General features: G+C 64.8%; 106 protein-coding genes (1 of these 106 running past the window's edge). 73 read left to right on the top strand and 33 right to left on the bottom strand.

Annotated elements, in window-relative coordinates; translation table 11 throughout:
• A protein-coding gene (locus tag BEP01S_RS02220; RefSeq protein WP_244882023.1) for a YqeB family protein crosses the window boundary here: on the bottom strand, positions 1-117 show its 5' portion. The gene continues 402 nt to the left of window position 1, outside the view; 117 of the gene's 519 nt are visible here — the first part of the coding sequence; the start codon lies at positions 115-117; its stop codon lies beyond the left edge, outside the window.
• A 107-nt stretch (positions 118-224) separates the two neighbouring features.
• Here BEP01S_RS02220 and BEP01S_RS02215 point away from each other — a divergent pair, with 107 nt between their 5' ends.
• Both BEP01S_RS02215 and BEP01S_RS02210 read left to right on the top strand, forming a co-directional pair.
• A complete protein-coding gene (locus BEP01S_RS02215) occupies positions 225-860 on the top strand; it encodes a TetR/AcrR family transcriptional regulator (protein WP_244882022.1) in 636 nt (211 codons plus the stop codon).
• Between the two features lie 135 nt (positions 861-995).
• A complete protein-coding gene (locus BEP01S_RS02210; RefSeq protein ID WP_062240132.1) occupies positions 996-2,942 on the top strand; it encodes a hypothetical protein in 1,947 nt (648 codons plus the stop codon).
• 241 nt (positions 2,943-3,183) lie between these two features.
• Here the strand turns inward: BEP01S_RS02210 and BEP01S_RS02205 are convergent, their stop codons facing one another.
• Entirely contained in the window at positions 3,184-3,639 is a 456-nt protein-coding gene (locus BEP01S_RS02205; protein WP_082019056.1) for an Lrp/AsnC family transcriptional regulator, read from the bottom strand.
• Positions 3,640-4,043: 404 nt separating this feature from the next.
• On the opposite strand from BEP01S_RS02205, the gene BEP01S_RS02200 reads away from it, so the two are divergent.
• From BEP01S_RS02200 to BEP01S_RS02175, 6 genes are all read left to right on the top strand, one after another.
• The gene (locus tag BEP01S_RS02200; protein ID WP_039211591.1) at positions 4,044-4,820 is read left to right on the top strand and encodes an electron transfer flavoprotein subunit beta/FixA family protein; all 777 of its coding nucleotides are present in this window, start codon (positions 4,044-4,046) and stop codon (positions 4,818-4,820) included.
• An 11-nt stretch (positions 4,821-4,831) separates the two neighbouring features.
• On the top strand, positions 4,832-5,809 hold the full coding sequence (locus BEP01S_RS02195) for an electron transfer flavoprotein subunit alpha/FixB family protein (protein ID WP_062240129.1): 978 nt from the start codon (positions 4,832-4,834) through the stop codon (positions 5,807-5,809).
• A 1-nt stretch (position 5,810) separates the two neighbouring features.
• Positions 5,811-8,396, top strand: a complete 2,586-nt coding sequence (locus BEP01S_RS02190) for a cytochrome b/b6 domain-containing protein (protein ID WP_062240126.1) — start codon at positions 5,811-5,813, stop codon at positions 8,394-8,396.
• Positions 8,397-8,652: 256 nt separating this feature from the next.
• On the top strand, positions 8,653-10,002 hold the full coding sequence (locus BEP01S_RS02185) for an MFS transporter (RefSeq protein ID WP_062240123.1): 1,350 nt from the start codon (positions 8,653-8,655) through the stop codon (positions 10,000-10,002).
• Positions 10,003-10,070: 68 nt separating this feature from the next.
• Positions 10,071-11,324, top strand: coding sequence for an aminopeptidase P family protein (locus BEP01S_RS02180; RefSeq protein WP_039211584.1), 1,254 nt, complete (start codon positions 10,071-10,073; stop codon positions 11,322-11,324).
• 28 nt (positions 11,325-11,352) lie between these two features.
• Positions 11,353-12,060, top strand: coding sequence for an IclR family transcriptional regulator (locus BEP01S_RS02175; protein WP_039211582.1), 708 nt, complete (start codon positions 11,353-11,355; stop codon positions 12,058-12,060).
• Positions 12,061-12,111: 51 nt separating this feature from the next.
• Here the strand turns inward: BEP01S_RS02175 and BEP01S_RS02170 are convergent, their stop codons facing one another.
• Complete coding sequence (locus BEP01S_RS02170) at positions 12,112-12,774, bottom strand: GntR family transcriptional regulator (protein ID WP_062240120.1); 663 nt, start codon at positions 12,772-12,774, stop codon at positions 12,112-12,114.
• A gap of 136 nt (positions 12,775-12,910) precedes the next feature.
• On the opposite strand from BEP01S_RS02170, the gene glyA reads away from it, so the two are divergent.
• From glyA to BEP01S_RS02135, 7 genes are all read left to right on the top strand, one after another.
• On the top strand, positions 12,911-14,302 hold the full coding sequence (glyA, locus tag BEP01S_RS02165; protein ID WP_083532457.1) for a serine hydroxymethyltransferase: 1,392 nt from the start codon (positions 12,911-12,913) through the stop codon (positions 14,300-14,302).
• Positions 14,302-15,519, top strand: a complete 1,218-nt coding sequence (locus tag BEP01S_RS02160; RefSeq protein WP_062240117.1) for a sarcosine oxidase subunit beta family protein — start codon at positions 14,302-14,304, stop codon at positions 15,517-15,519. The genes glyA and BEP01S_RS02160 overlap by 1 nt, the downstream gene beginning before the upstream one ends.
• Positions 15,520-15,548: 29 nt before the next feature.
• The gene (locus BEP01S_RS02155) at positions 15,549-15,839 is read left to right on the top strand and encodes a sarcosine oxidase subunit delta (RefSeq protein ID WP_062240114.1); all 291 of its coding nucleotides are present in this window, start codon (positions 15,549-15,551) and stop codon (positions 15,837-15,839) included.
• Positions 15,836-18,763: a 2Fe-2S iron-sulfur cluster-binding protein gene (locus tag BEP01S_RS02150; protein WP_062240111.1), complete on the top strand. Its 2,928-nt coding sequence runs from the start codon at positions 15,836-15,838 to the stop codon at positions 18,761-18,763. Before BEP01S_RS02155 ends, BEP01S_RS02150 begins: the two co-directional genes overlap by 4 nt.
• Positions 18,756-19,442, top strand: coding sequence for a sarcosine oxidase subunit gamma (locus tag BEP01S_RS02145; RefSeq protein ID WP_083532456.1), 687 nt, complete (start codon positions 18,756-18,758; stop codon positions 19,440-19,442). Before BEP01S_RS02150 ends, BEP01S_RS02145 begins: the two co-directional genes overlap by 8 nt.
• Before the next feature lie 91 nt (positions 19,443-19,533).
• Complete coding sequence (purU, locus tag BEP01S_RS02140) at positions 19,534-20,388, top strand: formyltetrahydrofolate deformylase (RefSeq protein ID WP_039211576.1); 855 nt, start codon at positions 19,534-19,536, stop codon at positions 20,386-20,388.
• Between the two features lie 157 nt (positions 20,389-20,545).
• The gene (locus BEP01S_RS02135; protein WP_039211575.1) at positions 20,546-21,214 is read left to right on the top strand and encodes a GntR family transcriptional regulator; all 669 of its coding nucleotides are present in this window, start codon (positions 20,546-20,548) and stop codon (positions 21,212-21,214) included.
• Positions 21,215-21,401: 187 nt separating this feature from the next.
• Here BEP01S_RS02135 and BEP01S_RS02130 read toward each other — a convergent pair whose 3' ends face one another.
• Both BEP01S_RS02130 and BEP01S_RS02125 read right to left on the bottom strand, forming a co-directional pair.
• Positions 21,402-22,385, bottom strand: coding sequence for an Ldh family oxidoreductase (locus tag BEP01S_RS02130; RefSeq protein ID WP_062240108.1), 984 nt, complete (start codon positions 22,383-22,385; stop codon positions 21,402-21,404).
• Between the two features lie 296 nt (positions 22,386-22,681).
• On the bottom strand, positions 22,682-23,605 hold the full coding sequence (locus BEP01S_RS02125; protein WP_062240105.1) for an IclR family transcriptional regulator: 924 nt from the start codon (positions 23,603-23,605) through the stop codon (positions 22,682-22,684).
• 185 nt (positions 23,606-23,790) lie between these two features.
• Between BEP01S_RS02125 and BEP01S_RS02120 the strand changes: the two genes are divergently transcribed.
• Entirely contained in the window at positions 23,791-24,630 is an 840-nt protein-coding gene (locus BEP01S_RS02120) for an ABC transporter ATP-binding protein (protein ID WP_039211573.1), read from the top strand.
• Positions 24,631-24,712: 82 nt separating this feature from the next.
• Positions 24,713-24,904, top strand: a complete 192-nt coding sequence (locus BEP01S_RS02115) for a hypothetical protein (RefSeq protein ID WP_039211572.1) — start codon at positions 24,713-24,715, stop codon at positions 24,902-24,904.
• A gap of 63 nt (positions 24,905-24,967) precedes the next feature.
• On the opposite strand, the gene BEP01S_RS02110 is transcribed toward BEP01S_RS02115, so the two are convergent.
• On the bottom strand, positions 24,968-25,957 hold the full coding sequence (locus BEP01S_RS02110) for a serine/threonine dehydratase (protein ID WP_062240102.1): 990 nt from the start codon (positions 25,955-25,957) through the stop codon (positions 24,968-24,970).
• A gap of 146 nt (positions 25,958-26,103) precedes the next feature.
• Positions 26,104-27,465: an MFS transporter gene (locus BEP01S_RS02105; protein WP_062240099.1), complete on the bottom strand. Its 1,362-nt coding sequence runs from the start codon at positions 27,463-27,465 to the stop codon at positions 26,104-26,106.
• Between the two features lie 237 nt (positions 27,466-27,702).
• Between BEP01S_RS02105 and paaZ the strand changes: the two genes are divergently transcribed.
• The gene (gene paaZ / locus BEP01S_RS02100) at positions 27,703-29,739 is read left to right on the top strand and encodes a phenylacetic acid degradation bifunctional protein PaaZ (RefSeq protein WP_062240096.1); all 2,037 of its coding nucleotides are present in this window, start codon (positions 27,703-27,705) and stop codon (positions 29,737-29,739) included.
• Between the two features lie 116 nt (positions 29,740-29,855).
• Here paaZ and BEP01S_RS02095 read toward each other — a convergent pair whose 3' ends face one another.
• The 4 genes from BEP01S_RS02095 to paaI form a co-directional block, all read right to left on the bottom strand.
• A complete protein-coding gene (locus BEP01S_RS02095) occupies positions 29,856-30,758 on the bottom strand; it encodes a diacylglycerol/lipid kinase family protein (RefSeq protein ID WP_052240134.1) in 903 nt (300 codons plus the stop codon).
• 48 nt (positions 30,759-30,806) lie between these two features.
• Positions 30,807-31,529 (bottom strand): TetR/AcrR family transcriptional regulator, encoded by a 723-nt coding sequence (locus BEP01S_RS02090; protein WP_083532514.1) that lies wholly within the window; start codon positions 31,527-31,529, stop codon positions 30,807-30,809.
• Between the two features lie 89 nt (positions 31,530-31,618).
• On the bottom strand, positions 31,619-32,914 hold the full coding sequence (gene paaK, locus BEP01S_RS02085) for a phenylacetate--CoA ligase PaaK (protein ID WP_062240832.1): 1,296 nt from the start codon (positions 32,912-32,914) through the stop codon (positions 31,619-31,621).
• 119 nt (positions 32,915-33,033) lie between these two features.
• On the bottom strand, positions 33,034-33,513 hold the full coding sequence (gene paaI, locus BEP01S_RS02080) for a hydroxyphenylacetyl-CoA thioesterase PaaI (RefSeq protein ID WP_083532455.1): 480 nt from the start codon (positions 33,511-33,513) through the stop codon (positions 33,034-33,036).
• A gap of 373 nt (positions 33,514-33,886) precedes the next feature.
• Here paaI and paaA point away from each other — a divergent pair, with 373 nt between their 5' ends.
• The 9 genes from paaA (at position 33,887) to BEP01S_RS02035 (ending at position 41,750) form a co-directional block, all read left to right on the top strand.
• Positions 33,887-34,873, top strand: a complete 987-nt coding sequence (paaA, locus tag BEP01S_RS02075) for a 1,2-phenylacetyl-CoA epoxidase subunit PaaA (RefSeq protein WP_174521207.1) — start codon at positions 33,887-33,889, stop codon at positions 34,871-34,873.
• On the top strand, positions 34,870-35,205 hold the full coding sequence (gene paaB, locus BEP01S_RS02070) for a 1,2-phenylacetyl-CoA epoxidase subunit PaaB (protein WP_062240093.1): 336 nt from the start codon (positions 34,870-34,872) through the stop codon (positions 35,203-35,205). The genes paaA and paaB overlap by 4 nt, the downstream gene beginning before the upstream one ends.
• A gap of 13 nt (positions 35,206-35,218) precedes the next feature.
• A complete protein-coding gene (gene paaC / locus BEP01S_RS02065) occupies positions 35,219-36,199 on the top strand; it encodes a 1,2-phenylacetyl-CoA epoxidase subunit PaaC (protein ID WP_083532454.1) in 981 nt (326 codons plus the stop codon).
• Positions 36,200-36,204: 5 nt separating this feature from the next.
• Entirely contained in the window at positions 36,205-36,762 is a 558-nt protein-coding gene (paaD, locus tag BEP01S_RS02060) for a 1,2-phenylacetyl-CoA epoxidase subunit PaaD (protein WP_083532513.1), read from the top strand.
• Positions 36,762-37,880 carry a 1,2-phenylacetyl-CoA epoxidase subunit PaaE gene (gene paaE, locus BEP01S_RS02055; RefSeq protein ID WP_062240090.1) on the top strand — a complete coding sequence of 373 codons (1,119 nt, stop codon included), beginning with the start codon at positions 36,762-36,764 and terminating at the stop codon, positions 37,878-37,880. The genes paaD and paaE overlap by 1 nt, the downstream gene beginning before the upstream one ends.
• A 139-nt stretch (positions 37,881-38,019) precedes the next feature.
• Positions 38,020-39,183 (top strand): thiolase family protein, encoded by a 1,164-nt coding sequence (locus tag BEP01S_RS02050; protein WP_062240088.1) that lies wholly within the window; start codon positions 38,020-38,022, stop codon positions 39,181-39,183.
• Positions 39,180-40,085: an enoyl-CoA hydratase/isomerase family protein gene (locus BEP01S_RS02045; RefSeq protein ID WP_083532453.1), complete on the top strand. Its 906-nt coding sequence runs from the start codon at positions 39,180-39,182 to the stop codon at positions 40,083-40,085. Before BEP01S_RS02050 ends, BEP01S_RS02045 begins: the two co-directional genes overlap by 4 nt.
• Positions 40,082-40,939, top strand: coding sequence for a 3-hydroxyacyl-CoA dehydrogenase family protein (locus BEP01S_RS02040; RefSeq protein ID WP_062240086.1), 858 nt, complete (start codon positions 40,082-40,084; stop codon positions 40,937-40,939). The genes BEP01S_RS02045 and BEP01S_RS02040 overlap by 4 nt, the downstream gene beginning before the upstream one ends.
• A gap of 34 nt (positions 40,940-40,973) precedes the next feature.
• A complete protein-coding gene (locus BEP01S_RS02035; RefSeq protein ID WP_062240083.1) occupies positions 40,974-41,750 on the top strand; it encodes an enoyl-CoA hydratase/isomerase family protein in 777 nt (258 codons plus the stop codon).
• Positions 41,751-41,759: 9 nt separating this feature from the next.
• Here the strand turns inward: BEP01S_RS02035 and BEP01S_RS02030 are convergent, their stop codons facing one another.
• From BEP01S_RS02030 to BEP01S_RS02015, 5 genes are all read right to left on the bottom strand, one after another.
• The gene (locus BEP01S_RS02030; RefSeq protein ID WP_064485747.1) at positions 41,760-42,512 is read right to left on the bottom strand and encodes a TVP38/TMEM64 family protein; all 753 of its coding nucleotides are present in this window, start codon (positions 42,510-42,512) and stop codon (positions 41,760-41,762) included.
• A 45-nt stretch (positions 42,513-42,557) separates the two neighbouring features.
• A complete protein-coding gene (locus BEP01S_RS02025) occupies positions 42,558-43,898 on the bottom strand; it encodes a S1C family serine protease (RefSeq protein ID WP_062240080.1) in 1,341 nt (446 codons plus the stop codon).
• Between the two features lie 151 nt (positions 43,899-44,049).
• Entirely contained in the window at positions 44,050-44,220 is a 171-nt protein-coding gene (locus BEP01S_RS16735) for a hypothetical protein (protein ID WP_156483776.1), read from the bottom strand.
• A 15-nt stretch (positions 44,221-44,235) separates the two neighbouring features.
• A complete protein-coding gene (locus BEP01S_RS02020; protein WP_062240077.1) occupies positions 44,236-45,606 on the bottom strand; it encodes an L-lactate MFS transporter in 1,371 nt (456 codons plus the stop codon).
• A 204-nt stretch (positions 45,607-45,810) separates the two neighbouring features.
• On the bottom strand, positions 45,811-46,596 hold the full coding sequence (locus BEP01S_RS02015) for a SurA N-terminal domain-containing protein (protein ID WP_244882021.1): 786 nt from the start codon (positions 46,594-46,596) through the stop codon (positions 45,811-45,813).
• 248 nt (positions 46,597-46,844) lie between these two features.
• Between BEP01S_RS02015 and BEP01S_RS02010 the strand changes: the two genes are divergently transcribed.
• Positions 46,845-47,201: a VOC family protein gene (locus BEP01S_RS02010; protein WP_062240074.1), complete on the top strand. Its 357-nt coding sequence runs from the start codon at positions 46,845-46,847 to the stop codon at positions 47,199-47,201.
• A gap of 40 nt (positions 47,202-47,241) precedes the next feature.
• Here BEP01S_RS02010 and BEP01S_RS02005 read toward each other — a convergent pair whose 3' ends face one another.
• The gene (locus tag BEP01S_RS02005) at positions 47,242-47,799 is read right to left on the bottom strand and encodes a dihydrofolate reductase family protein (RefSeq protein WP_083532452.1); all 558 of its coding nucleotides are present in this window, start codon (positions 47,797-47,799) and stop codon (positions 47,242-47,244) included.
• Positions 47,800-47,958: 159 nt separating this feature from the next.
• Between BEP01S_RS02005 and BEP01S_RS02000 the strand changes: the two genes are divergently transcribed.
• Positions 47,959-49,158, top strand: coding sequence for a M20 metallopeptidase family protein (locus BEP01S_RS02000; RefSeq protein ID WP_062240071.1), 1,200 nt, complete (start codon positions 47,959-47,961; stop codon positions 49,156-49,158).
• A gap of 124 nt (positions 49,159-49,282) precedes the next feature.
• Here the strand turns inward: BEP01S_RS02000 and fdhA are convergent, their stop codons facing one another.
• Both fdhA and BEP01S_RS01990 read right to left on the bottom strand, forming a co-directional pair.
• Positions 49,283-50,497 carry a formaldehyde dehydrogenase, glutathione-independent gene (gene fdhA / locus BEP01S_RS01995; protein ID WP_062240069.1) on the bottom strand — a complete coding sequence of 405 codons (1,215 nt, stop codon included), beginning with the start codon at positions 50,495-50,497 and terminating at the stop codon, positions 49,283-49,285.
• A 221-nt stretch (positions 50,498-50,718) separates the two neighbouring features.
• On the bottom strand, positions 50,719-51,651 hold the full coding sequence (locus tag BEP01S_RS01990) for a LysR family transcriptional regulator (RefSeq protein WP_062240066.1): 933 nt from the start codon (positions 51,649-51,651) through the stop codon (positions 50,719-50,721).
• A gap of 255 nt (positions 51,652-51,906) precedes the next feature.
• Here BEP01S_RS01990 and BEP01S_RS01985 point away from each other — a divergent pair, with 255 nt between their 5' ends.
• From BEP01S_RS01985 to BEP01S_RS01975, 3 genes are all read left to right on the top strand, one after another.
• Entirely contained in the window at positions 51,907-53,127 is a 1,221-nt protein-coding gene (locus tag BEP01S_RS01985; RefSeq protein ID WP_244882045.1) for an aromatic ring-hydroxylating oxygenase subunit alpha, read from the top strand.
• On the top strand, positions 53,124-54,638 hold the full coding sequence (locus tag BEP01S_RS01980; protein ID WP_062240061.1) for a flavin reductase family protein: 1,515 nt from the start codon (positions 53,124-53,126) through the stop codon (positions 54,636-54,638). Before BEP01S_RS01985 ends, BEP01S_RS01980 begins: the two co-directional genes overlap by 4 nt.
• Before the next feature lie 69 nt (positions 54,639-54,707).
• A complete protein-coding gene (locus BEP01S_RS01975) occupies positions 54,708-57,272 on the top strand; it encodes a GcvT family protein (protein WP_083532451.1) in 2,565 nt (854 codons plus the stop codon).
• Positions 57,273-57,405: 133 nt separating this feature from the next.
• Here BEP01S_RS01975 and BEP01S_RS01970 read toward each other — a convergent pair whose 3' ends face one another.
• A complete protein-coding gene (locus tag BEP01S_RS01970) occupies positions 57,406-57,999 on the bottom strand; it encodes a TetR/AcrR family transcriptional regulator (protein ID WP_062240058.1) in 594 nt (197 codons plus the stop codon).
• 173 nt (positions 58,000-58,172) lie between these two features.
• Here BEP01S_RS01970 and BEP01S_RS01965 point away from each other — a divergent pair, with 173 nt between their 5' ends.
• The 10 genes from BEP01S_RS01965 to BEP01S_RS01920 all read left to right on the top strand — a co-directional run bounded on the left by BEP01S_RS01965 (position 58,173) and on the right by BEP01S_RS01920 (position 68,693).
• Entirely contained in the window at positions 58,173-59,084 is a 912-nt protein-coding gene (locus tag BEP01S_RS01965; protein ID WP_062240055.1) for a hypothetical protein, read from the top strand.
• Complete coding sequence (locus BEP01S_RS01960; RefSeq protein WP_218004315.1) at positions 59,081-60,313, top strand: MFS transporter; 1,233 nt, start codon at positions 59,081-59,083, stop codon at positions 60,311-60,313. Before BEP01S_RS01965 ends, BEP01S_RS01960 begins: the two co-directional genes overlap by 4 nt.
• A gap of 3 nt (positions 60,314-60,316) precedes the next feature.
• Entirely contained in the window at positions 60,317-60,658 is a 342-nt protein-coding gene (locus BEP01S_RS01955; RefSeq protein WP_062240052.1) for a DUF1330 domain-containing protein, read from the top strand.
• Between the two features lie 288 nt (positions 60,659-60,946).
• Positions 60,947-62,110: a thiolase domain-containing protein gene (locus tag BEP01S_RS01950; protein WP_062240049.1), complete on the top strand. Its 1,164-nt coding sequence runs from the start codon at positions 60,947-60,949 to the stop codon at positions 62,108-62,110.
• Entirely contained in the window at positions 62,110-63,729 is a 1,620-nt protein-coding gene (locus BEP01S_RS01945) for an AMP-binding protein (RefSeq protein WP_062240047.1), read from the top strand. The genes BEP01S_RS01950 and BEP01S_RS01945 overlap by 1 nt, the downstream gene beginning before the upstream one ends.
• Entirely contained in the window at positions 63,726-64,631 is a 906-nt protein-coding gene (locus tag BEP01S_RS01940; RefSeq protein WP_083532450.1) for an SDR family NAD(P)-dependent oxidoreductase, read from the top strand. The genes BEP01S_RS01945 and BEP01S_RS01940 overlap by 4 nt, the downstream gene beginning before the upstream one ends.
• 146 nt (positions 64,632-64,777) lie before the next feature.
• Entirely contained in the window at positions 64,778-65,818 is a 1,041-nt protein-coding gene (locus BEP01S_RS01935) for a DctP family TRAP transporter solute-binding subunit (protein WP_244882020.1), read from the top strand.
• Position 65,819: 1 nt separating this feature from the next.
• Positions 65,820-66,374: a TRAP transporter small permease gene (locus BEP01S_RS01930; protein ID WP_062240037.1), complete on the top strand. Its 555-nt coding sequence runs from the start codon at positions 65,820-65,822 to the stop codon at positions 66,372-66,374.
• The gene (locus tag BEP01S_RS01925) at positions 66,371-67,891 is read left to right on the top strand and encodes a TRAP transporter large permease (protein WP_062240035.1); all 1,521 of its coding nucleotides are present in this window, start codon (positions 66,371-66,373) and stop codon (positions 67,889-67,891) included. Before BEP01S_RS01930 ends, BEP01S_RS01925 begins: the two co-directional genes overlap by 4 nt.
• Before the next feature lie 34 nt (positions 67,892-67,925).
• On the top strand, positions 67,926-68,693 hold the full coding sequence (locus tag BEP01S_RS01920) for an SDR family NAD(P)-dependent oxidoreductase (protein WP_062240033.1): 768 nt from the start codon (positions 67,926-67,928) through the stop codon (positions 68,691-68,693).
• 104 nt (positions 68,694-68,797) lie between these two features.
• Here the strand turns inward: BEP01S_RS01920 and BEP01S_RS01915 are convergent, their stop codons facing one another.
• The 3 genes from BEP01S_RS01915 to BEP01S_RS01905 form a co-directional block, all read right to left on the bottom strand.
• A complete protein-coding gene (locus BEP01S_RS01915; RefSeq protein WP_062240030.1) occupies positions 68,798-69,712 on the bottom strand; it encodes a PCC domain-containing protein in 915 nt (304 codons plus the stop codon).
• A gap of 63 nt (positions 69,713-69,775) precedes the next feature.
• A complete protein-coding gene (locus BEP01S_RS01910) occupies positions 69,776-71,245 on the bottom strand; it encodes an MFS transporter (RefSeq protein WP_083532449.1) in 1,470 nt (489 codons plus the stop codon).
• An 86-nt stretch (positions 71,246-71,331) separates the two neighbouring features.
• On the bottom strand, positions 71,332-72,033 hold the full coding sequence (locus BEP01S_RS01905) for a YoaK family protein (protein WP_062240026.1): 702 nt from the start codon (positions 72,031-72,033) through the stop codon (positions 71,332-71,334).
• A gap of 175 nt (positions 72,034-72,208) precedes the next feature.
• Between BEP01S_RS01905 and BEP01S_RS01900 the strand changes: the two genes are divergently transcribed.
• Genes BEP01S_RS01900 through BEP01S_RS01875 form a run of 6 tightly spaced genes read left to right on the top strand, consistent with a single transcriptional unit; the run spans position 72,209 to position 79,824 of the window.
• Positions 72,209-73,822, top strand: a complete 1,614-nt coding sequence (locus BEP01S_RS01900) for an ABC transporter substrate-binding protein (protein ID WP_062240023.1) — start codon at positions 72,209-72,211, stop codon at positions 73,820-73,822.
• Positions 73,819-74,775: an ABC transporter permease gene (locus BEP01S_RS01895; RefSeq protein WP_062240019.1), complete on the top strand. Its 957-nt coding sequence runs from the start codon at positions 73,819-73,821 to the stop codon at positions 74,773-74,775. Before BEP01S_RS01900 ends, BEP01S_RS01895 begins: the two co-directional genes overlap by 4 nt.
• Positions 74,772-75,686: an ABC transporter permease gene (locus tag BEP01S_RS01890; protein ID WP_082019048.1), complete on the top strand. Its 915-nt coding sequence runs from the start codon at positions 74,772-74,774 to the stop codon at positions 75,684-75,686. Before BEP01S_RS01895 ends, BEP01S_RS01890 begins: the two co-directional genes overlap by 4 nt.
• Positions 75,652-77,493, top strand: a complete 1,842-nt coding sequence (locus BEP01S_RS01885) for a gamma-glutamyltransferase family protein (protein WP_218004314.1) — start codon at positions 75,652-75,654, stop codon at positions 77,491-77,493. The genes BEP01S_RS01890 and BEP01S_RS01885 overlap by 35 nt, the downstream gene beginning before the upstream one ends.
• Positions 77,494-77,498: 5 nt before the next feature.
• Complete coding sequence (locus tag BEP01S_RS01880) at positions 77,499-79,118, top strand: dipeptide ABC transporter ATP-binding protein (RefSeq protein ID WP_062240013.1); 1,620 nt, start codon at positions 77,499-77,501, stop codon at positions 79,116-79,118.
• Entirely contained in the window at positions 79,111-79,824 is a 714-nt protein-coding gene (locus tag BEP01S_RS01875; RefSeq protein ID WP_062240010.1) for a GntR family transcriptional regulator, read from the top strand. Before BEP01S_RS01880 ends, BEP01S_RS01875 begins: the two co-directional genes overlap by 8 nt.
• Before the next feature lie 51 nt (positions 79,825-79,875).
• Here the strand turns inward: BEP01S_RS01875 and BEP01S_RS01870 are convergent, their stop codons facing one another.
• The gene (locus BEP01S_RS01870; RefSeq protein ID WP_062240007.1) at positions 79,876-80,373 is read right to left on the bottom strand and encodes an SRPBCC family protein; all 498 of its coding nucleotides are present in this window, start codon (positions 80,371-80,373) and stop codon (positions 79,876-79,878) included.
• 1 nt (position 80,374) lies between these two features.
• Complete coding sequence (locus BEP01S_RS01865; RefSeq protein ID WP_062240004.1) at positions 80,375-80,785, bottom strand: ArsR/SmtB family transcription factor; 411 nt, start codon at positions 80,783-80,785, stop codon at positions 80,375-80,377.
• Positions 80,786-81,104: 319 nt separating this feature from the next.
• Here BEP01S_RS01865 and BEP01S_RS01860 point away from each other — a divergent pair, with 319 nt between their 5' ends.
• The 12 genes from BEP01S_RS01860 (at position 81,105) to BEP01S_RS01805 (ending at position 93,780) form a co-directional block, all read left to right on the top strand.
• On the top strand, positions 81,105-82,565 hold the full coding sequence (locus BEP01S_RS01860; RefSeq protein WP_062240810.1) for an APC family permease: 1,461 nt from the start codon (positions 81,105-81,107) through the stop codon (positions 82,563-82,565).
• Positions 82,562-83,479 carry a universal stress protein gene (locus tag BEP01S_RS01855; protein ID WP_062240002.1) on the top strand — a complete coding sequence of 306 codons (918 nt, stop codon included), beginning with the start codon at positions 82,562-82,564 and terminating at the stop codon, positions 83,477-83,479. The genes BEP01S_RS01860 and BEP01S_RS01855 overlap by 4 nt, the downstream gene beginning before the upstream one ends.
• A gap of 307 nt (positions 83,480-83,786) precedes the next feature.
• Positions 83,787-84,638, top strand: a complete 852-nt coding sequence (locus tag BEP01S_RS01850) for a fumarylacetoacetate hydrolase family protein (protein WP_062239999.1) — start codon at positions 83,787-83,789, stop codon at positions 84,636-84,638.
• Positions 84,639-84,720: 82 nt separating this feature from the next.
• The gene (locus BEP01S_RS01845) at positions 84,721-85,293 is read left to right on the top strand and encodes a hypothetical protein (RefSeq protein ID WP_062239997.1); all 573 of its coding nucleotides are present in this window, start codon (positions 84,721-84,723) and stop codon (positions 85,291-85,293) included.
• Positions 85,294-85,607: 314 nt separating this feature from the next.
• Positions 85,608-86,888, top strand: coding sequence for a CaiB/BaiF CoA transferase family protein (locus BEP01S_RS01840; RefSeq protein WP_062239990.1), 1,281 nt, complete (start codon positions 85,608-85,610; stop codon positions 86,886-86,888).
• A 48-nt stretch (positions 86,889-86,936) separates the two neighbouring features.
• Positions 86,937-87,497 (top strand): dihydrofolate reductase family protein, encoded by a 561-nt coding sequence (locus BEP01S_RS01835; protein ID WP_062239987.1) that lies wholly within the window; start codon positions 86,937-86,939, stop codon positions 87,495-87,497.
• A 156-nt stretch (positions 87,498-87,653) separates the two neighbouring features.
• Positions 87,654-88,601, top strand: coding sequence for a hydroxymethylglutaryl-CoA lyase (locus BEP01S_RS01830; RefSeq protein ID WP_062239985.1), 948 nt, complete (start codon positions 87,654-87,656; stop codon positions 88,599-88,601).
• A 1-nt stretch (position 88,602) separates the two neighbouring features.
• On the top strand, positions 88,603-89,817 hold the full coding sequence (locus tag BEP01S_RS01825; protein WP_062239983.1) for a CaiB/BaiF CoA transferase family protein: 1,215 nt from the start codon (positions 88,603-88,605) through the stop codon (positions 89,815-89,817).
• Positions 89,818-89,887: 70 nt separating this feature from the next.
• Positions 89,888-90,952 (top strand): Bug family tripartite tricarboxylate transporter substrate binding protein, encoded by a 1,065-nt coding sequence (locus BEP01S_RS01820; protein WP_062239981.1) that lies wholly within the window; start codon positions 89,888-89,890, stop codon positions 90,950-90,952.
• Positions 90,949-91,545, top strand: coding sequence for a tripartite tricarboxylate transporter TctB family protein (locus BEP01S_RS01815; protein WP_062239978.1), 597 nt, complete (start codon positions 90,949-90,951; stop codon positions 91,543-91,545). Before BEP01S_RS01820 ends, BEP01S_RS01815 begins: the two co-directional genes overlap by 4 nt.
• Before the next feature lie 10 nt (positions 91,546-91,555).
• Positions 91,556-93,070: a tripartite tricarboxylate transporter permease gene (locus tag BEP01S_RS01810; RefSeq protein WP_062239975.1), complete on the top strand. Its 1,515-nt coding sequence runs from the start codon at positions 91,556-91,558 to the stop codon at positions 93,068-93,070.
• A gap of 8 nt (positions 93,071-93,078) precedes the next feature.
• Positions 93,079-93,780 (top strand): helix-turn-helix domain-containing protein, encoded by a 702-nt coding sequence (locus BEP01S_RS01805; protein ID WP_062239973.1) that lies wholly within the window; start codon positions 93,079-93,081, stop codon positions 93,778-93,780.
• A gap of 132 nt (positions 93,781-93,912) precedes the next feature.
• Here the strand turns inward: BEP01S_RS01805 and BEP01S_RS01800 are convergent, their stop codons facing one another.
• On the bottom strand, positions 93,913-94,587 hold the full coding sequence (locus BEP01S_RS01800) for an SRPBCC family protein (RefSeq protein ID WP_062240808.1): 675 nt from the start codon (positions 94,585-94,587) through the stop codon (positions 93,913-93,915).
• Positions 94,588-94,862: 275 nt separating this feature from the next.
• Between BEP01S_RS01800 and BEP01S_RS01795 the strand changes: the two genes are divergently transcribed.
• Positions 94,863-95,363 carry an NADPH-dependent FMN reductase gene (locus tag BEP01S_RS01795; protein WP_062239971.1) on the top strand — a complete coding sequence of 167 codons (501 nt, stop codon included), beginning with the start codon at positions 94,863-94,865 and terminating at the stop codon, positions 95,361-95,363.
• 120 nt (positions 95,364-95,483) lie between these two features.
• Here the strand turns inward: BEP01S_RS01795 and BEP01S_RS01790 are convergent, their stop codons facing one another.
• The 3 genes from BEP01S_RS01790 to BEP01S_RS01780 all read right to left on the bottom strand — a co-directional run bounded on the left by BEP01S_RS01790 (position 95,484) and on the right by BEP01S_RS01780 (position 97,680).
• Complete coding sequence (locus BEP01S_RS01790) at positions 95,484-95,813, bottom strand: putative quinol monooxygenase (protein ID WP_062239969.1); 330 nt, start codon at positions 95,811-95,813, stop codon at positions 95,484-95,486.
• A 102-nt stretch (positions 95,814-95,915) separates the two neighbouring features.
• Positions 95,916-96,701, bottom strand: coding sequence for an acetoin reductase (locus tag BEP01S_RS01785; protein WP_062239966.1), 786 nt, complete (start codon positions 96,699-96,701; stop codon positions 95,916-95,918).
• A gap of 151 nt (positions 96,702-96,852) precedes the next feature.
• Positions 96,853-97,680, bottom strand: coding sequence for an IclR family transcriptional regulator (locus BEP01S_RS01780; protein ID WP_062239964.1), 828 nt, complete (start codon positions 97,678-97,680; stop codon positions 96,853-96,855).
• A gap of 112 nt (positions 97,681-97,792) precedes the next feature.
• Here BEP01S_RS01780 and BEP01S_RS01775 point away from each other — a divergent pair, with 112 nt between their 5' ends.
• From BEP01S_RS01775 to BEP01S_RS01760, 4 genes are all read left to right on the top strand, one after another.
• The gene (locus BEP01S_RS01775; RefSeq protein ID WP_062239961.1) at positions 97,793-98,368 is read left to right on the top strand and encodes a hypothetical protein; all 576 of its coding nucleotides are present in this window, start codon (positions 97,793-97,795) and stop codon (positions 98,366-98,368) included.
• A complete protein-coding gene (locus BEP01S_RS01770) occupies positions 98,368-99,987 on the top strand; it encodes a GMC family oxidoreductase (protein WP_062239958.1) in 1,620 nt (539 codons plus the stop codon). The genes BEP01S_RS01775 and BEP01S_RS01770 overlap by 1 nt, the downstream gene beginning before the upstream one ends.
• A gap of 226 nt (positions 99,988-100,213) precedes the next feature.
• Positions 100,214-100,774: a dihydrofolate reductase family protein gene (locus tag BEP01S_RS01765; RefSeq protein ID WP_062239956.1), complete on the top strand. Its 561-nt coding sequence runs from the start codon at positions 100,214-100,216 to the stop codon at positions 100,772-100,774.
• Positions 100,775-100,951: 177 nt separating this feature from the next.
• On the top strand, positions 100,952-101,710 hold the full coding sequence (locus BEP01S_RS01760) for an HpcH/HpaI aldolase family protein (RefSeq protein WP_062239953.1): 759 nt from the start codon (positions 100,952-100,954) through the stop codon (positions 101,708-101,710).
• 80 nt (positions 101,711-101,790) lie between these two features.
• On the opposite strand, the gene BEP01S_RS01755 is transcribed toward BEP01S_RS01760, so the two are convergent.
• The gene (locus BEP01S_RS01755) at positions 101,791-102,666 is read right to left on the bottom strand and encodes a LysR family transcriptional regulator (protein ID WP_062239950.1); all 876 of its coding nucleotides are present in this window, start codon (positions 102,664-102,666) and stop codon (positions 101,791-101,793) included.
• A 139-nt stretch (positions 102,667-102,805) separates the two neighbouring features.
• Between BEP01S_RS01755 and BEP01S_RS01750 the strand changes: the two genes are divergently transcribed.
• From BEP01S_RS01750 to BEP01S_RS01730, 5 genes are all read left to right on the top strand, one after another.
• Complete coding sequence (locus tag BEP01S_RS01750; protein WP_062239947.1) at positions 102,806-103,804, top strand: Bug family tripartite tricarboxylate transporter substrate binding protein; 999 nt, start codon at positions 102,806-102,808, stop codon at positions 103,802-103,804.
• Positions 103,805-103,859: 55 nt separating this feature from the next.
• The gene (locus BEP01S_RS01745; protein WP_062240805.1) at positions 103,860-104,360 is read left to right on the top strand and encodes a tripartite tricarboxylate transporter TctB family protein; all 501 of its coding nucleotides are present in this window, start codon (positions 103,860-103,862) and stop codon (positions 104,358-104,360) included.
• A 13-nt stretch (positions 104,361-104,373) separates the two neighbouring features.
• Complete coding sequence (locus BEP01S_RS01740; RefSeq protein ID WP_062239945.1) at positions 104,374-105,888, top strand: tripartite tricarboxylate transporter permease; 1,515 nt, start codon at positions 104,374-104,376, stop codon at positions 105,886-105,888.
• A complete protein-coding gene (locus BEP01S_RS01735; RefSeq protein ID WP_062239942.1) occupies positions 105,885-106,280 on the top strand; it encodes a universal stress protein in 396 nt (131 codons plus the stop codon). The genes BEP01S_RS01740 and BEP01S_RS01735 overlap by 4 nt, the downstream gene beginning before the upstream one ends.
• A gap of 94 nt (positions 106,281-106,374) precedes the next feature.
• A complete protein-coding gene (locus BEP01S_RS01730; RefSeq protein WP_062239939.1) occupies positions 106,375-107,310 on the top strand; it encodes a D-isomer specific 2-hydroxyacid dehydrogenase family protein in 936 nt (311 codons plus the stop codon).
• Between the two features lie 107 nt (positions 107,311-107,417).
• Here BEP01S_RS01730 and BEP01S_RS01725 read toward each other — a convergent pair whose 3' ends face one another.
• Genes BEP01S_RS01725 through BEP01S_RS01715 form a run of 3 tightly spaced genes read right to left on the bottom strand, consistent with a single transcriptional unit; the run spans position 107,418 to position 111,190 of the window.
• Positions 107,418-108,737, bottom strand: coding sequence for an Nramp family divalent metal transporter (locus BEP01S_RS01725; RefSeq protein ID WP_082819228.1), 1,320 nt, complete (start codon positions 108,735-108,737; stop codon positions 107,418-107,420).
• Positions 108,738-108,769: 32 nt separating this feature from the next.
• The gene (locus BEP01S_RS01720; RefSeq protein ID WP_062239935.1) at positions 108,770-110,050 is read right to left on the bottom strand and encodes a glucarate dehydratase family protein; all 1,281 of its coding nucleotides are present in this window, start codon (positions 110,048-110,050) and stop codon (positions 108,770-108,772) included.
• Between the two features lie 15 nt (positions 110,051-110,065).
• Entirely contained in the window at positions 110,066-111,190 is a 1,125-nt protein-coding gene (locus BEP01S_RS01715; RefSeq protein WP_062239932.1) for an L-talarate/galactarate dehydratase, read from the bottom strand.
• Positions 111,191-111,408: 218 nt separating this feature from the next.
• Between BEP01S_RS01715 and BEP01S_RS01710 the strand changes: the two genes are divergently transcribed.
• From BEP01S_RS01710 to BEP01S_RS01700, 3 genes are all read left to right on the top strand, one after another.
• Positions 111,409-112,356: a 5-dehydro-4-deoxyglucarate dehydratase gene (locus BEP01S_RS01710; protein ID WP_062239929.1), complete on the top strand. Its 948-nt coding sequence runs from the start codon at positions 111,409-111,411 to the stop codon at positions 112,354-112,356.
• Between the two features lie 5 nt (positions 112,357-112,361).
• Positions 112,362-113,993 (top strand): aldehyde dehydrogenase (NADP(+)), encoded by a 1,632-nt coding sequence (locus tag BEP01S_RS01705; protein WP_062239926.1) that lies wholly within the window; start codon positions 112,362-112,364, stop codon positions 113,991-113,993.
• Between the two features lie 11 nt (positions 113,994-114,004).
• On the top strand, positions 114,005-115,343 hold a 1,339-nt coding region (locus tag BEP01S_RS01700; RefSeq protein WP_062239923.1), incomplete at its 3' end, for an enolase C-terminal domain-like protein.

Below are 115,343 nucleotides of genomic sequence, written 5' to 3'. Positions count from 1 at the left end.
GATGCCGAGGCAGACGAGGCCGATGATGACGACGTCGGTCCGACTAGGTGCGAACGTCTCAGCGGCGTGGGGTTGCTGGGCGGTGGAGTCGTTCTTCTGCTGGGGCTGATCCATCATGTGCTCAATCCTCTGAGTCGTTTCCGGTACTCTATGATACCAAAGTGGAACAACGCTGTTCCACAAGTAGACTGCTCTGTGTCATCCACTGAGTCAGGGAGGGGGTTGTGCCGGTGCAGGGCATGCGTCGATTGGGCCGAGACGCCCTGGTCAGCGAGGCGCTGACCCAGCTTGCCGCGAAACCGCAGGCGTCGATGATCGAGCTCTCGCAGTCGATCGGGGTCGGCCGCACCACTCTCTATCGGCATTTCGGTGACCGGGAGGCGCTCGTCGGCGCGGTGGCCCGCCTCGGCGCCCGGCGATTCGGTGAGGCAGTCATGAAAGCCCGTCCCGGCGAAGGCACGGGGCTGGCCGCGCTCGAACGGATCTGTGCGGAGCTGTTCACGCTGCCCGATGTGCTCACTCTGCTCTTCGCCGACAACCCGATCATCACCGATGAGACCTTCGCCGAGGCGGCCGCCGAGTCCCGTACGGGCGATGGCCCTGGAGCCGCGGACGATGACGCGGAAGATGCCGGCGCCAACGCCGATCCGCTCGAAGCCGTCATCGCGAGAGGGCAAGTGGACGGCTCCATCGACGAGAGTGTGCCGATCGGATGGGCGGCCGCCTTCGTCTACCTCACCGTCGGCTCCGGGCACATCTACAGCGTGAGTGCCGGCGTCAACGATCCGACAGTGCGCGCCCAGTCGCTCGAGCTGACCCTCAGGGCGGTGCGCAGCACTTTGAGTTCGCCCGCAGCCTGAACCTGGGCGTTACCCGGCCGACGTTCGGAGTGTGATCTCGGCGAAGCCTTAGAGCCATGCCGGGGCGGTTAAGAGGCGGACGCGGTCGGACTTGTTACCGTTATTGCTTCAGTTCATCCTCGGCAGGAGCAGTGCGTGTCTTCTTTCTTCGACAGTCCCGAATTCCACGGTATGGCAGCGGGCGGCAACATCAGCCACAACCCCGGCATGGGTGATCGGATGATGCGAGAACTGGCACCGTTCCTCAAGGCTGAAGGCGTCGACATCGACGATCCGAATGCGGACTTCACCGAAGCCGAATTTCATGCAGCCATGGAAAAGGCACAGGGGGAATACAACCGACGTCTCTTCAATCCGACCGGTGCCCACCGCGGACTGGCGCTGGGGAAGCTGCGGTCCTTCGCCCTGGCCTTCGCCGAAGGCGATATCAAACGCGCCGAGGCTGTTGTGTCCTCCCTGCCCTCGGACCCCGAGGACTTCACCCCGAGCACCGCACAGGTGACCGGGGCCGCGATGGGCCTCGTCGACGAATGGTTCACCGACGAGACCCAAGGGCTCAAACTCGGCGGAGTGATGGCACCGAAGTGGCCGACGAAGAAGTCCCGCGCCGTGGCCCGCGACATCCTCGCCTTGGCACACAAGGGGCGCGTCGTCGACAGCCTCGACCGACTCATCAACAGCAACAGCGGACTTCCCGTCCTCGAAGGATCCATGCTCGCTGTGGCTGCAGCGGTCGTGCGCCTGACCAAGCGAGACAAGGTCTCAGCAGAGGAAGTCGTCGAGGATCTCATGCCCCTCGGCAGTTATCCGGAACCGGTTGCCGGCACTTACGGTCCGGCTGACCGAGTGGTCCAGGACGTCCAAGCAGTTCAGGATGACTCCGCTTCGGAACAGGACCTGCCGGAGTGGCTCGGCGGATCGAGCACGACCGGACAAGCGGCTGGTGCTGCCGCTGACCCGCAGGGCGTCGATGAACGAATGGACGAGGTCGAGAAGACTGTCTACGAGATGCCGCTCTACCGGCGCTTCCGCGACTGGCTGGCCGAGACCTACGACGATGTCGACGAGGACTCAGAGGTCTTCGACATCGCCCACCTACTCTTCTGCATCGCCGTGTCCACCCGCACAGATATCGACGAGCCGGAGGGAATCGACGACCTTCTCGATGTTCTCGAAAGCTTCGGAGCCGACGGACAGGAGGAATCCGAGAAGACCGATGGCGAATCGCCTTCGACGGTGATCTTCCTCGACAGCATCGAAGCCCTCGACAACTACCTCCGGTTCCGCATCGATACCGACGAGACCCCGGAGCGTTGGAGCGCCGCTCGCGCCCGAGTCGAGGTTGCGAGCATGCGCACCGATCCGCTGCCCTCGGCGCTCATGGCGACCGTCGAAGCCAATGCCCTGAACGAGGAGGAACTCGCGCAGCCCTTGCCGCACAACCGCCTCGTTGCGGGTGTGGCCGGCATCCTCGAATGGATCGGCGAATCCCGACAGGTGACCGGAACGGGACGAGTGAAGCGAGCAGATATCGCCGAGGCGGCCGGAAAGTTCGGCATAAACGCTGTCGGAGTCGCGTCGAACGCTCGGTACGAAGACGGCGTGAACTATGCGCGCAGCGCCGATGAGGTGCCCGTCCTCGAAGCGATGTGGGCCGTCATGCAGAGCGCAGAGATCATCGAGATCACCGGGACGAAGGTCCGACCCGCCGGAGCTGCCGACCAGTGGCGCTCAGGCGAGGTGAGCGCGGATACCGCACTGCCGGTCATCGGCGCGTTCATCTACGAACGGCTCCTCGACGTGGTCAACCTCGTCCCCGGAGAAGACTTTGCGGCCCCGGCGATCACGATCGCCCAGCGCCTCATCGAGATCATCACTCCCGACTCCGCACCCGAACGTCCCGAACTCGACATCGACGAGGAGCGTGCGGAGCGGCTCTCCACATTGCTGGCAGACGAGCTGCAGGAGCTCGCCGAGCTCGGACTCCTCAAGGCCGACGGTGACACGGTGACGGTGGAGCCGGTGTACCGACGCATCGTCGCCGGTGCCGGGCTCATGCTGCTCGCGGGACCGGCCGAATAAGAGTCGGGCGAAAAAGACAGGCTCAACCTGTTGTGCACTCCCGATCCCCGGGTTAGGCTAGCCTATGAGAATTACGCAACGCTGGTCTTTCCTAAGGTGGTTGACACGCTAGCTTGAAGTGTTGGATGCGGCGTGCGCGGTTCTCTCTGTTTCACGTCATGAAGCCCTCGGCGCAAATTCCGGCGCCGGGGGCTTCGCTCTGTCAGTGGTGAGTTGGGTCAGAAGTGAGTGGGGACGGTCTTCATCCCGCCCCGGGGCGGTGGCCCTCTGCCTCGTCGAGGATGAGCAGCGAACGGGAGGACACGACCCCCGGAACCTCATGGATGCGTCGCAGGATCACCTGCGACAGGGCCGTATTGTCCGGGGCATTCACGGTGACCAGGGCATCGATGTCCCCGCTGACGGCTTGGACCTTCTCGACGAACGGCAGGGCGGCCAAGTCTTCGCGGACCTGCGGCCAAGGGCGCTCGCCGATCTTGACGACGACGACCGCCGTCACGGTCATGCCGAGGGCCTCGCGGTCCACCTCGGCGGTGAACTTCCGGATCGCTCCGGACTCGATGAGCGTGGTGAAGCGCTTGTGCGCGGCAGAGCGGGAGATGTGGACGCGTTCGGCCAGTTGGCGCACGCTCAGCCGTGAGTCCTCGACGAGAGCAGCGATGATGCTGCGGTCGATGTCGTCGAGGTCGAAAGCCACGGGGCGCTCCTTCACCATTGATGTCTGCGTCTGATCTGTGACCTCTGCGTCATGCCTGCCCGGAAGCACTCGCGAGGAGGGGCGGCGATGCGCACCGGGAGGATCGGTCGGTCTGCACCCATTCTAGGGCCCCGCCTCGGCGAGGGGATGATCCCACGGCGACATTCCGTGGTCGACGACGGCGGAATCCGCCTCGGTGGGGGACATGTTTCCCTTACTGGACAAATTCTGTCGATCGTTCGTACAGTAACGGAGATATCTGTGGTGCCTACCACGTACCATGGGTGATGGACATGACCGGTTCCGACTGGACCCGGTCAACGGACGGAAATCAGTCACCTGTAGATTATGAGACGAAAGTCTCATTGCAGTTGGAGCTGCTTCACGAACCTAAGGAGACATCCTTGAAGATCGCGGTGTTGGTCAAAGAGGTCCCGGATACGTACGGCGACCGCAAGTTGAACTTGGAAACCGGGCTTGCCGATCGCGGCGCCTCGGAAGCTGTCCTCGACGAGATCGGTGAGCGTGCCCTCGAGGTCGCACTGACCCAGAAGGACAGCGACGGCGACACCGAGGTGACTGTCATCTCGATGGCGCCCGATACCGCGACCGCCACGATCCGCAAGGGTCTGGCCATGGGTGCCGACAACGCCGTGCATGTGGCCGATGAGTCGCTGGCCGGCGCCGATCTCGGTCTGACCGCCGAGGTGCTCGCCGCCGCTCTGCGCCGCGGTGAGTTCGACCTCGTCGTCACCGGCAACGTCTCCACCGACGGCAACGGCGGCATGATGCCGGCGATGCTCGCCGAGCACCTCGACTACCCGCACGTGACCGGCCTGTCGACCGTCGAGCTTGCCGACGGCAAGGTCTCGGGCACCCGCGGCGTCGAAGGCGGCAAGCAGCAGGTCTCGGCCGAACTGCCCGCCGTCATCTCCATCACCGAGGCGCTTCCCGAAGCCCGATTCCCGAACTTCAAGGGCATCATGGCTGCGAAGAAGAAGCCCTTCGAGGTCATCAGCCTCTCCGATCTCGACATCGATGCCGAGGACCAGTCCGTGGCCCGCTCGATCATGGTCACCGTCGCCGAGAAGCCGCCGCGCGAAGCCGGCGAGAAGGTCGTCGACGAAGGCAATGGCGGAGTCGAACTCGCCGAATACCTCACCAAGAACCGTCTGGCCTAAGGAGAATCGTCATGTCAGAATTCCCGCAGGATTCCATTCTCGTCGTCCTCACCGCCGATGCCGAAGGTCAGCTGGAGAAGCCGGCCGCCGAACTGCTCGGCGGAGCCGCTGAGATCGGCTCGCCCGTCGCTCTCGTCCTCGCTGCCGGCAGTGCCGATGCCGCTGCCGAGAAGGCTTCTGAGCTCGGCGCCGTGGCGACCCTGACTGCTGCTGTCGTCGAGGGCAACCTCGGCACGGCGGCCGTCGACGCCGTGGCCGCAGCCGCGGAGCTCACCGCTCCCGATGCTGTGCTCGTGCCCAACACTCTCGACGGTCGTGACATCGCCGGTCGCTTTGCGGTGCGCAGCGGATCGGCTGTGTCCGTCGACGCCACCGGACTCGAGCGCGACTCCGAAGGCATCGTGGCCAACCACTCTGTCTACGGCGGCGGCTACACTGCCTCCTCGGCTCCGACCTTCGGTGCTCCCATCGTCACCGTGCGCCTGGGTGCGATCGAAGCCCGCGCCGAAGCACAGTCCGCGAACACACAGGCCCTCGAGGTCGCCGATTCCGGCAAGCGCTCCGCCGCGATCGACTCGTTCGAAGCTGTTGTCGAGACCTCCTCACGTCCCGAGCTGCGCGGTGCGCAGAAGGTCGTCTCCGGTGGTCGCGGCGTCGGTTCGGAGGAGTCCTTCGAGCTCGTCGGCGAATTCGCCGATACCCTCGGTGCTGCCGTCGGTGCTTCCCGTGCGGCCGTCGATGCCGGTTACATCGCCCAGTCGCACCAGGTCGGACAGACCGGTGTGTCGGTGTCCCCGCAGCTCTACGTGGCGCTCGGCATCTCCGGTGCGATCCAGCACAAGGCCGGTATGCAGACCTCGAAGACCATTGTTGCGGTCAACAAGGACGCGGAAGCTCCGATCTTCGACATCGCCGATTTCGGCGTCGTCGGCGACCTGTTCAAGGTCGTTCCCCAGGCCATCGAATCACTGAACGAGAACAAGTCCTGATATGGCAACCTATTCCAGTTCGCTGCGCTCGGGTCTGCCCCGGGTCGAAGGCGGAGACCCCTGGCCCCCGGAGGGCACCATCGGCGAACCCTTGGAAGAGGGCGCGTCGTGGCTGCCGGAGACATCCGACACGGAGGAACTGGATGAAGGTTCCACCGCCGAGGCGGCCGAGCCCGATGTGACCGACGCTGAGGAATCGGCGGAGACCGAGGCTTCCACCGAAGCCGAGGATTCCGTTGAGGACTCCGCTGAGGAGCCTATCGAGGAGTCGGCTGATGATTCGTCATCCGGTGCTGCTGTCGCGGCAGGAGCCGGTGCTGCCGGTGTCGCCGCTGGTGCTGCGGGTGTTGCCGCAGCCGGTGCCGACGATGCTGACGACTCGGCTGAGGCGTCTGACGAGTCGGTTGGCTCGTCTGCCGCTGAACCCGAAGCCGATGCTGCTCCTGCGGCCGAGGTGCCTCTGCGCCGCGGTCTGCCGCGCGTCGAAGGCGGAGAGCCGTGGCCTCCGGAAGGTCTCGCTCCTGCCGGAACGAAGGCCACCGGTGATTCTGCTGCACCCGCCGCGTCGGCTGAAGCCCCTGCTTCCGAAGAGTCAGTCGCCGAAGAGGATGCCCCTGTCGAGGATTCGACCGAGGAATCGGCAACCGTCGAGTCGGACGAGGAGTCTTCGGCCGCCCCGGTTGCTGGCGCTGCTGTCGCAGCCTCTGCTTCCGGTGATGAGTCGGCTGCGGCAGAACCTGCCGCCGACTCCGCTTCCACTGGCGGCTCTGCTCCTGCTGCCGAAGTTCCCCTGCGTCGCGGTCTGCCGCGCGTCGAAGGCGGAGAACCCTGGCCGCCGGAAGGCTTCGCACCCGCCGGAGTCAAGGCCGCTGGTGGCTCGGCCGCCGGTGCTGCTCCGGCAGCGGCTGCGTCCGCACCTGCTGAGGGCACCGCGGAGGAATCCGCTGCTCAGCCCGACTCCGCCGAAGCTCCTTCGGCTGACACTTCGGCCGATTCGTCATCCGAGTCCTCGTCCGTTGCTCCTGCGGCAGCCGCCGCAGCCGGTGCCGGTGCTGCCGGTGCTGGTGTAGCCGCAGCTGCTGCGTCCGGTTCGGGCTCCGGAGAACTCTCCGATGTTCCCCTGCGCCGCGGACTTCCCCGCACCGTCGGGGGAGACCCCTGGCCTCCGGAAGGCTTCGCTCCGGCAACGGCAGTGAAGACTGCCGGTGCAGGACAGGCCGCCGCTTCGGCGCCCGCTGAGTCTTCAGCGACCGAGGCAGACAAGTCTGCCGAGGATGCGCAGTCGACGGCTGAGGCGAAGCAGGATTCGAAGCCGGCTGCCGGTGACGAATCAGGCGAGAAGAAGCCACAGGGTCGACGCACCGGAATCGGTGGTGTCGGTGCCGGGGCGGCAGCTGCAGGTGCGGCGGTCGCTGGTGCGGGAGCCGCCTCTGCGTCGGAGAAGAAATCTGACGAAGCCGAGAAGAAGCCCGCTCAGCGCAAGCCGATGGCGAAGCCTGCGGCGAAGACCGCGGACAAGCCCGCTCAGCGCAAGCCGATGGCCAAGCCCGCCGCGACGAACGACGACAAGGCCGCGGCACGCACCGCGGACAAGCCGGCCGCGAAGACGGCACCGGCCGCAAAGGCCACGTCTTCGGGTTCGGGCAGTACTGCCTCGGCGAAGCCTGCAGCGAAGAAGGAACCGATCATGATCGGTTCGAAGTCGCTGGGGCAGTGGTCCAAACTCGTCGGGCTGGGACTCGGCGGGCTCATCGTCGCAGCCGGGATCCTCATCCTCGCCGCGCGCGGAGTCACGACCCTGCCGGGCGTGCCGGAGTTCCTCGAACGCTACCCGGGCGAATACCACATCCCGGACTTCGTCGATCCCGGCTTCCCGGGCTGGGTGCGGTGGACGCACTTCCTCAACATTTTCTTCATGGTGCTCATCATCCGGTCGGGTCTGCAGGTGCGTCACCAGCAGAAACCGCCGGCGTTCTACACGCCGAAGAACGGTGGGAAGAAGATCAGCATCAACCTCTGGCTGCACACGAGCCTCGATCTGCTGTGGCTGGCCAATGGTGTGGTCTTCGTCGTGTTGCTCTTCGTCTCCGGACACTGGGCACGCATCGTGCCGACCAGTTGGGAAGTCTTCCCGAACGCTCTGTCGGCGGCGCTGCAGTACGCCACGATGGAATGGCCGATGGAAGATGCGTGGGTCAACTACAACGCTCTCCAGCAGCTGATGTACTTCATAGTCGTGTTCATCGCCGCTCCGCTGGCCGCGATCACCGGTGTGCGGATGAGCGAATGGTGGCCGAAGGACGCCTCGACGCTGAACAAGATCTACCCGGCGCCGCTGGCTCGGGCGATCCACTTCCCGACGATGCTGTTCTTCGTGTTCTTCATCCTCGTCCACGTGTTCCTCGTGTTCACGACCGGACTTCGACAGAACCTCGGGTACATGTTCGCCGGCACGGACGTGGTCGGATGGGCCGGTCTCATCTGGTTCCTCATCGCGATGGTCGTGGTCGTGGCCGGTTGGTTCGCCGCCAGGCCGCTGCTGCTCGCCCCGATCGCGAATCTCTTCGGACGCGTGTCGAGCAGGTAGGCGACACCGCCCGCATCAGCGAAGCCCCGCACGATCGAAAGGTCGTGCGGGGCTTCGCTGTGTCGGGGCGAGTTCAGTTCCAAGGCCCTGTCGGACATGCAGTCCGGCGGGTCCTTTCGCCTGCCGCTTTCTGATTGCGCGCAGTTCTGAGCAGAAATCTCTTGACCGGGTGACCGGGACACAATAACCTTAAATGCAACGCAGTTGTAAAGAATGCAACACCGCGTTGTCACTGTTCACAACGATGGAGAAGACAATGAAGTCCGACCTCGCTCCAGAGGACAACGACGCTGTGAAATCAGATGCGTCGGCGACCGCGCAGCCGAATATCGAGCAGAAGCGGACGCTGCGGCGCGTCGTCTCCGCCAGTTTCGTCGGCAACTTCGTCGAATGGTTCGACTACGGCGTCTACGGGTATTTTGCGACGACCATTGCGATCGTCTTCTTCCCTGAGTCCGAAGGCAATCTCGCGCTTCTGTCCACCTTTGCGGTCTTCGCCGTCTCCTTCGTCGTCCGCCCCATCGGCGGCTTCATCTGGGGTCATATCGGAGACAAGATCGGACGACGTTCCGCACTGTCCGTCTCGATTCTCATCATGTCTGTCTCGACCTTTGCGATCGGTCTGCTGCCGAGCTTCGCGGTCGCCGGCTTCCTCGCTCCGGTGCTGCTGCTCGTCGTCCGCCTCGTCCAAGGATTCTCTGCGGCAGGCGAATATGCGGGGGCCTCGGCGTTCCTCGTCGAATACGCACCACCGCGGCGACGCGGTCTCTACGCAGCCGTCGTTCCAGCCAGCACCGCCACCGGATTGCTATTGGGATCGGTGCTCGCCGCAGTCCTCTCGTCGACGCTGAGCGATGGACAGCTGGAGAGCTGGGGTTGGAGGCTCCCATTCTTCCTTGCCGCGCCCATGGGACTGATCGGCCGCTATATCCGAACCAGACTCGAGGACACGCCGGCATTCCGTGAACTCGCTCAGCAGGATGAAGTGATCAAAGCCCCGGTCTTCGCCATGTTCCGGGACCACTGGCGGCCCCTGGTCATCTCGATGTGCGCAGTGCTGCTCAACGCCGTCGGGTTCTATGTCGTCCTGACCTATATGCCCACCTATCTCACGACCGAGCTCGGCTATGGGGCTACTGAATCGTTCGTCGCCACCACCATCGCTCTCGTCACCTATATCGGTTTCATCCTGCTCACCGGTCTGGCCTCGGATCGGTTCGGTCGCAAAAGGATGCTCATCATCGCGTCAGTCACTTTCATCGTCCTCACGGTGCCGGCCTTCATGCTGCTGGACGCCGGCAGCTTCACGCTCGTCGTCCTTGTCGAGATCGGACTCGGAGCCATGCTCACCCTCAACGACGGCACTCTGCCGAGCTTCCTTGCCGAGATGTTCCCGACACGTATCCGGTACACCGGGTTTGCCGTGAGCTTCAACGTGTCGAACGCCCTGTTCGGCGGCACCGCACCTTTTATGGCCACTCTGCTCATCGGCCTGACCAATTCGCATCTTGCCCCCGGTTGGTACCTCATGGCTGCGGCCGCAATCTGTCTCGGTGCAGTCATCTGCGCCAAGGAGACCTTCCATAAGCCTCTGCGCGACGTCTGAAGTCGTCCAGAACCCCACCACACCGCCGCGGCACCGAGATGGCGGTGTCGAACGAATAGGAGAAACCCATGACCACCTTTGCTGACAACGCCTCCGTCGCTGACCTCGAGCGGCTCAAGGTCCTCCACAACGGGTCCAAGACACCGCTGACCTTCTCCGATGGGGAGATGGAGCGGAGACTGACCGGACTGCGCGCCATTATGGCCGAGAAGGAGCTCGACGCAGTGGTCCTCACCTCGTATCACAACATCAAGTACTACTCGGACTTCCTCTTCACCTACTTCGGTCGCTCATATGCCATGGTCGTCACGGCCGACGACACGGTGACGATCACCGCGAATATCGATGCAGGCATGCCGTGGCGAACCAGCTACGGGGAGAACATCGTGTACACGGATTGGCGTCGTGACAACTACTACTACGCGATCCAGGAGGGCCTGCGTCAGCGCGGAATCGGAAACCCGCGCCGTCTCGGCGTCGAAGACGACAACCTGCCCCTCGAGAATCGCAACAGGCTCCAAGATGCCTTCCCTGCAGCGGAACTCGTCGACATCTCGAAGGAGTCGATGCGCCAGCGGATGATCAAGTCACCCGAGGAGATCGAGGTGATCAAGCACAGCGCTCGAATCGGCGACCTCGGCGGTGAGGCTATCAAGGCCGCCATCACCGAAGGCATCAGCGAGTACGAACTCGCGCTCATCGGCACTGAGGCGATGACTCATGAGATCGCTAGGACGTTCCCCGACCAGGAGATCCGTGATACCTGGGTGTGGTTCCAATCGGGTATCAACACCGATGGCGCGCACAATTGGGCGACGACCCGCAAGATCCGAAAAGGTGACATCCTCAGCCTCAACTGCTTCGCCATGCCGACCGGCTATTACACCGCGCTGGAGCGCACGCTCTTCTACGGAGAGCCCGACGCTCGGTCGCTCGAGCTGTGGAACGTCAACGTCGAAGTGCACAAACGCGGTATCGAACTCATCAAGCCCGGCGCTGTGTGCAAGGACATCGCCGCCGAACTCAATGAGATCTACTTCGAGCACGGACTCTTCGAAAACCGCACCTTCGGGTACGGACACTCATTCGGAGTGCTCAGCCACTACTATGGGCGTGAGGCCGGGCTTGAACTGAGAGAAGACATCGACACCGTCATCGAGCCGGGAATGGTCATCTCCATGGAGCCGATGATCACCATTCCCGAGGGGCAGCCGGGTGCCGGCGGTTACCGCGAACATGACATCGTCGTCGTCGGGGAGAGCGGTTCCGAGGACATCACGAAGTTCCCGTTCGGGGCCGAACACAACATCATTCCGGCCTGAGGGCCTCGCTGCCGAATATACTCACACCATGTCCCGACAATCGCCTGACAACCCACGCCGCGGTGCCTCGGTCATCGAAAACACCGTCGCCATCCTGCGCTGCTTCGCGCCGGACCGGCAGGAGCTCGGTGTCACCGAGATCGCACCGCGCGTGGGGCTGCACAAGAGTTCGGTGTCGCGGATCCTCGCCTCGCTCGAGCAGGAGGGGATCGTCGAACAGGCGCCGTCCAGGCGGTATCGGCTGGGTCTGGGAATCATCGCGATCGCGGGCCCTCTGTTGGCCGATCTTGATGTTCGCAGGGCAGCGTATCCCATCCTGCAGGCACTCACGCGGGCCACTTCCGAGACGAGTGCGCTGATGGTGTGGGACGGCGCCGAGGCGGTCACCGTCGAACAGGTTCCGAGTCCCGAGCCGGTCAAGCATACGTCCAGTCTGGGGTCGCGATATCGGACGGAGGGAAGTGCCTCGGTGAAGGTGTTCCGCGACGCCGGCGACGGCCCGGATCGCGCCGGCGGTCCCGCTTATGCACTCAACGATGCCGAAACCTCTCCGCACGAGGTCGGCATCGCCGCACCCGTGCACGACCATCGCGGTGAAGTGGTCGCGGCCGTCCTCATCGCCGCACCGAAGTTCCGCACCGATGCGACCCGCATCGCCGAGCTCGGCGAACACTGCGTTCAGGCGGCGGAGCGGGTCTCGCTGCGCCTCGGTGGTTCAGGGCGGCAGCGACTCTGAATCTGTGTGCGATGACGGGACCGTGAAGCGCGGGTCCAGTTCTGGCTGGGCTCAGCGCAAGGTGGCGCGGACGGTCTTGTCGAACTCGCGGACGTGCTCGGCGGCGTGGGCGGCGACGGTCTGTTCGTCGCCGTCGAGGATCGCCTCGAGCAGATCGATGTGCTCGCGGATGTGAGTGACGAGATCCGGGATCCCCGGGATGACGAGGCACCAGATGCGGGTGGCCAGATCGTCGAGGCGGATGAGGGTCTCCGATAGGTGCGGATTGTCCACCGAGCTGTAGATGAGGCGGTGGACATCGAGATCGCGTTCCATGAGGGTCCGCTGCTCGTCGGTCGCCTCGAGTGCCTTGAGACCGGCGATCGCTGCCGTGAAATCCGCGCGACGCTCCGGCGTGAGGTTGCGAGCCGCGCGCCTGGCGGCGATGGGCTCGAGTGCTTCGCGCATCTCGGAGATCGTCGACAGATCGGTGAGGTCGACGTTGGTGGCGAAGGTGCCGCGCCGCGGATAGGACACCACGAGGTGATCGCGTTCGAGTCGCTTGAGGGCCTCGCGGATCGGCGTGCGGCCGACCTCGAGCTCGGCGCTGAGGGCCGCCTCGTTGATCGGATCGCCCGGAGCGATGTCGAGCATGATGAGGCGGTGGCGGAGGATCTCATAGGCGTGATTCGCCAAGGACGTCGTCGGTGACGTCGCGTCGGCGGATGTGCTCATGAGAAGAATCCTCCCAATCTCTGCGGAAAACGTATTGCGCTGGCTGGAATTCTCTGCCTACACTACAGGAACGCAGCTGATATATTAGTTGCCGATCAGCCGGGAAGGACTGATCGCAACAGGTCGAAGGAGATCCATGACAGAGCAACTCGCAAACCCCGCCGAAGCCGGCACGGCCAGTGCCCCGACGAGCGCTTCCGCTGGGACCGTCCCCAGCCGCGAACCCGTCGAACTGAGCACCTCGATCGCTGAACTCGACCCGCAGGTCGCCGGATTCATCGACGCCGAACTGGCCCGGCAGCGCGAGGGCCTGGAGATGATCGCCTCGGAGAACCACACCGCCTCGGCCGTCATGGAAGCTCAAGGGTCGGTGCTCACGAACAAGTACGCCGAGGGCTACCCGGGCCGCCGCTACTACGGCGGCTGCGAACACGTCGACGAGATCGAACGCATCGCCATCGACCGCGTCAAGGCACTCTTCGGAGCCGCGTACGCGAACGTCCAGCCGCACTCCGGCGCCCAGGCCAACGCCTCGGTCATGCACGCCCTCATCCGTCCCGGCGACACCGTCCTCGGCCTCAACCTCGCCCACGGCGGCCACCTCACCCACGGAATGAAGATCAACTTCTCCGGCCGCCTCTACTCGATCGTCCCCTACGGTCTCGATGCCGAGACTGGACGCGTCGACATGGCCGAGGTCGAACGCCTCGCCCACGAGAACCAGCCGAAGCTCATCGTCGCAGGCTGGTCGGCCTACACCCGTCAGCTCGACTTCGCCGAGTTCCGCCGCATCGCCGACGCGGTCGGTGCCTACCTCATGGTCGACATGGCCCACTTCGCCGGACTCGTCGCCGCCGGGCTTCACCCCTCACCGGTCCCGCACGCCCACGTCGTGTCGTCGACGACGCACAAGACCCTCGGCGGCCCCCGAGGCGGCATCATCCTCACCAATGACGCGGACATCGCGAAGAAGATCAATTCCGCAGTCTTCCCCGGACAACAGGGCGGACCCCTCGAACACGTCATCGCCGGCAAGGCCGTGGCCTTCGGCTTGGCCGCCACCGACACCTTCGTCGACAAGCAGAAGCGGACCCTGGCCGGCGCCAGCGAACTCGCCCGCCGCCTGACCGAAGACGACGTCGCCGAACGCGGAATCTCCGTCCTCACCGGCGGCACCGACGTCCACCTCGTCCTCGTCGATCTGCGCAACTCGACCCTCGACGGAGCCCAGGCCGAAGATCTGCTCGCTCAGATCGGCATCACCGTCAACCGCAACGCCGTCCCCGACGACCCGCGACCGCCGATGGTCACCTCCGGTCTGCGGATCGGCACCCCGGCGCTCGCCAGCCGCGGATTCGGCAGCGAAGCATTCGCCGAGGCGGCCGACATCATCGCCGAGGTGCTCAAGGCCGGCACGGACGAGAGCGGCGCGAGCCCGGAGATCATCGTCGAACTGAGCGAACGCGTCACCCGACTGGCGAACGACCACCCCCTGTACCCCACCCTCACCGAGATCGGAGCACGCTGATGGCTGACCAGCTTCCCGAACACCCCGACTTCCTGTGGCGCAACCCGGAGCCGAAGAAGTCCTACGAAGCCGTCATCGTCGGCGGCGGCGGACACGGACTCGCCACCGCCTACTACCTGGCGAAGAACCACGGAATGACGAACATCGCCATTCTCGAGCGCGGCTGGCTGGCCGGGGGCAACATGGCCCGCAATACGACGATCATCCGTTCGAACTACCTCTGGGACGAATCCGCCGCGATCTACGAGAAGTCCCTCAAGCTCTGGGAGCAGCTTCCCGAAGAGCTCGACTACGACTTCCTCTTCTCCCAGCGCGGCGTGCTCAACCTCGCCCACACCCTCCAGGACGTCCGCGAATCCCAGCGCCGGGTGAATGCGAACACGCTCAACGGCGTCGACGCCGAATGGCTGGACCCCCAGCAGGTGAAGGAAGTCTGCCCGATCATCAACATCGGCGACGACCTCCGCTACCCCGTGATGGGCGGCACCTATCAGCCGCGCGCCGGCATCGCCAAGCACGATCACGTCGCCTGGGCCTTCGCCCGCAAGGCCGACGAGATGGGCGTCGACATCATCCAGAACTGCGAGGTCACCGGCATCGAACGCATCGGCGACCAGGTCGTCGGTGTGCAGACGAACCGCGGACCGATCGCCACGGAGAAGGTCGCCCTGGCCGTGGCCGGCGACTCCTCGGTGCTCGCCGACATGGCCGGGATCCGCCTGCCGATCCAGACCCATCCGCTGCAGGCCCTGGTCTCCGAACTCTTCGAACCCGTGCACCCGACCGTGGTCATGTCCAACCACGTCCACGTCTACGTCTCCCAAGCGCACAAAGGCGAACTCGTCATGGGCGCCGGCGTCGACTCCTACAACGGATACGGTCAACGAGGCGGCTTCCACGTCATCGAGGAGCAGCTGGCCGCCGCGGTCGAGCTGTTCCCGATCTTCGCCCGCGCCCATGTGCTGCGCACCTGGGGCGGCAACGTCGACGTCACCCTCGACGCCTCACCGATCGTGTCGAAGACGGAAGTCCAAGGACTCTACGCCAACTGCGGCTGGGGCACCGGCGGCTTCAAAGGCACCCCGGCGGCGGGCTTCACCTACGCCCACACCATCGCGAACGACGAACCTCACCCGCTCAACGCCCCATTCGCCCTCGACCGCTTCGAAACCGGTCACCTCATCGACGAACACGGCGCCGCAGCCGTGGCCCACTGAGCCGGACTCGGAAGGAAAGAGACACCGACATGCTGCTCATCCACTGCCCGAACTGCGGGCCACGCGACGAAACCGAATTCCACTACGGCGGACAGGCGCACGTTCCCTACCCCGAAGACCCGCACGCCCTGACCGACAGGGAATGGGCCGAGTACCTCTTCTACCGTGAGAACAGCCGCGGCGCCTTTGCGGAGATGTGGAGCCACAGCGCCGGCTGCCGGAAGTGGTTCAACGCCATCCGCGACACGGCCACCTACGACTTCACCGCGATTTACCCGATCGGCTCGCCCCGTCCCGACACGCAAGGAGAGGTTCGATGACGAACACCACCCGCCTGCACTCCGCGTCTCGACTGTCCTCTGCCACCGGCATCGACACCACCCGCCCGATCGACTTCACCGTCGACGGGCAGACCTACTCGGGCTTTGCCGGTGACACGATCGCCAGTGCGCTCATCGCCGCGGGCCGCATCGACTGCGGAAACTCGACCTACCTCGGACGCGCCCGCGGCATCCTCGGCGCCGGCGTCGAGGAGTCCAATGCGCTCGTCCGCGTGCATTCCCGGTACTCCGGAGACGTCTCCGAATCGATGCTGCCCGCCACCCGTGTCGCCATCGCCGAAGGACTCGAGGCCGACTACCTCGCCGGACTCGGCATCCTCGACCCCGGCCAGGACGAACTGACCTACGAACACAAGCACGTGCACACCGACGTCCTCATCGTCGGCGCAGGCCCCGCCGGACTCGCCGCGGCCAGGGAAGCTGGCAAGTCCGGTGCGCGCACCCTGCTGCTCGACGACCAGTCCCTGCCCGGCGGCTCGCTGCTCGCGGCGGGACCGGCCACGGCCGAAACGATCGACGGCGTCGACGCCCTCGCCTGGGTCGAGTCCACCGTCGCCGGGTTCGCCGAGCACGAAGAGCTCACGTACGTGAAGAACACGACCGTCTTCGGCAGCTACGACTCGAACTACTTCGTCGCCCTCGAAGACCGCACCGATGCCGTCGCCGCTGCTGGTGGCCGCGGAGTGCGCCAGAAGGTCTGGCATATCCGCGCCGGTCAGGTCGTGCTCGCCACCGGCGCCCACGACCGTCCGATCGTCTTCGCGGACAACGACCGACCCGGCATCATGCTCGCCTCGGCCGTGCGCACCTATCTCGGCCGCTTTGGTGTGGCCGCCGGTGACCAGGTGGCGGTGGCGACGACGAACGACTCCGCCTATGACCTCGTCACCGACCTCCACGCGGCAGGCATCACCGTCCCCGCGGTCATCGACTCCCGCACCTCAGCCTCGGCGATCGCCGAATCCGTCACCACCGCTACGGGCACCCGGCTCATCCTCGGCTCTGCCGTCACCTGCACCGCCGGTGACGGCCCAGCCGGACGGGTCAGCGCCATCACTGTCGCCGGACTCGACGACGACGGGGTCGCAGCCGAGAACGGTGAGAGCATTCCCGTCGACCTGCTCGCGGTCTCCGGCGGACATTCGCCGGTCATCCATCTCCACGGTCAGCGCAAGGGCACAATCCACTGGAACGGCGACATCGCGGCCTTCGTGCCGACGACGCCCGTGCGCGACCAGTTCACGGTCGGAGCAGTGACCGGGGACTACTCGCTCGAAGCGGCTCTGCGGCAGGGCGCCGAGGCGGGGAACCAGGCGGCGAACCGCACCGGCTTCCCGGCCGCGCTCTCCGTCCCCGCCGCCTCAGCGATGGCCTATGCTCCGGCCCGTCCACTGTGGCTGGTCACCTCGGCGCAGGACGACCACGAGGCCCTGACCACGCACTTCATCGACTTCCAGCGTGACCAGACCGTCGCCGACGTGCAGCGGGCGATGGGCGCGGGCATGCGCTCGGTCGAACACATCAAGCGCTACACCTCGATCTCGACGGCGAACGATCAGGGCAAGACCTCAGCGGTCAACGCGATCGGCGCGATCGCCTCGGTGCTGGGGAAGGCCGACGACCTCGGACAGGTCGGGCACACGACCTTCCGCGCCCCCTTCGCCCCGGTGCCCTTCGCGGCACTGGCCGGACGGCGCAAGGGCGAGCTCTTCGCCCCGGCTCGGGTCACCTCGATTCATCCCTGGCACGTCGCCCACGGTGCCGAGTTCGAAGACGTCGGGCAGTGGAAGCGTCCCTGGTACTACCCGAAGCCGGGTGAGGACATGGAGGCGGCGGTGCTGCGCGAGGGCAAGGCCGTGCGCGAATCCGTCGGCTTCCAGGACGCCTCGACGCTCGGCAAGATCGAGATCCGCGGGAAGGACGCCGGGGAGTTCCTCGGCCAGATCTACACGAACGGCTTCAAGAAGCTCAAGGTCGGCAAGGGTCGGTATGGGCTGATGTGCAAGCCCGACGGCATGGTCTTCGACGACGGTGTGACCCTGCGCGTGGCCGAGGACCGCTACTACATGACGACGACCACCGGCGGGGCGGCGACCGTCCTCGAGTGGCTCGAGGAATGGCATCAGACCGAATGGCCCGACCTCGACGTCGTCTTCACCTCGGTGACCGAACAGTGGTCGACCGTCGCCGTGGCCGGACCTCGGTCGCGCGATGTCATCGCCAAGGTCGCCCCGAATCTCGATGTGTCGAACGAGGCATTCGAGTTCATGGGCTTCCGCGAGACTACCTTGGAAGGCGGCATTCCGGCTCGCATCTGCCGGATCTCGTTCTCCGGTGAGCTCGCCTTCGAGATCAACGTCGACACGTTCTACGGGCTGGCAGTCTGGGAGGCCGTCGCCGAGGCGGGTGCCGAGTTCGACATCACCCCATACGGCACCGAGGTCATGCACGTGCTGCGTGCCGAGAAGGGCTTCATCATCGTCGGCCAGGACACCGACGGCACCGTGACCCCGCAGGACGCGGGCATGGAGTGGATCGTCTCGAAGGTCAAGGACTTCATCGGCAAACGCTCCTACTCCCGAGTCGACACGGCCCGCGAGGACCGCAAACACCTCGTCGGAGTCCTGCCGGTCGACGGCACGACGCGTCTGGCCGAAGGCGCCCAGCTCATTGCGGCGGGCACCCCCGTCACACCGGAGGACGGACCGGTGCCGATGATCGGACACGTCACCTCGTCCTATATCTCGCCGAGCCGCGACCGGCCGTTCGGTCTCGCACTCGTCGAGAACGGCCGCAACCGCGAAGGAGAGATCGTCAAGTCTCCCTTCGGCGACACCCTCGTCGACGTCGAGATCACCTCGCCCGTCTTCTACGATCCGGAAGGAAACCGCCGCGATGGCTGACACCACCTACTCCACCCCTGCGACGGCACAGTCCCCCTCGACCGCTGAGACGCAGGCTGCCCACGCGGGCACCGGGTCGAGCGGACTCGATGACCTGCGGGTTTCACCGGCCGCGCACCTGGCCGGGCTGATGTCCGAGGCGACTGCCGCCGGCGGCCGCAGCGTCGGCCTGCGCGAACTGCCCTTCACGGTGCAGATCGGCCTGAGGGCACAGCCGGACTCCGCATCGTGGAAGTCACTCGAGGACACGTTCGGTCTCAGTCTGCCGCGCAGCGTCGGCGAAGTCACCGGTGATCCGGCGGCTCAGCACGTGCTGTGGCTGAGCCCCGACGAATTCCTTGCCGTCGACGTCTCCCGCTGCCAGCAGCCCGGCGAGACGATCGTCGCCGAGGCGGGACTCGAGGGACTGCCCGGACAGGCCGTCGATCTCTCAGCTAACCGGACGATCCTCGAACTCACCGGGGAGAAGGCCCGGGACGTGCTCGAGAAGAGCTGCCGCGCGGATCTCCACCCCCGCGCCTTCGGCCTCGGATCCGCGATCGTCACCTCTCTGGGTCCCGTGCCGGTCATCCTTCACCACAGCGGTGAGGACACGTACCGCGTCTACCCGCGGGCGAGCTTCGCGGACTTCACGGTCCGCTGGCTGCTCGACGGAATGGCGGAGTTCCTCACCGAATGAGCTACGACCGGTCGACCGTGCCGATGCCGATCGCCATTATGCGGCAGACTGGGACACCGGGACTTCGCCCCACAGACAGAAAGATACGGACATGCAGGACTACATCTTCACCCTCGAATGCGCCGAGCGCCCCGGAATCACGCATGCCGTGACCGGTGCCCTGCTCACACACGGCGGAGACATCAAGGAACTCAAACAGTTCGACGACCAGTCGACCCAGCAGCTGTTCCTGCGCATCGACTTCAGCGTCTCCGACGAGCCCGGCAATGGTGTCGAGGCTCTGCGGACCGACTTCGAAGCGATCGGCGAGGAGTTCGGAGCGACTTGGCAGCTGTGGCCGCAGGGGCAGAAGCGGCGGGTGCTCATCATGGTCTCGAAGTTCGAGCACTGCCTCAACGACCTGCTCTTCCGCGCCCGGGTCGGCGAGCTGCCGATCGAGATCGCCGCAGTCGTGTCGAACCACCCTGACCATCGTGAGCTCGTCGAATGGCACCACATCCCCTTCTTCCGGATCCCCGTGACGAAGGAGACGAAGCCCGAGGCCGAGGCGAAGCTGCTCGAACTCGTCGACCGCTTCGAGGTCGACCTCGTGGTGCTCGCCCGCTATATGCAGATCCTCTCCGACGACCTCGCCCGCGAGCTCACAGGACGGGCCATCAACATCCACCACTCGTTCCTGCCGTCCTTCAAGGGCGCGAAGCCCTACCACCAGGCGTGGGAGCGCGGAGTGAAGACCGTCGGGGCGACCGCGCACTTCGTCAACTCCGAACTCGACGAGGGGCCGATCATCGCTCAGCAGCTCGTCGAGGTCGACCATGCCTTCACTCCCGAGGACCTCGTGGCCGCCGGTCGCGACGCAGAATGCAAGGCGCTGTCCAATGCCGTGAAGTGGCACTGCGACGGACGTGTGTTCCTCTCGGGCAAGAGGACCGTCGTCCTGCGCTAGAACCGCTTTCGCACCGACCGCTCAGGTTGCCGTCGCTGTACCGCGTTATGCGGCGAGCGGTCGACGGCAACCTGAGCGGTCGGCGTATCCACGGCGCCGTGGGACTGAGCTCATTGAAGGGGCTGCTTGCTGCCTCGGCGTGGATAGACTGTCGACTATGAGCGAGACCCAGACCGAGATCGGCCCGCGCATCGGCGACCAAGTGTTCGAAGCGCTGCAGGCGAGCATCCTCTCCGGCGAATATCGCAGTGGAGATCGACTGCGGATCCGCCAGCTCGCGGCGTCCCTGGGTACAAGCGTCATGCCCGTGCGGGAGTCGCTGGCCCGACTCGAGGAGGTCGGGCTCGTCGAGACCAGCCCGCACCGCGGGGCCGTGGTCAAGGAATTCACCGCCGAGGAGCTGCTGCAGATCTATTCGGTGCGTCGCATCCTCGAGGTCGAAGCGACGGTCCAGGGCGCGCAGAAGCTCGATGGGGCGGGCCGGGCGCGGCTCGATGAGGAGTTCGCGGCGATGGAGGCGGCTCTCGACTCCGGCGATGCCTCAGAGTATCTCGACCACGACGAAGAGCTGCTCGCGACGATATATTCCGCCTCGGGCAATCCCGTCCTCGTTGAGACGATCCGGACCCTGTGGCTGCGCTGCCGGGCGTACAAACTCGTCGGTGCCAGGCGGGAGATCTCGGCCGACGCCAAGGCGCCGTTGCTCAAGCACCAGCGCCGACTCATGGATGCCGTCGACGCCGGTGATCCGGGGGCGGCCGCCGAGGTGACCGGGGAGTCTTTCGACGACGCCGTCCGCCGCATCCGTGCCGGTCTAGGGGCCTGAGGGCCGGTCGCTGAGCCCATTCCGGTCGGCCGATTTCTGGGAAGGTGCGACCGCTCTGGCTGTTCCAAATACGTACGCACCGACTGCGCACTCAAGCGTCGGTCGTGCCCACTGACCGTTCGAGTTACCGTCGCTGTACCGAGTTATGCGGTGCGAGGTCGACGGCAACTCGAGCGGTCGGTGAAGCTCAGGCGCGGCTGAGGAGCACCGAGTGGAGTTCCTCCGGCAGCTCGACGACCTCGAGGCTGCGTTTGCGGCCGAAGTCGAAGCCGAACCGTGCGTGCAGACGGTCAAGATGCTCGGCGACCCGCTGCGAATAGCCAGGGTCGAAGGCATCGGCCGCGATCGCGATGACGAACAGTCCCGTGCCCGGGCTCTCCTGACCCGAGTCGAAGGCGGGTGCGTCGACGGAGAAGCGGCCCCCGCCGTGGACGGCGAGGAGTTCGATCATGAGCGCGACATTGCTGCCTTTGACCCCGCCGAACGGCAGCAGGGAACCGGCGAGGGCGGCCCCGGCATCGTTCGTGGCCGCCCCGTCGGGTGCGAGGGCCCATCCGTCGGGGATCGTCTCTCCCCGGTCGGCGGCGTTGCGGACGGTGACCCACGCGGTGGCGCTGGTCGCCTGATCGAACATGCGCGGGCCACCGTTATGGGGAACGGCGAACGAGAACGGGTTCGTTCCGGTCGCCGAGCCCGGTGTGCCGAACAGCGACATCAGCGCCGGTGAGTTGGCCCCGGCAAACGCCACCAGGCCCCGTTCGGCGAGCCGCGTCGTATAGCAGCCGAGCTCTCCGGCGGTGAAGGCGTTGGCGATGTTGAGGACGGAGATGCCGAGCGATTCGGCGGACGAGGCGAAGTCGTCGAAGGCTGCATCGAAGGCGAGCTGCGCGGTGCCGCGGTCGGCGTCGACGTGGTGCGCTGCGGGCAGTTTGTTCGTCACTTTCGGCTGCGCCTGCCCGTTGATGCGGCCGGCCTCAAGGCCGTCGAGGTAATCGAAGAGATGCGCCGTGCCCACTGCGGTCTTGCCCCGTCGCTCGGCCGCTACGGTCGCCTCGGCCAGAGACTGCGCCAGCGCGGGTGACCCACCGGCAGCGGTGATCGCTGCAATGCACAATTCACGCAGTTCGGGAATCGTCAGGGACACGGTCGTGGCATCAGGAGTCTCCGGCATGCCCTCACGCTACCGGAGTTCGCGCAGTGCGCTGGAGCCGGACCCGGGGTGAGTACGAAGCGCCCCCAGGCTGCCGCGGCAACACCTGGGGGTCGTCAGCTCTGGGGCCAGCCAGTCACGTGGTGACTCGGGAACCGGGAGCCCGACGTTGCTAGTGGTCAGGCTACCAGGAGGTCAGACCCCGTGCGCATGTAAGCAGATCGGCGCTTCCTGCGGGTGGATCCGTCTCGATCCAATAGCGGATTTCGAGGTGGATCCGCCCGCAGGAGTCATGCGCGAGGGGAACAAAGGCCGCCTCAGAGGTCGCCGGAGTCAGGGGTGAGGTCGGTCTGCGAACTCAGCGCCTCGGCGATGGCCTTCGCCTCCCGGCGCAGCAGAGCGACGAGACGTTCGACCCGGGAACCGGTGACACGGTCGGCGATCGAGGCGATCGACAGGGCCGCACGCGGCCGCGATCCGCGGATGCGCAGCGGAACCGCCACTGCCCACGACCCCTTGGCGAAGAGCCCGGGATTGTGGACGAATCCGTCGATGCGGGCCTGATCGATGATGTCACGCAGATGCGGAACGGAGACCTTCGGATACCTCTCGGCGAGGATCTCGGCGTTGGCCTCGAACTGGGCGTCCGCCTCGGCGGGGGAGAGCTCGGAGAGGATCGCCAGCGATCCGGCGCCGATGCCCAATGGGTGACGGTCGCCCACGGACAGGGCGTTGTTGAAGATCTCACCGAAGCCCTCCTCGCGGCGGGCGCAGATCGAATAGCTGCCCGTGCGCAGGGTGAGGAAGACGGTGTCCTGGCTGAGCTCGGCCAAGCGCATCAGGCTCGACTCCGACTCCGTGACCAGCGGATCCACCGATTTCTGAGCCAGTTGACCGAGGATCTGCGACTGCACGCCGAGGCGGTACCCGCCCTCCTCGAGGCGTTCGACGTATCCCATGGCGATGAGCGCCTGGAGCATGCGGTGGACGCTGGCTTTCGGGCGGCCGCTGATCGAGGCGAGCTCGGACAGGCTCGCGCCTTCGCGCCGCTCCCCGGCGATGAGGCCGACGAGGTTGAGCAGCGTCAGCGCGCGTTGGATGCTCTGAGCGCCGGTGCCCGGTTCGAGGCTGTCGACGGCGTGGGCGACATTGAACGAAGCGGACCGGCGCAGGAGCCGACCGCGCATCTTGATGCGATACTCCTCGCGGAGGTCCTCATTCGAATCGGCGGCGTTGTGCATGACTCCATTATGGCCCGTTGCCGTCGTCGCCTGCGGGGTGCCACCGTGACCCAGGATGTGGAACTCGGTATCGATCGGCGAGGACCGCCTCGGCGACATCCGCGCCTAGACTCGGATTCGCCCTGCCCGAAGGCGGGGCGCATGGATCAACTGGACCGTGCGGGTCCGCGAGAGGTGAGTGAGGCGTGGCCAAGACCGTCCTCGATATCGCTGATGTGACATTCCGGCGTGGGCAGACGCAGATACTCCACGGCATCGATCTGCTTGTCAGTGCCGGCGAGCACTGGGTGCTCATCGGTCCGAACGGGGCGGGGAAGTCCACGCTGCTGAGCTTCGCCTCGGCGCAGGTGTTCCCGACCTCGGGCACCGTGGATATCCTCGGATCACGCATGGGTCGGGTCGAGCTCGCCGCGCTGCGCCGCCTCATCGGTCACGTCAATCCACGTCATCCGCTGCGGTCGAACCTCACCGTCCGCGAGGTCGTCCTCACCGGGCTGACCGGCACCGTCGAACGTCCCATGCGGTGGGAGCCCGCGCCTGAGGATGTCGTGAAGGCCGATGCCCAGATCGCCGAGGTGGGACTGACGTCCCGCGCCGACGCCGGGTGGAAGGTGCTGTCACAGGGGGAGCGCGGGCGTGCGCTCGTCGCCCGGTCGCTCATCGCCGAACCACAGCTGCTGCTCTTCGACGAGCCGACCACCGGACTCGACGTGGCCGCACGCGAACAGCTGCTCGAGACCATCGACGCCCTGTCTCTGCGCTCGCCGGAGCTGTCGACGCTGCTGGTCACCCATCATCTCGAGGAGATTCCCGAGACGACCACTCACGCCGCGCTCATCTCCGACGGGCGACTGACCGCCGCCGGTCCCATCGCCGAGGTGCTCACCTCCGAGCAGGTCTCTGCCGCCTTCGACCATCCGATCGAGGTGGGCTTCGCCGACCGCCGCTGGTCGGCCCGCGCAGTTCGGTCCGGTGCGGCACCTCGGACGACCGGTGCAGGGCGGACCGCTGCCGCGCTCGGCTGACGAACCGCGTCCGTGCTGAGGATCGGCTGGGACGATCACCGCGCGCATTGCACGGCTGTGCACTCGGGCCTAGGCTTGAGGCATGAAGATGAGTACCGTGTGGAGCATCATCGGCGCGATCATCGCCATCATCATCGCGTGGTGGGTGGTCAACGTCGCGTTCTCCATTGCTTGGTTCCTCGTTAAAGCCATCATCACCGTCGTCGTGGCGCTCGCGATCTTCGGCCTCATCAAGGCCTCGCTGAAGTCCAAGGACCGCGACCGAACGCGCTGACGTCCAACGTTCGACTATGCTGACTTCCGGCGCTCGATTCGCCGAGGTGGCCGTCCCCGTGATTCAGAGATCGCTGAGGCTCGTGTTCGTCCCGCAGAGGACGACGCAGACCTTCTCTTTTTCGGCCGGAACATAACCGCCCGGCGACTTCCCGTCGCTGGCAGTCTTCCCTCTGCCACCACCGCTGACTCCCGCCAACGCCGTGGCCGCCGCATGCTCGACCGCCAGCCGGTGTTCGTCCCACAGTCGCTGTCGTGCTTCGATGATGGCGTCGTCGCTGACCAGCACCGAGGTGACCAGATCTGATCGTGCCGCCTCCAGCGCCAGCGAAGTGGCACGACGGGCTCCGAGCGAATCCGCTGCCACCGAATCGACCGTGACATCGACCGGTTCGCCCGCTTCGATCGCTGCACTCAGCGCTCGGCAGTTCTCCGGCTCAACCGCGACAGTGCGCACTCCGTGATGAGTCGCGGCCGTCGCGACGCCGGCGAACAGACCGCCGCCTCCGACCGAGACGACGACCGTGTCGAGATCGGGCACCTGCTCGAGGATCTCGGTCATCAAGGTGCCCGCGCCGGCGGCGATGAGCGGATGGTCGTAGGCGTGCGAGGCCAGCGCACCGGAGGACTCGACGAATTCCTGGCAGGCGGCGGCCGCCTCGGCGAATTCGGAACCGACCAACTCCACTCGCGCACCATACGATCGCAGCCGTTCGACCTTCACGCTCGGCGCGGTGGTCGGCAGGAACACGGTCGCCGGTACACCGGCGGCACGTGCCGCCCATGCGCAGGCGAGTCCGGCGTTGCCGCCCGATGCGATCGTCACTCCCGCCTCGGGGAAGGTGCCTTCGGCAAGGTGAGCCTGGATGAAGTTCTGCGCACCGCGGGCCTTGAACGTGCCGGTGTGCTGCATGAACTCGAGGGCGAAGACTATTCCGTCGTTCCCCTGCTGGGTGACCGTGACCGGACGGACCTGCCCGGCGATCCGGGCCGCCGCGGCTTCGATGTCGGGATACGCGAGGGAAGTCGGGTTCGTGTGGTCTGGCAGGGTCATCTCATCAGCCTATGCGAGAGCTGCTGAGTGGGTGCGCCGCCTCGGTGGATTGTTGGGTCGATCCACGGCGTTTCAGGCGGAGGACTCACCGTGGATCGACCAGGAAATCGAGGTGCAGGTGACGAACTGGGGGGTTCGCTGCAGCCTCAGTGGTGCTTGGTCAGGCCGAGGTCGACGCCCTTCGTTTCCTTGACGAGGCTGACGCCGATGAGCGAGATGATGCACACGATGATCATGTAGATCGCGATTGAGATCGATGAGCCGGTCTCGGCGAGCAGGGTTTCGGCGATGGTCGGGGCGAAGGCGCCGCCGAGGATCGCACCGAGCGCGTAGCCGATCGAGACTCCCGAGTAGCGGACCTCGACGGGGAACATCTCCGCGTACATCGCTGACATCGGGCCGTAGGACAGGCCCATGCCGACGGTGAGGACGAAGATGCCGATTCCGTACATCCAGATGTTCGCCATATCGATCATGAGGAACGTCGGGATGAGCCACACGATGAGCAGGACGTACCCGATCTGGAAGGTCCGCACGCGTCCGAGCTTGTCCGAGAGCGCACCGCCCCACATCGTGAACACCAGCCAGCCGAAGCTTGCGAGCGTCGTCGCCAGCAGCACGGGTGCCCGGTCGAGGCCGACGGATCCGCCCTCGTCGAGGGGGCGGGAGGCGTAGGCGGCGAAGAACGCGATGATCATGTAGCCCACGGCGTTGTTGCCGATGAAGATGAGCGCGGAGAGGATGACTTCCTTCGTGTTCTTCTTGAACAGGATGCCCAGCGGGGCCGAGGACTCGGCCTTGCGTTCGGCGAGCTCGGCGAAGACCGGGGACTCCTCGACCTGGCGGCGGATGTAATAGCCGACGATCACTAGGACGACGGAGAAGAGGAACGGAATCCGCCAGCCGAAGCTCGCGAACTGTTCGGGGGTGAGCAGGGTGGTGAGCACCCAGATGACGCCGGTGGCCAGGATCATGCCGACCGGCACGCCGATCTGCGGGTAGGCGCCGAAGATGCCGCGCTTGGAGATCGGAGCATGCTCGACCGACAGCAGTGCCGCCCCGCCCCATTCGCCGCCGGCGGAGAAGCCCTGCAGGATCCGCAGCAGGGTGAGCAGGATGGGTGCGCCGATGCCGATCATCGCGTAGTTCGGCAGCAGACCGATGAGCGAGGTCGCGGCCCCCATGAGGATGAGCGTGAGCACGAGCATCTTCTTGCGCCCGATCCGATCGCCGAGGTGGCCGGCGATGATTGCGCCCAACGGTCGGAAGAGGAACGAAATGCCCAGAGACGCCCACGCCATGATCTGTCCGAGGGCCGGATTGTCAGAGGCCAGCGGGCCGAAGTACTGAGCGGAGAGGACGAGGCCGGCGGCCTGTGCGTAGATGAAGAAGTCGTACCACTCGATGGTGGTGCCGACGAGGGTGCCGGCGAGGACCTTGCGTTCCTCGCGGGTGATCGACTGGGGCGCGGGCGGCTGGCCTGCGGTGGGACCGGATGTGGTGGACATGAGAGGATCTTTCGTTGCGGGCGTCATTGCCGGTGCTTCACTGACTTGGGTGACTGTTTGGTCAGTAATTGACTTCGATCATAAAGCAGAGAGTGAACGGTGTCACATGTCATTCGTTCGCTCATCGGCCCATGACAATTACCGACCGATTGGTTAGTATATTGGTAGGAATCGGCAGCGGTGCCGAATGCGGCCGCCGTGGACCGGGAGACGTCGTTTCACCAGGGAGAGCAAAGCATGACCGAAATCCTCAGTTCCTATGTGGCCGGATCCTGGCACACGCCCGGAGCGACCGAGTCCGCCCGACCCGTCCGCGACGCCGGCACCGGGGAACTCCTCCACTCGGTGAGCTCGGCCGGAATCGACTTCACCGCCGTCGCCGACCATGCTCGGACCACCGGAATCGCCGAGCTCCAAAAGCTCACCTTCCACCAGCGCGGTGTGATCCTCAAGAAGCTCGCGACCTACCTCATGGAGCGCACGAAGGACTACCACGAGATCTCCTTCACCACGGGCACCACTAAGCGCGACGCCTTCGTTGACATCGAAGGCGGAATCGGCACCCTCTTCACCTACTCCGGCATCGCCCGCCGCCAGATGCCGAACTCGACCGTCCACCTCGACGGCGGAGTCGAGCGCCTGTCGAAGAACGGCACCTTCGTCGGTCGCCACATCCTCACCTCCCGGCAGGGACTCGCGCTGCAGATCAACGCCTTCAACTTCCCCGTCTGGGGCATGCTCGAGAAGTTCGGACCGATGTTCGTCGCCGGCGTCCCTGTCGTCGTCAAACCCGCCACCGACACCGCCCACCTGACCCGCGCGGTCGTCAACGACATGATCGAATCCGGTCTGCTCCCCGACGGCGCGATCCAGCTGGTCAACGGTGACGTCACCCCGCTCTTCGACCACCTCGCCGAACAGGACGCGATTGCGTTCACCGGTTCCGCGAACACCGCCCGCAAGCTGGCGGGACTCGACTGCGTGACCCAACGCGGCACCCGCTTCTTCGCCGAGGCGGACTCGCTGAACTTCTCCCTGCTCGGTCCCGATGCCGCCCCCGGCACCGAGGAATTCGACCTCTTCGTCTCCGGCGTCGTCGCCGAGATGACCATCAAGGCCGGACAGAAGTGCACCGCGATCCGCCGCACCTTCGTCCCCGAGGCCCACGCCGAGGCGGTCGGCGAAGCCATCATCGCGAAGCTCGCCACCCAGGGTGTGGGCGACCCGCGCGAGAAGTCCACCCGCTTGGGGCCTGTCGTCTCCGACAAGCAGCGCACCGACGTCCTCGACGCGGTCGACCAGATCATCGCCGGGGGAGCGCACCTGCTGACCGGCGGGCGTGAGGAATCAGACAAGCTCGCTGCCGAGCACGGCGGTGCCTATGTGGCGGCCACCGTCCTCCAGGCCGATGACGCGTGGTCCGATGCTGTCCACGACATCGAGGCGTTCGGGCCCGTGACCTCGATCATCACCTATTCCGACACCGAGGATGCCGTCCGCCTGGCCGCTCGCGGCCGCGGTTCCCTGGTCGGCTCCGTCGTCACCCACGATGCCGAGTTCGCCACCGAGTTCGTCCGCAAGATCGCCCCGTGGCACGGCCGCGTGCTCGTCCTCGACCGTGACGATGCCGAAGAGTCGACCGGTCACGGTTCGCCGCTGCCCAACCTCATCCACGGCGGCCCGGGTCGGGCCGGCGGCGGCGAGGAGATGGGCGGACTGCGCGGTATCACACACTTCATGCAGCGCACCGCGATCCAGGCCTCCCCGGACATGCTCACCGCGATCGGCGGGGAATGGGTCAACGGTTCGCAGCGCCACCTCGGCGATCATCCGTTCACGAAGTCGCTGAAGGATCTGCGCCTCGGTGACACCCTCGACTCAGAATGGCGGGAAGTCACGCTCGACGATATCGAGCACTTCGCGAACTTCACCGGCGACACCTTCTACGCGCACATGAACGAGGAAGCGGCCGCCGCGAACCCGTTCTTCCCGGGGCGCGTGGCGCACGGCTACCTCATCGTGTCCTTCGCTGCCGGACTCTTCGTCCAGCCGGACCCGGGCCCGGTGCTCGCGAACTACGGACTCGAGGGCCTCAACTTCATCACGCCCGTCTCCCCAGGTGACAAGCTCAAGGTCACGCTCACCGCGAAGCGTATCACCCCGCGTGAGACCGACGAATACGGTGAGGTCCGCTGGGACGCACAGGTCGTCAACCAGAACGAGGAGCCCGTCGCGAACTACGACGTGCTCACTCTCGTGGCCAAGGAATACTGAGGCTCAGGCGGCCCGAAAGCCCTACTGGCAGCACTGGCCGTCACGAGGAACGCCCCGCGCCGAGGATGCAGATCCTCGACGCGGGGCCCTGTCGTTCAGTCGGCGGACATAGTCGTTCAGGAGGTTCGCGGAACGCGGACCTTGAGTGCTGAGGGTCGGATCTTCACGGTGGCAGGGGTCTGCGCGATTGCGTCGCCGTCGACGATGATCTCGATCGGGGCGGCCCCTTCCGGGACGTCGATCTCCACCTCCCGAGCGTGGGTGAAGTGGATATGAGGGTGCCGGTGATGACGGCCGAAACTGTACTCCACGACTTCGACGGCGAGCTTGGGCAGGAACCCCTCCTGGAGCAGGACCACGTCGATGAGCCCGTCGTCGAGGGCCGCCTCGGGGGAGAGCCTGAGCCCGCCGCCGTAGCGCCCGGAATTCGCGAACCCCGCAGTGAGCCCACGAAATGAAAAGCGCTGGCCGTCGATGGTCAGCTCCAGCTCGATGCGTTTGGGCGGCAGCAGCGCGCGGACGACCCCGTAGAGGTAGACCCAGCGGCCGCGGATGAGCCTCGCCGCATTCGCTTGGTGTTGGACGGTCGAGTCGAGGCCGAGACAGACATTGCCGAGACACACCTTCCCGTCGAGGTCGAGCACATCGATGGTCCGGTCACGGCCGTCGGCCATGATGGCCGCGGCTGCCTCGATGTCCTTCGGGATGCCGAGTTTGCCGATGAGATCGTTGCCGCGTCCACCGGCGATGACACCCAACGCGGTGTCCGTGTCGACGAGCCCGGCTGCGACCGAACGCGCCATCCCGTCACCGCCGAGGGAGACGACGAGATCCGAACCCTGTGCGGCGAAGTCAGCAGCGAGCTGCTTGGCGTGGTCCGCGCTCGTGCTCCTGACGAACCTTGCCTCGAGTCCATGTTCGGCGAACGCCGTCGTCAGGGGGTCGATACGTCTGAGCACGGCGCCTTTGCGTGCACTCGGATTGAGGATGATCGGAACCGTCGAGTCGGCAGCGTTCATGGAATTCTTCCCGGGACGTCGCTGTCCAGATTGATGGGGTGAAGGCCCTCAGGCCTCCAGCCCCTGGAAGGCCATCGTCGTGACCGCCTCGGCGATGGTCTCGGGATCGACGGGATAGCTGGGCCGGTACCACTCGGTGATCGAGTTGACCATGCCGAAGAGCAGGCGCGTGATGAGCCCGGGGGTGAAGTCCGAGCGCAGACCGCCCTCGGCGATGGCTGCCTCGACGAGGGCGCGGACCTTCGCATCGATATTGCGGCGTGCCTCGAGGGCTTCGCGCTCCAAGGGCGAGTTTCCGCGCACGCGCAGCAGAAGCGTCACCGAATGGCGATACTCGATGAGGATGACCACGCTGGCACGTACGGCCAGCCGCAGCCGTTCGAGCGCGTTGACGTTCTCACGCAGACTCTCGGTCTCCACAGCGGAATCGAGGGCGCGGACCCCGCGGCTGATCGCCAGATGCAGCAGCTCTTCCTTCGACGTCACATGGTGATAGATCGCGGACTTCGTGATGCCGAGCTCGCGGGCAACCGTGTCCATTGACGTGCCGTCGTAGCCGCGGGAGACGAAGACTTCCGTGGCCTTGTTGATGAGGGTCTCCCGGTCGTATCCGGGACGGCCACGGCGGGAGCGCTTGGGGGCGCTCGCCTCGGCGGGGGTGGCCGACGATGTCGACGCGGCAGTCGATGACTGCGCGTCCGCCTCGGCGGCCGAGTTCGCAGTCGTCGCCGTATCCGGCGAAGTCTGCGCAGGTGAGGGGGATTCAGGCATGCGCACCAGTCTATCCAGCTGCGCGGCAGCACGCCGCGTTCCCGGTCACAGAGCGGCCGCTGCGCATGCCCGAATCCAGAGTGCTCATCTCAGCGCACGCCTTCACGGCGGTCGATGATGCGCTTCATCTTGCCGACCGAGCGCGGCAGGTCGCCGGGCATCTTGATATCGATGGTGCAGGAGACGCCGAGGCGCTCCTTGATGCGGGCGGCCACGAGCTTGTCGAGGCCGTCGAGCTCGACGGCGCCGACGCCTTCGCGGGCCTCGACCTCGACGCTCATCTCGTCCATCCGTCCCGGGCGGGTGAGGACGAGCTGGAAGTGCGGGCTCAGTGGCGCGAACTCGAAGAGCACGGTCTCGACGTTCGCGGGGTAGACGTTGACGCCGCGGATGATCATGAGGTCGTCGGAGCGGCCAGTGATGCGCGAGATGCGGCGGAAGTTCGGGCGAGCGGTGCCCGGCAGCAGCGTCGCGAGATCGTGCGTGCGGTAGCGGATGATCGGCAGCGCTTCCTTCGTCAGCGAGGTGAAGACAAGTTCGCCTTCTTCGCCGTCGGGCAGTGCCTCGCCGGTGAAGGGATCGACGATCTCCGGGTAGAAGTGATCCTCCCAGATCGTCGGGCCGTCCTTCGTCTCCGCGGATTCGCAGGCCACGCCCGGTCCCATGACCTCGGAGAGGCCGTAGATGTCGACGGCGTTGATGTTGAAGGAGCTCTCGATCTCCTTACGCATCTCGTCCGTCCACGGCTCCGCACCGCAGATCGCGGTCTTCAGGCTCGTCTTCGTCGGATCGACGCCCTGCTTGTGGAATTCGTCGAGGATCGTGAGCAGATAGGTCGGGGTGGCCGTGATGATGTCCGGCTTGAAGTCCTGGATCAGCTGCACCTGCCGCGGGGTCTGACCACCGGAGATCGGCACGACGGTGAAGCCGTGACGCTCGGCGCCGTGGACGCCCAGACCGCCGGTGAACAGGCCGTATCCGTAGGCATTGTGCATCATCTGCCCGCGTTTGCCGCCGGCACCGAGGATGGACCGGGCAATGAGGCTGCCCCACCGATCGAGATCGCCGAGGGTGTAGCCGACGACCGTCGGCAGACCGGTCGTGCCCGAGGAGGCGTGGATGCGCGCGACCTGATCCTGGGGGACAGCGAACATCCCGAACGGATAGTTGTCGCGCAGGTCCTGCTTGGTCGTGAACGGCAGCTTCGCGATGTCATCGAGGCTCGTGATGTCCGCCGGGGTGACGCCGAGTTCGTCGAAGGCCTTCCGGTAGAAGGGCACCTTCTCGTACACCGACGTCACCGTCGTCTTGAGGTTCTTCAGCTGGTCGGCGCGCAGCTCGTCCAGGCTCATCCGTTCGCCGGCGTCGAGGTCGGTCTCAGTCATCATCGTCTCCTTGCGAATCTCTTCTGTGCTTCAGATCTGTGATCCGCCGAGGCGGCCCGCCGTGGATCGGCGACCTGTCCTCGACGGGTGGTTGGGTGGGGTCTGCCTGCAGGCATCTCTCACTTGCGGGCCGGCAGGGTGCGGGAGCGTCCGCGGTAGGTGGCGATGATGTCATCGCCGCGGGTGACCGTGACGTCGTAGATGCCCGAGCGTCCCTGCTTGACGATCTCGTGGCCGCGGGCGACGAGCTCGTCTCCGAGGTACGTGGGCTTGAGGAAGTCGATGTCCCCTCCCGATGCGACCGTGATCGAGCCGGGATAGTTGCAGGCCATCGCGAAGGTGGTGTCGGCGAAGAGGAAGACGTAGCCGCCGTGGGTGATGTCGTGGCCGTTGGTCATGATCTCGGTGACCGTCATCGAGCACTGCGCCCAACCGGGTCCGTGGTCATCGACGGTGATGCCCAGATGCTGCGAAGCGCGGTCATTGGCGAACATCGCGGCCGCGCCGGTGAGCTCCTCGATGGGGGCTGTCTCGGTGGGGGAGGTGTCGTTCGGGGTCTCCGACTCTGCGGTCGTCGTATCGTGGGCGGGTTCTCCCATAGTCGGCTCCTCCTCGAGTCGCGGTTTCGGGCGCTGAAGCACAGGAGGTGCCGGCGCCATTGCGCTTGGACGACGGTGAAAGATCCCCCGCGATCCCGGACGGGCAGCCCGCCGGAGAATAAACGACCATCTGGTCAATAAATATCGTTCCGATCGTCGCCGGTGTCAAGTTCTTCCGCGGAATTCGTTGGAAGAAGGGTGTGGCATTGCACCTCGGCGAGGGGTGTGCGACACTGATATCAACAATACAGAACAAATGGTCAGTAAATGGATGTTGCGGCCCGAAGGTTCTACGATGGTCGGACCGATTCGAGGTCGGCACTCGCTGACCGCGGCAGGTCCTGACAAGGGCACATCCAAGGGTGGAGTGGTCATGACAACTCAGATGAACGACAACCGCTTCGATGAGGCGCAGCTGCAGGAGCAGTTCGACGCCACGATCGAGGCCAAGGATCGGATCGAACCCCGGGACTGGATGCCCGAGGCCTACCGCAAGACGCTCATCCGCCAGGTCGCGCAGCACGCGCACTCGGAGATCATCGGCATGCAGCCCGAAGGCAACTGGATCTCCCGCGCGCCCTCTCTGCGACGCAAGGCGATTCTGCTGGCGAAGGTCCAGGACGAAGCCGGACACGGCCTCTACCTCTACTCGGCCGCCGAAACTCTGGGCACCACGCGCAACGAGCTCACCGAGAAGCTCGTCGCCGGCAAGCAGAAGTACTCCTCGATCTTCAACTACCCGACCCTGTCCTACACCGACGTCGGAACGATCGGCTGGCTCGTCGACGGTGCGGCCATCTGCAACCAGGTGCCGCTGTGCCGGACCTCCTTCGGTCCCTACGGCCGCGCGATGATCCGCATCTGCAAGGAAGAGTCCTTCCACCAGCGTCAGGGCTACGAACTGCTGATGACGATGATGCGCGGCACCGAGACCCAGCGCGAGATGGTCCAGGAATCGGTCAACCGCTTCTGGTGGCCGGCGCTGATGATGTTCGGACCTCCCGATGACAACTCACCGAACACCGAGCAGTCGATGGCGTGGGGCATCAAGACCCACACGAACGACGAGCTGCGTCAGAAATTCGTCGACATGTCCGTCCCGCAGGCCGAAGCACTCGGCGTGACGTTCCCCGACGAGAACCTCAAGTGGAACGAAGAGCGCGGACACTACGACTTCTCCACCCCGAACTGGGACGAGTTCTGGTCCGTCGTCAAGGGTGACGGACCCTGCAACACACAGCGCCTGGCCCACCGCAAGCGCGCCTGGGACGAAGGGGCATGGGTGCGCGAAGCAGCGCTCGCCTTCGCCGAGAACCAGGCCGCCGTTGAACCCACCACCGCCGAGGAGGCAGCGAAATGACCGAGACCAACCCAGGCGCCGCCTCGGCGAAGGACAATTCCGGCTCGACTCGCGGCGAATGGCCGCTGTATGAGGTCTTCGTGCGCGGCAAGCGCGGACTCAACCACGTCCACGTCGGATCCCTGCATGCCGCCGATGACCAGATGGCCGTCCACCACGCCCGCGACGTCTACACCCGACGCAACGAAGGCGTGAGCATCTGGGTCGTCCGCGCCTCCGACATCACGGCCTCGAGCCCGGACGAGAAGGACCCGATGTTCGCCCCCAGCGGCGACAAGGTCTACCGTCACCCCACCTTCTACGACATCCCCGCCGATGTCCCCCATATGTGAGAAGGGGCGAACAATGACTGCGAACAACGAACCCACCGTCCACGTCGAACACGACGAGGCCGGCACGAACGTCGATCACGATACGCACGACAACGCGTACTCCGGACTGCTCGTCAATGACGCGAACTGGGCCTTCGGCACGGACTTCGAAGACCCCCTGGCCGGTGTCGACACGACCGTTCCCGACGGTGTCGATGCCAAGGACCTCGGCGCATACTGCCTGATGCTCGGCGATGACGCGCTCGTCTTCAGCCAGCGCATCTCCGAATGGTGCTCGAATGCCCCGGACCTCGAAGAGGACATCGCGCTGGCGAACATCGCTCTCGACCTCCTTGGTCAGGCGCGTCTCCTGCTCGCCCGCTCCGCAGCCGCCGATCCGGAGCTCGTGCCCGATCTTCCAGAGGGCTCGCCGGTGCCCGATGAGGACCGGCTCGCGTTCTTCCGCAACGACCTGGGCTTCCGCAACGTCCGCCTGGCCGAGGTGCCCAACGGCGACTTCGCCGAGGCGGTCGCGAAGATCCTCATCTATTCCACCTGGCGCCTGTCGATCTTCGAACGACTCGTCGACAGCCGCGACACCGTGCTCGCGGCCATCGCAGCCAAGGGCGTCAAGGAGATGTCCTACCACCGCGACTTCGCCGGACGCTGGGTCGTCACCCTGGCCCGCGGCACCGAAGAGTCGAAGTCCCGCCTGGTCACGGCGCTGAACGGCCTGTGGCCGCTGTGGTCCGAACTCTTCGAGACCCACTCGGTCGAAGCCTCCGTGGCCGAGGCCGGAATCGGTGTCGACCCCGCGACGGTCGCCGACGAAGCCTCCGTGATCCTCGACCAGGTGTTCGCCGCAGCCGGAATCGACCGCCCCGAACGCGGCGGTCTGGCCGGAGTCGGTGTCCACGGCGGCAAGGGCCGCGACGGACTCCACACCGAAGCCCTGTCGAAGCTGCTCGCCGAGATGCAGGTCGTCGCCCGGGAGCATCCGGAGGGGCAGTGGTGACCGCCATGCTCGAGACTTTCCCGACCGACACCCGCACCGGCACCCGCCCAGCAGATATCACCGACGCCGAGGCGATCGACCGTGCCTGGGCCGCCGCCGAACGCGTGACCGACCCCGAGATGCCGATGCTCACCCTCCTCGACCTCGGTGTGCTGCGCGACGTCGCGATCGAGAACGGACACGTCGTCACCGTCATCACCCCGACCTATTCGGGCTGCCCTGCGATGGCGACGATGCGCGATGACCTGCAGCGTGAACTCCTCCTCGCCGGATTCCCCGACGCCGAGGTGCGCGTGTCCCTGACACCTGCCTGGACGAGCGACTGGATCACCGAACGCGGGAAGAAGGCACTCAAGGACGCCGGAATCTCCCCACCCGGAGCCGCACCGCGCAACTCCGGCCCGGTGGCGCTGACGCTCATGCCCACCCGCCGCGCCGTAACCTGCGTGCTGTGCGGATCCGACGACGTCCGGCTGTCCTCCGAGTTCGGCGCGACCGCGTGCAAGGCCATGTACCAGTGCAACGTCTGCCTCGAACCGTTCGACCATGTGAAGGAGATCTGATGACCGATCTGATCGATCAGACCGCCGAGGCGGCCCCCGCCACCGAGCCCGCCGACGGACGCTCCCGGTCGGCCTTCTACCCGCTGACCGTGAAGTCCGTGGACCACCTCACCGAGGATTCGGCCGCCGTGACCTTCGACGTGCCGAGCGAATACACCGAACTCTTCGACTTCGCGGCCGGACAGTCCCTGACTCTGCGCCGCATCATCGACGGCCAGGAGCACCGTCGCACCTATTCGATCTGCGCCCCGGCCGGAACCGCTCCGCGCATCGGTGTGCGCGAAGTCCCCGAGGGGCTCTTCTCCCTGTGGCTGGTCAACGAGGTGAAAGCCGGCGACACGATCGAGGTGCAGCCGCCCTCGGGCAGCTTCCGCGCCGACGCCGCAGCCGGTGGCAGACACCTGTGCATCGCCGCGGGGTCGGGAATCACCCCGATGCTCTCCATCGCATCGACCGTGCTGTCGAACCCCGAAGCCTCGGTGACTCTGCTCTACGGCAACCGGCATACGAACACTGTGATGTTCGCCGAGGAGCTCGCCGACCTCAAGGACGCCCGCAACCAGCAGCTCGACCTCGTTCACGTGCTCTCCCGCGAACCCCGCGATGTCGAGCTCTTCTCCGGTCGCCTCGACGAGGAGAAGCTGCGGGACCTGTTCTCTGCGATCGTCCCGATCGGCAGCATGGACCATGTGTGGCTGTGCGGTCCCTTCGGCATGCTTGAAGACGCACGCAAGGTGCTCGCCGACTTCGACGTGCCCAAGGAGCGGATCCACTTCGAGCTCTTCTACGTCGACGAACCGCCACCGGAAGTCGTCCACGCGGACAAGGTCGTCGAAGGTGCGACCAGCGATGTCACCGTCATCCTCGACGGCAAACGCTCCACCTCGGCGATGTCGCAGGGCAAGACCATCCTCGATTCCGCGCAGGAATCCCGGTCCGATCTGCCGTTCGCCTGCAAGGGCGGCGTCTGCGGCACCTGCCGTGCAAAGATCTGCGGCGGCGAGGTCAACATGGTCCGCAACTACGCTCTCGAGGACGCGGAGGTCGAGGCGAACTTCGTCCTCACCTGCCAGACGTTCCCCGTCAGCGACGAAGTCGTCGTCGACTTCGACTCCTGAGCCTGTCCGCCGAGAGCTGTTCCCTATCGGGGCGCTCCGGCACGGAGTCTTCCGGCCGGTCACCGACGAACCGTACACTGGCCGGGACTCCGACCCAACTACGCGGGCGTGAGCCCACTTCACTTCACCGAGGAGACCCATGACCGAAGCATTCATTCTCGACGGACTGCGCACACCCATCGGCCGCTACGGAGGTGTCCTGGCTGATCAGCGGCCCGATGACCTCGTGGCCACAACGCTGAAGACCGTCGTCGAACGCTCCGGCATCGACGCCTCGGACATCGACGAAGTCATCCTCGGATCGGCCAACCAGGCCGGCGAGGACAACCGCAACATCGCCCGCATGGCCGTGCTGCTCGCGGGCCTGCCCGAATCCGTGCCCGGGTTCACCGTCAACCGCCTGTGCGCCTCGGGAATGACCGCGATCACGACGGCACGCGCGATGATCGCCGCCGGAGACGCCGATGTGGTCGTGGCCGGCGGAGTCGAATCGATGACCCGCGCCCCCTGGGTGAGCGAAAAGCCCTCGCGCGCCTGGTCGAAGCCGGGCCGGACCTGGGACACCTCCATCGGCTGGCGTTTCACGAACCCCGCCTTCAGTGAGGACACGACCCTGTCCATGCCGCAGACGGCCGAACGCGTCGCCGAGAAGTGGCAGCTGAGCCGTGAGGCCCTCGACGAATTCGCCTATCAGTCGCATCAGAAGGCGCTCGCCGCGCAGAAGGCGGGCAGCTTCGACCCGGAGATCCTGCCCATCGGCGAAGTCGCCGCAGATGAGGGTCCGCGCGATTCGACGTTGGAGAAGCTCGGCAAGCTGCGCCCCATCCACGGACCCGGCGGAGTCATCACCGCAGGAAACTCCTCGTCGCTCAACGACGGTGCCGCAGTCGTCGTGCTCGTGTCCGAGGACTATGCGAACAAGCACGGGCTCAGCCCGCGTGCCCGCGTCGTCGCCGGTGCCAATGCCGGTGTGTCACCGGAGATCATGGGCGTCGGACCCATTCCCGCAACCCGCAAGGTGCTCGAGCGCACCGGCTGGGGCGTCGGCGAACTCGACGCCGTCGAACTCAACGAAGCCTTCGCCTCCCAGTCACTGGCCTGCATGGGCGAACTCGGACTCGACCCGGAGACCGTCAACACCTTCGGCGGAGCCATCGCGCTGGGCCACCCGCTCGGTTGCTCGGGCACCCGCATCACCCTGACTCTGCTCAACCGTCTGGAACAGGCCGATGCGAAGAAGGGACTGGCGACCATGTGCGTGGGCGTCGGTCAGGGATCGGCGCTGCTGCTGGAGCGCGTATGAGCGCCGGCGCCGGAGACGGCGGTGGTGCAGCCGGGATGAGCGATACTGCCTCCCCGCTGCTCATCGAACGCCTGCCGGACCGGACGATCATCCGGCTCAACCGGCCCGAGGTCCGCAACGCCATCGATCAGACGATGGTTGATGCCCTCCATTCCGTGTGCGCCGAACTCGAGGCCGAACCGAAGGTCGCGATCCTCACCGGCACCTCCGGAGTCTTCGCTGCCGGGGCCGATATCTCGCAGCTGCGAAACCGGCGCCGCGATGATGCCCTGGCCGGGATCAACTCGAAGATCTTCTCCCGCATCCAGGAACTGCCGATGCCCGTCATCGCCCTCGTCGAGGGATATGCGCTGGGCGGCGGAGCCGAACTCGCCTTCGCCGCGGACTTCCGCATCGGCACCCCATCGACGAAGATCGGCAACCCGGAGACCGGCCTGGGCATCCTCGCCGCGGCCGGTGCCGCCTGGCGTCTGCGCGAGCTCGTCGGGGAACCCCGCGCCAAGGAGATCCTGCTGGCCGGCCGGACCCTGCAGGCCGATGAGGCCAAGGCGATTGGTCTGCTCAATGACGTCGTCGACCCCGAGGACCTCGAACTGGCCGGTCAGGCGTTGGCCGATCGGATTGCGAGCTTCGCACCCCTGGCCGTGCGGTTGAGCAAGTCGGCGTTCCACGCACCGCGTGAAGCGCATCCGCTCATCGACAATGTGGCTCAGGCCGTGCTGTTCGAAACCGAAGAGAAGTTCGCCCGCATGGACGCTTTCCTGTCCAAACGCGAAGCGAAGAAGGCGAAGAAGGCCGCCGAACAGGAAGCGGCCGAGCGTGCACGCGCCGAAGCCGTGGCCACCGAAGCGATCGACCAACAGCAAGAGACGCGCACCCGAGGAGAAGGCGACAACGCATGAGCGACACCACGAGAAGCACCCCGAACAGCGCCCGCGTTCCCGACGTCGTCGGCGTGTACGGGGGCGGACGGATGGGTGCCGGAATCGCCCATGCCTTCGCCACCGCCGGCGCCCGCGTCATCGTCATCGAGAACACCGATGAGACCGTGGCATCCGCCAGGGAGCGCATCGACGCGTCGATCGAGAAGTCGCAGTCCAAGAGCATCGAGGTGCCCGGAACCGTCGTCGTCGACCGTGACCCCACCCTGCTCGACGAGGCCCTCCTCGTCGTCGAAGCCGTGCCGGAGATCGTCGAACTCAAGCAGGAGGTGCTCGCGACCATCGCGAAGCATGCTCCGGCAGCCTCCATCGGCACGAACACCTCGGCACTGTCGATCGACGAACTCGCTGCGGCTCTGCCGCGACCGCAGGCGCTCATCGGACTGCATTTCTTCAACCCGGTGCCTGTGTCCGAACTCGTCGAGGTCGTCGTTGGCACCCACACCGATCCCAAGCTCGTCGACGTTGCCAAGGAATGGGTGACGGGACTGGGGAAGACGGCCATCACGGTGAAGGACTCACCAGGATTCGCGTCCTCCCGCCTCGGCGTGGCTCTCGCTCTCGAAGCAATGCGGATGGTCGAGGACGGCGTCGCCAGCGCCGAGGACATCGACCGTGCCATGACCCTGGGCTACCGCCACCCGGCCGGCCCGCTGAAGACGACGGACATCGTCGGCCTCGACGTGCGCCTCGGCATCGCCGAGCACCTCGCCGCCGAGATCGGCGAGCGGTTCGCACCCCCGCAGATACTCAAGGACAAGGTCGCCGCGGGTGAACTCGGCCGCAAGACCGGGCAGGGTTTCTACACCTGGTGACACCGCCACTGCAAGGACACGCAAAGGAGCATCTATGACCGAGATCCAGCTGAAGAACCGCGGCCCGATCGCCGAGATCATCCTCGACGGACCCGAGTCGCGCAACGCCCTCGACGCGGACAACCTCCGCGATATCGCCGCCGCCGTGGCCAAGGTCGCCGAGGCGGTCCCCAACGTGCGCGTGCTCCTCATCCGTGGGGAGGGCAAGGTCTTCTGCTCCGGTCGCGATATTGCGAACGTCGACGTCGAGACCGATGACGCGCATGCGTTCCTCGCCGATATCTTCGCTCCCGTGTTCCAGGCTATCCGGGCGCTGCCGATCCCGGTGATTGCGCAGATCCAGGGGGCCGCGCTTGGGCTCGGGTACGGGGTCGCCGCGGCCGCGGACATCATCTTCGCCGCCGATGATGCGAAGTTCGGGTCCCCGTTCGCCGCGATCGGCGCGATGCTCGATTCGGGCGCCCACCACGTGTTCCTGGACCGGGTCGGCTATCACCGGACGATGGACCTCATCGTCACCGGTGATTTCCTGACCGGCGCCGAGGCGGCCGCCACGGGGATCGTCTCCCGTGCGGTCCCAGCTGCGGAACTGTCCGACTTCGTCGAATCGAAGCTCGAGAAGATCGTCACCGGGCCGGCCGAGGCCTTCGCAATGGAGAAGGGCTTCGTGCAGAAGCTCGCCGACGAACAGCCGAACCTCGCCGAGGTACTCGCCCAAGAGGCGGCCCTGCAGGAATCGGCGCGTCATACCCCGGACTATGCCGAAGGGTTCAGAGCATTCCAGGAGCGCCGCAAGCCGAACTTCGGCTGAGCCTCTCGTTCAGTCGTCGTCGGGGACTTCGGTCGTCCCGTTCTTCGAGCTCTCCGAATCGCGTGCGGACTTCCACCGCCGCATCGTGATGATCGTGAGCGCGATGACCAGGGCCCAGGAGATGCCCACGGCGATGCCGTTGAGGACGTTCGGCTCACCGATGAAGGCGCCGACGGCCACGAGTGAGAGCTGGCCCGGCAGGGACGAGATGACAGTGGCGCTGAGGAAAGTGCGGTTGTCGATTCCCAGTGCTCCGCTGCCGTAGTTGACCGGCCAGTACGGGAACCCGGGCATGAGGCGCAGGGCGCACACCGCGTAGAAGCCGCCGTCGGTGAGTTTGGATTCGATCGTCTCGGCATGGGATCCGAGCAGTCGCAGGACCGTGTCCCGGCCGAGTGCTCGGGCGATCCAGTAGCCGATCCAGCAGCCCCCGACGACTCCGACCATCGACAGGATGGTGCCGAACGGCAGTCCGTAGATGAGTCCTCCGGCCGTGGCCATGATCGTTACGGGGATCGGGGTGGCGGCGACGCCCATGTAGATGAGGACGAAGACGGCGAAGCCCCAGAACCCGGCGGCCGCGATATCGGCCTGCAGCACGTCGACCGAGGGCAGGCGGACATTGAAGACCGCCCACACTCCGGCCAACAGGGCGAGAGCGAGGGCGATATTGCGCAGGATCGTCGGCCAGTCGAGGCGCCCCCGGTTCTGCCGGGTGCGGGGCGACCACTCCGCGGGCGAGGCGTCTTCGTGTCCGGACATGGCCCGATCTTACGTCTCGCCCGGGGTGGTTGGGCAATCTCCCCGTCAGGCTGCAGGGCCTTCGGTGAGAGTCACCTCGGCGGTGTGGGACTGACCGTCGGCGTCCGTCCAACTCATCGACACCGTGTCACCAGGCTTGTGCTCGGCGATGGCGGAGGAGAGAGCCGTGCCGTCGGTGATCTGCGTCGAGCCGATCTGTGTGATCGTGTCTCCGGCGGTCAGTCCCGCCTCGGCGGCGGGGGTGTCCTCATAGACACCGGCGACGACCGCACCCGCGGTCTGCGACGTTGAGCCGGACTGGCCTGACTGTCCCGACTGGCTGTTCGAGTTGCCGTCTCCCAGCTGGATCGACTGGCTGCCCTGGCCCGACTGGGTCGACTGCGAGTCCTGTTGGACGCCGATGCCGAGGAACGCCGGATAGCCGATCGTGTTCGTGCTCGTCTGCTGTCCGTCGATGATCGATTCGGCGGTCGTCAGCGCCGTCTCGATGGGGATGGCAAAGCCGGTGACGACGGGGGCGCCGGAGGAGGCGGCCGTGTTCATGCCCACGACTTCGCCTTGGTCATCGAGCAGTGCGCCGCCCGAATCGCCGGAGACGATATCGGCCTGGACCTCGATCATGTCTCCCAGAGTCTCCGAATCCTCGGTTCCCTGAGCAGTTGTGGTGACGGACGCGCCGAGGTCGGTGACCGTGCCGTCGGCGGCCTGCAGCTGTCCCTGTCCCTCGGAATTGCCGACGGCAGTGACATCGTCTCCGACGTCGACGGAGTCCTCATCGATGGTGGCCGGCTGCAGGTTCGAAGCGTCCTTGAGTCGGAGCACTGCAACGTCCTTCGTCGAATCGGAGCCGACGACGGAGGCCTCGTAGGTCTTGCCGGTCGTGGCCACGGTGACGGCGATCTTCGTCGAATCGGCGATGACGTGGTTGTTGGTCAGCACCAGTCCGTCCTTGCTCAGAACGATGCCGGTGCCGGCCGCCTCGGCGTTCTCATAGCCGAGTTCGGTGTCGATGAGGACGACTCCCGTGGATTCCTCAGCACTGGCTGGGGAGGCCTCCTGCTGACTCGAGCCGTTGGAACCCTGGCCGGTGTTCGGCGACTGCGAGTTCCCGCCGGGTGTGGTGCCGTTGCCCGGAGTGGTGCCGGTGGAACCGCCATTGCCCTGGCCGAGACCGGACGACTGCCCGCCGCCCTGTCCGGGGTCAGTGGCCTGTCCAGGGTTGGCAGGCTGCCCAGTGAAAGGAACGGCGGATTGGGTGGCTGCAACCGTGGCGGTGTGGGACGCCGCGGCGGCTGGCAGTCCCGCGGCCGTGCCGACGGTCAGGGCCAGTGCGGCTGCGGCGGCAGTGACCGCCGCAGCCAGACGACGTCGGGGGTTGGTGCTCATGGGCTGTGCCTTTCTCTGCTGTTTCGGAGTGCGTGATGACTCCTATTCAGCACCTGGACGCTGTGGCCAGGCTGTGGCGCAGCTGGAGCGAGGCTTCGACTTCGTCGGTCGTCAGCTGAGACGGCCGGTGGGGGCCGCCTCGGCGAGGGTGTCAGCCGGTGAAGATCGCGACGGCTTTGACCACGGTCAGGGACAGGCCCCAGAGGAGGCCGCCGACCACGACGACGGTCAGCGTCGAGCCGATGGCCTTGTAGGCGCCGCCGACGGGGGACTGCGGTGAACCGGAGTCGGGGACGTGGGCGATGTGGGTGGAATCGTTCATGATCGGACCCTTCCTTCAGTTCTCTTCGAGGGCGGCGGCCTGCTTGGCGGCGACGTCCTCTTCGCGTTCGAAGTACTTCTCGCTGACCGGGCGGATGAGCGCATTGGCGATGAAGCCGATGACCAGCGCGCCGACCATGATGAACATGCCCGGGGTGTAGAGCGCGGGGCCCTCCTTGCCCGCTGCCTCACCGGCTTCGACGACGGAGTTGACGATGAGCGGACCGGCCACACCGGCCGCCGACCAGGCGGTGAGCAGCGCACCGTGGATAGCGCCGACCTGGTAGACGCCGAAGAGGTCCTTGAGGTAGGCGGGAACGGTGGAGAATCCGCCGCCGTAGAAGGAGATGATGATGAGGGTGGCCAGCACGAAGAGGATGATCGACCCGCCGCCGAAGAGCGCAACGAGAAGGTAGAGGATCGCGCCGACACCGAGGTACATCATGTAGTTGTTCTTCCGCCCCAGGTAGTCCGACGTCGTCGACCAGATGAAGCGCCCGCCCATGTTGCCGATGGAGAGCAGACCGACGAAGCCAGCTGCCGCGGCGGCGGTGATGCCGAAGTAGGACTGGATCATCGGGGCGGCGTTCTCGAGGATGCCGATGCCCGCGGTGACGTTGAGGAACAGGACGACCCACAGCAGCCAGAACTGCGGTGTGCGGATGGCGTTGCGCACCGAGACGTTGCCCTTCGTCTGCATCGGCTTGGCCTCCACCTTCGACGGGTCGAAGCCCTTCGGGGTCCACTCGGGGTGGGGGACGCGGATGACGAAGGCGCCGGCGGCGATGACCACGGCGTAGACGATGCCGAGGGTGACGAAGGTTGGGGTCAGTCCGGCGACGAGGTGCTCCGGTTCGGCACCGCCGCCGTAGAGTGCCATGAGCTGGTTCGACATCGGGCTGGCGATGAGGGCACCGCCGCCGAAGCCCATGATGGCCAGCCCTGTTGCCAGGCCCGGACGGTCCGGGAACCATTTCATCAGCGTCGAGACCGGGGAGATGTAGCCGATGCCCAGACCGATTCCGCCGATGACTCCGTAACCGAGGTAGACCAACCACAGCTGACCGGCCACGATGCCCAATGAGGCGATGAAGAAGCCGACGACCCAACAGGTTCCGGCAGCGACCATCGAGGCGCGAGGGCCGTTCTTCTCCACCCAGGGGCCGAAGACGGCCGAGGAGATGCCGAGCATGAGGATTGCGATTGAGAAGATCCAGCCGATCGAGACCTCACCGGTGTCGAAGTGGGTCATGAACGGAATCTTGAAGACGCTGAATGCGTAGACCTGGCCGATGCACAGGTGGATGGCCAGAGCGGCCGGTGGGATCAGCCACCGGTTGAAGTTCTTCGGCGCGACAATTGCCGAGCGCGTGAGAATGGAAGCCACGGGAAGTCCTTTTCGTGAATGAAACTCGTGTCACCGTCGACACCGGTCAGCGGACGGAGCAGGCGACCGGCGGTCAGCCGACCGACCGGATAGTCCACCTCAGGGTAAGTTCCATACAAACAGAATGCGAGGAATGCTCAGCATTTTCTTGGGAAAAGACGGCAGTTTCTTGCCAACTGGGACGAAATCCGTGGCTCTCGGGGCTCAGAGGTGGATCGTGACGTCAGCCTGCTTGCGCAGCTTCTTCGCGAACTTCTGAGTCGCCTCCTGAGACTTCTGGCTCTTCACCTGCTCCTTGAGCTGAGGGCGCATCTCGTCGATCGGCGGCATCTCCTGCTGGCCCTGGCCGCCCTGCTGAGCCATCTGCTCCTGCTGGGACTTCGCCTGTTCGTAGGCCTGCCCGATCTCTTCACCGCTGACCTCGAACTCACCGTATTCGTCCTCGATGAGACCTTCGATCTTCAACTGGTTCTTCAGTTCCGAGCGGACCTTCTTCTCATCCATGCCCTGGTCCTTCATGGCCTTGAGGAAGTCCTTCTCGCTCATCTGCCCTGACTTCGCAGATTCCTGGAGCCCCTTGTCGATGTCCTTGTCCGAGACGTCGATCTTGCGCTTATCGGCTTCCTGGACGAGTACTTCGGTGCTCACGAGGTTCTCAGCGGTCTGCTTCTTCAGGCCCTTCTCATCGACCGGCTGGCCGGACTGCTGAGCCTGCATCTGCATCTGCTGGTACTGGGTTTCGAAGAGGGGAACGAAGTCGTCCTTGAGGATCTTCTTGCCGTTGACCTCGGCGACGACCTTCGGAATGTCCTTCGTGTTCGGTTTGCCCTGCTGACCCTGTTGGTCTTGGGCGGAGTCGGCGCCGGGGGACTGTTCGGCTGCGGCCGAGGACTCCTTCGGCGATGCTTCGTCGCCCTGACTTCCGCAGGCGGCCAACGCCACCACGGAGACGGACATGGCCAGGCCCAGCAGCCACCGGTTCGTTCGCACATTCACTCCTGCTCATCGGTTTCAGCCTGCCAGGCTAACAGGGCCGACTCCCCGAAGAATGTGTGGAGTATGTGTGTCACGTGGCAAGGGTGATTGCGGTCGGCGGGATCGGCGGGTTTCAGCGTGCCATCTGTTCGTCTCGGATTCGTCGATCGGGCACTGACGGTCGACCGCCTCGGCGGGTACACTGCGGCTACCGGAAGAGCACGGAGCACGGTCCGTGCGATCCGCAGCGAAGGGAGTTGGCCATGGAATCGACGTTTCGCGGGGTGTTCCTCACCTGTACCGACGCCGAGGCGACCGCCGCCTTCTATCGCGAGATCGCGGATCTGCCGCTGACGACCGAGGGCGATGAGGAGTACACGTATTTCGTCGTCGAGGCCGGGGGAGTGCAGTTGGCGCTGCATTCGGCGGAGGCGTTCGCCGACTATGCGTTCCCACCGGTGACGGAGTCGAATCTCACGCACCTGTATTTCCGGATTCCGGATCAGGCGGAGTTCCTCGAACGGATCAAGAACTCGGGCACTCCGCTCGTGGCGGTCGACGATGTCGTCGTCACGGTAGAAGACCCCGACGGCCGGAAGGTCATGTTCGGTACTGCGTGAGGCGAGGCGGCTCTACGGCTGTGTGTGAGTTCGCCGCCGCTCAGACGCTCGGCTCGTAGGCCGAGTAGGTGATGCCGCTCGGGAAGGACTTCGCATCGATGAGCTTGAGGCGCGGCGGTCTGGCCGAGTGCGCTCCGTCGTGAAAGTAACCGCGTCCGCGACCCTGCCATACCGGATAGGTGAACATCCGATACTCATCGACGAGTCCCTCCGCGATGAGTTCGTGAGCCAGGGTGATGCTGCCGGTGACGATGACATCGCGTCCCGGTGCCTCGCGCAGGTCAGCGACCGCGCGCAGCGGATCGGAGCTGATGATCTGCGTGTTCTGCCAGCCCGGTTCGGTCAACGTCGAAGACACGACGCGTTTGTCGACCTGATTGAGGTGGTCCGCGACTCCGGTGGTGTCATCGGTGGCGTTCGGCCAATAGCCGCGGAAGTCCTCGAAGGTCTGCCGACCGAGCAGCAGCACGTCCTCGTTCGCGGACTGCCGCATGAGTTCGGCCGAGAGCTCCTCGTCCTGGGCCTGCGGATCGAACCAGTCGTCGAGCATCTCGACACGACCGTCGAGGGTGATGTTCTGAGTGATGATGATGCGCACGCTCGGTCTCCTCGTTGAGTGACGTGGGTAATCAACATTACTTGCCCGTGCAGACCGGCAACAAGGGTGCGTTGACCACCGCAGGGCATAGATTGGTAACAGCAGCCGACCGGAACCGGTCGAACCGAACCGCACGCCACCCACACGATGAGGAGCCCCATGACCACCCCAGATTTCCGCACCGAAGCTCAGGGCCACCTCGGCGATCTCATTTCCCTGCGACGCAAGCTGCACGCGAACCCCGAACTGGGATTCGACATTCCCTTCACGCAGCGGACGGTGCTCGATGAGCTCGCCGGGCTGGGACTTGAGATCACCACGGGGGAGTCGCTCACCTCGGTGGTGGCCGTCCTCAAGGGCGGGAAACCCGGGCCCGCGGTGCTGCTGCGCGGGGACATGGACGCGCTGCCGGTCGTCGAGGACACCGGCCTCGACTTCGCCTCTGAGAACGGGAATATGCACGCGTGCGGTCACGACCTGCACACGGCGGGACTCGTCGGTGCCGCACGCCTGCTCGCGGCTCACCGCGAGGAGATCCCCGGGTCGATCATCTTCATGTTCCAGCCCGCCGAGGAGGTCGAAGGCGGGGCCGAGCCGATGATCGCCGAGGGCGTGCTCGAGGCCGCCGGAGTCCCGGTCGTCGCGGCCTACGGCATCCACGTCGAAGCCGACGTTCGAGGTCGCTTCACGACGAAGGGCGGGCCGCTCATGGCCGGCTTCGCCGACCTCAACCTGACCATCCACGGGGCGGGCGGACACAGCAGCCAACCGCAGGCGACCCGCGACCCCGTGCCGGCGCTCGCCGAGGTGGTGCTGGCCCTGAATACGATGACCGGTCGGTCCTTCGACATCTTCGATCCCGTCGTCGTCTCGGTCACTCAGCTCGAAGCCGCGCAGGCCAGCAACGTCATCCCGGACTCGGCGAAGCTCACCGCCTCCATCCGCTTCCTCTCCGCCGAGTCTGTGGCCCTGCTGCAGGAGCGGGTGACGGAGATCGCCGAGAACATCGCCCGGGCTCACCGCTGCACCGCCGAGGTGGACTTCCAAGTGGGATTCCCCGTGACCGTGAACAACCCTGCCGAGTCGACGGTCGTGCTCGAGCGACTGGGCTCAGTATTCGGGTCCGAGCGGGTCGTCGAGATGGAGCATCCGCGGATGGGGTCCGAGGACTTCTCATTCGTCTTGCAGAAAGTGCCGGGCACATTCGTGTTCCTCGGCGCAACACCCGAGGGCATCGACCCGGACGCCGAGACGAACCACTCGCCCAGGGTGGTCTTTGATGACGGTCTGCTCGGCGATCAAGCCGCGGCGCTCGCCCACTTGGCATTCGCGCGGCTGGAGGACGAGGAGCGGGGCTGACGAAAATAGTGGCCGCAACCGGCGGCTCAGGAGGTCCTGAACGCATCCGATTGCGACCACTTCTCACCGCTTCGCCCGGCTTTCGGCCAAGAGAAGCTCGGGCTCAGCGTGAGGTCTGAGAGCCTCAGGCAGAGATGAGGCCGTGGGGGTCGAGGACGAACTTCTTCGCCACGCCCGAATCGAAGTCCGCATAGCCCTGCGGGGCATCCTCGAGGCGGATCGGAGTCGCATTGACGTTCTTCGCGATCGAGACTTTGTCGTGCACGATCGCCTGCATCAGCCCCCGGTTGTACTTCATCACCGGGCACTGTCCGGTCACGAAGACATGCGACTTCGCGAAGCCGAGGCCGAAGCGCATCGACAGCGACCCTTCCTTCGCCGCCTCATCGGCCGCGCCCGGATCACCCGTGACATAGAGTCCGGGGATGCCGAGGCTACCACCGGCTCGAGTGATGTCCATGAGCGAGTTGAGCACCGTCGCCGGTGCCTCGTGGCTGGCGTCCTTGCCGTGTCCGCGTGCCTCGAAGCCGACGGCGTCGATGCCGCAGTCGACCTCGGGCTCGCCGAGGATCTGCGCGATCTGGTCCTTCGGATCACCCTTGGACACGTCGACCGTCTCACACCCGAATCCGCGAGCCTGAGCCAGGCGATCCTCGTTGAGATCGCCGACGATGACGCAGGCCGCCCCGAGCAGATGCGCCGAGGTGGCCGCGGCGATTCCGACGGGACCCGCACCGGCGACGTAGACCGTCGAACCCACACCGACGCCGGCGCTGACGGCACCATGGAAGCCGGTGGGGAAGATGTCGGAGAGCATCGTGAGGTCGAGGATCTTCTCCATCGCCTGGTCTTTGTCCGGGAACTTCAGGACGTTCCAATCGGCATAAGGCACGAGCACGTACTCGGCCTGTCCGCCGACCCAGCCGCCCATGTCGACATAGCCGTATGCCGATCCCGGGCGGTCCGGATTGACGTTGAGGCAGATACCGGTCTTGCCCTCCTTGCAGTTGCGGCAGCGACCGCACGCGATGTTGAACGGCACCGACACGAGGTCGCCTACACGCACGAACTCGACGTCCCGTCCGACCTCGACGACCTCACCGGTGATCTCGTGACCGAGGACGAGACCTTCCGGGGCAGTCGTACGGCCCCGGACCATGTGCTGGTCGGAGCCGCAGATGTTCGTCGCCACTGTCTTGAGGATGACGCCGTGATCGACCTTGCGGCCGACATTGGCGGGATTGACTCCAGGCCCATCCTTGAGGACGAATTCCGGGTACTCGGTGTCGATGACCTCGACCTTCCCGGGGCCTGCATAGCTGATTGCCTTATTGCTCATCGTTGAGCCTCCATGGGTGCGAAAGCGTGGGAGTTCGACATGTCAGAGCGATGGACGGCAGTCCATCGTCGACACTGACATATCAGTCTGACATCAGACTTAGATGCAGTCTCGCCGCCGTGAGAGAGCTCTGTCAACCCCCGTTCGAGGAAAGCTTCCGGGGCGGGAGGGCGGAGACGCTTCTTCGCGAGGCGCGAGGGCCGTCGACGTGCGGCGGCGCGTCAGGAGTCTTCGCGCAGGCGGGTCGAGAGGATGTACTGGGAGGTTGTGCGCAGATGCTGCAGGGAATCGCGGATGAGAGGCGACCGGCGGCTGCCCGCCCGCATGGCGGCGATGATCTTTCGGCTCAGTCGGCCGGATCCGGTCAGCCGAACACGGCTGACGTTGTCTTCGCCCGCGAGGCTCGCGAGTCGCGGCAGCAGGCTGACCCCGACGCCTGCCCCGACGAGGGCTGCCGAGGTCTCCCACTCGGCTGACTCGTGTGCCACCGATGGGGTCACTCCCGCCGCCGTGAATGCAGCGATGAAAAGCGAGTGATAGGGCGATCCCGGGCCTGCTGTGATCCACTCCTCTCCCGCGAGTTCGCTCAGCGTCACCGACTCCCGACCTGCGACGGGGTGATCGGAGGGAACCATGACGTCGAGCGGGTCGTCGAGGAGGTCGACGCTTTCGAAGCGCGTATCCTCTTCGACCTGCACATGGCCCTGCATGGACACGATGACGGCCAGATCGATGCGCTCGGCGACGAGCAGTTCGAAGCAGCGGCTCGGGCTGGCCTCGACCACGTGGACGCGGACCTCCGGTCGGCTGGTGCGCAGCTTCGCGGCCAGGGGTGCCAGGAGGTTCGACGAGGCGGTCGAGAATCCTCCGATGCCGAAGCGAGTCGGAGCTTGGTCTCCGGCACTCAGGGCGCCGGCCCGGATGTCCTCCCACACTGCCGCCAATGCATCCGACCGGCGCACCAGGTAGCGGCCGGTCGACGTCAGTCGCAGGCCGCGTCCGTCCTTGGCGAGCAGCGTCATGCCCAGGGAGCGCTGCAGGTCTCGAAGCTGCCCGGACACCGCCGATGGGGAGTACCCGGTGAGCTCTGCGGTGGCGGCGACGGTGCCGCATTCGGCGAAGGTGCGCAGGGTGGTTAGGCGCGGATCGATCATGACCACGATTATGCATTGATTCCGTACGGTACGAAACAGAATCTCGCGCTTTTCCTGCAGTGTGAAGCTCGCTAGTGTGTCATCCGTGATCGAGCTCACCGAGCTGGAGCACAGTGGTCGAAACGGCGTGAGCGGCGCTGCGAAACCACGAACGGCAGACATCAAGGGAGATGAGAATTGACCGCTACCAACCTGGCGCCGACGAAGAGGGGCTTCCCCGCGGGATTCACCGAGGAGAAGCTCGACGAGACCCGCATCCGGCTCGACACCCGTCGGGCAGGCTTCTCGCTCGAAGCGCCGTTCTACACGGACCCCAACCTCTTCAACCTCGACATGCAGGCCATCTTCGGTCGGCATTGGGTCTTCGCCTGCAGCGTCGCCGAGATCCCGGAGCCGGGCGACTATGTCACTCTCGACTACGGTCCGTACTCTCTCATCGTCCTGCACAATGACGACGGCGGCGTCAACGTCCTCCACAACGTCTGCCGCCACCGCGGGGCACGAGTCCTCACCGATCCGCAGGGGACGACGGGCAACCTCGTCTGCGGCTACCACTCGTGGACCTATTCGCCCGAAGGTGACCTCATCCACGCCTCGGCGCCGGGCGAGATGACCTTCGACAAGTCCTGCTACGCGCTCAAGCGCGCACACGGGAAGATCGCAGCGGGGCTCGTGTTCATCTGCCTGGCCGAAGAGCCGCCGACGGACTTCCACGAGACCGCGAAGATCTTCGAACCCTATATCGCCCCGCACGAGCTGGAGAAGACGAAGGTCGCCTTTCAGCAGAACATCGTCGAAGAGGGCAACTGGAAGCTCGTGATGGAGAACAACCGCGAGTGCTATCACTGCGACGGCCACCCCGAGCTCGCGTGCTCGCTGTTCCCCACGTGGGGCCTGACCGACGAGACGATCCCGCCGCACCTCGAAGACGTCTGGGATCGCAATCAGCAGGCCCAGGCCTCCCTCGAGTACCGCTGCCGCCGCTACGGCCTGCCCTACGAGGTCGTCGAAGAGCTCGACACCCGCGTCGGCGGCATCCGCATCTCCCGCGAATCGCTCGACGGTGCCGGGGAGTCCTTCTCTGCCGACGGACGCCGGCTGTCGAAGAAGCTGCTCGGGGATCTGCCGGACTTCCGCCTCGGGCGCTGTTCGATGCACCTGCAGCCGAACTCGTGGTTCCACCTCCTCGGCGATCACGTCATCACCTTCGCGGCGTTCCCGATCAGTGCCTCCAAGACACTCGTGCGCACGACCTGGCTCGTCGCCGACGACGCCGTCGAAGGCGTCGACTACGACCTCGAGGCGCTCACGCACACCTGGAAGCAGACGAATCTCCAGGACAAGGCCTTCGTCGAACTCTGCCAGCAGGGAGCGGCGAGCCCGTTCTATGAGCAGGGACCGTATATGAAGAGCGAGTACCAGGTCGAGGCCTTCATCAACTGGTACGTGCAGCGGATGCGGGAGCACGTCGGATGAGATCCTCCGCTGTGCCCGCGCTGCCGCTGGCTCAGCGGGTGCGCGGACTGGAGATGCCCTGGAACCGCGTGCTTTCGAGCGCCTCGGAGCCGGCCGGAGCCGCCACCGCGCTGGGTCCGTGGCACCCGCAGGAGTTCGCCGCCGAATGCGTGGAGACCATCCCCGAGGCGGGAGGGATGATGGTCTTCGTCTTCCGTCGCATGGACGGGGCGCCCCTGGCGTTCCGGTCGGGGCAGTACATCAACATCGACTTCCCCATCGACGGACCCGATGCCGAGCCGGTGTCGCGCAGCTATTCGATCTCCTCGGCCCCGACCGAGCCGTGGACGTTCTCGATCACGATCAAACGCGACCCCAATGGCAAGGTGTCGCCATGGGCGCATGACCACCTCCGCCCCGGCACTGTCCTCGACATGCTCGGCCCGGTCGGTGCGTTCCACCTCGCAGATTACGACCGGAGGGCACGGTTCCTGCTGCTCGCGGCCGGAGCCGGGATCACCCCGCTGATGTCGATGATCCGCACCGTGCATTCGCTGCCCGGCCAAGCCGATGTCGTCCTCCTCTACCACGGAGCCGCACCCGACTCCTTCGCCTTCTCCGAGGAACTCGACTTCCTCGCGAACGTGGATTTCCGGATCAAGGTCATCTACTGCCTCGGTGATCGGGAATGCGGCGACGAATGGGAGGGACGGACGGGACGCCTGTCGACGTCGCTGCTCGAGGAGCTCGTCCCCGACGCCAACGGTCGGCAGGTCTTCGCCTGCGGTCCGGAAGGGTACCTCAATTCGGCGACCGAACTGCTGCGCACCGTCGGCGTCGACGACACCTCGGTGTTCATGGAGTTCTTCTCCGGCGACCGTGAGATCCGTGCCGAATACGCTGAGGAAGTCGCCATCGCCGGTGAGATCGCCGAGGAGATCGCGGCGACGACCGAGGAGTACTTCGAGTCCCAGCCGGCCGCGCTCGACATGTACGAACCCGAGTACGACGCAGACGGACCGGTCGAGGCCGTCGGGGCACCGACCGAAGCGGTCGACGCCGAGGCGGTTGTTCCCGTCGAGGATGACGTCGAGATCGAGGTTGTCGGCGTCACCGATGAGAATCTCGCCGAGGCAGATCCCGGATCTGCGTCCGACGCTGGGACCGCGGTCCCGGCCGGGGATGGGGCGGCCGCCTCGGCGGGGGATGCGGGCGACGATGACGAAATCGCCGTCGTCGACCCGGCCGCACTGCCTACTGTGGGGCAGGGTGAGCACACGATGTCGTTCGTGCGCACCGGCCTCAACGTCTGCGTCGGGGAGGACGAAACGGTCCTCCAGGCTGCGCGGAAGGCGGGGGTGAAGATCCCCGCGAACTGTCAGGAGGGCATGTGCGGATCCTGCAAGGTCGTCAAACTCGACGGCGATGTCGAGATGAACCATCTGGGCGGCATCCGCGCCCGAGAGATCGACGCGGGGAAGTTCCTGCCGTGCTGTTCGACGGCGAAGACCGACCTCGTCATCGACGCCTGAACCGCGGCTGCGACCGCGACATCCTCTGCGAAAGCAATCCCCACAATCTTCACCATTAAGGAGTACTCAGTGCCGATCTCATCACCACGAGTCGTCATCATCGGAGCCGGCATCGTCGGCGCCAACCTCGCCGACGAACTCGCGCAGCTGGGCTGGACCAACACCCTCGTCATCGAACAGGGCCCGCTGAACATCCCGGGCGGCTCGACCTCGCACGCACCGGGACTCGTCTTCTCATCAAATGCGTCGAAGTCGATGACCGAGTTCGCGCAGTACACGATCGACAAGCTCACCTCGCTGACCGGGCCCGATGGGCGCGGCTCGTTCCTGCCCGTCGGCGGACTCGAGATCGCCACCACCGAGGATCGGCTGCAGGACCTGCACCGTCGAGCCGGGTGGAACCGGTCGTATGGCGTCGAAGCCGACGTCATCGACGCCGATGAATGCGCGAAGCTCTTCCCCATGCTCAACCGGGACATGGTTCACGGCGGACTGCTCACTCCGGGTGACGGCCTCGCGTTGGCGGCGAAGGGCACGCAGATCGTCATCGATCGTGCCCGTGCCGCCGGGGTCGAATTCCGCGACCGCACCACGGTGACGGGTATCGAGACCACAGGCGGTCGCGTCAGCGCCGTGATCTGCGGCGATGACCGGATTCCTGCCGATATCGTCGTCTCCTGCGCCGGATTCTGGGGACCGAAGATCGGTGAGATGGTCGGTACTCCGATCCCGCTGCTGCCCTTGGGACACCAGTTCGCCTGGACCACCGAGGTGCCCTCACTCATCGGCAAGAACGAGACGCCTGCCGGGGCGCAGGCGCCGATCCTGCGCTACCAGGACAAGGACCTGTATTACCGCGAATGGGGCGAGCGGATCGGCATCGGCTCCTACGCGCACCGACCGATGCCCGTCGATCTCGATACGCTGCAGACCTACTCACCGGACGAGATCACGAGTGAACGGATGCCCTCGAGCCTCGAGTTCACCCCGGACGACTTCGCCCCCGAATGGGAGGCGACGAAGACACTGCTGCCCGAACTCGCTCAGACTCAGATCCAGCGCGGCTTCAATGGCATCTTCTCGTTCACCCCTGACGGTGGTTCGCTGGTCGGACAGTCCCGACAGGTCGACGGATTCTTCGTCGCCGAGGCGGTGTGGGTGACCCATGGCGCCGGCATCGCCCGCGCTGTGGCCGAGCTCATCGCCGAAGGACGGTCGAAGACCGATCTGTCGGGAATCGATCTCAACCGCTTCGAGGATGTGCAGACGTCAGCGGACTACGTCAGCGAGACCTCCCAGCAGAACTTCGTCGAGATCTACGACATCATCCACCCTCTGCAGCCACGAGTCTCCCCGCGTGACCTGCGCTCGAGCCCGTTCCGGAGGCAGCAGGAGGAACTCGGTGCGTTCTTCCTCGAAACCTCCGGCTGGGAGCGGCCGCACTGGTTCGACGCGAACGCCGCTCTGCTGTCGGAGATGCCGGCCGAGTGGGCGGCACCGGAACGGGACGCCTGGGCGGATCAGTTCCACTCGCCCATCGCCGCAGCCGAAGCGTGGAAGACGCGCACCTCGGTGGCGATGTTCGACATGACCCAGCTCAAGCGCTTCGAGGTCACCGGCCCCGGAGCGGGCGAACTGCTGCACGGGATGACCACCTCGTCGATGCTGCGCAAACCGGGAGCGGTCAGCTACACGCTGCTGCTCGACGAAGCCGGCGGCATCACGAGCGACATCACGGTCGCGATCCTCGACGAGGAGACCTACCAGGTGGGAGCGAACTCGAACATCGACCTCGCGGCCATCTCGCGGGCGGCCAGGCACCAGTCTGCCGCCGACCCGTCCAAGTGGGTCACCGTGCGCGAGACGACTCCCGGCACCTGCTGTATTGGTCTCTGGGGCCCGCTAGCCCGGGACGTCATCGCCAAGGTCACCGATGAGGACTTCAGCGACGCCGGACTCAAGTACTTCCGCACGAAGCCCGCGGTGCTCGGCGGTGTGCCGGTTACGGCGATGCGCCTGTCCTATGTCGGCGAACTCGGCTGGGAGATCTACACCTCGGCCGATCTCGGGTCGCGTCTGTGGGACGTGCTGTGGGAAGCCGGTGAGGAATTCGGCATCATCGCCGGAGGCCGCGAAGCCTTCAACTCGATGCGACTGGAGAAGGGGTTCAGGTCCTTCGGCACCGATATGACCAGCGAACACGAACCGGTTCAGGCCGGACTCGGATTCGCCGTGAAGGCCTCGAAGACCGACGACTTCACCGGCAAGGCCGCGCTGGAGTCGAGGGCCGCCGAGGCGACGACGAAGCTGACCTGCCTCACCCTCGACGTGCCCTCTGACGTGGTGCTCGGCAAAGAGCCGGTGTACGTGGTCGGCGGGCAACGCTCGAGTGACGCGGACGGCGGGGCCGCCTCGGCGAAGTCAGACGGATCGGACGGATCGGGTGTCGCGGACGGCTACGTCACCTCGGCGGCTTACGGATACACGATTGGGAAGTCGATCGCCTACGCCTGGCTGCCGAACACCCTGGGAGTCGGTGACGCCGTGGAGATCGAATACCTCGGTCGACGGCTGCCTGCCACAGTCACCGCCGAACCGCTCTTCGACCCGGAGATGACTCGCCTCAAAGGGTGATGCCGGGGCGACTCGAATTCTCAGCGAGGAGTCGCCGCCGGAATTCATCGAAAAGCGCATGGAGCGTCGAGACACGGGGGTACACACCCGTTTCTCGACGCTCCATGCGTTTCTCGGCGGGAAGGCGCAGAACTCAGTGGTCGGCTGAGGGGTCCAACGAGGCGACCGCGGTGATCGCTGCGGCGATCGGCTGGTCGAGCCAGGCCGGGATCTCGCCGCCGATGAGGCCGCGCACCATGCCGTACGGAGTCTCGCGGCAGGCCAGGGCGACGAGTTCGACGCTGCGAGGGGTGACCTCGCCGAATCGGCGTCGGGTGAGGTCGGTGAAGAGGGCGGCCACCGGGTCATTGAGTCCGGTGAGGTCATCGAGCAGTCCCTTGGGCGGGTCGGCGAGCAATTCTGAGTGCCGGTAGAGGGTGAGAGTCCGGGCCTCGTCGGGATTCTCTCGACAGAACCGGGGGATGAGCAGGCCGGTCTCGACGATCGCCTCGAGCGGGTCATCGACATCCGTGATCGCTGCAAACGTGTCGTGGAATCGGTGCACGCACCGGATCCAGGCAGAAGCGAACAGCGACTCCCGAGTCGGGAAGCGGTGGTAGATCGAACCCGACGGTGCACCGAGCTCATGCGTCACATCGGCCACTGTGGCGGCATGGCCGCGTCGGCCGACAGCGCTGATGGCCGCCGAGAGAATATCGTCCCGCGAATAGAGTGCGCGTTTCGCCATGCTTGTCACGTCCTCTCGCTCCAGGTGTTCGGATCAGTCCGGCGAATCGGGGATTCTCGTTCGAAGGGTTGACCGTCGAGCCACCGTACCTCAAACTAGAGACTAGCATCTAGAGAACGTCCTCTAATTCGGGAGTCGCCGTGACGAACGCACGGATATCAGCACCTGCACCTGTGACATCGCTGCAGCGCGCCGCCATCATCACGGCGATCGTCGCGGTTCTGCCGTATCTCGTCTTCAAGGTCCTGTGGCTGAGCGGTTCGTCGGTCGGTTCGACCACGTCGGCCGGAGGCGAAGGAATGCTTGCGCCGCGCTTTCTCATCGGAAACACCATCACTCTCGCGATGATGGTGGTAGGCGTGGCCTTCGTGGTGGCGCTGACACGACCGTGGGCGCGACGCATTCCGGCACCTGTGGTGTTCGTGCTCGGAGCCGGAGCGGCCGGGCTCCTCGGTCCGATACTGCTGGGACTGCCGCCGGGCATTCTCATTCAGGCGCTCATCGAAGGAGAGGTGCGACTGGCCGAACAGGGAATGCATCCCTGGGTGTTCGGGCTTGTCTACGCCGGATTCTGCGCTCTGGGCGTGGCGATGGCGATCGTCGTCGGAGCCTATGTGATCCGGCGCTGGGGCGATCTTCTGAACACTCCGCCCCCGGCACCGTCGCCGACCATGATCGTCTGCGGTGCGCTCGGCATCCTGCCCTTCAGCTGTGCCATGGCCTTCTGGGCGATTGCGGGACCGGGAAGCACCGGGCCCCAGGGAATGGAGCAGCCGGCACAGCGGATGGTGCTGGCGGCGACAGCTCTGCTGGGCTTTCTCTCCCTGCTGTGTCCGCTGCTCTCCCGCCACCTTGGACGATGGCCGCGCGCGGCGTGGCTGGTGACGTGGACCGGGTGCTGCGTTGTGGCTCTCCAGGGACCGACGCAGATCCTCCTCGCTCAAGGCGGAGAGATTGCGCCGGTGGTCGTCGGGATCGCTGCCCTCGCGACTCCGGGCGCCAGCCTCTTCGGTCTCGCTGTGCTGAGAACCCACCTGCGCAGGCTGGGCCGGCTTCGGCGCGATGACGCGAAGCAGCCGACATGATGCCGCCCTGGCTCATCGTCCTTCTCGCAGTCTCCTTCGTCCTCTACACAGACGACTACGTCATCGCCGGCATCCTGCCTGAGATCGCGACCGATCTCGGGGTGACCGAAGGCCAGGCCGGGCAGCTCGTCACGGCGTTCTCGGCGACCGTGGCAGTGGCCGCGCCGGTGGCAGCTGTCGCGCTGGCTCGGGTCCCGCCTCGGCGGCTGTTCCTCGTTGCACTCATCATCTTCGCGGGAGCGAATCTCGGTGCGGTGGTCGCCTCGTCCTTCGGCGTGCTGATGGTCCTGAGGGTGGTGGCGGCCGCGGCTGCGGCCAGCGTCACTCCGGCCATCTTCGCTTTCGCTGCGTCGCACGCGCCGGCTGGGAAGACCGGACGGTACCTGGCGACGGTCTCTCTCGGGGTGACCGGATCCATCGCGCTGGGAGTCCCGCTGGGTACGTGGATCGGCGGAGCGTTCGGCTGGCGGGCGACCTTCCTGGCGGTTGCCGTAGCCGGGATGCTCGCGCTCATCGGTGTCCTCCTCACCGTTCCGGGAGGCGGACGTGGTGAGCGTGCTCCACGATTGTCGGAACAGCTGCGCAGCCTCACGCGTGCGCCGATCGCCGTGAGTCTCGCGGCAAACTGTCTGCTCATGGCTGGAACGATGATGGTCCTCACCTATTTGGCGCCCTATCTCAGCGCGACTGCCGGAGTGGGAGTCGAGGAGCGGGGAGTGGCATTCGGACTCTCCGGGTTCGCGGGCATGGCCGGAATCTGGCTCGGTGGTCAGGTCGCAGACCGATGGGGCCCGGGGCGAGCCCTGTTCTTCGGGATCGGCGTCATCATCGCCGCGATGGTTGCGTTGTGGGGGATGTGGACAGCCCGGCCCATGCCCATTGGACTCGTGCTCGTCGTCACGACCGTGTGGGGCGGGATGGCCTTCTGGAACTCACCGGCGATCCAGATGCGCCTGCACACGTTGGCCGGGCCATTGGCGGGACAGGCGTTGGCACTCAACACATCGGGGACCTACCTGGGCATCGCCTTCGGGGCCGCCGTCGGCGGAGTCGTCCTCTCCGCAGCTGGGCCCGGGGTCCTGCCGTTGGCTGCGGCGGGATTCGGCTTGGCCGCCCTGCTTCTGCTGGAGGTCGTCCGCAGGACGCCGCCTTCCAGCGAGGCGTGGAACAGCGGCAGCACCTCGCCCCAAAGCAACTTATCGACACCCACAGACAACACAGGAGACTGAACCATGACCGCCTACGCGATCGCCCATCTGCAGGAGTTCACACCGCACCTCGACGTCGCCGAATACATCGACCGGATCGGCGAGACCTTCGAACCCTTCGGCGGACGGTTCCTTATCCACGGAACCGCTCACGAGGTGAAGGAAGGACAGTGGCCCGGACACGTCGTCATGATCGCCTTCCCCGACGCTCGACACGCTCATGACTGGTGGGACTCACCGGCCTACCAGGACATCGCCCCGCTGCGTTCGCGGCACATCGACAGTGACATCGTCATCGTCGAGGGAGTGGCTGAGGGCTACGACCCCCGGGACACGGCACAGGCCATGCGCGAACAGCTCGGTTAGCCGTCGCAAGAGCTGGAGTTCACCGAAAAACGCATGGAGCGTCGAGAAACGCATACGCACACCCGTGCCTCGACGCTCCATGCGTTTTTCGGCGGGTCTGGGCAGCGCAGCGCTGCCGAAGCGACAGTGCCGACCCGGGCGAGGGAGCGGCCGGGGCAGTGAGTGGAGAAGGGACCGCCACGACACCGATGTTCCATATGGTGGATTTTCTTTGACCAGCTGATGGGACCGGGAAAGTATGAGAGGACAGTGCTCGTTCCGCAGAGCCCGGTACCCGAAGGAGTGTCCATGTCCTCACCTGCGATCATCGGTTGGTCCCACGGCAAGTTCGGCCGGTCCGAATCACCGCTGCCCCAGATGATGGCCGACGTCGCCCGCGACGCCATCGCCGAGGCGGGACTGGAACCGGCCGACATCGACGTCATCCACGTCGGCGTCTTCAACAACGGACTCTCCCGCCAGGGCTTCGAAGCCGCGCTGCCGGGCACCGTGTTCCCCGAACTCGCGCGCACACCGGCCCATCGGCACGAGAACGCCTGCGCCACCGGCTCCGCTGCGATCTTCGCCGCCCACGACTCCATCGCCGCCGGGCGCCACAAGACGGCTCTGGTCATCGGCGCCGAACGCATGACGCAGGCTTCCGGTCATGACGTCAACGAGGTCCTGCTCAGTGCCAGCTATCGGGAAGAGGAAGAGCACTATAAGTCCTTCGCCGGAGTCTTCGGCGAGATCGCCCGCCAGTACTTCGACCGGTACGGCGACCACTCGTCGACCCTCGCGAAGATCGCCGCGAAGAACCACGCCAACGGCGCCCAGAACCCGCTCGCCCATATGCAGAAGGACCTCGGTTTCGAGTTCTGCAACACCGTGAGCGAGAAGAACCCGTACGTCGCCGAACCCCTGCGCCGCACCGATTGCTCGATGGTCTCCGACGGAGCCGCGGCGCTGGTCCTGGCCGCCGAGGATGTCGCCGCCTCCGCGCCACTGGCCGTGACCTGGCGAGGCATGGGCAACGCCAACGACGTCCTGCCGCTGTCCCAACGCGACCCGCTCGAGATGGCCGGAGCTCGTGCCGCCATGGACCAGGCGCTCACAGCTGCCGGCATCGGCATCGACGAGCTCGACTTCCTCGAAACTCATGACTGCTTCACCATCGCCGAACTCCTCGAATACGAAGCCTTCGGCCTCGCCGCCCCTGGCCAGGGACACACCCTGCTCGACGACGGTGCCACCGAGGTCGGCGGTCGGCTGCCAGTCAACCCCTCCGGCGGGCTCAAAGCCAAAGGCCACCCCATCGGCGCCACCGGTGTGTCCATGCACGCCCTGGCCGCCGCCCAACTGACCGGTCGCTCACCCGGCATCCAGGTCGAGTCCCCGGAACTCGCCGGAGTCTTCAATATGGGCGGTGCCGCCGTGTCGAACTTCGCCTCCGTCCTCGAGCGCGTCCGCTGATGCGCGCCATCTCCCAGACATCCCCGGCGAGGGCCTTCACACCCACACCTCGGCGCGGGGTCAACGTCTCCCACTTCCTCACCCAGACCGCCCGCCGGATCCCCGACCGCCTCGCCGTCGTCGACGACGATCACGGGCAGCGGTGGACCTGGGCCGAACTCGACGCCCGCGCCGAAGCGCTCGCCGCCGCCCTGCAGACCGGTGGAGTCGACCGCCGCGACACCGTCCTCCTCGTCTCGGCCAACCACGCCGAGGTGATCCAATCCTTCTGGGGCATCCTGCGCTCCGGCGGCGTCATTGCCCCACCGAACGCGGCCCTGTCGACCGAGGAGCTGCTCGGCATCAGCGCCGAGGTGGCCCCCGCCGCCGTCATCGCCGACCGCGCCCACGCCGACTTCGTCACCGCTCTCAAAGACACCGGCTTCACCGGCCCCGTCTTCTGGATCGGGGACCTGCCCACGGCCCAGGCCGGCGCCGTGCCGACCGAAGCCGTCGACTCGACGGTCGACGAAGACGACCCGTGCTGGTACTTCTTCACCTCCGGGTCGACCGGCCGACCCAAGGCCGCGACGTTCACGCACCGCCACCTCGGCGCGGTGCTGATGAACCATCGCTGCGACCTCTTCCCCAACGAGGATGAGACCGGAGCGTCCCTTGTGCTCGCGCCGCTGTCGCACGGGGCGGGCATCCACATGCTCGGGCAGGTCTTCGGCGGCACCCCGTCGATCATCCACCCAGGTGGCAAGCCCAGCGTGGAAACACTGTGGCCGGCCATCGACGGCTACGGCATTACGAACGCCTTCACCGTCCCGACCATCCTCAACCGCATCGCCGCCGGCTACCCGAGCGGCCGCGGACCCGAGGACCACACCTTGGAGCGCGTCATCTACGCCGGAGCTCCGATGCTCGCGGCCGACCAGGCCCGGGCGCTCGACCGGCTCGGACCCTGCCTCGTCCAGTACTTCGGACTCGCCGAGGTGACCGGAGCGATCACGATCCTCCGCCCCGAAGACCACGGGACTATCCCCGTCGACGACGCCGGAATCGGCACCTGCGGTCGTGCCCGCACCGGAGTCGAGATCGTCATCGTCGACGAAGGCGGAACGCAGCTGCCCGCCGGTGAGCAGGGCGAAGTCTGCGTGGCCGGACCGACTGTGTGCGCCGGCTACCTCGGCCGCCCCGATGCCAACGCCGAATCCTTTGCCGGAGGGCTCTTCCACACCGGCGACGTCGGCTACCTCGACGAACGCGGATACCTGTTCCTCACCGGCCGGAAATCCGATATGTACATCTCCGGCGGATCGAACGTCTACCCGCGTGAGATCGAAGAACTCCTCCTCACCGACACCGAGGTGGCCCAGGCCGTCGTCGTCGGCGTGCCCGACCCGCAGTGGGGAGAGATCGGCGTGGCCGTCATCGAACGCGCACAGTCGCCGGCCGGTGCCGATGGTGCGGATCTGGCCGAGCGGCTGACCGCACTGTGCAAGTCCGGGCTGGCCAAGTACAAGGTGCCCAAGGAGATCCACTTCGTCGACACCATGCCGGTCACCGCGTACGGCAAACTCGCCCGCAAAGAACTCAAAGCCGAATACTCCCAAGGACGGGGCAGTGCACGATGAGCAGACCAGAACAGGAAGTCGTGTCAGTGCCGACGGGTAGGTTGGTCGGCACGACGATCATGGCGATCGGCTGCGGTACCCCGGACGGGGAGGTGAACAACGGTTTCGCTGCAGCGACCGCGTTCCTTCGTGAGGGTGCGAAGGTCTGCCTCGTCGACCGTGACCCGAACGCTCTCGAGCAGGCGACACGAGTCCTCGCCGAGGCGGCCGCCCAGGCGGGCGCGAATGGTGCGGTCACGGCTGGGCGGGGCCGCCTCGGCGGAGTTGATCTCGACGCTCAGCTGACCACGGTCGTCGCCGATGTCGGGGACGAGGACTCGCTGGCGGCGGCCTTCGCGCACTGCGCCGACCGCCTCGGCGGTCCGACCGTGCTCCACTACAACGTCGGCATCGTCGTCAACGGGGGAGTCGACGAACTCGAGACCGACGGGTTCCGTCGTGCCCTCGACATCAACCTCACCGGGGCGTTCTCCGCGATCAAACACGCCCTGCCGCATATGCGCGCAGCCGGGCACGGGTCGATCATCACGGTGTCCTCGGTCGGCGGCATGCGCTATATGGGGTACGACTACCCGGCGTATGCGGCATCGAAGGCCGGTCTCATCGAACTGACGAAGGTCGTCGGCGCGCAGTACGCCTCCGAGGGCATCCGCGCGAACTCGATCGCACCCGGCCTCATCGAGACACCGCTCATCCACCGCTCGATCAGCGGCCACTACGACTCGGTCGAGGATATGCTCGCGGCCCGTCACGCCCAATCCCCGACCGGGAAGATGGGCCGACCCGAGGATGTCGCGGACCTCGCAGTGTTCCTCGCATCTAACGAATCGGCGTACATCAACTCCACGCTCATCCCCGTCGATGGAGGACTGACCCACTACGCAGGGATGCCGAAACGATGACGTCGCGGTTCGCGCGGACAGCGGCGGCCGCCTCGGCGAGGGAATCCCCCGCGGTCGGGCACATGAACGCGGAGCCGAGCACCGCCTCGGCGAGGGCTTGACCCACCGCACTCAACGACAGGGAAATAACGGAAACAAAGGAGGCAATGGTGCCGAGAATACGGACGACGAAGCCCATGCTCGTCTGGTCCGCCGTACTGATGGTGTGCGCCCTGCTGCTGGCAGGGTGCGGAACGAACTTCGGCACCACCGACGACGGCAAGCAGCGCTACCGGTGGAAGATGACGGTGACGACCGGATCGACCTCGACGTGGTACCTCGCGGCGGAGAAGTTCGCCAAGGACCTCGACGAGGAGACCGACGGTCGGATCACCATGAAGGTCTTCGGCAGCGAACGCCTCTCTGCAGGTGAGGCCACGGCCGGAGTCGAACAGCTCATGGACGGGGCGAAAGACTTCTCCTACAACTCGCCGATCATCTACGCCGGCGTCGATCCTCGCTTCGGCGCCGTCACCGCTCCCTTCGTCTTCGACTCGGTCGAGGACGGGCAGACGGCGCTCGCCGGGGCTGGCGGGGACGTCTACAAGGACTATCTGGCCCAGCGTGGAGTCCACCTGCTCGGCTTCGGGGAATCCGGGATGCGGCAGCTGACGAACACGCACCGGCCCATCCACACGCCCGAGGACATGAAGGGCATGAAGTTCCGGATCCCCGGATTCGGCATGTACACAGATCTGTACCGCAGCCTCGGCGCGAACCCGACGACGATGCCCTTCGGTGAGGTCTTCACCGCACTGCAGCAGGGCGCCATCGACGGTCAGGAGAACCCGATCGACGTCATCTACTCGGCGAACCTGCAGGAGGTGCAGCCGTACCTGACGCTGTGGAACTACTCGTACGATCCGCTGATCCTCGGCATCAACAAGAAGCTCTATGACTCGCTGACGCCTGAGGATCAGAAGCTCGTGAGCCGACTGGCCGCAGACGCCAACGAGTTCCAGATCAGCAAGAACCGCGACGGCGAACAGAAGCTCATCGCCGAGCTCAAGGACTCCGGCATGGAGGTCAACGAGCTCAGCGACGACGAGAAAGACGCCTTCCGCGAGAAGCTGCAGCCGATCTACGCGAAGTACCGCAAGGTCTGGGGCTCAGACATGTCCGACGCGTTCATCCCGAAAGGACTGTGAGATGAGAATCGTCCGCTTCTTCGAGGACTGGGTCGTCATCCTGTCCTTCGTGATGATCGTGATCGTCACCTTCGTCAACGTGCTCTCCCGCTACATCTTCAAGGCCTCGCTGGCGTTCTCCGAGGAGATCACGATCAACCTCCTCGTCGTGCTCACGATGATGGGCGCGGTCGTGGGGATCCGCCTCGGCGCGCATCTCGGCTTCACCTACCTCGTCGAGAACGCGAAGGGCCAGGTCCGCAAGGTCCTGCTGTTCACCGGCACCGCACTCATCGTCGCGTTCCTCGCCGTGCTCCTCATCTGGGGCGGCGAGATGACGATCGCGCAGGCCATCCGTGGCCGAGCCACCCCGTCGCTGGGCATCCCGCAATGGCTGTTCACGCTGTCGATTCCCTTGGCCGGGCTGCTCGGAATCATCCGCAGCCTCCAGGCTCTGCGGACGGCTCTGCATGAGGACACCTCCGCCGAGGCGGTCGTGGAGCGGCTCGCCAGCGAAGCCGCCCCGACCATCGACTCGTCCGAATTCTCCTCCGATGCCAAAGGAGGCCGGAAATGATCGCGCTACTGCTCTTCGGCAGCTTCTTCCTCTTCCTCGGCCTCGGAATCCCCGTCGCCTTCGCCCTCGGGCTCTCCGCCGTCGTCACCCTGGTGACCACCGACGGTGTGCAGGTCCTCGACGTCGTGCCCTCGGTGATGTTCCCGTCGATGAGTTCGGGCACGCTGCTGGCGATCCCGTTCTTCATCCTCGCCGGCATCGTCATGCAGTACACGGGCATCTCGCAGCGGCTGGTCGACCTCGCGTTCCTCATCTTCGGACGCCTGCGCCACGGCCTGGCCGCGGTGACGATCATCTCCGCGTTCTTCTTCTCCGCAATCTCCGGATCCGGGCCCGCCACCGTGGCCGCGATCGGTGCGATCCTCATCCCCGCGCTCGTGCGCAACGGGTACCAGAAGAAGCACGCGGTCTCCCTCGTCGCGGCCTCCGGTTCGATGGGCATCGTCGTGCCTCCGTCGATCGCATTCATCATCTTCGCCGTCGTTGCCGCCGAGTTCGGCAAGATCTCGATCTCCCGGCTCTTCATCGCCGGCATCGTGCCCGGCATCATCATGGCGCTCGCGTTCTTCATCGCCGCCCTGTTCGTACCGCGGGTGCGTGAGCTCGCCGGTCTGCCGGTGAAAGCGAAGACCGGCGCCGAGGCGGGCCCTGGGTCCGCGTCGACCGGAACCACTGCGACCGGTTCGGGTTCGGGCTCGGCTGGCAACGGCGGTTCGGGTGACGGTGCGGCAGGAGGCAAGACTCAGCTGCTGACGACGAACGGGAAGGCAGCCTCGGCGAGTTCCGGATCCTCCGGATCGGGCGTCGGAACCGTCGATCCGACAGTCACGGTCAACCCCGAGGGCGGGTTCGGCGAGATCATGACGGCGCTGGTCAAGGCCATTCCCGGCCTGCTCATCCCGGTGATCATCCTCGGCGGGATCTACGGCGGAATCTTCACCCCCACCGAGGCGGGCGCCGTGGCATCCGTGTATGCGCTCATCGTCGGAGTGTTCGTCTACCGAGAGCTCGGTTGGAAGGACATGCCGAAGGTGTTCCTCGAGTCCGGGGTCTCGACCGCGGTCATCATGTTCATCGTCGGCGTGGCCAGCCTCTTCTCCTACGTCATCACCGTCGAAGGAGTGGCCGACCGGATCTCGACGGCCGTGCTGGGCGTGACGGACAACAAGTACCTCATCCTCGCGGCGATCACGATCATCCTGCTCATCGTCGGCGCCTTCGTCGACGCGATCAGCGCGTTCTATCTGTTCATCCCGATCCTCGTGCCGATCCTCATCGGCGTGGGCGTGGATATGACGACGATCGGCGTGTTCATGACCGTCAACCTCGCGATCGGCCTGTTCACGCCGCCGGTCGGGCTCAACCTCTACGTGGGTGCGGGCATCGGGAAGGTCAAGCTCGAGGAGGTCGTGCGCGGAGTCGTACCGTTCCTCATCTGCGCGATCATCGCCCTGCTGCTCATCACCTACATTCCGGCGATCTCGAACTGGCTGCCCGACCTGCTCGGGGTCGGGTAGTTCACGCCTCACTCAACTCTGTCGAAGGAGAAACATGGAACCGTATCTGCTCACGAACAAGACGGCCCTGGTCACGGGTGCCGCGCAGGGCATCGGCCTCGCGATCGCCACAGCACTGGCCCGGCGGGGTGCCTCGGTCGGCATCGTCGATCTCAAGGGCGCCGAAGAGGCTGCCGCGTCGTTGGCCTCGGAGTACCCGGATCAGCGGTTTGCTGCGTTCTCGCTCGACGTCCGCGATGTCTCCGAGGTGACGGCCGCGGTCGGATCGTTCGTCGAGACGTTCGGGGGTCTCGATATCCTCGTCAACAATGCGGGCACGGCCGCGCGCATCGGCATCGATGAGATCACCGCCGAGCAGTGGCAGCGTGATATTGAAACCAACTTGGGTGGGACGTTCAACTTCATCAAGGCCGCCGTCCACCCGCACATGTGTGATGCGGGACGCGGGTCGATCATCAACATCTCATCGATCTCGGGCATCAACGGCGGAGCGGTCTCCGACGGAGAAGCCGGGGCACGGTCGGGACCGGCATATGCGGCGAGCAAGGGTGGGATCATCGCACTGACGAAATGGGTGGCCAAGGAATACGGACGCCAGGGCATCCGCTGCAATTCGGTGGCACCGGGGCCGGTCGAATCAGCGCTCACCGTCGGTCAGACTTATGACACCTCAGGGCAGGCTCTCGATCGGATGGGCCAGCCGGATGAGATCGCCGAGGCGGTCGCCTACCTTGCCACCGATGGTGCCGCGTTTACGACCGGACAGATCCTCCGCGTCGACGGCGGGGCCGTTATGTCGTGAGCGTTTGAGTGTTCTGAGCTCGAACGGACGATCCCCGCATCATCCTCAGGATGGTGCGGGGATCGTTGTCTCTGCGGACCTGTCTGGCTGGGCGACGTGTCCGGTCAGTCGGTGCGGCGGACGAAGAGTTCGAAGGTCACGGCCACGGGGTTGGCTTGAGGCTTGAGGGTGCCGGAGCTGACCTCTCCGGCGACGTCGACGACCTCGCCGGAGAGGGCGATCTGCGGAGCTGTGCTCTGTCCGTCGGTCACGGTGCCGCTGAGATGAGTGAATTCGACGGCTGGCCACGAGGCGGTGCCGTCGGTGAATACGGCACCGGTCGTGCTGCCGAGGCTCGCCGTCACCTCGGCGGACTCGAAGCCGGCGTTGCGGCAGATGTCGAGGGCCGCCTCGTCGAGGATCTCACCAGGGCGGACACGAGAGACGACGGCATCGGGGGAGGCTGGAGTCTCGGAGGAGGTGGGTGTTGGGGCGAACGCTGAGAACCCGGTTTCGGGGTCGACCTCGCTGAGGAGCCGCGCATCGGGAAGGGCGAAGAGCCGGATCGTCAGCCCGGACGGCCCCGCCAGGGTGCCCGGCAGCAGATGCCCGCCTCTGGTGTCGCCGTCGGCAGCGGTCCACGAGGCGTGGATATGACAGAACGGTGTGTCCTCGCGGAAACCGATCGTTGCGGACGCATGTCGAAGTTCCGTGGGGGATTCGACCCGGAATGCCTCGGTGAACGACATGGGGTGCTCGGCGTCCTCACCGTAGGCGGGATGGACATAGTCGGTATGGCCGAACTGACCGGAGACGAATTCGGCCATGATGCCGGAAACGGAGAAGTCGGTCAGTGACCGCTCGAGCGCAGCGAAGAGGTCCGTGCCCTCTGAGAGTTCGATGACGTGCTCGGTGCAGCGGGTCGGGACGGAGACGATGCGTGGGTTCTGCTGTGGGCCCGCGTGGATGACTGCGGTTCCCGGTGCTTTGAGTGGAAAAGTCGGCTGCCGCAATGCTGTCGAATCTGCTCCGTTGCTCATGTTCTGATTATCGTCGGTGGTCAGGGCCGGTGTCGCTGAGAATCCACGGGGTGGAACGTGAACTCAGGCGTTCGACGGCATGGTGTCGGCGGCCCGGATGCGCCGCAGCATGATCACAGCACAAAGGATGCCGATGCCGCCCAGGACGGCGAGTCCGGCACCCATCGTCATGGCTCCGGCGGCACCTGGGCCGCCGAGCGCAACGAGCACACCGACGAGTGCCGAGGCGATCGTGTTGCTGATGAGCTCGGCCGTGCCGAGACCGGCCGCCGCCTTCGACCCTTCGATCGGGTCGTCGCTGCTGCTCATCGCCGCCACATTGAGGTGAGGGAAGGCGACGCCGATGCCTGAACCTGCGAGGATGAGGCTTCCGGCCCAGATCCAAGCGATCCAGTCCGCATCGACGAACTGCGTGGCTGCATAGATGACCAATCCTGAGGTGAGGAGGACGGGGCCCATTGCCATCAGCCGGCGACTGGTCTGCGGATCGTCGACGCTTGCGCTGAACAGCTGGACGAAGCTCCACCCCACCGAGATGGTCACCCCGAATACGGCCGCCAAGAGCGGGGACATGCCGATGAGGTCCTGTCCGAATTTCGGTAAGAAGATCTCGACCATCGCCGCAGAGCTGAGAATGCCCATGACGAGGTAGATCCACTTGAGCGGATTGCCTCGTTGGTAGGTGATGTGGGGGAGGACCGGGGAACCGGCGGAGCGATCAACAGCGATGAAGGCCGCGATGAGTGCCGTACCTGCGATCAGCGCGATGGTCGTCGGCCAGCCTGTGGGAACCACTGCGGCAATGCTGAAGGCGGCAGCGGCGAGGACCAGCATCGTCAGTGAGGGGACCGGAAGCCGACCGAAGTTCCGGTCGCGGGGCGCCTGACGAGGAAGGCTGCGCAGCGCCATGAGGCCGAGGGCGACCGACATCAGCGTCAGGAGTCCGAAGGCCCCGCGCCAGAAATCAATCTGGGCGAAGATGCCGCCGACAGCGGGTCCGAAGAGCGTGCCGAGACCCCACATTGCCGAGACCAGTCCCGTCGCCCGAGTCCACAGGTGTCGGGGCAGCGCATCCCGGATGACCGAGTAGCTGAGCCCGGCGAGCAGACCCCCGCCGAAGCCTTGGAGGATGCGGGTGGCGACGAGCAGCTCCATGGAAGGGGCGAGGGCTGCGCCGAGTGAGCCTGCGGCAAAGAGGGCGAACGCGAGCAGGTACGCCCATGCCGCCCCCAGCGAAGCGAGCACTCGGGCGACGAGCATCGAGGCGAACACAGAGGCGACGAGGAATGCCGTCGTCACCCATGCGAAGAACTCCTGTCCGCCGATGTCGGCGATCGCCGACGGCAGGAGGGCCGCGGTGACGAAGGTGTTCATCGCGAACACCGCGATGCCGCCGGCGAGGACGAGCGAAGCGGACGCATGTTCGGCGCTGAAGAGCTCGCTCCAGCTGCCGGAAGTCCTGGCCGCAGTGCCGCCGGAGGCAGGGGCGGCGGACGGGAGCTCAGAAGAGGGACTCTCGGGTTCGTCGCTCATAATCGCTACCTTAGAGCCTCAAACGAACTCGACGTCAAGAGAGGCGGAGAACCGGCGGGGGCCGATCGCTTCGGCGCAATCGGAACTCAGGCGTTCGACGGAACGGGGTCGGCCGCCTCGGCGCGGGTCTGCTTCTTCTTCTCACCGAGGTGGCCGATCACGGTCGTGGCGGCGACGAGGACGGCGACGATCGCGATGCCGATCCACTGATTGAGCATGAGTGTGGCGGCTCCGGCCAGCGCGCCGATGAGGATGAGGACGACGGCGAGGAAGCGGCGCACCCACCGGGTGCTGTCGCCGCCGGCGAGCCGGGAATCCGAGGCGAGGCCGACGATCGTCGAGGTCACGACGACGGTGGTGACGTCGGCGATCTTCATCTTCCGGGCCGCGGCAGCCTGTGCACCCATGAGCGCCGACAGGGCTGAGGTGAAGATCGTCCCGGCCAGGCCGATCTCGGGGTCGGGGACGACCGCGACGTAGATGGATAATGCGGCACAGCCTGCGGCGACGATGCCGTAGATGAGAGTCGTCCGGCGATGCCAGGCCTCACCGATATCGCCGAGGATGCGACCCGACAGGGCCGCGCCGACCATGAAGAACACGAGCGCGAGGGCGGGGCGGAGGACGGGGACGCCGTCGGCGCCGGCGAGACCCATGCCGAGGATGACGACGTTGCCGGTCATATTGCCGGTGAAGACCTTGTCGAAGCCGAGGTAGCCGATGGCGTCGACCATACCGGTCGAGAAGGTCAGCAACAGCAGCATGGCCAAATCGAGTCGACGAGTCATCGGTGCCCTTTCGTGGCAGGAAGCGCGACTGGGCGCAGTCCTGGACGGATGGAGAGATGAGCATCAGCTGATTCTCACATCTCGGAACTTTCTCATTTTTTTGTATACAAAACTCTAGGCTCACTATAAATTGTATGCAACTGATCGCCGAGAGCTGAGACCACGAGGAGTGCGGATGAAAATTCGGATAGGCGCGGCACTTGCCAGCGCTGTGTTGCTGGCGGGATGTGTTCCCGTTCAGCCGCTAGAGGATCCGCCGGAACGGACTGATGTGAAGTCGGTGCATGCGGACGCGGAAGACTTCGAAGACGGCGGAGATCTGGTCATGGCACTGTCATCTGAGCCTGACCGGCTCGACCCGACCACATCGTCGTCGCTGTACACGCGCTATGTCATGCAGACCATGTGTCAGAAGCTCTATGACATCGATGAGAACGGCGAGATCGTGCCGATGCTCGCGACAGAACTGCCGACCATCTCCGAAGGTGGAAAGACAGTTCGAATTCCGGTCAGAGAAGGCGTGAAGTTCGCTGATGGGACCGACTTCGACGCTGAAGCAGTCAAGACCACGATGGAGCGCGGCCTCAACCTCGAGGCTTCGTCGAGAGCGGCAGAGCTCGGTCCCATTTCGTCGGTCGAGGCAGCTGGCGAGCATATGGTTGAGGTCACCTTCGATAAGCCGTTCGCGCCGTTCACTGCCGCATTGGCTGATCGTGCCGGCATGATCATGTCGCCGACCGCGCTGGAGAAGCAGGGCGATGACTTCGGCGATCACCCAGTCTGCGTCGGGCCATTCAAATTTGAGAAGCGGATTGCTCAGACCTCGATCAAGGTGGTCAAGGACCCCAACTACTATGACGCGGACTCGATCCATCTGGATTCGATTACCTACCAGATCATGACCGACGCCAATATCCGTGCCGCGAACATCCGCTCGGGCGACGTGCAGGTTGCCGATACGATCTCGCCCCAAGACGTCGATGCCCTGGACGCTGAATCTGGAATCGGTCTTCTGCAGTCGAACTCGCTGGGCTACCAGGGACTGACCATCAACATGGGATTCGGAGATGCCAAGGAGAATTACTCCGGACCTCTCGGCCAGAATCCGAAAGTGCGGAAAGCTCTGTCGATGGCGATCGATCGAAAGGCGCTCGTCAACACTGTTTTCAACGGTTGGTTCTCACCCGCGTGTTCTGGCATCGCGCCGGACAGTCCCTTTGCGACCGAGGCAAGCAACGGCTGCGTCGACTATGACCCGGAGGGGGCAAAGCAGATTCTCAAGGATGCTGGAGTTGAGCTTCCTCTTGAAGTGAATATGAAGGTCTCGAACACTCAAGACACTCTTCGCTTCGCTCAGGCAGTCCAGGCTGCGACAAAGGAAGCCGGATTCGATATCAAGGTGCAGCCAACGGAATACACCGCACTTCTCGATGCTCAAGATCGCGGAGACTACGAAATGCTCCAGCTGGGTTGGTCAGGACGAGTCGATCCGCACGGAAACCTGTATTCGTTCCACTTCCCAGGTGCCGCTAACAATGTCACTGGAATCGACGACTCTCAGATCAATGACCTGCTGACCAAAGCCAGCGAGGAAACAGACGAGAAGAAGCGCGCAGAGCTGTATGGCAAGGCCTCTGAGCGGATGAGAGAAACCAACTCGATCATCTACCTCTACCGGCAGAAGAACCTCACCGCATACACGGAAGATGTTGCTGGAGTCGAAGTCTTCTCAGATGGCGTGGTTCATCTTTCGGAAGCCGGCTTCCTGAAGAACGGAGGCGGGAAATGACTCGCTTTATTCTGACGAAGGTCTTTCATGCGATCATCACTTTCGTGCTCTCCGCGATCGTCATCTTCTTCGGAGTCAGAATGCTGCCAGGCGACCCAGCCTTGGCCATGGCCGGTGAAGAGGCGACACCCGAGAGACTCGAAGCCATCCGCAGCGACCTCGGACTCGATGAGCCGATGCTCGTGCAATTCATCAAGTTCATCGGATCCGTCGTCACCGGCGACCTCGGCGAATCTACGAGAACCGGGCTGGCCGTCACTGAGATGATCGCGACGACTCTGCCCGTCACTCTCTGGCTCGCGCTCTACGCGATCGTCGTTGCAGTCGTCGCCGGAGTAGCACTGGGCATGATCGCGGAGCGATTCCGTGGCCGTTGGCCGGAGTTCGGCAGCAATTTCATTGCCCTGCTCGGGCTCTCAGTTCCAAACTTCTGGCTGGGACTGCTGGCAATCCTCGGTCTGGCAGTGGGCCTCGGCTGGTTCCCCGCGTCCGGGTACGTCGACATACTTTCGGAACCGATCAAGGGAATCTACTATCTGACCTTGCCGGCGGTGATCCTCGGTACCAGTCTTGCAGCTGTCATCACTCGTCAGACACGAGCATCAATGATCGAGACCATGGGTACCGACTATGTGCGGATGGCACGGGCGAAAGGGCTTTCGCGTCCGCGAGTTCTCTTCCGCTACGGACTGCGGAACTCGCTGATCGTGCTGGTCACAATCGTCGGGCTTCAGCTGGGCGGACTGATCTCCGGTGCTGTCGTCACGGAGCGGATCTTCGCTCTGCCTGGACTCGGCAAACTCACCCTTGACGCTGTGTTCTCCCGTGATTACCCAGTGATCCAAGCAGTCGTCTTAGTGATCACCGTGTCTTACATTCTCATCAACTTGGCGGTAGACATCCTCTACTCAGTCATCAACCCACAGATTCGCGTCAGTGAGGATGCCTCATGAGCACACCACTTGTCACCAACACGAATAAGCAGACTCAAGGTCTCGATCCTGAGTTCCATGCGTCGTCCAATCGAGCACTCTGGTTGATCAGATCGATCATCTCGACGCCCTCGGGACTCATCGGTTCGATCATGGTTGTTCTCGTTGTCCTGATCGGAATCTTCGCTCCGCTGATTGCCCCTTACGGATTCGCGCAGACGAACTTCGACGTTCCGTTCCAAGTTCCCGGAACTGTCGGATATGTGTTCGGCACCGACGACCTTGGGCGTGACATTCTGTCGCGCCTGGCATTCGGGGTCCGAGCGTCTCTTCAAGTCGGGCTTCTGGCGGTGCTTCTGGCAGTCGTGGTCGGCACCCCGCTGGGATTGTTGGCGGGGTACTTCCGCGGACTCGACGCGGTCATCTCACGTTTGACGGATGTCACACTGGCATTCCCCTTCCTCATCATCGCCGTCGGGCTTGCGGCAATCTCCGGGCCGAGCCTGTCCAATGCCGCGATTGCGCTGGGCATCTCTCAGGTGCCGACGATGATTCGAGTCGTCCGAGGTGAGACCATGCGCTTGAAATCAGCAGACTTCGTCAAAGCTGCGATTGCAACCGATGCGTCGAAGACAAGAATTCTGGGTATGCACATTCTGCCGAACGCGGCTTCTGCGATCATCGTTCAGGCGACGGTCATTCTTCCCACAGCAGTCATCGGAGAGTCGATCCTGTCCTTCCTCGGCTTAGGCATCCAACCGCCATCGCCCAGCCTCGGCATCATGCTCTCCGATGCTCAGCAGTACATCTTCCGCGCACCATCGACCGCGCTGTTCCCGGGTTTGGCGATTCTCTTCATCTGCCTTGCCTTCAACCTCTTCGGAGACGCCCTGCGCGATGCCCTCGACCCCAATTCCAAGAAGGGACACTGACTTGTCATTCACCACACCCGCACAGTTCACGACCAGGCCTACGCTCGAAGGCCATTTCGGTATGGCCGCGTCAACGCATTGGCTGGCAACAGCAGCTTCTCAAGCAGTCCTCGAGCGAGGTGGAAACGCCTTTGATGCCGCGGTAGCAGGAGCGTTCCTGCTGCATGTTGTTGAGCCACACCTCAACGGTCCCGCCGGAGATATGACTGGTGTCCTTGCGACTGCTGAGCAGCCGTCCGCCCCGAAGATCATGATGGGGCAGGGGCCCGCTCCGGCAGGGGCGAGCATCGAACACTTCCGGAATGAAGGCCTCGACATGGTACCCGGTGCAGGGGCTCTCGCTGCCGCGGTCCCCGGAGCAGTCGATTCCTGGCTCAACCTTCTCGAACACCACGGCACTTGGGAACTTTCCGAGGTTCTCGAATTCGCTATAGACTATGCGGACAACGGACATCCTGCTCTTGGCCGAACGGTCGGGACGATCGACAAGGTCAAGGAACTCTTCACTGAGCATTGGCCGACCTCAGCTGCACAGTGGATGCCGGACGGTACGGTGCCGAAGGCCGGCGACCTGATCTACAACCATGCTTATGCCGATGTCCTGCGACGTCTGATCTCCGCGGGGGATGAAGCAGAAACTCGAGAAGCGCGCATTCAAGCAGCTCGGCGAGAGTGGAAGACAGGATTTGTGGCCGAAGCGATCGCCGATTTCATCAAGGCGCCGCACCGACACTCAACCGGAAGTGACCATGCAGGCGTGATGACTGTGGAAGACATCGCCGCCTTCGACGCTCATTTCGAAGACCCGGTGACGATCGATTTCCGCGGGTATCAGGTGGCCAAGATTGCGGCGTGGGGACAGGGTCCTGTTCTGCTGCAGACTCTGAAGATCCTCGAAGGCTTCGATGACGACCATCTCGATCCCTCGACCGAGCTGGGTGCCCATACGATACTCGAGGCGCTCAAGCTTGCGATGGCTGACAGGGACACCTATTACGGCGACAACGATGTGGACCTTGAATGGCTTCTCAGCGACGAATATGCCGCTCAGCGCCGTGAGCTCATCGGCTCCACCGCATCGCACGAATTCCGTCCAGGTGCTGACCGCGCAGGAGCCGCACCGACGTTCCGACCTCCGCTGACGCTGGAAGGTGAGGACAAGGAAGCGCTCATCAAGGCGGGAATCGGCGAACCGACCGTGCAGAAGAACGGTGTGAACAACGGGGACACTTGCCACATCGACGTTGTCGATCGCTGGGGCAACATGATCTCCGCGACTCCGTCCGGCGGCTGGCTTCAGTCATCCCCGACGATTCCAGAACTAGGGTTCTGCCTTGGGACACGTCTGCAGATGATGTGGTTGGACGAATCGGCCCCATCTGCGCTGACTCCGGGCAAGCGTCCGAGAACGACGCTTACTCCGACCTTGATCTCCAAGGACGGTGAGCCGGTCATCGCTCTCGGTTCTCCGGGGGGTGACCAGCAGGAACAGTGGCAGCTGCTGCTGATTCTGAGACTGCTTGTGGGTGGTTATGCCGCACAGCAGGCAATTGATGCCCCGGCCCTGCATACGACTGCTCTGGCAGGCTCATTCTGGCCTCGTACCTGGGTTCCGGGAGGAGCGGTAGTCGAAGACCGCCTCGGCGATGAAGTCATCAACGGGCTCATCTCGCGCGGACACGAAGTGACCCGCGCCGGGAACTGGGATCTGGGTCGCCTGTCCTGTGTGACACGGGATCCGAAAACGGGTCGTCTGACAGCGGGGGCCAACCCGCGTGGCGCTCAGGGCTATGCGGCGGGAAGGTGAGACAGATGAGTCAGGAATTCGTGCTTGAAGTCTCGGGACTCGAAGTCTCCTACGAATCGCCGGTGCTCCACGACGTCAATTTCACCCTGGAACCCGGCGAGCGTCTGGCGCTTGTCGGACAGTCCGGGTCTGGAAAATCGACATCGATCGGTGCCATTCTGGGGCTTCTGCCCGGAGCCGGAAGAGTCAGCAGCGGTTCAGTGAAATACCGTGGAGAAGAGCTTGTCGGTGCGAGCCGCCAGCGCATGCAAGTGCTGCGAGGACGATCGATTGCTCTGGTTCCGCAGGATCCGATGGCCAGTCTCAACCCGAGCATGCGGGTGGGTGACCAGATTGCTGATGCTCTCCGCACCTATGGGATGTCGAATTCATCAGAGGTCACGAAGCGGGTCATCGAACTGATGACCGATGCCGGTATCCCCGACCCGGAGAATCGACGCCGTTCGTACCCGCACGAGTTCTCCGGCGGAATGCGGCAACGAGTGCTCATCGCCATTGCGCTGGCAGGCGATCCGGATCTGATCATCGCTGACGAACCGACTTCAGCTCTGGACGTGACAGTGCAGAAGCAGATTCTTGATCACTTGCAGGAGCTGGTCACCGAGCGTGGAATGTCTCTCCTATTCGTTACTCACGACCTCGGGGTGGCGGGGGAGCGGACGGATACGATTCTCGTTATGCACGAGGGGCACGTCGTTGAGAGAGGCGCGCCCGAGCAGGTCCTGGGAAACCCACAGCATGAATACACTCAGTCGCTGGTCAATGCCGCGCCGAACTTGGTCGTGAAGAGCGCAGGTGAGGCAGCAGCTGCTGGTGATTCGGCCAGTGCCGGAGATTCCACGGACATGGTTCTGGAGATCAACGACCTGCACAAGGTCTACAAACTTCGAGGGCGAGGCAGAGAGGTCCACGCTCTGCGTGGAGTGAGCCTCTCAGCACGAAGAGGAAAGACCACTGCGGTGATCGGTGAGTCTGGATCGGGAAAGTCGACGATTGCGAAGATCGTCCTGGGGCTGGAGAAAGCGACGAGCGGAGAGGTTCTCGCCGGTGGCAGGAATGTTGACGCGACAAGCCGTTCTGAACGCAGCAGTCTACGTCGATTCAGCCAACCGGTCTTCCAGGACCCGTTTTCATCGCTGAACCCGATGTGGAGCGTCGAGCGAATCATTCGGGAGCCTCTCGACGTGTTCAAGATCGGCAATCGTGCTGAACGGTCGAAGAAGGTATCTGGCGTCCTTGACCAGGTAGCTTTGTCGAAGACGATGCTTGAGAGGCGGCCATCCGAACTCTCGGGCGGTCAGCGTCAGCGGATAGCGATCGCACGTGCACTGATCAGTGAACCCGAGCTCCTGATCTGTGATGAAGCAGTGTCAGCGCTTGACGTGCTGGTCCAGGAACAGATCCTTGATCTGCTGCGGAATCTGCAGAACGACTTGGACGTCAGCTGCCTGTTCATCACCCACGATCTTGCAGTGGTTGCGAACTTGGCAGACGATGTTGTTGTGATGAAAAGCGGAGAGATCGTCGAATCGGGCGCCACACAAGATGTGATTGAGCGGCCTGAGGCCGAATATACGCAGCGGCTTCTCGCCGCTGTGCCCGGCTCCGGTCTGCTCAATGTCTGATTCCGCTCCGACGCCATTGGGTTCGCCAGACGACGGCAGCGTCGGTACCCGGATCCGAGCCGATATCATCCGAGGTCGGCTCGAGCCGGGGACCAAGCTGCGAGAAGCAGCGTTGGCGGAGAAGTACGAGGTGTCTCGGATTCCGATCCGAGAGGCGCTGCGTTCGCTCGAAGCGGAGGGGCTGGTCGAATCGCGGAAATACAGCGGTTCGGTCGTCGCCCCGTCGCCGGTGGAAGATGCCGACGATTTGTTTGAAATCCGCATTGTGCTCGAAGCGGCGACGGCGAAACGTGCGGCGAAGCGGGCGGAAGCTCTCAACGCCAGCGATGTTCCTGACCTGAAATGGCGGGAGCAGCGCAAGGAGATCAACGACATCCTCGAAGCCGGTGACATCGTCATCGCACAGGAACGGTACGAGGACCTTGCGGTGCTCAACATGCGCTTCCACTTCGCGGTCGCAGAGCTGAGCGGGAGCCTGTCGTTCATCAGTCTGCTGCGGCAGATCTCGGGCAAGATCGAGTGGCTGTACTCGCTCAATGTGACTCGGCGTGGGCCGCAGGCGTGGCCGGAGCATCGGGAGATCATCGCGGCCATCGACGCCGGCCAGGTTGAACGTGCTGCCGAGGTGATGGCTCGGCATGTGCGCCGCAGCCGCGATTCCTACTTCGCTATGATGTCCGACACCGACCGTCCCAGGACTACCTGACGGCGGCTCAGCAACCTGGCGCCAGGTTGCTGAGCCGCCGTCAGGTAGCAATTAAGCTTCGGCGAGGAGGCGGTCGAGTTTGTTGTAGCCTTCGACGATGCCGTGTTCCATGCCCGAGGCGACCATGCCGTCGCGGGATTCGAGTGAGTCGAAGATCGAGGTCGACATCAGTCGTGTTCGCCCGTCACCGAGGTCGGTGAGAGTGAGGATCTCGAGGTTGACGCCGTCCGGGAAGCCCTCATAGGTGAAGGTCTGGACGATGCGCTCGTTCTCCCGAAGCTCGTGGAACGAGCCGAAGAATCCGTACTCGCCGCGATCATCGCTCGAAACGTAGCTCCAATTCCCGCCGGTCGTCGCATTCCATTCGCGGATCGTGTTCGTGATCGAGTCCGGTCCGCACCACTTGACGAACAGTTCGGGGTCGATGTGGGCCCGGAACACCTTGTCCGGTGAGGCGGCGAAATCGCGGGTGATGGAGACAGTCTGCACCCCCTCGGGGACGTCGAGCTTGAGAGTCGAATAGTCGGCTGCGGTGTCTGTGGTGGTCATGTCATGCTCCTTTGCGTGATTTTCTATGGGGTGACTTATCTTCGGATCCCGTCGCCGAGGCGGCGCTCGAGTCCGAATTGTTCGCTTCCTCGTCCGCGTCCATCTGTTCGAGGACAGCGTCGAGGCGTTGATAGCGTTCCTCTGCCTGTTGTCTGTATCTTTCGATCCATTTCGTCATCAGATCGAACACATTGTCTTCGAGGTGGACCGGTCTGCGCTGGGCGTCACGGGTGCGGGAGACCAGTCCGGAGTCCTCGAGCACCTTGAGATGTTTCGATACGGCCTGCAGGCTGACGTCGTAGGGTTCGGCGAGTTCGTTCACCGTCGAGTCCGCGACGCTGAGGCGGGCCACCATGTCCCGACGGGTCGGGTCCGCCAGTGCCGCAAAGACCTTGGACAGCTGATCGGCCATGGAGCCTCCTGCATTTCGAATCCCATATTTAACCAATTGGTTGATACGGTACTGCGATCAGGATCTTTATTCAACCCTTTTGTTGAATAAAGATCTCGTTGCTTCACTTCACCGCTTTCACCCGCGGCGATGATTGCAAGGGCTGGACAGCCTCGGCGAGATTCGACGGATTTCGTATCGAAGATTTCCAGTTCTGAAGGATGATTGCGGAGCTGGCTGTCGTATTGTCTCAGTAGTGGCGGACCCGGAAGAGCGTCCAATGGATGCGAGTTCGGGGCCCGTCGGCAGGTCAGTAAGACGATGATGTCTGGAGAAGATGATGCCCACACTGCGACAGCAGCTGTTCCGGATCAAACCGGTCCCACGGCAGAAAGAAGATGTCGAGACCGACCTCAAACGCACCATCGGGCTGTTCTCGCTGACGATGGTCGGCGTCGGTTCGACCATCGGCACCGGCATCTTCTTCATCCTCTCCGAATCCGTTCCGGTGGCAGGCCCCGCCGTGATCTGGTCATTCGTCATTGCCGGAGCCGTCGCAGGCCTCGCGGTCATCTGCTATGCCGAGCTCGCCGGGTCCGTTCCCGTCTCCGGATCCTCCTACTCCTATGCCTATGCGACCCTCGGCGAACTGCCGGCGATGGGCGTGGCCGCCTGTCTGCTCCTCGAATACGGCGTCGCCGGAGCCGCCGTCGCCGTCGGCTGGTCGCAGTACGTCAACCAGCTGCTGTTCAACCTCTTCGGATTCGAGATCCCGCACGCCCTGGCCTATGCGCCGGAAGAAGGCGGAATCGTCAACCTGCCGGCCATCCTGCTGCTGGCGATGTGCTGCTTCCTGTTGGTGCGCGGCACCGGCGAATCCATCGTCGTCAACGCGATCATGGTGTGTCTGAAGGTCGGCGTGCTCATCTTCTTCATCTGCGTCGGCGTCACCGGTTGGGACTCGAACAACTTCGCCGACTTCGCCCCCTTCGGCATCTCCGGAGTCGTCGCCGGCTCGGGTCTGATCTTCTTCAGCTATGTCGGCATGGACGCCGTCGCCACGGCCGGCGATGAGACGAAGAACCCGAAGAAGACGATGCCCCGAGCTCTAATCGCCGCGCTTATCATCGTCACCTCCGTCTACGTCCTCGTCGCCGTCGCCGCCCTGTCCGCCCAGCCGTGGGAGAAATTCGACGGACAGACCGCGGGTCTGTCGGCCATCCTCGAGAACATCGTCGGCTCACAATGGCCCGGCACGGTCGTGGCCGCCGGCGCGGTGATCTCGATCTTCTCCGTCACCCTGGTCTCCATCTACGGCCAGTCCCGCATCCTGTTCACAATGGCCGGCGACGGAATGATGCCCAAGCTCTTCCGCGAGGTCAATCCCCGCACTCTCACCCCGGTCAAGGGCACGATCGTCGTCTCTGCTGTCATCGCGATCCTCGCCGGCTTCATCCCGCTGAACTTCCTCGCCGAGATGACCTCGATCGGCACCCTCGTCGCCTTCGTCGTCGTGTCCCTGGCCGTGATCATCCTGCGCGTGCGCGAACCGAACCTCGAACGCGGCTTCAAGGTCCCGTTCTATCCCGTCCTGCCGGTGCTCTCGATCATCGGCTGCTTCTGGATCATCTCGAGCCTGCAGATCATCACGATCGTCGTCTTCATCATCTGGACCGCCTTCATCCTGGGCCTGTACTTCATCTTCGGTCGCAAGTCCTCCGTCCTCGGCAGACAGCTCGCCGAGGCGGGGCCCACCAATCCCGAATCCGCCGGAACGGACTCCACAGGAGGAGCCAAATGAGCATCGTCGTCGGTCTCGCCCCAGGTCAGGACAACCGCGCCGCAGTCGAGCTGGGTATCGTCCTCGCCCGCACCTATCGGCGCCGGATCGTCGCGACAGCCGTCGACTCCGCCGCGTTCCCGATGGCACCCGTGCACTTCGAGAGCCAGTACGAGAAGAGATTCCGCACCGTCGCCGAGGCGGCCCTCGACGAAGCGCGTGCGCTCATTCCCAGCGATCTTGAGTCCGAATGCGTCCTCCACTCCGCGCGGTCGTCACGGCGCGGACTGCTCGAGATGTGCGAGAAGACCGATGCCTATCGCCTGGTCGTCGGACCGTCGTCGGAGGGGAAGCCGGGCAAAATCGCGCTCGGGTCGGTATCGAACGGTCTGCTCCACAGTGCGCGGTTGCCTGTGGCTCTGGCCCCGGCCGGGTTCCAGGCGTCGGAAGGTGCGCGGCTGGAGCGGATCACGGCCGCGTATTCCGGCTCGTCCACCTCTGCGGATCTCATTCTTGGTGCTGCGATGGTCTCAGCGGAGTCGGACGTGCCGTTCCGCATCGCCTCGTTCGCCCCACGTTCGCGAGTGGTCGCGTCCGCGAACGTCCCCTTCGACATGGAGTCGCGCGTCATCGACGAGTGGACGAAGGCCGTCCAGCGGGATACGGACAAGATCCTGTGTTCGATCGAGCAGCTGCACATCAAGCCTGGTGAGACGGACGTCGTTGTGGGAACCGGCGCCGACTGGGCCGCGGCTCTCGGGGCCGTCGAGTGGAAGCACCCGGAAGTGATGATGCTCGGGTCCTCCGGACTGGGTGCGCTCAAGCGAGTGTCCCTGGGCAGCCACGCGATGCGGATCCTGCAGAACTCTCCGGTGCCGATCGTCGTCGTACCCCGCCGCGCGAAAGCCGATTACATCCGCCAGCAGACAGTGTGAGTGCTGTGTGAGCCCCGCCGGCTGAACATGCGCCGAGGGGCTTTCGGGCATCACTCACTGTTAGGGCCACAACCCCCTGCAAGTGGCTCGTCCTACAGGCTGCGAAGCATCCCTCACCCGTGGTGGCATAACCCCCTGCAGGAACGGGGTGGTGCGGCACTGCGAGTGAGGGATGGTCCTGATGCGCCGCGTATCTGCGGGGCTGCGATTGTCCAATACTTGAGCGGTTCCAAATAAGCCTCGGCGGTTTCGCTAGCGTGGCGGCAGGTCACAATGACGTGGCCTAGAGCTAGTAGAGAGGAACCGCATGGAACTGCAGCGACTGGGGCCGGTCGGACAAGAGATTCCGGCAGTCCGTCACGACGGAGTCTGCTTCGACCTCCGCCCGCTGACCGATGACATCGACCCGAACTTCTTCGCCGCCGACGGAATCGGACGTGTCCGAAAGGCGCTCGCCGCCGGGGAGCTCAGCACACTCGACGGTGCTGATGAGATGCGCATCGGTGCTCCGCTGACCAGGCCTTCTGCCATCGTGTGCGTGGGCATGAACTATGCAGCGCACGCCCGCGAAACCGGAGCCGAACCTCCCGAGCGCCCCGTCATCTTCTTCAAGATGCCCTCGACCATCTCCGGCCCCAACGACCCCATCGAACTGCCGCCGTATGCGACGAAGGCCGATTGGGAGGTTGAACTCGGAGTGGTCATCGGGCCACGGACCTTCAGGGCCGCCTCGGCGGAGGAGGGGCTCAACAATGTGGCCGGATACGTGCTCGGCAATGATCTGTCCGAACGGCGGCTCCAGATCGAGGAGTCCGGAGGCCAATGGTCGAAGGGGAAGAATCTTCCCGGGTTCACCCCGCTGGGCCCGTGGATCCGCCCCGCCGCCGAGGTAGACCCCAGTGACCTGCGGCTGCGCAGCTGGGTCAACGGCGAAGCTCGACAGGATTCGTCGACGAGCGACCTCATCTTCTCCGTCGGCGAGATCATCTTCCAACTCAGCCAGGCGATGGCCTTCGAACCCGGAGACGTCATCCTCACCGGCACACCACAAGGAGTGGGCCTGTCCGGGCGGTACCCGTATCTGGTAGACGGAGATACGGTCGAGCTTGAGCTCGAAGGTCTCGGCAGACACCGTCAGGTCGTGACAGTTACGGAGTGAATGCACGGAGCGGCGCACCGATGAATGGTGCGCCGCTCGTGTGTGTGGTTCGGCGCCTCAGAGATGACGCCGGATCAAGTGGGTGCTGAGATCAGCGGTTCTGGTCGAACCCGCCCTGACCCTGCTCGCCACCGAATCCACCATCGTTCTGGCCGCCCTGTTCGCGGTCGTTGTCTCCGCCGAAGCCGCCGGACTGCTGTCCTCCCTGGGACTGCTGCCCACGGTCGTCTCCGCCGAAGCCGCTGTCGTTCTGGCCGCCCTGGGCCTGCTGGCCGCGGTCATCTCCGCCGCCGAAACCGCCCTGGTCCTGGCCTCCGGGCTGTCCACCTTGCTCGCGGTCGTTGTCGCCACCGAAGCCGCTGGACTGCTGCTGGCCCTGGGCCTGCTGACCCTGCTGCTGGCCACGGTCTTCGCCGCCGCCGAAGCCACCCTGTTCCTGGCCGCCGGGCTGGCCGCCCTGGCCCTGGTCCTGACCGCCGAAGCCACCCTGCTCCTGGCCCTGCTGACCCGACTGACCCTGCTGGCCACCCTGGTCACCGAAGCCGCCCTGCTGGCTCTGCTGGCCGCCCTGCTGCTGATTGCCGAAGTCGTTCTGACCGTTGTCGTTGTTGCCTGCGAAATCGTTCGATTCCATGTTCAACTCCTCATTCGGTGACGAATCATCGCTGTCTGCGACTCGATAGTCAGTCTTGAATACGCACGCCCGCGTGACAACAGTGATTCAAGCGAAGTTGCTGGAAGTTCCCCAAAGTCACAGCAACTGTTCAAATGGTGAATGATGTTCACATCGTTCTCAGGGGATGAGGCAGTCCACCGAGGAGCTACTGCAGGGTAAGCTCACCGCTTCGCACGCGGGCCGCCTCGGCGAGGTGAGGCCCGCGATCATCTGAAGATGCGGATATCCGGGATTCCGGGCACCGCACCTGGCACCATGGGAGAACCGACCCACGCACAACTAGGAGCATCGTCATGAGCACGCACCGACTTCCCCTTTCCGGTGTGCGAGTCCTCGAACTCGGCAACTACATCGCCGCACCCACCGCCGGGCGGATGCTTGCGGACTTCGGCGCCGAGGTGATCAAGGTCGAACGCCCCGGCACCGGTGACGAACTGCGCAATTGGCGGCTCAAGGCCGGCGACACCTCGATGCTCTACCGCACGATCAACCGCAACAAGAAGTCGGTCGTGCTCGACCTGCGCAGCGACGAGGGACGCGAAGCTGTGCTCGAACTCGTCCGCCGCAGCGACATCCTGCTCGAGAACTTCCGCCCGGGCACCCTCGAGAAGTGGGGACTCGGCCCCGATGTGCTCGAAGAGGCGAACCCCGACCTTGTGTTCGTGCGCATCTCAGCGTTCGGCCAGACCGGACCGATGTCGTCCCGGCCTGGATTCGCCGCCGTCGCCGAAGGATATTCCGGCTTCCGCGAACTCGTCGGCGACCCCGACCGCCCGCCGGTGCGCGTGGGCATCTCGATCGGCGACTCGATCGCCGGAATGCAGGCGGCGTTCGGTGCCGTGATGATGCTCTTCGACCGACAGCGGCAGAAGATCGCCGGAGCCGCCGAGGCAGTCGTCGGATCCGCGCACAGCTTCGAAGGCAAGGGTCCGCTGTCGGAGCGGACCGTCGACGTCGCGCTCAACGAGGCGATGTTCTCCGTGATGGAATCCCTCGTCCCCGACTACTCCGCGTTCGGCGAGGTCCGCACCCGCACCGGCGGTCGGATGGAGGGCATCGCGCCCTCGAACGGCTACATGTGCGCCGGCGGGAAGTCCGTGGTCATCGCCGGTAATGGGGATGGAATCTTCCCGCGGCTGATGACGGCGATCGACCGTCCCGACCTCGCCGAGGATGCCGACCTGCAGACGAATGCCGGCCGTTGGCAGCGGCGCGACGAACTCGACGAAGCCATCGGGGCGTGGTGCGCGCAGCGTTCAGTCGAGGACGTCGTCGAGGCTCTGGAGGAAGTGGGCGTTCCGGCGGGGCCCATCTACACGGCCGAAGATCTCGTCGCCGATGAGCAGCTCGCCGCTCGCGGGATGATTCAGAACCTCGACGTCTCCACCGGCGAAGAAGTCCTCGAAGACGTCGCCTTCCCCGGCATCACCCCGGTCATCGGCGGCGAATCGATCGCGATCGACCACCTCGGACCCGATCTGGGCGAGCACACCGACGAAGTGCTGTCATGGCTGGGGCTGGCATCGGATCAGGGCACAGCCCCGGAGTCGGACGAGGACAGCAGCGAGGACTGAGCGCCAAAACCTCTTCCAGTGAGGACCTCCCAGGTCTACTCTTATGCCATGGCCGAGCTGAGGTACTCGATCAACGTCACCGTCGACGGCTGCTGCGATCATCGCGTGGGAGTCATCAGCGAGGATTTCCATCGCCATCACGCAGACAATCTCAAACGTGCCGACGGACTGATCTTCGGTCGCATCACCTACCAGATGATGGAAGACGCCTGGCGCCGACCCGAAGGTGACACGACCCCGGAGGCGGACCTCGACCCGTTCGTTGCGGCCATCGATCCGGCTCGCAAATTTGTCGTCTCGAGCACCTTGGACAGCGTCGACTGGAACTCCGAGCTCATCCGCGGAGACCTCGAAACCGCCGTCCGCAAACTCAAGGAACAGTCCGTGAGGGGACTCGCGACAGGGGGAGTGACGCTGCCGCTCGCGCTCGCCGAACTCGGCCTCATCGACGAATTCGAGTTCGTCGTCCACCCCTGCATCGCCGGCCATGGTCCGTACCTCTTCGCCGGACTGAGTGATGTCGTCGACATGGAACTCGTCGACCGTGCCGAGCTCGAAGCTGGCCACGCGATCCAGACGTACCGACTCAAAAACCCAAGTTCCCGATAAACGGGACACTGCGCAGGCAATTCTCCCGGTCCTCTCAAATACCGAACAAAGCCTGTCCGGTGGACTGAGCGCAATGTATAACGAAAATGACGCCGCACACTGGAGCGCGGCGACGAATCGTTTCCCGCTCAGCGGGAGCTTGCGTGAAGGAGTCCCATGGTCCGGCCCACTTCCGTCGACATCCTCGACACCACTCTGCGCGACGGGCTGCAGATCGAAAAAGCGATCGTGCCCACCGACGTCAAGGTCACCCTGGCAGAGAAGCTCATCGGCTCGGGACTCAAGCACATCGAGGTCGGCTCCTTCGTCAATCCGAAGAAGGTCCCGCAGATGGCCGACACCGACGAGCTGCTGCGCCGCCTCGCTCCCCACGAGGCCGATGGAGTCGAGTTCTATACCCTCGTCTTCAACCTCAAGGGCGCTCAGCGGGCCGTCGACGCAGGCGCCAAGAACATCAAACTCGTGCTCTCGGCCTCCGAAGGGCACTCGAAGGCGAACTCCGACGCCTCCATCGCCGAGGCCTCCGATCGCCTCATGGACGCCGCCATTTTCGCCCGTGACCAGGGACTGCGCTTCGACATCACGACCGCAGTGAGTTTCATCTGCCCCTTCGACGGAATCACCGAGGCGGACCACCTCGTCGAGGTTCTCCGTCCCTTCGTCGACGCCGGAGCTCACGGAATCGGGGTCGCCGACACCATCGGCAACGCGAGCCCATCGCTGGTCCGCCGCAACACTTCGGCAGTTCTCGAGGCGTTCCCGGACAAGCCCGTCAACCTCCACCTCCACGACACCTATAACTTCGGAATGGCCAACGTCATCGCCGCCCTCGACTTAGGGATCGCGAACTTCGACGCAGCCATGGGCGGACTCGGCGGCTGCCCCTTCGCCCCGGGCGCCGCCGGCAACATCGGCACCGACGACCTCGTCCACCTCCTCCACCGCGAAGGCGTGGCCACCGGCGTCGACGTCGAGGCACTCACTGAGGTCCGTGACCCCCTCATTGACGCTGTCGGGCACAATCTGACCTCGAGCCTGTCGGACATTCCCGCCACCCCGGCGGTCTTCGACGGGCTCTTCGCACCCGCCTCGGCGAAGGCCTGATATGACCGTCGAAGCAACCTCCGCAACGACCCCCGAACCCCTGCCGCTCGAAGGCATCCGGGTCATCGAGTTCTCCCACATGGTCATGGGGCCCAGCTGCGGGATGATCCTCGCCGACCTCGGCGCCGAAGTCATCAAGGTCGAACCGCGCGGCGCCGGCGACAAGACCCGCTACCTGCCCGGGTCCGGATCCGGGCTGTTCCCCGCGTTCAACCGCAACAAGCACAGCGTCCAACTCGATATCGCCGAGGCTGCCGACCGTGACCGCGTCCTCGACCTCATCGACTCCGCCGATGTCCTGCTGGAGAACTTCCGCGTCGGGAAGATGGAATCGATCGGATTCGGATACGAGGAGCTCTCCGCGCGCAATCCCGGGCTCATCTACTGCTCCCTCAAAGGGTTCCTCTCCGGTCCCTACGGGAACCGGGCCGCTCTCGACGAGGTCGTGCAGATGCTCGGCGGACTGGCCTATATGACCGGTCCTCCCGGGCAGCCGCTGCGCGCAGGCGCCAGCGTCAACGACATCATGGGCGGAATGTTCGGAGTCATCGGCATCCAGTCCGCACTGCGGGTGCGCGAGACCACCGGCCGCGGAAAACTCATCAACTCCGCACTGTTCGAGAACAACGCGTTCCTCGTCGGCACGCATATGGCACAGTCCCAGATCAGCGGCGAACCACCCCGCCCGATGCCGACCAGGCAAGCCACCTGGGCCGTCTACGACATCTTCCGCGACGCCGACGACAACCAGGTCTTCGTCGCCGCCGTCTCCGATGGGCAATGGCGCGACCTCTGCGACGAATTCGGACTGACCGGACTCGCCGCCGACCCGGACATGCTGACCAACCAGGGCCGAGTCGACCAACGCGACCGCATCCACCAAGAGCTCCAGGCGGCACTGTCCCAGCTGAGCCTGGCCGAGATCGAAGAGAAATGCACGCGCCGCGGACTCCCTGTCGCCCCGGTCAACACACCCGCCGACCTCACTGACGATCCGCACCTAGTGGCCTCCGGAGCGCTCGCCCACACCGGGTTGCCGACCGGAACCAGCGTCGATGTGCCGCTGCTGCCGCTGACCTTCGATGGGAACCGGCTCGGACTGCGCAGCGATGTGCCGGAACCGGGCCGCCACAACAACCACTACAGGGACGGCCCGACTGTGCCGACGGGTCCACCGGTCGACGGACCGCAGCCCGACGAGAACCGCCTCGACTGACGAACCGCCTTCACCAGATCAACTGCCACACCAACCGATATCGACAACCGAACACACAAGGGGACAGCTCATGCGATCAACGACGATCACACGTACACGGACGGCCACCTCGGCGAAGGAAAAAACGACGAATACCCGCAAGCGCGCGGCGAAGATCGGAGCCGTGCTCGCCTCGGTCGCCCTCGTCGCCACCGCCTGCGGAAACAAGGCGCAGCCCCCGGGCGAGGGCGGCGACTATCCGAAGGGACCGGTCACGGTCACCGCTCCAGCCGAGCCAGGATCTGGCTGGGACACGACCGCACGTGCCCTCGTCGAAGCGCTGCAGAAGGAAGACATCGTCTCCAGCCCGCTGCCCGTGCAGAACAAGCCCGGCGGCACCGGCTGCTCCTGGCTGACGTCGATGTTGCAGCAGGAGAAGGGCAAGGACGACCAGATTGCCATCACCTCCCTGGCCAGCCAGACGATGAAGGCACGCAACCTCTGCGAATACGGCCCGGAGGACGCGACGCTCGTCGCCACCCTCTATGTCGAGGACTTCATGGTCGTGACCCCGAAAGACGGGGACTTCAAGGATCTCGACTCCCTGGTCAAGGCGCTGAAGAAGGACCCGCAGAAGGTCACCGTCGCGGCCGCCGGAGACGACACCCTGCCGTTCGCCCTGTTCGCGAAGGAAGCGGGCATCGACCCGGCCGACATCAACTTCGTCAACTACGACGGCGGCGGCGAGCAGACGACCGCCATGCTCAACGGGGACGCGAAGGTCGCCATCGCCGGTATGAGCGAGTTCCGCTCCGTCATCGAAGCCGGTGACATCGAACCGCTCGTCACCTTCGCCCAGGAACCGCTGGCGGCTCCCTTCGACAAGGTGCCCACCGCGAAGGACTCTGGCTATGACGTGACCTTGGGCAACTGGCGCGGAGTCTACGGACCCGCCGAGATGCCGCAGGAAGCAGTTGACTTCTGGGCCAAGGCGCTCGAAGACGTCAGCGAGTCCGACGCGTGGCAGGAGACCCTGAAGAACAACCAGTGGGCCACCGAGTTCCACACCGGTGACGACGCCCAGGCCTACGTCGACGAAGCGGCGAAGACGGTTGCCGAAGGCGTCAAGGAGACCGACCTGGGCAACAGCAAATGACCGCTCACCGCACCGACCTCATCACCGGCGGCGCCATCGCCGTCATCGGCGCGGTGTACTACATCGCCACGTTCTCCATCCAGGAGACCGCGAACATCGTCACCCCGCGCACCTTCCCCGCCATCGTCGGGATCGGGCTCATCGTGCTCGGCCTCTTCGTCGCCGGCCAAGCCGTCGTCCGGCACCGGAAGGACACCCTCGCCGAGGCGGGGCCCGGGTCCGTGGGATCCGCATCCGTGACTGCGGCGGGGGATGGGGACGGTGCGGCCGCCTCGGCGGGGGAACCCTCCCTTGAATCTTCGGGTGGATCCTCCGGTGAGGAAGGGGTCGGCGGGATCGTTCTCGAGGCCCCGCCGGAGCCGCAGCTGCGGAAGGTCGTGTTCCAGTTCGCGCTGTTCTTCGTCTATCTCGCGATTCTCATCCCGGTCGGGTTCCTCCTCTCGACGGCGGCCTTCCTGATGGGGCTGACCAGCATCTACGTGCCTGAGAAGTGGATCCGCAACCTCATCTTCTCCGTTCTCTTCTCGGTCGTGGTCTACGCGGCGTTCGTCTACGGACTTGCCGTGTACCTGCCCGTCGGAATCCTGGGTTAGGGGGGCGGACATGGACACTCTCATGGATCTGGGAGGCGGCTTCGCCTCGGCACTCGAGCCGGTCAGCCTCGCCTTCGCCCTCCTCGGCGTGCTGCTGGGCACCGTCGTCGGCGTGCTGCCGGGAATCGGACCGATCTCTGCGATCGCGATCCTCATCCCGGTCTCCTTCGGCATGGAGCCGGTCCACGGGCTCATCCTGTTGTGCGGAATCTACTACGGGTCGATGTACGGCGGTTCGATCACCGCCACGCTTATCAAAACCCCTGGCGAAGTGGCCAGCGCGGTCACCGCGATCGAGGGATATGAGATGGCTCGCCGAGGTCGGGGCAAGGCGGCCCTGGCGACCGCGGCCATCGGTTCGTTCCTCGCCGGCACGCTGGCGATCATCGGGCTGACGTTCCTCTCGCCCGTCCTCGTCAAGCTGGCGAACGTCTTCGGCGCCACCGAATACTTCCTGCTCATGGCCACGGCCCTGTTGCTCGCGTCGACGATGTCGGCGGGTTCGCGGGCTAAGGCGCTCATCTCGATCTTCATCGGTCTGGCCGTGGGCCTCGTCGGTCTCGACTTCCAGACCGGGCTGCCCCGGCAGACGTTCGGGATGAGTCTGCTCTCCGACGGGATCGACTTCACGATCTTCGCGATGGCGCTCTTCGCCATCCCCGAGGCGATCCGCAACCTCGCGCTCGGGCGCGGGGCGAAGGACGAGATCCAGAGCTTCGGAAACGACAAGTGGATGACGAAGCAGGACTGGCAGCGGTCGGCCGGGCCCTGGGCTCGCGGTTCCGTGGTCGGCTTCATCATCGGCATCCTGCCCGGCGTCGGTCCCTCGCTTGCCTCGTTCATGTCCTACATCATGGAGAAGCGGATCTCGAAGCGGAAGGACGAATTCGGTCACGGCGCCATCGAAGGCGTGGCCGGTCCGGAAGCGGCGAACAACGCCGGTGTGGGCGGTGCGATGATTCCGCTGTTCAGCCTCGGCATCCCGGGGTCGGCGACGACGGCGCTGCTGCTCTTCGTGTTCACGATGTACGGTCTGCAGCCCGGCCCGCTGATCTTCCGCGATGAGACCGGCCTGATCTGGACGATCATCGCGAGCATGTACATCGGCAACATCGCCCTTATCATCCTCAACCTGCCGCTGGTCGGGGTGTTCGTGAAGCTGCTGAAGATGCCCAAGGAGATCCTCTTCTCGTCCATTCTCGTGCTCGTGGTCATCGGCGCCTATGCCATCGAGTTCAGCCTGTTCGGGCTGATGATGCTCGGCATCTTCGGTGTCATCGGCTACCTCATGGAGAAGGGCGGGATCCCATTGGCCCCGGCGATCCTCGCGCTCGTGCTCGTGCCGCTGCTCGAGGACAACTTCCGGCGCATGCTGCAGATCTCCGGCGGATCGTTCGCACCCCTGGTGACCAGGCCGGTGTCGCTGTCGATCATCATCCTCATGGTGGCAGGCATCATCGGACCGATCATCTTCCGGTGGTGGGTGTCGAGACGGAAGCTGCTCGCTGACGTGACGGTGTCGTGAAGGACGAAATGAAAGCTACAACTGACAACTCGCCGCCGGAGATCGGCGTCATCGACCGCAGTGCGGCCATTCTCGCCGTCCTCCAGGACTCGCCGATGACGGCTGCGGAGGTGTGCCGCCGCCTCAGCTATTCGAAGTCGACGACGTACCGGCTGCTCACCGACCTGCGGGCGCACAAGTTCATCATCCGTGATTCTTCGGGGCTGCTGCGGTTGGGGCCCTTCCCGGGCCGGCGCAATATCGCCACGACGAACTCGGTGCTCGAGCATCTGCGGACGATGACCGGGGAATCCGTGCAGCTGTGGGTCCGAGTCGGTGAGGACCGCGTGTGCGTGCGCAATGTCGAAGCCGATCATGAGCTTCGCGTCTCCCGCGGAGTCGGGGCGGTGCTCCCGCTCGTCGACGGCGGCTCGGCGGCCCTGGCACTGTGCGGGCCGGGAAATCCGGCGGAGTTCTACGCGACGAAGCAGGCGCGGGTGGCCGGGACCGCCTCGGCGAGTGTGGCGTTCACCGTCGGGGCGATCGTGTTCGCCCTCTGCGTGTCCTACCCGCTGACCCGCGAACCGGATAACGTCGCCGGCGCCTATCGCAACCTGCTCAGCCGGGCCGCTATCGAGCTGCGGGCGCTGCTCGACGGCAGCGAGGAGCTCGAAGTGCTGCGCGACATCGCCCGCTTGGCGCTCGGAGCGCGGAAGCAAGCGGGGGAGTAGGGGCTCTCGCCATCCTTAGGTGGGCGTTTTGGTCACGTTCTGTTGTGTTGTGCGTGACCAAAACGCCCACCCAAGGGCAGCGAAGTCGTGACGGCGACGTAGTCGGCTAGCGGCTCACCTGATGAATGTGGATCACTCGGCCGGAGGTTGACCGAGGTAGAAGCCGGTGGTCCGTTCCGCGGCGGCGCGCGCTTGATCGACGGGTGTTCCTGCCGCCGCCGAGGCCTCGCCCCAGCGGGTGCTGGAGGTGCGGACGAATTCCTGTGCTTTCGCCGAGGTGACCCACTCGTTCTCGTCTTCCGGTCGTCCCGTGCCCGCCACGAGGTGGTTGGCGAGGCTGAGGAGGGAGATATCCCAGCCGACCCCGGTGGCGCCCGGTCCGAACTGCACCCAGAAATCGGCGTTCGCCTCACCCGCGTGCGAATGTTCCAGCGTCAGGCGTGCGCTGTCGTCCACCTCGGAGATGCGGACGGTGACATGGCTGATTCCTCCCGCGAATTCCCAGGTCAGTGAGTAGAAGTGGGGCGGTTCGCAGTCCTCGATCGTGCCGGAGGCGTTGCCTTCGATCTGATAGCGGCCGCCGAGTTCGAGGTCGCCGCTGACAGGAGCGAACCACCGTTCGAGACGGGCCGGATCGGTGCAGGCTTCCCAGAGGTCGGCCACGGTGGTCGGGTAGGTCTGGCTCAGCGTCTGGACCGTGTGCTGGGTGTCGCCTTCGACGGTGATGTTGAGTCCGCGGTCGACGGCGTCGGCCTGCGCGCCGAGGACTTGGTCTTCGGTGGGGCGACTGGAGTCGGGGGTGGTCATGGATGCTCCTCGGAGGTCGTCGGTGATCTGACGGCGGTTGAAGGTGAGGTGCGGGAGGTCCGCCGAAGATCGGCGGTACTTCATGGTAACTAAGGACGCGCAGCGGTGGAATGGCATCGGTCCAGGTTGGGGATGAGAACGGATATGTCATTCACCGGGCGGTGCTCAAATGCCGGCGCATAGTGTTGAGCGCAGACGGTGCTGCCGAGCGCGGAACCGGATAGCCGTGCGTACCGCCCGCCGCCCACGTATATCGAAAGCCTGGAGGACCCCCTATGACCACACGCATCGCCGTCGTCGTCGGCAACCCTAGCCCCAACTCGCGAACCCGCCGAGTCGCCGAAGACCTCGCGGCCAGGATCGCCGAAGTCACCGGATCCGAGATCGACGAAACCATCGAACTCGCCGAGGTGACCGACGAAGTCTTCGAGTGGAAGTCCGACCGCCTCGACAAACTCACCGAACGCCTGGCCACCGCCGACTACGCAGTCATCGCCACCCCGACCTATAAGGCCAGCTACACCGGACTGCTCAAAGCCTTCCTCGACCGTTACGACGCAGGCGGTCTGCACGGGCTGACCGCAATCCCCGTCTTCACCATCGGGTCCCCGGCCCACACCTTGGCCGTCGAGACGACTCTGCGGCCGCTGCTCGTCGAGCTCGGTGCGAGCGTGCCGACGAAGGGACTGGCGTTCCCGACGGCGAAGTTCGACGACCGCGCGAACGTGCTCGACGAATGGGTCGACAGCCAGAAGGTGTACCTGCGGCGGCACTGAGTCCCGATCGCGAGAAAACACGCGAACACGAAGCGCGGGCCCGCTGAACGCATCAGCGGACCCGCGTGACTGCCTCGGTGACGGGACCTTCCGGATTGGGGACAGCCGCCTCGGCGAGGTTCAGTCGATCTGCATCTCGCCCATCGCGTCCCAATCGTCGCCGTCGATCTGACGGGAGATGATCTTCGGGGTCGCCGCGAGTGCGGAGTGCATCGGCCCGCCGTCGGCGATCGCGGCCTGGAAATGATCGGACTTCACATGCGCCTCGGCGGCATCGTCGTCGAAGGCTTCGACGAGGACGAATTCGTTCGGGTCATCGAGGCTGCGCGACCAGTCGAACCATTTGTTGCCCGGCTCCGCCCGGGTCGCCGCGGTGAATTCGCGGGTCAGCTCGGGCCACTGCTCAGCCATTTCGGGTTTGACGGGGAACTTCACGACGATGAAGATCATTGTTCTTCCTTCTCTCTGTGGGTGATTTCTTCAGCGGAAACGTGGGCGGCGGTGTCGGTGCTTGTGGGGTGACTCATGTCGGTTTCGCCCTCGGCGACGACGCTACGAGAACTGCATTCCGCCGTCGACGAGCATGGTCTGACCGGTGATGTAATCGGAGTCCTCGCTGGCGAGGAACGACACGAGGTTCGCGACATCCTCGGGGACGGACACCCTGCCCATGAGGATGTCACCAGCATATTTCTTGATCGCCTCGCCCTTGGCCAGCCCCTCCTCGGCGGCGAGCTTCTCATCGATGAGATCCCACATCGCGGTGCCGACGATGCCGGGACCGTAGGCGTTGACGGTGATGCCGTGCTTGGCCCACTCCATCGCCGCGCCCTGGGTCAGTCCGCGCACCGCCCATTTCGTCGCCGAATACGGCGACAGCAGAGCGAAGGGCCGGAACGCGACGATCGAGGCGGCGCCGATGATCTTGCCGCCGTTGCCCTGCTCGATCATCTGCTTCGCCGCGGCCTGATAGGACAGGAAGACGCCGGTGAGGTTGACGTCGACGATCTTCTCGAAATCGGCCTTCGAATAGTCGATGAGGGGTTCGACCTGGGCGATGCCGGCGTTGGCGACGAAGACGTCGAGCTTGCCTCCCGCTTCCACGGCAACCTCGACGAGGCGGCTCAGCGACTCCTCGTCCGTGACGTCCACCTCGGCGGCGGTGGCCTTCTCACCTGCACTTTCGATCGTGGTGACGGTCTCCGCCACGCTGTCCTGCATGGTCGGCAGGTCGGCGACGATGACATGATGACCATCGGCTCCGAGCCTCTGCGCAATGCCCTGACCGATTCCCCGTCCGGACCCTGTCACCACTGCGACGCTGTTGTTCGTGCCCATTTCTCCTCCTTGAGTTCTCGACTGTGAGCGAGCACGATCATTCTCGGCAGAGTCGTCAGTCGGAGGACACGGTTCTTCTCATGTGGCGATAAAGCTGGGGCTTAAGCGTGTTCGGCTGCGACGAGCGTGGTCCCGTGGGGGAGCGCGCGGGTCATGCGTGTTCGGCGACTGGGACGGTGACCGATCCGCCGCGCAGGTAGCTCGATGCCAGTCCCGCATGCTCACGCAGAGTCGTCTCGAGCTGCTTCGCCCGTCCCGCCATCTTCGACGTGGGAGTGCTGATCGCCATCGCTCCGACCTGCATCCCGGTCCCGTTGCGCACCGGCACTGCCGCGCAGGTCTGACGGGGCAGGAACTCCTCGTGCTCCCAGGCGATTCCGCGGGTGGCCACCTCGGCGAGGTGGGGGTCGAGAGCCTCTCGGCTGATCATCGTCTGCGGGGTCAGCACCTGCATTCCGCGTGCTTCGAGGTAGTCGGTGCGCTGAGGTTCGGGCATTCCGGCTAAGAGGATCTTTCCGAAGGCGGTGGCGTGCGCTGCTTCGTGGAACCCGAAGCGCAGAGGCCGCAGCCGCGGGTGCTTCTCGCAATCGGAGCAGTAGGTGAGGATGATGTCCGAACCGCGGTAGATCGCGAAATAGGCGGCGGTGCCCAGCGACCGGTGGAGCTGATCGGTGATCTGCCGGATCGGATGCGGAGCGACGAGGCGCTGCTGGAACGACAGCCCGAGCTCGAAGCATTTGGGGCCGAGCTCGAAGCGCTTGGAGTCCTTGAGGTAGACGAGATACCCGGAATCGGCGAGCTCGTTGAGGAGCCGGTACACGGTGGGCAGCGGGATCTCGAGGCGGGTGGCCACGGTCTTCGCGGCCGCACAGCCCGAAGCGGCGACGGCCTCCAGGACCGAGAAGGTTCGTTGGATCACGGCACTGTTGGACACGCGGTCTCCTGACTGTGCGATCGCCTCGGCGATCGACTTTTTCATGTGGTGAGAATGAGGATAGTCCATGGTGTCGCGGGTCACATAGGTTGCTCATGTCAGGACAGTGGCGGGCGTGCGTCGATGCCGCCGGCCGAGTGGAGCAAAGGAGCATCCGATGGCATTCCCTGCAAAATACCCATCGCTGAATGCGATGGAGATGACGGATGAGGCGAAGCAGACCCTCATCCGCGTGCTGCGCGTGGCGTTCCCGCACGCAGACTTCCCCGACGGACCGTATGTGCGCACCGCGGAGAAGATCCTCATCGCCGCCGACGAAGAGACCTGGTTCCGAGTCGCCCTGATCCAAGGGCTTCTGTCATTGGATCAGCTCTCCGACGGGAACTTCTGCGGACTCGATGACGATTCCGCGCTCAAGGTGCTGCGCCGAGTCGAGTCCACCGAATTCTTCGGCTTCGTCCGCCGCACCGCCGTGCTCAACCTCTACGACGATGTCGAGGTGTGGGAGACGCTCGGCTACGAGGGGCCGTCATTCGACAAGGGCGGCTACATCAACCGCGGGTTCGACGACCTCGACTGGCTGCCCGAACCGCGGATCGTCTACCCCGAGGATGAGCCGATTCCCGAACTCGGCGACGGGGTTGCGGGTGCCCGCAGCGGCAGCGCCGCCGGTGACGAATCGACCAATCAGCCCGCGCCGCAGAGCGCCGACATGGGTGAGGTGAAGAAGTGATGGCACAGGACCAGAACGCAGGGCAGGGCCAGACCGCAGGCCGCAGCGTGACAGGTTTCAGCGTCGACCCGGACGAGGAGGCCGTCGTCATCGTCGGCTCCGGTGCTGGCGGCGGAACCCTGGCCTACGAACTCACGGCGAAGGGCATTCCCGTCGTCGTGCTCGAGGCCGGGCCGTATCTGCGCAACGAGGACTACGTCAACAACGAATGGGAAGCCTTCAACCAGATGGCCTGGCTCGATCCCCGGACGACGACGGGATCGTGGCGGATCGCCCGCGACTTCCCGAACCTGCCGGCCTGGATCGTCAAGGCCGTGGGCGGGACGACGACCCACTGGTCGGGCGCGACCCCACGCTTCAAGAATCACGAGTTCAAGGCCCGCAGCGTCTACGGCCGAATCGACGGCGCCAACCTCCTCGACTGGCCGATCACGCTCGAGGAGATGGCCCCGTACTACGACCGGGCCGAGAAGGCGATGGGATCGACCCATGTCCACGGGCGCCCACCGCTGCCGGCGAACAACAACTACAAGGTCTTCGCCGGAGGGGCGAAGGAGGTCGGCTACAAGTTCTACGCCACCGGCCCGTACGCCACGAACGCCGAAGAGTACGACGGCCGGCCCGCCTCCATCCAGGACGGCTTCAACTTCCAGGGCGATAAGAACAGATCCAAATGGTCGACCCTGGTCAGAGAGCTGCCGCGGGCTGCGGACACCGGTCTCCTCGACCTTCGACCCGAGTCCCAGGCAGTGCAGATCACACACGATGCGAACGGTCGCGCCGACGCCGTCCTCTACCTCGACAAGGACGGCAGCCTGCACCGTCAGGCTGCGAAGCTCGTGTGCGTGGCCGGCAACTCGATCGAGACGTCGAGGCTGCTTCTGCTGTCCGGCACACCGTCCTTCCCCGACGGGTTGGCGAATTCCTCCGGCCATGTGGGACGGAACTATATGCGCCACCTGACCGGCACTGTCTGGGGTCACTTCGACAAGCCCGTTCGGATGTACCGCGGGGAGACGATGGCCGGAGTCATCGCCGACGAGTCGATCCATGATCCCGACCGCGGATTCTCCGGTGGTTACTACATGGAGACGATCTCGCTGGGCCCGGCATTCATGGCCTCCTTCGTCGAACCCGGCGGGTGGGGACCGGACTTCGCGGCGCTGCTCGACCGGTACCTCAACACCGCGGGAATGTGGATCGTCGGCGAGGACATGCCGCAGGAGAACAACCGGGTGACGCTGAATACGACGGTCAAGGACACGAACGGACTGCCCGTGCCCAACGTCCACTACGACGACCACGCCAATGACCTCGCGATGCGCGAACACGCCTACGCCGCAGGTCAGAGAGTCTACGAGGCGGTCGGAGCGCAGACCTCCCACCACACTCCGCCGTACCCGTCGACACACAACCTCGGCACCGCGCGGATGAGCGAACGGCCCGAAGACGGAGTCGTCGACAAATGGGGTCGGACCCACGACGTGAAGAACCTCTTCATCTCCGACGGATCGGTCTTCACCACCGGTGCCGCGGCGAACCCGACCCTGACGATCGTGGCGCTCGCGATCCGGCAGGCCGAGTACATCGCCGAGGCGCTGCGGACCGGGGAGGTTTGAGGCTAGGTTTCGGCTGATCGTCTGGGTGGTTGCCACTCCGCGGCCGGCCTCGGCTTGGTGAAACTACAGCAGATTGGCCCAGGGGCCGAGCTGCTGCAGTTTCACCGAGCTGGTGAGAGGCACTCACCTGCATCGGCCTGCGCTGCAAAAAGTGCCCTGCCGCGCGGCACCCTCGGCAGGAGGCCCCATAGGATGAAAGGGAGACCGACTCAGGAGGAGACTGCCCGTGGCACGTACCGTCTACTACACCGCGACCACGCTCGACGGGTTCATCGCCGACCCGAATGACTCGCTCGAATGGCTGCTGCGCCAGACCGAAGAACCGCCGGATGACGGGTTCATCGATGGCGTCGGAGCCGTCGTCATGGGGGCCACGACGTACGAATGGGTGCTGCGCAACCTCGATGGCCCGTGGCCCTACGAGGTTCCCGCCTGGGTGATGACTCACCGGAAGCTCGGCCTGCCCGAAGCCGGGACGGACGGGAAGACCCCCGATATCCGATTCGCCAAGGGATCGGTCTCTGACCACTATTTCGAAATGTGCACCGCCACCGGCGACCGTGACCTGTGGGTGATGGGCGGCGGCGACCTCGCCGGGCAGTTCGCCGACGAGGGACTCCTCGACGAGATCATCACCTGGACCGCGCCGGTGGTCCTCGGCAAGGGACGGCCGCTGCTGCCGCGCCGCCTCGACCTCGAACTCATCGAGGTCGGGTCCAGCGCCCCGTTCGTCATCGCCCGCCACCGAGTCATCGGCCCCCTCCTCGAAGACAGCCCTGCCGAATGATTCCCCTCGCCGAGGTGGGACGACGTTCCGTGCGGGAGGATCCCTAGTACGGATGGTCGGGGCCGCCTCGGCGAAGGAATCGATGAATCGTTCGTAAGGGTGGGCCGCCTCGGCGAGGTTCATCCGGATATCGGGCACCTCTGGTGGCCGGGCGGGATTCCGTGATTCGATGCAGTCATGACTGCTGCGATTGAGAATCATCGGGCCCGCCTGCGCGCGGGCGAGATCTACAACGGACTGTGGATGATGTCGACGAGTCCGGAGCTGGCGAAGATCGGGGCGGCGGCCGGGTTCGACTATGTCTGCCTCGATCTGCAGCACGGGCTGGTGCGGCCGACCGACGTGCTGCGGCTGACCGATGCGGTGCGTGCCAGCGGGGACGCGCTCGTGACGGCGCGGGTCGCGGCGAACCGATTCACGGAGATCGGGGCGCTCGCCGACGCCGGAGTCGAGGCGATCATCGTCCCGCTCGTTTCCTCGGTCGACGAGGCGCAGGCCGCCGTGGCTGCGCTCGACTATCCCTCGCGGGGCGGGGATCGTTCGTGGGGGCCGACGTACGAGATCATGCACGACGCCGTGCAGGACACTCGGGACGAGAGGCCTCTGCTGTTCGTCATGATCGAGAACGAGGAGGGCCTAGCCGCGGTCGAGGACATCTGCGCCGTGCCGGGAATCGACGGAGTCTATGTCGGTCCGGCCGACCTCGCGTTCGCCGTCGGCGCACTGCCCGGCCAGCCGAATGAGGCCCACGCCGAGGCGCTCGTGCGAATTCGTTCGGCCGCCGACGCTGCCGGAGTGGTCCCGGGAATCCACTGCGGAAACGGCGAGGAGGCGAAGCTGCGCAAGGAACAGGGCTTCCGTTTCATCACCTCATGTGGTGATTTGGGTGCGGCGGGCCGAGCCTTCCGCGAGGATCTGGGCGCAGCCCGGGGATGAAACTTTCCCCAATTACTACCTGACGGCGGCCCAGCAACCTCGAGCGAGGTATCTGGGCCGCCGTCAGGTAGTAAGAGGGGTTAGGAGCGGAGGAGGGAGATGACCTGTTGCAGGGCGGGGTTCTTCGATTGGGCGTTCCACATCGCCTTGAGCTCGACGATCTCTTCGGGCAGATCCTCAAAAGGCCGGAAGTGCACTCCGGGCACACTGACGAGCGATGCCGACTCCGGGACGAAGGCCAGTCCGTGATTGTCGGCGACGAGGTTGATCATCGTAAGTACCTGACTGATCGAATGCTTCACCATGTGATGGTCGATCGGGAAGTGACGAATGATGAGGTCGTAGAAGGACGTCGCCTTCGTCGCCGAATGCATGATGAGTGGCTCCCCGGTGACGTCGTCCTTGCGCAGTGGCCGCTCCAAGTCCATCAGATGGTGCCCGTCCGGGATGGCGAGGAGCAGCCGTTCGGCCAGCAGCAGTTCTGAGTTGATGAAACTGGGGGTCGTGTCCGACCGACCCAGGCCAAGGTCGATGCGGCCCTCTGCGAGATTCTCCAACTGTTCTCCGGTGACCATCTCATAGAGATCGAGATCGATCCCGGGGAAGTTCTCCTCGATGGCAGTGACCAGGCTGCCGAGAATGCCGAATCCGCTGGCCGCTGTGAAGCCGATACTCAGTCGCCCCCATTGTCCGGAGGCAATACGACGCGCATCCTGCGGGGCTCGGTCGGCCATGGCCAACAGCACTTGGGCATTGTCGAGAAAAGCCTCACCAGCCGCGGTGAGGGTGACGCGTTTGTTGTCTCTTTCGAGAAGGTCGACTCCGACGAACCGTTCCAGCTTCTGGATCTGCCGGCTCAACGGAGGTTGCGTCATCGAGAGGGCTTCGGCAGCTCTGCCGAAATGCAGGTGTTCGGCGACTGCAACGAAACACCGAACCTGATCCAATGTGTACATGGAATGACAATACCTTTCGAGCATTACTTCATGCAGATATCATCATAGACAATATTATTGACGCTTCTTAGGCTCATTCCGAAGTGCTCAACAGATACGCAGAGGTATCGAACGAGCTGGAAAAGGAGTGGACCAGAAAATGCAGAACATCTCCAAACGAGTCGTCGGGCCGCTGGCCCTGGGCTCAGTGGTGGCCCTCGCTCTCTCAGCATGTGGCGGCAACGTAGCCGCAGGTGGCGGGGGTGAAGAGGACTATCCGACGAAGGAAGTCTCCATCACTGTCGGAGCGGCAGCCGGAGGGTCCACGGACCTCATCGCCCGCGCGCTGGCGGATGGTGCTTCGTCCGACCTCGGGCAGGCCATGCCGGTGATCAATAAGCCCGGTGCCAATGGCACGCTGGCGGCCAAGGAAGTCCAGGCGGCCAAGCCGGATGGCTACAACCTCGCAACTCTCAACGCTTCGCTCATCACGATTACGCCGTTGGCCGTCGGCGAAGACGAAGCTGTGAGCATCGACGACTTCGAGGTCATCACCGGTGTCTCTCAGGATGACTACGTCATGGTCGCCAACCCTGATGCCGGGGTGAAGTCGGTCGATGACATCAAGAAGAGCGACAAGAAGCTTTCGTTCGGCACGGCGGGCGTCGGGACCGGTTCGCAGCTGGCTCAGAGTCTGCTGCTGGCGCAGATCGACACCGACTTCAAAGAGGTTCCGTTCGACTCTGGAGCACCTGCAGTGACTGCGACTCTCGGAAACCAGGTGAATGTCTCGACGGTCCAGCTCGGTGAGGCGAAACCGCACATCGACGCCGGCAAACTCGTGCCGATCATGGTCTTCTCCGAAGAGCGGAACAAATTCCTCAAGGACGTTCCGACGGCGACCGAAGAAGGCTACGACATCCCGGTCTCTCAGTATCGGGCAGTAGTGGCGCCGAAGGACACCCCGGACGCCGTCGTGGAGCGTCTCGACAAGTCGTTCAAGGCCACCTTCGAAACGGACGCCTACAAGGAGTTCAACGAGAAGAACCTGCTGACGCCGAAGGAGATCTCCGGCGACGAGGTTGCCGCCGAATGGGCCGACCTGGCTGACCGCTACAAGAAGTTGGTTGACGAATATGACATCGACCTCGCAGACTGATCGGCTGGCCGTGGACACGTCCGATAGCAGTGACGCCCGGTCAGACGTTCAGGCCGTGAGCGATGACGCAGAGACTCCCGAGGAGCTCCTCGCACTTTGGGAGGAAGAGGCTCCCGAGCCCGCCGGAGGGATCGCCAACCTCGTTGCGTGTGCGCTGACTCTGGCCTTCGGCATCGCCGGAATGGTGTTATCGCTGAACCTCTCCCTCGGCAGTCTGACCGACCCGGCTCCGGGCTTCTTCCCCTTCGTCATCTCACTGATCACGACAGTCCTCTCGGCGGCCCAGATGGTACTGGGTCGCCGGGGCGGCGACGGTGAGAAGTTCAGCCGCTACTCGGTCACGGTCGTATGGGGAGTCATCAGTCTCCTCGTGTTCGTTGCCGCGCTTCCCCTGATCGGATTCGAGATTCCCGCGCTGCTTCTTTCCTTCGTCTGGATGAAGTGGCTGGGCGGGGAGTCTTGGCGATCAGCGATCCTCTACTCGGTCTTGACCGTCGTAGCCTTCTATCTCATCTTCGTCGTGGCGCTGCGCACCCAGCTGCCGCATCTCTTCTGAGGAGGACGAACACATGGACATATTCACTCCGGTCCTCGAAGGGTTCGGCACCGTCCTCGAACCCGGAAACCTTCTGTACTGCTTCATCGGCGTCCTCGTAGGCATGCTCATCGGTGTGCTGCCTGGGCTCGGACCCGCCGCGACAATGGCCATCCTTCTGCCGATGACCTTCGGCATCGAGCCGGTCACTGCCATCATCATGCTCGCCGGTATCTTCTACGGCGCACAGTATGGAGGCACGATCACCTCGGTGCTGCTGCGACTGCCCGGTGAAGCCAGCGCTGTCGTCACTGTCTTCGATGGCTTTCAAATGGCCAAACAGGGACGTGCGGGAGCGGCTCTCGGTGTGGCCGCCATCGGTTCATTCATCGGTGGAACTGCAGCGATCCTCGGGCTGACTTTCCTGGCTCCGCTGATTGCCGGCTTCGCGCTTGATTTCGGACCGCCCGAGTATGCGGCACTGTCGCTCCTCGGCGTCACCTTGGTTGCAACCATCAGCTCTGGAAACAAGGTCAAGGCGCTGATCGCCGCCGCCATCGGAGTTTTCCTCGCGATGGTCGGCCGCGATGTCTTCACCGGAACCGAACGATTCACCTTCGACAACCTCAGCCTCAGCGACGGCATCGACTTCGTGACCGTGGCTATGGGACTCTTCGGCCTCGGCGAGATCCTCTACAACCTCGAAGAGCGCCACAAGGCAATGGCGACTCCTGAGAAACCCAAACGGGTGTGGCCGACGAAGAGTGAACTCAAACAGTCCGCGCCAGCGATCGGACGCGGATCGATCCTGGGCTTTCTGCTGGGCATTCTTCCCGGTGGTGGCGCCACCATCTCCTCCTTGGCCGCTTACGGTGTGGAGAAGAAGGTCGCCAAAGATCCCTCGCGGTTCGGCAAGGGTGCAATCGAAGGTGTGGCGGGGCCTGAATCTGCGAACAACGCGGCAGCGACGTCGTCCTTCATTCCGCTGCTGAGCCTCGGTATTCCCGCCAATGCCACCATGGCGCTGATGTTCGGCGCTCTGCTCATCCAAGGGATCACCCCAGGGCCTCTCCTGGTCTCCGACGAACCGGAGCTCTTCTGGGGCGTCGTCAACTCGATGTACATCGGCAACATTCTGCTGCTCATCATGGCGATCCCGCTGATCGGCGTCTTCGTCAAGATCCTCAGCGTCCGACCGGCGATCCTCGCCCCGATCACCGTGCTCATCACACTGATCGGTGCCTACACGATCAAGAATTCTGTCTTCGACGTCGGACTCGTCGTTCTGTTCGGAGTCATCGGATACCTCATGAAGAAGGCCGGATTCGAACCGGGACCGCTTGTCCTTGCGTTCGTGCTGGCCGAATTGCTCGAATCGAGCGTTCGCCGTTCGCTTATCCTCTTCGAAGGCAACCTCGGTGAGGTATTCACCCGCCCGATCACGGTCACTCTCCTGTTCGTGTTCCTGGTCGTCATCGTCCTGCCGATCATTCAGAAGATGCTCGGCAACGCCAAAGCCAAGTCGAAGAGCAAGGAGCTCGTGTCATGAGCATTCTGGTCGGATACGTTCCTTCCCCGTCGGGAGAAGCCGCTGTCGATGCGGCCATCAAAGAAGCGAACTGGAGGGGAGTGAAGCTGCGAATCGCGAACTCACGCAAACGCGGCCCGCTCGTCGAAGGCACAGTGGCGGACGACGCCGACCTCGAAGCAGTGAAGACTCGGGCAGAAGAAGCGGGAGTCGATGTCGAAGTCTTCACCCTTGCCCACGAGGATGACGTCGTGGACTCACTGCTGGAAGCCGCAGACGCCTGGTCCGTCGACCTCATCGTCATCGGGATGCGCAAGCGATCTCAGGTCGGAAAGTTCATCATGGGCTCCTCCGCACAACGGATTCTGCTGCAGGCGGATGTACCCGTCATGGCCGTCAAGGTCGGCAGCTGAACGACTCCGCTCAAGGCCGGTACCAGCAACGCTGGTACCGGCCTCTTGTCTGCGACAGCCAACGCCGCAGAACCAAACCGAACCTGGAGCTGAAATGACTCTCAAAGTGGCAGTACTGCCGACTTCCAATACATACCTCGAAAAAGCGCTCCACTCAGCTGGTGCGGCCGTCACCTCGCTCGACGATGCTCAAGCATTGATCTGGACGGGATCGGACCAGACCGGCTTCCCACGCGACCTGCCGAGCAATATCCAATGGGTTCAGCTCAAATCCGCTGGCGTCAGGCCGTGGATCGAATCAGGACGGATCGATTCGCAACGAACGTGGACTTCAGCAGTGGGTGCGTACAGTGCCGATGTCGCTGAACATGCAGTGGCCCTGCTCCTGGGCTGTCTGCGCCAATTCACACTGCATGCTCGGGCGGATTCCTGGTTGAAAGAACAGACCTGGGGCACCGTTCGTTCCCTTCGCGGACGCACCGTCGCGATCGTCGGAGCCGGCTCGATCGGACGCTCGATGATTCCCCTGCTCACGGCACATGGGGCCAAAGTGATCGCCATCAACCGTTCCGGTCGAAAAGTCGACGGCGCAGAGCGGACAGTGACCTCGCGAGAACTCGATGAAGCGCTCGCGGCTGCCGATGATGCCGTATTGGGAGGAGCATCGACCGATGAGACTCAGCGCCTCATCGGCGCAGAACAGCTGGCCGCGCTGGGCACTGACCCACGAGACGGATCGCCTGGAGTGCTCGTCAACATTGCCCGGGGAGACCTCGTTGATACTGAGGCACTGACCGATGCGCTGCGTCGTCGGATCATCGGCGGAGCCGGACTGGATGTATTCGACCCAGAGCCGCTGCCGTCCCAGGATCCGCTGTGGGGCATGGACAACGTGCTCATCACTCCGCATGTCGCCAATCCGCGGAATCGGATGTTAGATAACTTTGCGAGCCTCGTTGCGGAGAACGTGCAGCGATTCGCATCTGGGAAGACGCTGAGAGCCGAAATCGATCTGAACCGCAGCTACTGAACGCGCGTCAACGTAGTCAGCGCCGTCCAGGCGAGCTGAAGCACTAATTTGGCCCCGACATCGTCGAATCGATGTCGGGGCCAAACTGTTTGTGCATGTGGCTCGGTCTAGAACCAGCCGATCACGACCTGGACCGTCACCCAGATCGTCAGCAGGGTGGTGAGTACGAGGATGATGTTCTCGAAGAGGTTCGCTTTATGCTCTCCGAAGTGACTCTTCTTATTCGCCAGGATGAGCAGACCGATCGCGACGAGCGGGACGACGACCGCCTGGAGTCCGGTGACGAAGACTGCCATCGTGACGAATCCGGGCATTCCGGGGAACGCCCAGATGATCGGAGAGACGAGGATGAAGAGGCTGAACCACTTGAAGGACGGGTCGTCTTCGAAGTGATCGCCGTAGCGTTCGCGCCTGGCAGGCACGATGATGTGCAAGCAGTCGACGATGATCTTCGGGAATCCGTTGGCGAAGCCGACGACGCTGCTGTAGAGGATCCCGAATGCGCCGAGGTAGAAGATGATTCCGCCGACGGCGCCGAGGTGGATCGTCAGCGCCTGCGAGATGTCGTCGAGGTTGGTCACCTGGATGCCGTTCGGGCGAAGGATCTCGGCACCGACGACCCAGATTGAGAGGCTGATGACGATCGCCGAGGAGATTCCGAACAGAATGTCGTTGCGCTGCAGCTTCTTGAAGCCGACCCCACGCCATCCCTTGTCGCGAACATAGTAGGGGTAGAGGAAGTTCGCCATCGAACCGGCGACCGCGCCGATGAGGGAGAGTGCCACGGCGAAGACGCCGATCGCCCCGGTATTGTCCGGGATGCCGAAGCCGATGGTGCCGCGGACGATCTCACCGACGTCGGGCACGCTGTAGATCGCGAGCCCGAGGAAGACGACGGTCATCATCGCCAGGAGCAGCTTCATGATGCTTTCGATCGTCTTGTAGACGTTCTTTCCGATGACGAAGATGCTGCCGACCACGAGGATGCACGACCACAGGAATGGGTCCCCGACTGTGAAGATGCTGGCCAGAGCCTCGCCGGCTCCGCGGACCATGTAGCCGTTGAGCAGGTGTCCGCTGATGACGGCGGCGATCCCGATCGCCCATGGATACCACCGGGCGACATCACGGTAGCCTTCGATGATGGACTGGTTCTTGAGGTTGAGGACCTGGTAGCGGCCCATGATGTTGACGATGACGAAGCGGATGAGCAGAGAGGCCGCAAGCAGCCACATGAGGTTGTATCCGTAGTTCGACCCCGACACCGAGGCGGTCACCAGGTCGCCCGCGCCCATCATGGCGAGGACGGCGATGATCCCGGGTCCGAATTCGCGGAGGCTCCCGAGGATTCCGCGCCGCTTCGGTCCGGTTGTGGGTGAACTGTCTGAGCTGACTGTGCTGGCAGCGTCGTTGCTATTCGCACTCATTGTGAGATGTGTCCTTTCGGCGGCCTCTGCTGTTACCAGCGTGGAGCCACGGCACTGTAGTCGGGGTTGAACTTCTGCATGTATCCCGTGTCGTCGCGATTTCTGATGCCGCAGTCGAGGTATCGCTGGTGCAGCTGAGCAAGTCGATCGCGATCCAATTCGACTCCGAGCCCGGGCCGCGTGGGCACCTCGACGCTGCCGCCTGCGAAGCTGAATGGGTTGCCGACGATGACGTCGTCCTCGGGGTTCTTCCACGGCCAATGGGTATCGCAGGCATAGTCGATGTTCTTCGTTGCTCCGGCCAGATGCAGCATGGCTGCGAGACTGATGCCCAGGTGGGAATTCGAGTGCATCGACAGCGACATTCCGAAGGTCTCGGCGATGCCGGCCAGCATGGTGGACCGGCGCAGACCGCCCCAGAAATGGTGGTCGGAGAGGATGACGTCGATGCTGCCTGCGGCCACTGCGTCCGGCAGCTGAGCGAATGCGACCACGCACATGTTCGTCGCCAGCGGCATCGATGCCTTGGAGCGGACTTCCGCCATGCCTTCGACGCCCGGCGTCGGATCCTCGAGGTATTCGAGAGTGGAGTCGAGGCGTTCGGCGATGCGAAGCGAGGTCTCGACCGTCCACGCCGCATTCGGGTCGATACGCAGGGGAACATCTGGGAAACGTTCCGCGAGAGCTTCGATCGCTGCTGCCTCCTCGTCCGGGTGGAAGACGCCGCCCTTGAGCTTGAGCGCTGTGAACCCGTACTCGGCGATCATCTTCTCGGCCTGGCGGACAATCCCCTCAGGGTCGAGCGCCTCGCCCCAGCGATCATCGGACTGGCCAGGGTGACCTGCCCACTTGTAGAACAGGTAGCCGCTGAAATCGACTCGATCGCGGACCCGGCCGCCGAGGAGGTCCGAGACCGGAACCCCGAGGATCTTTCCCTGCAGGTCGAGCAGCGCGACTTCGAACGGGGAGAAGACCCGGTCGAGGGTCGATGAATCGGTGATCATTCCGCTCATACCGTGGCCGCCGGCGGTGGAATCGTCGGCCATCGCCTCGTCGACGGCGGCCCGAGCTCGGTTGATGTCGAAGACGTCGGTGCCGTTGAGAGCGTCGGCGGCGAGTTGGAGACGGTTCTGATGAGCCTCATCGCCGTAGGTTTCACCTAGGCCGTACATGCCAGTATCGGTGACGATCTCGATGATCGTGCGGATGGCGAAGGGTTCGTGGACTCCCACGGCGTTGAGCAGCGGGGGATCGGCGAAGGCGACGGGAGTGAGATTGATGTCGACGATGCGGGCGCGTTTGTCAGCAGACATGGTGGTCGGAATCCTTCAGCCGATTGTCACGGTGTCGACGGTCCAGGCTCGTGCCTGATCGCTCAGGGTGATGCCGAGTCCGGGGCGGTCGGGGACGATCATCCGACCGTCCTTGGTCTCGAGACGTTCATTGAACAGCGGATCGAGCCAGTCGAAGTGCTCGACCCAGGTCTCGCGCGGGTAGCAGGCCGCGAGGTGGAGGTGGATCTCCATAGCGAAGTGCGGAGCGATATCGAGGCCCGCTTCATCGGCGAGGGTGAGCAGGCGCATGAACTGGGTGATTCCTCCGACTCGTGGGGCATCGGGCTGGACGATGTCGCAGGCCCGAGCGTCGATGAGTGCCCGATGCTCAGCCACCGAGCTGAGCATCTCACCAGTGGCGATGGGAGTGTCGAGGGTTCTCGTCAGGCGGGCATGGCCCTCGACGTCATAGGCATCCAGCGGCTCTTCGATCCACACCAGTCCGAGTTCGTCGAGGGTTCGGCCCATGCGCAGAGCCGTCGCTCGATCCCACTGCTGGTTTGCGTCGACCATGAGGGGAGCATCGCCGATGTGCTCGCGCACTGCGCTGACTCGGCGGAGATCTTCGGCGCTGTCGGGCAGGCCGACCTTGATCTTGATTCCGCCGATGCCATCTTCCAGCGACTTCGATGCACGCTCCTTCACCTCGTCGATCGAGGCGTTGAGGAACCCGCCGGAGGTGTTGTAGGTGCGCACGGAATCGCGATGGCTGCCGAGGAACTTCGCGAGCGGCAGCTCTGCCCGCTTCGCCTTGTGATCGTAGAGCGCGACGTCGATCGCGGCGAGTGCCTGAGTGGCCAGGCCCGACCGTCCCACCGAAGCGCCGGCCCACAGCAGCTTCGTATAGAGCTTGGCGATGTCATTGGGATCCTCGCCCAGGGCCGCCTCGGCGATCTCCTTCGCGTGAGCGTACTGAGCTGGACCGCCTCCGCGCTTCGAATAGCTGAACCCGATCCCAGAATGTCCCTCGGTGGTGGTGATCTCGGCGAAGAGCATCGCCACTTCGGTCATCGGTTTCTGTCGACCCGTGAAGACCTTGGCATCGGAGATCGGCACCGCCAACGGCAATCGAATCGATGACAGGGTGATCGTCTTGATCGCGTCAGGGGTGTACGCCATTGAAGCTCCTCATTCGTGCCGATTCGGATGTGCTCTCACCCGGTCATCGGCCGACGTCAGGTGAGTCAAGTGCCGAGTCAATAACATCGGTCTTTGCCACATCTGACCAATACCTTTAGTGCATGAGTCGATATCGTATGGGCCTTAGACAGGCATCATCGGGCGACCTAGAGTCGCTTCCGAATCACTCCATCGAAGTAGTCAGCAAAGGAACCACAATGGCTCAATTCTCCCCACAGGACCTGGCAGCTCACCTCAAGAACGGACTGCTGTCATTCCCTGCGACGGCGTTCAACTCAGACCTCAGCCTCGACGAGGCCGGCTACCGCAGCCACATCGAATGGCAGTCCAGCTACGACGTCGCCGGTCTCTTCGCCGCGGGCGGCACCGGAGAGGGATTCAGCCTCAGCCCCGACGAGGCGGCTCGTGTCGTCGAACTCGCCGTCTCCTCCTCTCGTCCCGAGGTTCCGGTCCTGGCCTCCGCGAGCGGTCCCACCGTCCAGGCCGTCCGCAACGTCCGCGATGCCGAAGCCGCAGGAGCTGAAGGCGTCCTCGTCCTCCCGCCCTACCTCACCGAATGCGACCAGGACGGTCTCTACGAACACGTCGCCGCGATCTGCGAAGCCACCAGCATCGGCGTCATCGTCTACAACCGCGCCAACGCCATCTACTCCGCCGACACCGTCGCCCGGCTCGCCGACAACCACGCGAACTTCATCGGGTTCAAGGACGCCATCGGCGACATCGAACACCTCACGAAGGTCTACGCGAAGAACGGCGACCGCCTCTTCTACCTCGGCGGACTGCCCACCGCCGAGACCTTCGCCCTGCCGCTGCTGCAGCTGGGCATGAGCACCTACTCCTCGGCGATGTTCAACTTCGTCCCCGAATTCGCCCTCGACTTCTACGCCGACGTCCGCGCCCAGAACCGCGAGGCCGTGACCGAGAAGCTCAACCGCTTCGTCCTGCCCTACCTCGACATCCGCGACCGCGGCAAGGGCTACGGAGTCTCCATCGTCAAGGGCGGGCTCAAAGCCATCGGCCGCGACGCCGGACCCGTGCGCCCACCGCTGCACAGCCTCAGCGACCAGGACGTCGCCGACCTCGCCGGCCTCATCGACGCAGCGAAGATCCGCCCCAACACCGAGATCAAGATCGGAGCCTGACACTCATGACCGCGCTCACTGGACTCTCCCTCATCGCCGGGGACCCGGTCACCGGCAACGGCGCCACCACCAACGCCGTCGACCCGAGCACCGGGCAGACCCTGACCCCCGACTACACGTTCCTCGACGAAGCACAGGTCGACGCCGCCGTCGATGCCGCTGCGCAGGCATTCGCCAGCTACCGGGCGACCACGCCGACCCAGCGCGCCGCCTTCCTCGAGACGATCGCGGACAACATCGAAGCCGTGCGCGAAGCGATCGTCGACCGTGCCATGTCCGAGACCGGGCTGCCCTCGGCACGGCTGACCGGTGAAGTCGGCCGTACAGTCGGACAGCTGCGACTCTTCGCCGAGGTGGTCCGGACCGGGAACTTCCACGCCTCCCGCATCGACCCCGCCCAGCCGGACCGTACCCCGGCACCGCGGCTGGACATCCGGCAGCGCAAGGTCCCGGTCGGCCCTGTCGTCGTCTTCGGCGCCAGCAACTTCCCGCTCGCCTTCTCCGTCGCCGGCGGTGACACCGCCTCCGCGCTCGCCGCCGGCTGCCCCGTCGTCGTCAAAGCCCACAACGCCCATCCCGGAACCGGGGAGATCGTCGGCCGGGCCATCGCCGAGGCGGTCACCGCCAACGGTCTGCACCCCGGAGTGTTCTCCCTCGTCTTCGGACCGGGATCCTCGGTCGGGCAGAGGCTCGTCGCCGATTCCCGGGTCGCCGCCGTCGGCTTCACCGGATCCCGGTCCGGTGGACTGGCCCTGCAGTCGACCGCGCAGGCCCGGAAGGTCCCCATTCCCGTCTATGCGGAGATGAGCTCGGTCAACCCGGTCATCCTGCTCGACGGTGCGCTGGCAGGTGACGGGGCACGCGTCGTGGCCGAACAGTTCATCACCTCGCTGACCGGTTCGAGCGGACAGCTGTGCACCGCACCCGGGCTCGTGCTGGTCCCGACCGGTGCCGACGGAGATGCCTTCGCCGAGGCGGTCGGGCAGCTGATCGCCCAGCAGACCGGGCAGACCATGCTCACTCCTTCGATCGCCGAGGCGTTCGACCGCGGCGTGGCCGCGCTCAGTTCACAGGACGACGTGTCCACGGTGGGTACGGGAACCGTGGGGGAGGGCCAGAACGCCCCCGCCCCGGTCGTCTTCACCGCCACCTCGGCGGCCGTGCGGGAGAACGAGGTGCTCAGTGAGGAGATCTTCGGAGCCGCCTCGGTGCTGGTCCGCTATGACGGAATCGATGATCTGCTCGACACCCTCACCGGGATCGAAGGCCAGCTGACGACGACGATCCATGCCACCGACGCCGACACCGAGGCGGCCGGACGGCTGCTGCCCGTCCTCGAGGACCTGAGCGGTCGGATCCTGTTCAACGGATGGCCGACAGGAGTGGAGGTCGGACACGCTATGGTTCATGGCGGACCGTTCCCGGCCACCTCCGCACCGGGCACGACGTCGGTGGGGTCGCTTGCCATCGATCGATTCCTCCGCCCCGTCGCCTACCAGTCGGTGCCGGTTGGACTGCTGCCCGAACCGATCGCCGACGACAATCCGTGGTCGGTCGTGCAGATGGTCGACGGTGTGGTGACGACTCCGGACCAGGCTGGAGCCGTCCTCAGCGGGACGGGTGCGGCCGGATCATGAGGGGAACGTCGATGACGACACAGACGCAGGTCGCCACCCCGACCATCGCATCGGTGCGGGTCGTGCCGGTCGCAGGCCGCGACTCGATGCTGCTCAACCTCTCCGGTGCACACGGGCCCTACTTCACCCGCAATATCGTCCTCATCACCGACAGCGATGGTCGGACGGGGCTCGGTGAAGTGCCCGGCGGCGAGAACATCAAGGCCGCCATCGAAGAGGCCGGGCGTGAACTCGCCGGTCGCCGGGTGGCTCAGGTCAATCGGATCGTCTCCGAGCTGCACCAGCGATTCGCTGCCGTCGACGCCGGTGGGCGGGGCAATCAGACCTTCGACCTGCGGGTGGGCGTCCATGCCACGGCCGCGATCGAATCGGCGCTGCTCGACCTGCACGGTCAGTTCCTCGGCCTGCCGGTGGCGGACCTGTTGGCCGCGGGGCAACAGCGGGATGCTGTGCCGATGCTCGGGTACCTCTTCTATGTCGGCAATCCCGATGCCACCGATCTCGACTACCTGCGCGAACCGGATGCGGACGGGTGGGATCGTCTGCGTCGGGAGGAGGCGCTGACCCCGTCAGCAGTCGTTGAATTGGCGAGGGCCGCCTCGGCGAAATACGGATTCAAGGACTTCAAACTCAAGGGCGGAGTGCTCGCCGGTGAGGCAGAGGTCGAGACCGTCACGGCACTGGCCAGGGAGTTTCCGGACGCACGGATCACCCTCGACCCGAACGGCGGCTGGCTGCTCGACGATGCCATCGAATACGGCAAGGCGATGAACGGCGTCGTCGCCTATGCGGAGGACCCTGTCGGTCCCGAGGGTCGGTTCTCCGGTCGGGAGACCATGGCGGAATTCCGCCGAGCCACGGGCCTGCGGACGGCGACGAACATGATCGCCACTGATTGGCGGGAGATGGCGCACGCGATCCGGACCAACGCCGTGGACATTCCGCTTGCTGACCCGCACTTCTGGACGATGTCCGGCTCCCACCGGGTCTCGCAGCTGTGCCACGATTTCGGGTTGACGTGGGGTTCGCACTCGAACAACCACTTCGACGTGTCCCTGGCGATGTTCACCCATGTCGGAGCCGCGGCTCCCGGCAAGATCACGGCACTCGACACGCACTGGATCTGGCAGGACGGCCAGGAGCTCACCCGCGATCCGCTGAAGATCGTCGACGGCGAGATCCAGGTGCCGACTGCTCCTGGCCTCGGTGTCACCATCGACGAGGATCGTCTGGCCAAAGCACACGAACTCTACGTCGAACACGACTTGGGTTCGCGCGACGATTCGGTCGTCATGCAGTACCTCATCCCCGGCTGGACCTTCGACGCAAAGAAGCCTTGCCTAGTCCGCT

Source organism: Brevibacterium epidermidis NBRC 14811 (assembly GCF_001570805.1).
GTDB lineage: Bacteria > Actinomycetota > Actinomycetes > Actinomycetales > Brevibacteriaceae > Brevibacterium > Brevibacterium epidermidis.
Note: the sequence above shows the minus strand (reverse complement) of the source record. Positions and strands in the feature narration are given on the sequence as shown.

Coding starts and splice junctions, on each gene's coding strand:
- BEP01S_RS02195 (WP_062240129.1), top strand. CDS start 4,832: ATGTCAGAATTCCCGCAGGATTCCATTCTCGTCGTCCTCACCGCCGAT.
- BEP01S_RS02190 (WP_062240126.1), top strand. CDS start 5,811: ATGGCAACCTATTCCAGTTCGCTGCGCTCGGGTCTGCCCCGGGTCGAA.
- BEP01S_RS02185 (WP_062240123.1), top strand. CDS start 8,653: ATGAAGTCCGACCTCGCTCCAGAGGACAACGACGCTGTGAAATCAGAT.
- BEP01S_RS02180 (WP_039211584.1), top strand. CDS start 10,071: ATGACCACCTTTGCTGACAACGCCTCCGTCGCTGACCTCGAGCGGCTC.
- BEP01S_RS02175 (WP_039211582.1), top strand. CDS start 11,353: ATGTCCCGACAATCGCCTGACAACCCACGCCGCGGTGCCTCGGTCATC.
- BEP01S_RS02170 (WP_062240120.1), bottom strand. CDS start 12,774: ATGAGCACATCCGCCGACGCGACGTCACCGACGACGTCCTTGGCGAAT.
- glyA (WP_083532457.1), top strand. CDS start 12,911: ATGACAGAGCAACTCGCAAACCCCGCCGAAGCCGGCACGGCCAGTGCC.
- BEP01S_RS02160 (WP_062240117.1), top strand. CDS start 14,302: ATGGCTGACCAGCTTCCCGAACACCCCGACTTCCTGTGGCGCAACCCG.
- BEP01S_RS02155 (WP_062240114.1), top strand. CDS start 15,549: ATGCTGCTCATCCACTGCCCGAACTGCGGGCCACGCGACGAAACCGAA.
- BEP01S_RS02150 (WP_062240111.1), top strand. CDS start 15,836: ATGACGAACACCACCCGCCTGCACTCCGCGTCTCGACTGTCCTCTGCC.
- BEP01S_RS02145 (WP_083532456.1), top strand. CDS start 18,756: ATGGCTGACACCACCTACTCCACCCCTGCGACGGCACAGTCCCCCTCG.
- purU (WP_039211576.1), top strand. CDS start 19,534: ATGCAGGACTACATCTTCACCCTCGAATGCGCCGAGCGCCCCGGAATC.
- BEP01S_RS02135 (WP_039211575.1), top strand. CDS start 20,546: ATGAGCGAGACCCAGACCGAGATCGGCCCGCGCATCGGCGACCAAGTG.
- BEP01S_RS02130 (WP_062240108.1), bottom strand. CDS start 22,385: ATGCCGGAGACTCCTGATGCCACGACCGTGTCCCTGACGATTCCCGAA.
- BEP01S_RS02125 (WP_062240105.1), bottom strand. CDS start 23,605: ATGCACAACGCCGCCGATTCGAATGAGGACCTCCGCGAGGAGTATCGC.
- BEP01S_RS02115 (WP_039211572.1), top strand. CDS start 24,713: ATGAAGATGAGTACCGTGTGGAGCATCATCGGCGCGATCATCGCCATC.
- BEP01S_RS02110 (WP_062240102.1), bottom strand. CDS start 25,957: ATGACCCTGCCAGACCACACGAACCCGACTTCCCTCGCGTATCCCGAC.
- BEP01S_RS02105 (WP_062240099.1), bottom strand. CDS start 27,465: ATGTCCACCACATCCGGTCCCACCGCAGGCCAGCCGCCCGCGCCCCAG.
- paaZ (WP_062240096.1), top strand. CDS start 27,703: ATGACCGAAATCCTCAGTTCCTATGTGGCCGGATCCTGGCACACGCCC.
- BEP01S_RS02095 (WP_052240134.1), bottom strand. CDS start 30,758: ATGAACGCTGCCGACTCGACGGTTCCGATCATCCTCAATCCGAGTGCA.
- BEP01S_RS02090 (WP_083532514.1), bottom strand. CDS start 31,529: ATGCCTGAATCCCCCTCACCTGCGCAGACTTCGCCGGATACGGCGACG.
- paaK (WP_062240832.1), bottom strand. CDS start 32,914: ATGACTGAGACCGACCTCGACGCCGGCGAACGGATGAGCCTGGACGAG.
- paaI (WP_083532455.1), bottom strand. CDS start 33,513: ATGGGAGAACCCGCCCACGATACGACGACCGCAGAGTCGGAGACCCCG.
- paaA (WP_174521207.1), top strand. CDS start 33,887: ATGACAACTCAGATGAACGACAACCGCTTCGATGAGGCGCAGCTGCAG.
- paaB (WP_062240093.1), top strand. CDS start 34,870: ATGACCGAGACCAACCCAGGCGCCGCCTCGGCGAAGGACAATTCCGGC.
- paaC (WP_083532454.1), top strand. CDS start 35,219: ATGACTGCGAACAACGAACCCACCGTCCACGTCGAACACGACGAGGCC.
- paaD (WP_083532513.1), top strand. CDS start 36,205: ATGCTCGAGACTTTCCCGACCGACACCCGCACCGGCACCCGCCCAGCA.
- paaE (WP_062240090.1), top strand. CDS start 36,762: ATGACCGATCTGATCGATCAGACCGCCGAGGCGGCCCCCGCCACCGAG.
- BEP01S_RS02050 (WP_062240088.1), top strand. CDS start 38,020: ATGACCGAAGCATTCATTCTCGACGGACTGCGCACACCCATCGGCCGC.
- BEP01S_RS02045 (WP_083532453.1), top strand. CDS start 39,180: ATGAGCGCCGGCGCCGGAGACGGCGGTGGTGCAGCCGGGATGAGCGAT.
- BEP01S_RS02040 (WP_062240086.1), top strand. CDS start 40,082: ATGAGCGACACCACGAGAAGCACCCCGAACAGCGCCCGCGTTCCCGAC.
- BEP01S_RS02035 (WP_062240083.1), top strand. CDS start 40,974: ATGACCGAGATCCAGCTGAAGAACCGCGGCCCGATCGCCGAGATCATC.
- BEP01S_RS02030 (WP_064485747.1), bottom strand. CDS start 42,512: ATGTCCGGACACGAAGACGCCTCGCCCGCGGAGTGGTCGCCCCGCACC.
- BEP01S_RS02025 (WP_062240080.1), bottom strand. CDS start 43,898: ATGAGCACCAACCCCCGACGTCGTCTGGCTGCGGCGGTCACTGCCGCC.
- BEP01S_RS16735 (WP_156483776.1), bottom strand. CDS start 44,220: ATGAACGATTCCACCCACATCGCCCACGTCCCCGACTCCGGTTCACCG.
- BEP01S_RS02010 (WP_062240074.1), top strand. CDS start 46,845: ATGGAATCGACGTTTCGCGGGGTGTTCCTCACCTGTACCGACGCCGAG.
- BEP01S_RS02000 (WP_062240071.1), top strand. CDS start 47,959: ATGACCACCCCAGATTTCCGCACCGAAGCTCAGGGCCACCTCGGCGAT.
- fdhA (WP_062240069.1), bottom strand. CDS start 50,497: ATGAGCAATAAGGCAATCAGCTATGCAGGCCCCGGGAAGGTCGAGGTC.
- BEP01S_RS01990 (WP_062240066.1), bottom strand. CDS start 51,651: ATGATCGATCCGCGCCTAACCACCCTGCGCACCTTCGCCGAATGCGGC.
- BEP01S_RS01980 (WP_062240061.1), top strand. CDS start 53,124: ATGAGATCCTCCGCTGTGCCCGCGCTGCCGCTGGCTCAGCGGGTGCGC.
- BEP01S_RS01970 (WP_062240058.1), bottom strand. CDS start 57,999: ATGGCGAAACGCGCACTCTATTCGCGGGACGATATTCTCTCGGCGGCC.
- BEP01S_RS01960 (WP_218004315.1), top strand. CDS start 59,081: ATGATGCCGCCCTGGCTCATCGTCCTTCTCGCAGTCTCCTTCGTCCTC.
- BEP01S_RS01955 (WP_062240052.1), top strand. CDS start 60,317: ATGACCGCCTACGCGATCGCCCATCTGCAGGAGTTCACACCGCACCTC.
- BEP01S_RS01950 (WP_062240049.1), top strand. CDS start 60,947: ATGTCCTCACCTGCGATCATCGGTTGGTCCCACGGCAAGTTCGGCCGG.
- BEP01S_RS01945 (WP_062240047.1), top strand. CDS start 62,110: ATGCGCGCCATCTCCCAGACATCCCCGGCGAGGGCCTTCACACCCACA.
- BEP01S_RS01940 (WP_083532450.1), top strand. CDS start 63,726: ATGAGCAGACCAGAACAGGAAGTCGTGTCAGTGCCGACGGGTAGGTTG.
- BEP01S_RS01935 (WP_244882020.1), top strand. CDS start 64,778: ATGGTGCCGAGAATACGGACGACGAAGCCCATGCTCGTCTGGTCCGCC.
- BEP01S_RS01930 (WP_062240037.1), top strand. CDS start 65,820: ATGAGAATCGTCCGCTTCTTCGAGGACTGGGTCGTCATCCTGTCCTTC.
- BEP01S_RS01925 (WP_062240035.1), top strand. CDS start 66,371: ATGATCGCGCTACTGCTCTTCGGCAGCTTCTTCCTCTTCCTCGGCCTC.
- BEP01S_RS01920 (WP_062240033.1), top strand. CDS start 67,926: ATGGAACCGTATCTGCTCACGAACAAGACGGCCCTGGTCACGGGTGCC.
- BEP01S_RS01915 (WP_062240030.1), bottom strand. CDS start 69,712: ATGAGCAACGGAGCAGATTCGACAGCATTGCGGCAGCCGACTTTTCCA.
- BEP01S_RS01910 (WP_083532449.1), bottom strand. CDS start 71,245: ATGAGCGACGAACCCGAGAGTCCCTCTTCTGAGCTCCCGTCCGCCGCC.
- BEP01S_RS01905 (WP_062240026.1), bottom strand. CDS start 72,033: ATGACTCGTCGACTCGATTTGGCCATGCTGCTGTTGCTGACCTTCTCG.
- BEP01S_RS01900 (WP_062240023.1), top strand. CDS start 72,209: ATGAAAATTCGGATAGGCGCGGCACTTGCCAGCGCTGTGTTGCTGGCG.
- BEP01S_RS01895 (WP_062240019.1), top strand. CDS start 73,819: ATGACTCGCTTTATTCTGACGAAGGTCTTTCATGCGATCATCACTTTC.
- BEP01S_RS01890 (WP_082019048.1), top strand. CDS start 74,772: ATGAGCACACCACTTGTCACCAACACGAATAAGCAGACTCAAGGTCTC.
- BEP01S_RS01885 (WP_218004314.1), top strand. CDS start 75,652: ATGCCCTCGACCCCAATTCCAAGAAGGGACACTGACTTGTCATTCACC.
- BEP01S_RS01880 (WP_062240013.1), top strand. CDS start 77,499: ATGAGTCAGGAATTCGTGCTTGAAGTCTCGGGACTCGAAGTCTCCTAC.
- BEP01S_RS01875 (WP_062240010.1), top strand. CDS start 79,111: ATGTCTGATTCCGCTCCGACGCCATTGGGTTCGCCAGACGACGGCAGC.
- BEP01S_RS01870 (WP_062240007.1), bottom strand. CDS start 80,373: ATGACCACCACAGACACCGCAGCCGACTATTCGACTCTCAAGCTCGAC.
- BEP01S_RS01865 (WP_062240004.1), bottom strand. CDS start 80,785: ATGGCCGATCAGCTGTCCAAGGTCTTTGCGGCACTGGCGGACCCGACC.
- BEP01S_RS01860 (WP_062240810.1), top strand. CDS start 81,105: ATGCCCACACTGCGACAGCAGCTGTTCCGGATCAAACCGGTCCCACGG.
- BEP01S_RS01855 (WP_062240002.1), top strand. CDS start 82,562: ATGAGCATCGTCGTCGGTCTCGCCCCAGGTCAGGACAACCGCGCCGCA.
- BEP01S_RS01850 (WP_062239999.1), top strand. CDS start 83,787: ATGGAACTGCAGCGACTGGGGCCGGTCGGACAAGAGATTCCGGCAGTC.
- BEP01S_RS01840 (WP_062239990.1), top strand. CDS start 85,608: ATGAGCACGCACCGACTTCCCCTTTCCGGTGTGCGAGTCCTCGAACTC.
- BEP01S_RS01835 (WP_062239987.1), top strand. CDS start 86,937: ATGGCCGAGCTGAGGTACTCGATCAACGTCACCGTCGACGGCTGCTGC.
- BEP01S_RS01830 (WP_062239985.1), top strand. CDS start 87,654: ATGGTCCGGCCCACTTCCGTCGACATCCTCGACACCACTCTGCGCGAC.
- BEP01S_RS01825 (WP_062239983.1), top strand. CDS start 88,603: ATGACCGTCGAAGCAACCTCCGCAACGACCCCCGAACCCCTGCCGCTC.
- BEP01S_RS01820 (WP_062239981.1), top strand. CDS start 89,888: ATGCGATCAACGACGATCACACGTACACGGACGGCCACCTCGGCGAAG.
- BEP01S_RS01815 (WP_062239978.1), top strand. CDS start 90,949: ATGACCGCTCACCGCACCGACCTCATCACCGGCGGCGCCATCGCCGTC.
- BEP01S_RS01810 (WP_062239975.1), top strand. CDS start 91,556: ATGGACACTCTCATGGATCTGGGAGGCGGCTTCGCCTCGGCACTCGAG.
- BEP01S_RS01805 (WP_062239973.1), top strand. CDS start 93,079: ATGAAAGCTACAACTGACAACTCGCCGCCGGAGATCGGCGTCATCGAC.
- BEP01S_RS01800 (WP_062240808.1), bottom strand. CDS start 94,587: ATGACCACCCCCGACTCCAGTCGCCCCACCGAAGACCAAGTCCTCGGC.
- BEP01S_RS01795 (WP_062239971.1), top strand. CDS start 94,863: ATGACCACACGCATCGCCGTCGTCGTCGGCAACCCTAGCCCCAACTCG.
- BEP01S_RS01790 (WP_062239969.1), bottom strand. CDS start 95,813: ATGATCTTCATCGTCGTGAAGTTCCCCGTCAAACCCGAAATGGCTGAG.
- BEP01S_RS01785 (WP_062239966.1), bottom strand. CDS start 96,701: ATGGGCACGAACAACAGCGTCGCAGTGGTGACAGGGTCCGGACGGGGA.
- BEP01S_RS01780 (WP_062239964.1), bottom strand. CDS start 97,680: ATGAAAAAGTCGATCGCCGAGGCGATCGCACAGTCAGGAGACCGCGTG.
- BEP01S_RS01775 (WP_062239961.1), top strand. CDS start 97,793: ATGGCATTCCCTGCAAAATACCCATCGCTGAATGCGATGGAGATGACG.
- BEP01S_RS01770 (WP_062239958.1), top strand. CDS start 98,368: ATGGCACAGGACCAGAACGCAGGGCAGGGCCAGACCGCAGGCCGCAGC.
- BEP01S_RS01760 (WP_062239953.1), top strand. CDS start 100,952: ATGACTGCTGCGATTGAGAATCATCGGGCCCGCCTGCGCGCGGGCGAG.
- BEP01S_RS01755 (WP_062239950.1), bottom strand. CDS start 102,666: ATGTACACATTGGATCAGGTTCGGTGTTTCGTTGCAGTCGCCGAACAC.
- BEP01S_RS01750 (WP_062239947.1), top strand. CDS start 102,806: ATGCAGAACATCTCCAAACGAGTCGTCGGGCCGCTGGCCCTGGGCTCA.
- BEP01S_RS01740 (WP_062239945.1), top strand. CDS start 104,374: ATGGACATATTCACTCCGGTCCTCGAAGGGTTCGGCACCGTCCTCGAA.
- BEP01S_RS01735 (WP_062239942.1), top strand. CDS start 105,885: ATGAGCATTCTGGTCGGATACGTTCCTTCCCCGTCGGGAGAAGCCGCT.
- BEP01S_RS01730 (WP_062239939.1), top strand. CDS start 106,375: ATGACTCTCAAAGTGGCAGTACTGCCGACTTCCAATACATACCTCGAA.
- BEP01S_RS01725 (WP_082819228.1), bottom strand. CDS start 108,737: ATGAGTGCGAATAGCAACGACGCTGCCAGCACAGTCAGCTCAGACAGT.
- BEP01S_RS01720 (WP_062239935.1), bottom strand. CDS start 110,050: ATGTCTGCTGACAAACGCGCCCGCATCGTCGACATCAATCTCACTCCC.
- BEP01S_RS01715 (WP_062239932.1), bottom strand. CDS start 111,190: ATGGCGTACACCCCTGACGCGATCAAGACGATCACCCTGTCATCGATT.
- BEP01S_RS01710 (WP_062239929.1), top strand. CDS start 111,409: ATGGCTCAATTCTCCCCACAGGACCTGGCAGCTCACCTCAAGAACGGA.
- BEP01S_RS01705 (WP_062239926.1), top strand. CDS start 112,362: ATGACCGCGCTCACTGGACTCTCCCTCATCGCCGGGGACCCGGTCACC.